This is a genomic window from Parafannyhessea sp. LCP19S3_B1, assembly GCF_052121955.1.
Taxonomy (GTDB): Bacteria; Actinomycetota; Coriobacteriia; order Coriobacteriales; family Atopobiaceae; genus Parafannyhessea.
The window spans coordinates 1-113,185 of record NZ_JBQKDH010000007.1; the positions used below are offsets into that span (position 1 = coordinate 1).

Annotated in this window: 105 protein-coding genes, 6 tRNA genes and 2 pseudogenes (1 of these 113 cut by a window edge); 84 read left to right on the top strand and 29 right to left on the bottom strand. The window is 65.8% G+C overall.

The window, feature by feature from the left end; translation table 11 throughout:
* Positions 1-32: 32 nt before the first annotated feature.
* The 59 genes and pseudogenes from rlmB to ACTQWE_RS04855 all read left to right on the top strand — a co-directional run.
* Positions 33-920: pseudogene (rlmB, locus tag ACTQWE_RS04565) on the top strand (23S rRNA (guanosine(2251)-2'-O)-methyltransferase RlmB); the annotation flags it as partial.
* Between the two features lies 1 nt (position 921).
* Positions 922-1,467, top strand: a complete 546-nt coding sequence (locus ACTQWE_RS04570) for an NYN domain-containing protein (protein ID WP_441856619.1) — start codon at positions 922-924, stop codon at positions 1,465-1,467.
* A gap of 77 nt (positions 1,468-1,544) precedes the next feature.
* Positions 1,545-1,619: transfer RNA gene (locus tag ACTQWE_RS04575), tRNA-Thr, on the top strand.
* 228 nt (positions 1,620-1,847) lie between these two features.
* Positions 1,848-1,931 (top strand) — tRNA-Tyr (locus tag ACTQWE_RS04580).
* 6 nt (positions 1,932-1,937) lie between these two features.
* Positions 1,938-2,013 (top strand) — tRNA-Thr (locus ACTQWE_RS04585).
* A 22-nt stretch (positions 2,014-2,035) separates the two neighbouring features.
* A tRNA-Met gene (locus ACTQWE_RS04590) sits at positions 2,036-2,112 on the top strand.
* Positions 2,113-2,212: 100 nt separating this feature from the next.
* Positions 2,213-3,418: an elongation factor Tu gene (gene tuf / locus ACTQWE_RS04595; RefSeq protein WP_090845484.1), complete on the top strand. Its 1,206-nt coding sequence runs from the start codon at positions 2,213-2,215 to the stop codon at positions 3,416-3,418.
* A 209-nt stretch (positions 3,419-3,627) separates the two neighbouring features.
* A complete protein-coding gene (gene rpmG, locus ACTQWE_RS04600) occupies positions 3,628-3,777 on the top strand; it encodes a 50S ribosomal protein L33 (RefSeq protein WP_090845486.1) in 150 nt (49 codons plus the stop codon).
* A gap of 14 nt (positions 3,778-3,791) precedes the next feature.
* A tRNA-Trp gene (locus ACTQWE_RS04605) sits at positions 3,792-3,867 on the top strand.
* Between the two features lie 63 nt (positions 3,868-3,930).
* Positions 3,931-4,296, top strand: coding sequence for a preprotein translocase subunit SecE (gene secE / locus ACTQWE_RS04610; protein ID WP_170103913.1), 366 nt, complete (start codon positions 3,931-3,933; stop codon positions 4,294-4,296).
* 3 nt (positions 4,297-4,299) lie between these two features.
* Positions 4,300-4,857: a transcription termination/antitermination protein NusG gene (gene nusG / locus ACTQWE_RS04615; RefSeq protein WP_441856618.1), complete on the top strand. Its 558-nt coding sequence runs from the start codon at positions 4,300-4,302 to the stop codon at positions 4,855-4,857.
* Positions 4,858-4,943: 86 nt separating this feature from the next.
* The gene (gene rplK, locus ACTQWE_RS04620) at positions 4,944-5,369 is read left to right on the top strand and encodes a 50S ribosomal protein L11 (protein ID WP_090845492.1); all 426 of its coding nucleotides are present in this window, start codon (positions 4,944-4,946) and stop codon (positions 5,367-5,369) included.
* Positions 5,370-5,473: 104 nt separating this feature from the next.
* Positions 5,474-6,181: a 50S ribosomal protein L1 gene (gene rplA / locus ACTQWE_RS04625; RefSeq protein ID WP_170103915.1), complete on the top strand. Its 708-nt coding sequence runs from the start codon at positions 5,474-5,476 to the stop codon at positions 6,179-6,181.
* Between the two features lie 443 nt (positions 6,182-6,624).
* Positions 6,625-7,140: a 50S ribosomal protein L10 gene (gene rplJ / locus ACTQWE_RS04630; protein ID WP_170103916.1), complete on the top strand. Its 516-nt coding sequence runs from the start codon at positions 6,625-6,627 to the stop codon at positions 7,138-7,140.
* Positions 7,141-7,228: 88 nt separating this feature from the next.
* Positions 7,229-7,606, top strand: a complete 378-nt coding sequence (gene rplL / locus ACTQWE_RS04635) for a 50S ribosomal protein L7/L12 (RefSeq protein ID WP_090845498.1) — start codon at positions 7,229-7,231, stop codon at positions 7,604-7,606.
* 422 nt (positions 7,607-8,028) lie between these two features.
* Positions 8,029-11,541, top strand: coding sequence for a DNA-directed RNA polymerase subunit beta (gene rpoB / locus ACTQWE_RS04640; protein ID WP_441856617.1), 3,513 nt, complete (start codon positions 8,029-8,031; stop codon positions 11,539-11,541).
* A 5-nt stretch (positions 11,542-11,546) separates the two neighbouring features.
* A complete protein-coding gene (locus tag ACTQWE_RS04645) occupies positions 11,547-15,989 on the top strand; it encodes a DNA-directed RNA polymerase subunit beta' (RefSeq protein ID WP_170103918.1) in 4,443 nt (1,480 codons plus the stop codon).
* Positions 15,990-16,161: 172 nt separating this feature from the next.
* Positions 16,162-16,698 (top strand): HdeD family acid-resistance protein, encoded by a 537-nt coding sequence (locus tag ACTQWE_RS04650; RefSeq protein ID WP_441856615.1) that lies wholly within the window; start codon positions 16,162-16,164, stop codon positions 16,696-16,698.
* A gap of 267 nt (positions 16,699-16,965) precedes the next feature.
* On the top strand, positions 16,966-18,063 hold the full coding sequence (locus tag ACTQWE_RS04655; protein ID WP_441856614.1) for a glycerol dehydrogenase: 1,098 nt from the start codon (positions 16,966-16,968) through the stop codon (positions 18,061-18,063).
* A 256-nt stretch (positions 18,064-18,319) separates the two neighbouring features.
* A complete protein-coding gene (locus ACTQWE_RS04660; protein ID WP_441921286.1) occupies positions 18,320-19,696 on the top strand; it encodes an FAD-dependent oxidoreductase in 1,377 nt (458 codons plus the stop codon).
* A 253-nt stretch (positions 19,697-19,949) separates the two neighbouring features.
* Positions 19,950-20,318 carry an ArsR/SmtB family transcription factor gene (locus ACTQWE_RS04665; protein WP_170103922.1) on the top strand — a complete coding sequence of 123 codons (369 nt, stop codon included), beginning with the start codon at positions 19,950-19,952 and terminating at the stop codon, positions 20,316-20,318.
* 365 nt (positions 20,319-20,683) lie between these two features.
* Positions 20,684-21,058 carry a 30S ribosomal protein S12 gene (gene rpsL / locus ACTQWE_RS04670; RefSeq protein WP_090845511.1) on the top strand — a complete coding sequence of 125 codons (375 nt, stop codon included), beginning with the start codon at positions 20,684-20,686 and terminating at the stop codon, positions 21,056-21,058.
* 47 nt (positions 21,059-21,105) lie between these two features.
* The gene (gene rpsG, locus ACTQWE_RS04675; RefSeq protein ID WP_373577332.1) at positions 21,106-21,576 is read left to right on the top strand and encodes a 30S ribosomal protein S7; all 471 of its coding nucleotides are present in this window, start codon (positions 21,106-21,108) and stop codon (positions 21,574-21,576) included.
* A 19-nt stretch (positions 21,577-21,595) separates the two neighbouring features.
* A complete protein-coding gene (fusA, locus tag ACTQWE_RS04680; protein WP_170103924.1) occupies positions 21,596-23,689 on the top strand; it encodes an elongation factor G in 2,094 nt (697 codons plus the stop codon).
* A gap of 50 nt (positions 23,690-23,739) precedes the next feature.
* Positions 23,740-24,048, top strand: a complete 309-nt coding sequence (gene rpsJ / locus ACTQWE_RS04685; RefSeq protein WP_009278409.1) for a 30S ribosomal protein S10 — start codon at positions 23,740-23,742, stop codon at positions 24,046-24,048.
* A 1,518-nt stretch (positions 24,049-25,566) separates the two neighbouring features.
* Entirely contained in the window at positions 25,567-26,187 is a 621-nt protein-coding gene (rplC, locus tag ACTQWE_RS04690; RefSeq protein ID WP_373577334.1) for a 50S ribosomal protein L3, read from the top strand.
* A gap of 43 nt (positions 26,188-26,230) precedes the next feature.
* Positions 26,231-26,857: a 50S ribosomal protein L4 gene (gene rplD / locus ACTQWE_RS04695; RefSeq protein ID WP_090863623.1), complete on the top strand. Its 627-nt coding sequence runs from the start codon at positions 26,231-26,233 to the stop codon at positions 26,855-26,857.
* A complete protein-coding gene (gene rplW / locus ACTQWE_RS04700; protein WP_441921289.1) occupies positions 26,857-27,162 on the top strand; it encodes a 50S ribosomal protein L23 in 306 nt (101 codons plus the stop codon). Before rplD ends, rplW begins: the two co-directional genes overlap by 1 nt.
* A gap of 136 nt (positions 27,163-27,298) precedes the next feature.
* Positions 27,299-28,135, top strand: a complete 837-nt coding sequence (rplB, locus tag ACTQWE_RS04705; RefSeq protein WP_170103928.1) for a 50S ribosomal protein L2 — start codon at positions 27,299-27,301, stop codon at positions 28,133-28,135.
* A gap of 30 nt (positions 28,136-28,165) precedes the next feature.
* Positions 28,166-28,426 (top strand): 30S ribosomal protein S19, encoded by a 261-nt coding sequence (gene rpsS, locus ACTQWE_RS04710; protein ID WP_090845525.1) that lies wholly within the window; start codon positions 28,166-28,168, stop codon positions 28,424-28,426.
* A 17-nt stretch (positions 28,427-28,443) separates the two neighbouring features.
* Entirely contained in the window at positions 28,444-28,797 is a 354-nt protein-coding gene (gene rplV / locus ACTQWE_RS04715) for a 50S ribosomal protein L22 (RefSeq protein WP_170103929.1), read from the top strand.
* Positions 28,798-28,804: 7 nt separating this feature from the next.
* The gene (gene rpsC, locus ACTQWE_RS04720) at positions 28,805-29,515 is read left to right on the top strand and encodes a 30S ribosomal protein S3 (protein ID WP_090845529.1); all 711 of its coding nucleotides are present in this window, start codon (positions 28,805-28,807) and stop codon (positions 29,513-29,515) included.
* Entirely contained in the window at positions 29,515-29,940 is a 426-nt protein-coding gene (rplP, locus tag ACTQWE_RS04725; RefSeq protein ID WP_170103930.1) for a 50S ribosomal protein L16, read from the top strand. The genes rpsC and rplP overlap by 1 nt, the downstream gene beginning before the upstream one ends.
* Before the next feature lie 5 nt (positions 29,941-29,945).
* Positions 29,946-30,161, top strand: a complete 216-nt coding sequence (rpmC, locus tag ACTQWE_RS04730; RefSeq protein ID WP_090845533.1) for a 50S ribosomal protein L29 — start codon at positions 29,946-29,948, stop codon at positions 30,159-30,161.
* 16 nt (positions 30,162-30,177) lie between these two features.
* Entirely contained in the window at positions 30,178-30,444 is a 267-nt protein-coding gene (gene rpsQ, locus ACTQWE_RS04735) for a 30S ribosomal protein S17 (RefSeq protein WP_090845535.1), read from the top strand.
* A gap of 75 nt (positions 30,445-30,519) precedes the next feature.
* Positions 30,520-30,888 (top strand): 50S ribosomal protein L14, encoded by a 369-nt coding sequence (rplN, locus tag ACTQWE_RS04740; protein ID WP_090845537.1) that lies wholly within the window; start codon positions 30,520-30,522, stop codon positions 30,886-30,888.
* A gap of 14 nt (positions 30,889-30,902) precedes the next feature.
* Positions 30,903-31,217, top strand: coding sequence for a 50S ribosomal protein L24 (gene rplX / locus ACTQWE_RS04745; RefSeq protein WP_090863621.1), 315 nt, complete (start codon positions 30,903-30,905; stop codon positions 31,215-31,217).
* Positions 31,218-31,548: 331 nt separating this feature from the next.
* On the top strand, positions 31,549-32,106 hold the full coding sequence (gene rplE / locus ACTQWE_RS04750; RefSeq protein ID WP_206109813.1) for a 50S ribosomal protein L5: 558 nt from the start codon (positions 31,549-31,551) through the stop codon (positions 32,104-32,106).
* 60 nt (positions 32,107-32,166) lie between these two features.
* Positions 32,167-32,352, top strand: coding sequence for a type Z 30S ribosomal protein S14 (locus ACTQWE_RS04755; RefSeq protein ID WP_090847706.1), 186 nt, complete (start codon positions 32,167-32,169; stop codon positions 32,350-32,352).
* An 87-nt stretch (positions 32,353-32,439) separates the two neighbouring features.
* The gene (gene rpsH / locus ACTQWE_RS04760; RefSeq protein ID WP_170103932.1) at positions 32,440-32,838 is read left to right on the top strand and encodes a 30S ribosomal protein S8; all 399 of its coding nucleotides are present in this window, start codon (positions 32,440-32,442) and stop codon (positions 32,836-32,838) included.
* 30 nt (positions 32,839-32,868) lie between these two features.
* Positions 32,869-33,405 (top strand): 50S ribosomal protein L6, encoded by a 537-nt coding sequence (gene rplF, locus ACTQWE_RS04765; RefSeq protein ID WP_170103933.1) that lies wholly within the window; start codon positions 32,869-32,871, stop codon positions 33,403-33,405.
* Between the two features lie 62 nt (positions 33,406-33,467).
* Complete coding sequence (rplR, locus tag ACTQWE_RS04770; protein WP_154541525.1) at positions 33,468-33,836, top strand: 50S ribosomal protein L18; 369 nt, start codon at positions 33,468-33,470, stop codon at positions 33,834-33,836.
* Positions 33,837-33,847: 11 nt separating this feature from the next.
* Entirely contained in the window at positions 33,848-34,369 is a 522-nt protein-coding gene (rpsE, locus tag ACTQWE_RS04775) for a 30S ribosomal protein S5 (protein WP_170103934.1), read from the top strand.
* Positions 34,370-34,371: 2 nt separating this feature from the next.
* On the top strand, positions 34,372-34,563 hold the full coding sequence (gene rpmD, locus ACTQWE_RS04780) for a 50S ribosomal protein L30 (protein WP_170103935.1): 192 nt from the start codon (positions 34,372-34,374) through the stop codon (positions 34,561-34,563).
* A 12-nt stretch (positions 34,564-34,575) separates the two neighbouring features.
* Positions 34,576-35,025, top strand: a complete 450-nt coding sequence (gene rplO, locus ACTQWE_RS04785; RefSeq protein WP_090847718.1) for a 50S ribosomal protein L15 — start codon at positions 34,576-34,578, stop codon at positions 35,023-35,025.
* The gene (secY, locus tag ACTQWE_RS04790; protein ID WP_170103936.1) at positions 35,019-36,299 is read left to right on the top strand and encodes a preprotein translocase subunit SecY; all 1,281 of its coding nucleotides are present in this window, start codon (positions 35,019-35,021) and stop codon (positions 36,297-36,299) included. Before rplO ends, secY begins: the two co-directional genes overlap by 7 nt.
* Before the next feature lie 213 nt (positions 36,300-36,512).
* Positions 36,513-37,139 carry an adenylate kinase gene (locus tag ACTQWE_RS04795; RefSeq protein ID WP_170103937.1) on the top strand — a complete coding sequence of 209 codons (627 nt, stop codon included), beginning with the start codon at positions 36,513-36,515 and terminating at the stop codon, positions 37,137-37,139.
* The gene (map, locus tag ACTQWE_RS04800; RefSeq protein ID WP_170103938.1) at positions 37,136-37,939 is read left to right on the top strand and encodes a type I methionyl aminopeptidase; all 804 of its coding nucleotides are present in this window, start codon (positions 37,136-37,138) and stop codon (positions 37,937-37,939) included. Before ACTQWE_RS04795 ends, map begins: the two co-directional genes overlap by 4 nt.
* A gap of 135 nt (positions 37,940-38,074) precedes the next feature.
* Positions 38,075-38,293, top strand: coding sequence for a translation initiation factor IF-1 (gene infA / locus ACTQWE_RS04805; protein WP_170103939.1), 219 nt, complete (start codon positions 38,075-38,077; stop codon positions 38,291-38,293).
* Positions 38,294-38,437: 144 nt separating this feature from the next.
* On the top strand, positions 38,438-38,551 hold the full coding sequence (gene rpmJ, locus ACTQWE_RS04810) for a 50S ribosomal protein L36 (RefSeq protein WP_013252436.1): 114 nt from the start codon (positions 38,438-38,440) through the stop codon (positions 38,549-38,551).
* Positions 38,552-38,566: 15 nt separating this feature from the next.
* Positions 38,567-38,938 carry a 30S ribosomal protein S13 gene (gene rpsM / locus ACTQWE_RS04815; protein WP_090847728.1) on the top strand — a complete coding sequence of 124 codons (372 nt, stop codon included), beginning with the start codon at positions 38,567-38,569 and terminating at the stop codon, positions 38,936-38,938.
* Positions 38,939-38,949: 11 nt separating this feature from the next.
* Positions 38,950-39,354 carry a 30S ribosomal protein S11 gene (gene rpsK, locus ACTQWE_RS04820; RefSeq protein WP_090847730.1) on the top strand — a complete coding sequence of 135 codons (405 nt, stop codon included), beginning with the start codon at positions 38,950-38,952 and terminating at the stop codon, positions 39,352-39,354.
* Between the two features lie 18 nt (positions 39,355-39,372).
* Positions 39,373-39,969: a 30S ribosomal protein S4 gene (rpsD, locus tag ACTQWE_RS04825; protein ID WP_090863611.1), complete on the top strand. Its 597-nt coding sequence runs from the start codon at positions 39,373-39,375 to the stop codon at positions 39,967-39,969.
* A 23-nt stretch (positions 39,970-39,992) separates the two neighbouring features.
* Complete coding sequence (locus ACTQWE_RS04830; protein WP_090863610.1) at positions 39,993-40,934, top strand: DNA-directed RNA polymerase subunit alpha; 942 nt, start codon at positions 39,993-39,995, stop codon at positions 40,932-40,934.
* Positions 40,935-40,970: 36 nt separating this feature from the next.
* Positions 40,971-41,417, top strand: a complete 447-nt coding sequence (rplQ, locus tag ACTQWE_RS04835) for a 50S ribosomal protein L17 (RefSeq protein WP_441921295.1) — start codon at positions 40,971-40,973, stop codon at positions 41,415-41,417.
* Positions 41,418-41,720: 303 nt separating this feature from the next.
* Positions 41,721-42,614, top strand: a complete 894-nt coding sequence (gene truA / locus ACTQWE_RS04840) for a tRNA pseudouridine(38-40) synthase TruA (RefSeq protein ID WP_441921297.1) — start codon at positions 41,721-41,723, stop codon at positions 42,612-42,614.
* A 278-nt stretch (positions 42,615-42,892) separates the two neighbouring features.
* Positions 42,893-43,915, top strand: coding sequence for a putative manganese transporter (locus ACTQWE_RS04845; protein WP_441921299.1), 1,023 nt, complete (start codon positions 42,893-42,895; stop codon positions 43,913-43,915).
* A 39-nt stretch (positions 43,916-43,954) separates the two neighbouring features.
* On the top strand, positions 43,955-44,722 hold the full coding sequence (locus ACTQWE_RS04850) for a hypothetical protein (protein ID WP_441921301.1): 768 nt from the start codon (positions 43,955-43,957) through the stop codon (positions 44,720-44,722).
* Positions 44,723-44,879: 157 nt separating this feature from the next.
* Positions 44,880-45,950, top strand: coding sequence for a glycosyltransferase family 2 protein (locus ACTQWE_RS04855; protein WP_170103943.1), 1,071 nt, complete (start codon positions 44,880-44,882; stop codon positions 45,948-45,950).
* Between the two features lie 82 nt (positions 45,951-46,032).
* Here ACTQWE_RS04855 and pepT read toward each other — a convergent pair whose 3' ends face one another.
* Complete coding sequence (gene pepT / locus ACTQWE_RS04860) at positions 46,033-47,298, bottom strand: peptidase T (protein ID WP_170103944.1); 1,266 nt, start codon at positions 47,296-47,298, stop codon at positions 46,033-46,035.
* A gap of 88 nt (positions 47,299-47,386) precedes the next feature.
* Positions 47,387-48,070 (bottom strand): orotate phosphoribosyltransferase, encoded by a 684-nt coding sequence (pyrE, locus tag ACTQWE_RS04865; protein WP_304138518.1) that lies wholly within the window; start codon positions 48,068-48,070, stop codon positions 47,387-47,389.
* 297 nt (positions 48,071-48,367) lie between these two features.
* On the opposite strand from pyrE, the gene ACTQWE_RS04870 reads away from it, so the two are divergent.
* Positions 48,368-49,222 carry a pirin family protein gene (locus ACTQWE_RS04870; protein WP_441921304.1) on the top strand — a complete coding sequence of 285 codons (855 nt, stop codon included), beginning with the start codon at positions 48,368-48,370 and terminating at the stop codon, positions 49,220-49,222.
* Positions 49,223-49,995: 773 nt separating this feature from the next.
* Here the strand turns inward: ACTQWE_RS04870 and ACTQWE_RS04875 are convergent.
* The 9 genes and pseudogenes from ACTQWE_RS04875 to ACTQWE_RS04915 form a co-directional block, all read right to left on the bottom strand.
* Positions 49,996-50,373, bottom strand: a pseudogene (locus ACTQWE_RS04875) (HI0074 family nucleotidyltransferase substrate-binding subunit); the annotation flags it as partial.
* 31 nt (positions 50,374-50,404) lie between these two features.
* Positions 50,405-50,686 carry a nucleotidyltransferase family protein gene (locus tag ACTQWE_RS04880; RefSeq protein ID WP_170102944.1) on the bottom strand — a complete coding sequence of 94 codons (282 nt, stop codon included), beginning with the start codon at positions 50,684-50,686 and terminating at the stop codon, positions 50,405-50,407.
* Between the two features lie 233 nt (positions 50,687-50,919).
* Positions 50,920-52,338 carry an NADPH-dependent glutamate synthase gene (gene gltA, locus ACTQWE_RS04885; RefSeq protein WP_170102945.1) on the bottom strand — a complete coding sequence of 473 codons (1,419 nt, stop codon included), beginning with the start codon at positions 52,336-52,338 and terminating at the stop codon, positions 50,920-50,922.
* The gene (locus ACTQWE_RS04890) at positions 52,326-53,171 is read right to left on the bottom strand and encodes a sulfide/dihydroorotate dehydrogenase-like FAD/NAD-binding protein (protein WP_441921307.1); all 846 of its coding nucleotides are present in this window, start codon (positions 53,169-53,171) and stop codon (positions 52,326-52,328) included. The genes gltA and ACTQWE_RS04890 overlap by 13 nt, the downstream gene beginning before the upstream one ends.
* A 211-nt stretch (positions 53,172-53,382) precedes the next feature.
* Positions 53,383-53,973, bottom strand: a complete 591-nt coding sequence (gene pth, locus ACTQWE_RS04895; RefSeq protein WP_441921309.1) for an aminoacyl-tRNA hydrolase — start codon at positions 53,971-53,973, stop codon at positions 53,383-53,385.
* Between the two features lie 169 nt (positions 53,974-54,142).
* Positions 54,143-54,589 (bottom strand): DUF5684 domain-containing protein, encoded by a 447-nt coding sequence (locus ACTQWE_RS04900; protein WP_441921311.1) that lies wholly within the window; start codon positions 54,587-54,589, stop codon positions 54,143-54,145.
* 210 nt (positions 54,590-54,799) lie between these two features.
* Positions 54,800-55,795 (bottom strand): ribose-phosphate diphosphokinase, encoded by a 996-nt coding sequence (locus tag ACTQWE_RS04905; RefSeq protein ID WP_170102949.1) that lies wholly within the window; start codon positions 55,793-55,795, stop codon positions 54,800-54,802.
* A 6-nt stretch (positions 55,796-55,801) separates the two neighbouring features.
* A complete protein-coding gene (gene glmU / locus ACTQWE_RS04910; protein ID WP_441921313.1) occupies positions 55,802-57,193 on the bottom strand; it encodes a bifunctional UDP-N-acetylglucosamine diphosphorylase/glucosamine-1-phosphate N-acetyltransferase GlmU in 1,392 nt (463 codons plus the stop codon).
* A 1,005-nt stretch (positions 57,194-58,198) separates the two neighbouring features.
* Positions 58,199-58,792, bottom strand: coding sequence for a hypothetical protein (locus ACTQWE_RS04915; protein WP_441921315.1), 594 nt, complete (start codon positions 58,790-58,792; stop codon positions 58,199-58,201).
* Between the two features lie 79 nt (positions 58,793-58,871).
* Between ACTQWE_RS04915 and ACTQWE_RS04920 the strand changes: the two genes are divergently transcribed.
* The 5 genes from ACTQWE_RS04920 to ACTQWE_RS04940 are packed head-to-tail and all read left to right on the top strand — an operon-like array spanning position 58,872 to position 62,770.
* Positions 58,872-59,021 carry a hypothetical protein gene (locus tag ACTQWE_RS04920; RefSeq protein ID WP_441921317.1) on the top strand — a complete coding sequence of 50 codons (150 nt, stop codon included), beginning with the start codon at positions 58,872-58,874 and terminating at the stop codon, positions 59,019-59,021.
* A complete protein-coding gene (locus tag ACTQWE_RS04925; protein WP_441921319.1) occupies positions 59,011-59,793 on the top strand; it encodes a sirohydrochlorin cobaltochelatase in 783 nt (260 codons plus the stop codon). The genes ACTQWE_RS04920 and ACTQWE_RS04925 overlap by 11 nt, the downstream gene beginning before the upstream one ends.
* A 58-nt stretch (positions 59,794-59,851) precedes the next feature.
* Positions 59,852-60,898 (top strand): ABC transporter substrate-binding protein, encoded by a 1,047-nt coding sequence (locus ACTQWE_RS04930; protein ID WP_441921321.1) that lies wholly within the window; start codon positions 59,852-59,854, stop codon positions 60,896-60,898.
* A 26-nt stretch (positions 60,899-60,924) separates the two neighbouring features.
* Entirely contained in the window at positions 60,925-61,968 is a 1,044-nt protein-coding gene (locus tag ACTQWE_RS04935) for a FecCD family ABC transporter permease (protein ID WP_441921323.1), read from the top strand.
* Positions 61,961-62,770 carry an ABC transporter ATP-binding protein gene (locus ACTQWE_RS04940; RefSeq protein WP_441921325.1) on the top strand — a complete coding sequence of 270 codons (810 nt, stop codon included), beginning with the start codon at positions 61,961-61,963 and terminating at the stop codon, positions 62,768-62,770. Before ACTQWE_RS04935 ends, ACTQWE_RS04940 begins: the two co-directional genes overlap by 8 nt.
* Before the next feature lie 64 nt (positions 62,771-62,834).
* On the opposite strand, the gene ACTQWE_RS04945 is transcribed toward ACTQWE_RS04940, so the two are convergent.
* From ACTQWE_RS04945 to galE, 4 genes are all read right to left on the bottom strand, one after another.
* Positions 62,835-62,909 (bottom strand) — tRNA-Gln (locus ACTQWE_RS04945).
* 85 nt (positions 62,910-62,994) lie between these two features.
* Positions 62,995-63,912: a peptidoglycan-binding domain-containing protein gene (locus ACTQWE_RS04950; RefSeq protein ID WP_441921327.1), complete on the bottom strand. Its 918-nt coding sequence runs from the start codon at positions 63,910-63,912 to the stop codon at positions 62,995-62,997.
* A 33-nt stretch (positions 63,913-63,945) separates the two neighbouring features.
* Positions 63,946-65,010, bottom strand: coding sequence for a polyprenyl synthetase family protein (locus ACTQWE_RS04955; RefSeq protein WP_170102958.1), 1,065 nt, complete (start codon positions 65,008-65,010; stop codon positions 63,946-63,948).
* Positions 65,011-65,018: 8 nt separating this feature from the next.
* Complete coding sequence (gene galE / locus ACTQWE_RS04960; RefSeq protein ID WP_373577133.1) at positions 65,019-66,074, bottom strand: UDP-glucose 4-epimerase GalE; 1,056 nt, start codon at positions 66,072-66,074, stop codon at positions 65,019-65,021.
* Positions 66,075-66,935: 861 nt separating this feature from the next.
* Here galE and ACTQWE_RS04965 point away from each other — a divergent pair.
* The 6 genes from ACTQWE_RS04965 (at position 66,936) to ACTQWE_RS04990 (ending at position 75,355) form a co-directional block, all read left to right on the top strand.
* Positions 66,936-68,765 (top strand): sensor histidine kinase, encoded by a 1,830-nt coding sequence (locus ACTQWE_RS04965; RefSeq protein ID WP_441856595.1) that lies wholly within the window; start codon positions 66,936-66,938, stop codon positions 68,763-68,765.
* On the top strand, positions 68,758-69,660 hold the full coding sequence (locus ACTQWE_RS04970) for a response regulator (protein ID WP_441856594.1): 903 nt from the start codon (positions 68,758-68,760) through the stop codon (positions 69,658-69,660). Before ACTQWE_RS04965 ends, ACTQWE_RS04970 begins: the two co-directional genes overlap by 8 nt.
* Positions 69,661-70,108: 448 nt before the next feature.
* Positions 70,109-72,976: a cation-translocating P-type ATPase gene (locus tag ACTQWE_RS04975; protein WP_441856593.1), complete on the top strand. Its 2,868-nt coding sequence runs from the start codon at positions 70,109-70,111 to the stop codon at positions 72,974-72,976.
* A gap of 6 nt (positions 72,977-72,982) precedes the next feature.
* The gene (locus ACTQWE_RS04980) at positions 72,983-73,636 is read left to right on the top strand and encodes a potassium channel family protein (protein WP_441921330.1); all 654 of its coding nucleotides are present in this window, start codon (positions 72,983-72,985) and stop codon (positions 73,634-73,636) included.
* 9 nt (positions 73,637-73,645) lie between these two features.
* A complete protein-coding gene (locus ACTQWE_RS04985; RefSeq protein ID WP_441921332.1) occupies positions 73,646-74,305 on the top strand; it encodes a potassium channel family protein in 660 nt (219 codons plus the stop codon).
* A gap of 189 nt (positions 74,306-74,494) precedes the next feature.
* Complete coding sequence (locus ACTQWE_RS04990; protein ID WP_441921334.1) at positions 74,495-75,355, top strand: HAD family hydrolase; 861 nt, start codon at positions 74,495-74,497, stop codon at positions 75,353-75,355.
* Positions 75,356-75,908: 553 nt separating this feature from the next.
* On the opposite strand, the gene ACTQWE_RS04995 is transcribed toward ACTQWE_RS04990, so the two are convergent.
* From ACTQWE_RS04995 to treP, 5 genes are all read right to left on the bottom strand, one after another.
* Positions 75,909-76,703 (bottom strand): ABC transporter ATP-binding protein, encoded by a 795-nt coding sequence (locus tag ACTQWE_RS04995; protein WP_441856588.1) that lies wholly within the window; start codon positions 76,701-76,703, stop codon positions 75,909-75,911.
* Positions 76,703-77,620 (bottom strand): ABC transporter permease, encoded by a 918-nt coding sequence (locus tag ACTQWE_RS05000; RefSeq protein WP_304119813.1) that lies wholly within the window; start codon positions 77,618-77,620, stop codon positions 76,703-76,705. Before ACTQWE_RS05000 ends, ACTQWE_RS04995 begins: the two co-directional genes overlap by 1 nt.
* Before the next feature lie 118 nt (positions 77,621-77,738).
* Positions 77,739-78,701 (bottom strand): ABC transporter substrate binding protein, encoded by a 963-nt coding sequence (locus tag ACTQWE_RS05005; protein ID WP_441856585.1) that lies wholly within the window; start codon positions 78,699-78,701, stop codon positions 77,739-77,741.
* Between the two features lie 280 nt (positions 78,702-78,981).
* A complete protein-coding gene (locus ACTQWE_RS05010; protein ID WP_441856583.1) occupies positions 78,982-80,676 on the bottom strand; it encodes an alpha,alpha-phosphotrehalase in 1,695 nt (564 codons plus the stop codon).
* A 163-nt stretch (positions 80,677-80,839) separates the two neighbouring features.
* The gene (gene treP, locus ACTQWE_RS05015) at positions 80,840-82,852 is read right to left on the bottom strand and encodes a PTS system trehalose-specific EIIBC component (RefSeq protein ID WP_441856581.1); all 2,013 of its coding nucleotides are present in this window, start codon (positions 82,850-82,852) and stop codon (positions 80,840-80,842) included.
* Positions 82,853-83,126: 274 nt separating this feature from the next.
* On the opposite strand from treP, the gene treR reads away from it, so the two are divergent.
* Entirely contained in the window at positions 83,127-83,849 is a 723-nt protein-coding gene (gene treR / locus ACTQWE_RS05020; RefSeq protein WP_441856579.1) for a trehalose operon repressor, read from the top strand.
* Positions 83,850-84,009: 160 nt separating this feature from the next.
* Here treR and ACTQWE_RS05025 read toward each other — a convergent pair whose 3' ends face one another.
* Positions 84,010-84,693, bottom strand: coding sequence for an MBL fold metallo-hydrolase (locus tag ACTQWE_RS05025; protein ID WP_441856577.1), 684 nt, complete (start codon positions 84,691-84,693; stop codon positions 84,010-84,012).
* A gap of 227 nt (positions 84,694-84,920) precedes the next feature.
* On the opposite strand from ACTQWE_RS05025, the gene ACTQWE_RS05030 reads away from it, so the two are divergent.
* From ACTQWE_RS05030 to ACTQWE_RS05040, 3 genes are read left to right on the top strand one after another with little or no spacing between them, the layout of a single operon-like run.
* Positions 84,921-85,499: a MarR family winged helix-turn-helix transcriptional regulator gene (locus ACTQWE_RS05030; RefSeq protein WP_441856575.1), complete on the top strand. Its 579-nt coding sequence runs from the start codon at positions 84,921-84,923 to the stop codon at positions 85,497-85,499.
* Positions 85,486-87,282: an ABC transporter ATP-binding protein gene (locus tag ACTQWE_RS05035; protein WP_441856573.1), complete on the top strand. Its 1,797-nt coding sequence runs from the start codon at positions 85,486-85,488 to the stop codon at positions 87,280-87,282. Before ACTQWE_RS05030 ends, ACTQWE_RS05035 begins: the two co-directional genes overlap by 14 nt.
* Before the next feature lie 2 nt (positions 87,283-87,284).
* Positions 87,285-89,183, top strand: coding sequence for an ABC transporter ATP-binding protein (locus tag ACTQWE_RS05040; RefSeq protein ID WP_441856571.1), 1,899 nt, complete (start codon positions 87,285-87,287; stop codon positions 89,181-89,183).
* 313 nt (positions 89,184-89,496) lie between these two features.
* Here the strand turns inward: ACTQWE_RS05040 and ACTQWE_RS05045 are convergent, their stop codons facing one another.
* Entirely contained in the window at positions 89,497-90,750 is a 1,254-nt protein-coding gene (locus ACTQWE_RS05045; RefSeq protein ID WP_441856569.1) for a M20 family metallopeptidase, read from the bottom strand.
* Positions 90,751-90,902: 152 nt separating this feature from the next.
* On the opposite strand from ACTQWE_RS05045, the gene ACTQWE_RS05050 reads away from it, so the two are divergent.
* Positions 90,903-92,402 carry a uracil-xanthine permease family protein gene (locus ACTQWE_RS05050; protein WP_441856567.1) on the top strand — a complete coding sequence of 500 codons (1,500 nt, stop codon included), beginning with the start codon at positions 90,903-90,905 and terminating at the stop codon, positions 92,400-92,402.
* Positions 92,403-92,612: 210 nt separating this feature from the next.
* Here ACTQWE_RS05050 and ACTQWE_RS05055 read toward each other — a convergent pair whose 3' ends face one another.
* Positions 92,613-93,278, bottom strand: a complete 666-nt coding sequence (locus ACTQWE_RS05055; protein ID WP_235927218.1) for a helix-turn-helix transcriptional regulator — start codon at positions 93,276-93,278, stop codon at positions 92,613-92,615.
* Between the two features lie 385 nt (positions 93,279-93,663).
* Between ACTQWE_RS05055 and ssnA the strand changes: the two genes are divergently transcribed.
* The 4 genes from ssnA to xdh all read left to right on the top strand — a co-directional run bounded on the left by ssnA (position 93,664) and on the right by xdh (position 101,558).
* Entirely contained in the window at positions 93,664-95,019 is a 1,356-nt protein-coding gene (gene ssnA, locus ACTQWE_RS05060) for a putative aminohydrolase SsnA (protein WP_441856565.1), read from the top strand.
* 136 nt (positions 95,020-95,155) lie between these two features.
* Positions 95,156-98,155 carry a putative selenate reductase subunit YgfK gene (gene ygfK, locus ACTQWE_RS05065; RefSeq protein ID WP_441856563.1) on the top strand — a complete coding sequence of 1,000 codons (3,000 nt, stop codon included), beginning with the start codon at positions 95,156-95,158 and terminating at the stop codon, positions 98,153-98,155.
* A gap of 12 nt (positions 98,156-98,167) precedes the next feature.
* Positions 98,168-98,710, top strand: a complete 543-nt coding sequence (locus ACTQWE_RS05070) for a 4Fe-4S binding protein (RefSeq protein ID WP_441856561.1) — start codon at positions 98,168-98,170, stop codon at positions 98,708-98,710.
* Positions 98,711-98,717: 7 nt separating this feature from the next.
* Entirely contained in the window at positions 98,718-101,558 is a 2,841-nt protein-coding gene (gene xdh, locus ACTQWE_RS05075; RefSeq protein WP_441856559.1) for a selenium-dependent xanthine dehydrogenase, read from the top strand.
* Between the two features lie 957 nt (positions 101,559-102,515).
* Here xdh and ACTQWE_RS05080 read toward each other — a convergent pair.
* Together ACTQWE_RS05080 and ACTQWE_RS05085 are read right to left on the bottom strand one after the other, a co-directional pair.
* Positions 102,516-103,094 carry a putative ABC transporter permease gene (locus ACTQWE_RS05080; protein WP_441856557.1) on the bottom strand — a complete coding sequence of 193 codons (579 nt, stop codon included), beginning with the start codon at positions 103,092-103,094 and terminating at the stop codon, positions 102,516-102,518.
* A 19-nt stretch (positions 103,095-103,113) separates the two neighbouring features.
* Entirely contained in the window at positions 103,114-103,578 is a 465-nt protein-coding gene (locus ACTQWE_RS05085) for an HD domain-containing protein (RefSeq protein ID WP_441921336.1), read from the bottom strand.
* A 254-nt stretch (positions 103,579-103,832) separates the two neighbouring features.
* On the opposite strand from ACTQWE_RS05085, the gene ACTQWE_RS05090 reads away from it, so the two are divergent.
* From ACTQWE_RS05090 to dpaL, 3 genes are all read left to right on the top strand, one after another.
* Entirely contained in the window at positions 103,833-104,375 is a 543-nt protein-coding gene (locus ACTQWE_RS05090; RefSeq protein WP_441856553.1) for a TetR/AcrR family transcriptional regulator, read from the top strand.
* A gap of 161 nt (positions 104,376-104,536) precedes the next feature.
* Complete coding sequence (locus ACTQWE_RS05095) at positions 104,537-105,820, top strand: double-cubane-cluster-containing anaerobic reductase (RefSeq protein WP_441856552.1); 1,284 nt, start codon at positions 104,537-104,539, stop codon at positions 105,818-105,820.
* Positions 105,821-106,031: 211 nt separating this feature from the next.
* A complete protein-coding gene (gene dpaL, locus ACTQWE_RS05100; RefSeq protein WP_441856550.1) occupies positions 106,032-107,264 on the top strand; it encodes a diaminopropionate ammonia-lyase in 1,233 nt (410 codons plus the stop codon).
* Positions 107,265-107,442: 178 nt separating this feature from the next.
* Here dpaL and ACTQWE_RS05105 read toward each other — a convergent pair whose 3' ends face one another.
* The 4 genes from ACTQWE_RS05105 to ACTQWE_RS05120 form a co-directional block, all read right to left on the bottom strand.
* Complete coding sequence (locus tag ACTQWE_RS05105) at positions 107,443-107,721, bottom strand: hypothetical protein (protein WP_170102983.1); 279 nt, start codon at positions 107,719-107,721, stop codon at positions 107,443-107,445.
* Positions 107,722-107,938: 217 nt separating this feature from the next.
* Positions 107,939-108,781: a LysR family transcriptional regulator gene (locus ACTQWE_RS05110; RefSeq protein ID WP_441856548.1), complete on the bottom strand. Its 843-nt coding sequence runs from the start codon at positions 108,779-108,781 to the stop codon at positions 107,939-107,941.
* A 318-nt stretch (positions 108,782-109,099) separates the two neighbouring features.
* Entirely contained in the window at positions 109,100-110,347 is a 1,248-nt protein-coding gene (locus tag ACTQWE_RS05115) for an amidohydrolase family protein (RefSeq protein ID WP_441856546.1), read from the bottom strand.
* An 86-nt stretch (positions 110,348-110,433) separates the two neighbouring features.
* Positions 110,434-111,909, bottom strand: coding sequence for an APC family permease (locus tag ACTQWE_RS05120; protein ID WP_441856544.1), 1,476 nt, complete (start codon positions 111,907-111,909; stop codon positions 110,434-110,436).
* 472 nt (positions 111,910-112,381) lie between these two features.
* On the opposite strand from ACTQWE_RS05120, the gene ACTQWE_RS05125 reads away from it, so the two are divergent.
* A protein-coding gene (locus tag ACTQWE_RS05125) for a YgeY family selenium metabolism-linked hydrolase (RefSeq protein WP_441856542.1) crosses the window boundary here: on the top strand, positions 112,382-113,185 show its 5' portion. The gene runs 579 nt beyond the window's last position; the window shows 804 of its 1,383 coding nt (coding positions 1-804); the start codon lies at positions 112,382-112,384; its stop codon lies off the right edge, out of view.

The window sequence follows — 113,185 nt, forward strand, 5'->3', positions numbered from 1 at the left end:
TCGTCGGCAGCGTCAGATGTGTATAAGAGACAGACCGGGCATCGCGCGGCCAGGGCCAGCGCGGGCCCGCCTCCCGCGACGACGCCCGCAGGGGCGGCCAGCACCGCCAGGGCCAGCGCCCCGCCCAGGGCCAGCGCCCCACGACGGACCTCATCGAGGGTCGCCGCGCGTGCGCGGAGGCCCTGGAGGGCGGACTCCCGCTGAAGCGCGCGCTCGTGGCCATGGGCGGCGAGCAGGACCAGACGCTCGCCGGCCTCGTCCGCAGGCTGGAGGCGGCCGGCGTCCCGGTGGAGCGCGTGCCGAAGGGCCGGCTCGATGCCATCAGCTCGCACGGCGCCCACCAGGGCATCGTGGTGCAGACCCGTCCGTTCGCCTACGCGGAACTCTCGGACGTCATCGCAAACGCGGGCGACGGCCACGCGCTCGTGGTTCTTCTCGACCACGTGACCGACGAGGGCAACTTCGGCGCGATCGTCCGCTCTGCGGAGGTCGTGGGCGCGGCCGGCGTCGTCATCGCGAAGGCGCGCGCGGCCGGCGTGGGCGTTGGCGCGTACAAGACGTCCGCCGGCGCGGTGCTGCACGTGCCCATAGCGCAGGTGCCAAACCTCGCGACCGCGATAGACGAGCTCAAGCGCGCCGGCTTCTGGGTGGCCGGCTCCACGGAGCACGCGACGCAGGACGTGTGGTCCGCGCCGCTCGAGGGAAGGCTGTGCCTGGTCATGGGCTCGGAGGGCTCCGGGATCTCGCAGCTGGTGCGCAAGAAGTGCGACTTCGAGTGCCGCCTGCCGCAGCGGGGCAGGGTGGAGTCGCTCAACGTGGCCCAGGCCGCCACGGTCATGTGCTACGAGTGGCTTCGTCGCGAGAGTGCTGCCGCGGCGGACGCGCCCGCAGGCGCCGCGACGCCGGTGGGGGAGCGCTAGCATGGCGCGGCCCGCGGAGCTTCTGGTGGTGGACGGCTACAACGTCATCCACAAGTCCCAGCGCTACATGTGCCTCGTGGATAAGCCGTCCGGCCGCCTTGGCGATACCGACCCGTTCGACCGCGCGCGCCAGCTGCTCATAGCAGACGTGGCTGCGTACGCGCAGGGCCGCTACGAGGCCGTCGTCGTGTTCGACGCCGCCGGCAACGTCTCGCCCGAGCGCCCGAACCTCACCGTCGCCGGCGTGCGCACGGTCTTCTCGCCCACGGGCGAGGACGCGGACAGCGTCATAGAGCGCCTGGTTACGGAGGCCCGCCACCACGTGCGCGCCGTCACGGTCATCACGTCCGACAACACCATTCGCGCCACGGTGGGCGGCGTGCCCGTCACGCGCGTGTCGAGCGACGTGCTCATCGCGGACGTGGGCGCCATCGTGGAGGACGTGCGCGCGGCGAACGAGGAGCGCAACCACCAGCACCTCACGCTGGAGGACAGGCTCGACCCCAAGACGCGCCAGAAGCTGGATAGGCTGCTCGGCCGCATCTAGGCGCCCGCGCCATCGAGACGCCGCCCTGCCAGCCGCCCTCGACAACGTCCGGCCAAGGCGCTATGATGCTAGGACCCGCTGGCGTAGCTCAATGGTAGAGCCCTGGTTTTGTAAACCAGTTGTTGTAGGTTCGAGCCCTATCGCCAGCTCCAGAAAAATCAGCGCCAAAACCTTTTGCGGGTTTTGGCGCCTTTTTTATCCCAACGCAATGTTTCGAAGAGAAGAACGACATGCCCTACCTGCAATTATGTAGGAAATATGAGGGGGATACGCCCGGTTGGGTGGAATGAGTTGACAAGCTGGTCCGCGGGCCGTAGTATACTTTCCGCTTGCAAGGGAAGTCCTCGCGAACGAACGAGCAAGCAGCTTGAAAACGGAATGGGGATGTGGCACAGCGGCAACTGCGGCGGACTGTAAATCCGCTCCCTCTGGGTTCCTTGGTTCGAGTCCAAGCATCCCCACCATTCCAGGCCCGTGTAGCTCAGTCGGTAGAGCACTTCGTTGGTAACGAAGAGGTCACCGGTTCGAATCCGGTCGCGGGCTCCATGTTTCAAGTGCCACACACCATGCCGGTGTAGCTCAGCTGGTTAGAGCACGCGGCTCATACCCGCGATGTCACTGGTTCGAATCCAGTCACCGGTACCATGGCTTTAATGAGGCGCTTCGGCGCCTCTGAGCATAATTAGGCGTCGTTTTTAGTACCATGGAATAGCCCGCGAAGGTTGTTTCAAAAGGAGGATTGGCAATGGCCAAGGAGAAGTTCGACCGTTCTAAGCCACACGTAAACATCGGTACGATTGGTCACGTCGACCACGGTAAGACCACCCTTACCGCAGCCATCACCAAGGTTCTCTCCGAGACCGAGGGCTGCAAGGCCGACTACACCGCCTTCGAGAACATCGACAAGGCTCCCGAGGAGCGTCAGCGTGGTATTACCATTTCTGTCGCCCACGTCGAGTACGAGACCTGGGAGCGCCACTACGCGCACGTCGACTGCCCGGGCCACGCTGACTACGTCAAGAACATGATCTCCGGCGCTGCTCAGATGGATGGTGCCATCCTCGTCATCGCAGCGACCGACGGCCCCATGGCTCAGACTCGTGAGCACATCCTCCTCGCCCGTCAGGTTGGCGTTAAGTACATCGTCGTCTTCCTGAACAAGTGCGACATGGTCGACGACGAGGAGCTCATCGACCTCGTCGAGATGGAGACCCGCGACCTCCTGTCCGAGTACGGCTTCCCCGGAGACGACATCCCCATCATCCGTGGCTCCGCTCTTGGCGCCCTCAACGGCGAGCAGAAGTGGGTCGACTCCATCGTCGAGCTCATGCACACCGTTGACTCCTACATCCCGACCCCCGCTCGTGACAACGAGAAGCCTTTCCTGATGGCCATCGAGGACGTCATGACCATCTCCGGCCGTGGTACCGTCGTCACCGGCCGTGTCGAGCGTGGTGAGCTCAAGCTCAACGAGCCCGTCGAGATCGTCGGCATCAAGGACACCCAGACCTCCACTGCCACCGGCATCGAGATGTTCCGCAAGACCATGGACTTCTGCGAGGCTGGCGACAACGTCGGCATCCTGCTCCGTGGCATCAAGCGTGAGGACGTTGTCCGTGGCCAGGTTCTCTGCAAGCCCGGCTCCGTTACCCCTCACCACGAGTTCACCGGCGAGATCTACGTCCTCACCAAGGAGGAGGGTGGCCGTCACACCCCGTTCTTCTCCGGCTATCGTCCCCAGTTCTACTTCCGTACCACTGACGTGACTGGCGACATCACTGAGCTCACCGACTCCGATGGCAACAAGGTTGAGATGGCTATGCCTGGCGACCACATCACCATCCACTGCGACCTCATTCACCCGATCGCCATGGAGGAGGGCCTCCGCTTCGCTATCCGCGAGGGTGGCCACACCGTCGGCGACGGCCGTGTCTCCACGATCATTGCGTAGTATCTAGCTACACATAGCTCGTAGTTTTGGCCCGACGCCTCGTTTGGGGCGTCGGGCTGTTTTCTTCTGGCGTATACGCTGATATTTGATGGTTTTGTCGAGTCGACGAATGACAAACCCATCCAGTTGACAGACTGAACCATTGAATGGTAGCGTATACCATCGCCGACGCAGGGGTAGTCCCGTGGCGGTTATCTATAGGAGGATCAATGCGTACACTCGTTACCCTTGCATGCACTGAGTGCAAGCGTCGCAATTACACCACGAAGAAGAACAAGGCAAACACTCCGGATCGCATGGAGTTGAAGAAATATTGCCCGTGGTGCCACAAGCACACCCTTCACAGGGAGACCCGCTAAAATAAGGGTCATACAGGCCAGTAGCTCCAATGGTAGAGCGGCGGTCTCCAAAACCGTTTGTTGTGGGTTCGAGTCCTACCTGGCCTGCCAGATTACACCACCGGCTATCCCTTCTTGGGGTTAGCCGGTTTCTATGAATAGGGGTTTCGTTTCATGGCAAAGAAGGAGCGTCAGAGAAGAAGCGCACGCAAGGCCCGCTCCGCTGAGCGTGCCGCGCTCGAGGCCACCCGCGCCGCTTCCCAGTCCGGTTCGAAGGAACCGGCGAAGAAGGCTGACGCTTCGGTTGCCCAGGCCTCTACGAAGAAGTCCGAGAAGCCGGCGAAGAAGCCGGGTCGCATTCGTGGCTACTTCCGCGACGTGAAGGCAGAGATGCACCGCGTCGTCTGGCCTGACCGTAACGAGCTCAAGAGCTATTCGGTCGCGGTCATCGTCATGCTGGTCGTGTTTGGCGTGTGCGTGTGGCTTGTTGACACCGGATTCGTTGCCGTACTCGTAGGATTCACTGGACTGAGGGGATAGGACATGGCAAAGCGCTGGTATGTGGTCCACACCTACTCGGGCTACGAGAACAAGGTGAAGGGCGAGATCGAGCACCGGGCCGAGATCAACGGCATGCAGGACAAGATCGTCGACATTCAGATTCCGACCGAGGACGTCACCGAGATCAAGGACGGTGGCAAGCGCGAGACCAAGGAAGAGAAGGTCTTCCCGGGCTATGTGCTCGTTCGCATGGAGATGAACGACGACACGTGGACCCTCGTTCGCAACACTGAGGGTGTCACCGGCTTCCTCGGCCTAGACGGTAGCAAGCCCGCTCCGCTTCGTAGGTCTGAGTTCAACAAGATCATGCACCGCGGTGGAGGCAACTCGAACGGCTCCAAGCAGCAGAAGCACGTTACGACCACCACCAACATCGAGCCCGGCATGTCGGTCAAGGTCGTCTCTGGGCCGCTTGCGGACTTCGACGGCCAGGTGTCCGAGGTCAATGCCGAGGCGGGCAAGGTCAAGGTTATGCTCACGATCTTCGGCCGCGTGACGCCCGTCGAACTCACCCTCGACCAGATCACCATCATCGCTTAGCAACCAGTCGGTCCCGGTATCGGTGAGGATGGCTTCTCCGGGGTCGGTTGATATAGGAAACGCAAAACTCTGTGTAGGAGACCACAATGGCCAAGAAGGTTACCCACTTCATCAAGCTCCAGATTCCTGCTGGCGCAGCTAACCCCGCGCCTCCCGTCGGCCCTGCCCTCGGTGCCGCCCAGGTCAACATCATGCAGTTCTGCCAGGCGTTCAATGCGGCGACCTCCGACAAGAAGGGTGACATCATCCCTGTCGAGATCACCGTCTACGAGGACCGCACTTTCGACTTCGTGTGCAAGACCCCTCCCGCGGCCCAGCTGATCAAGAAGGAGCTCGGCCTCAAGAGCGGCTCTGGCGTTCCCCAGCGCGATAAGGTCGGCCAGCTCTCCCAGGAGCAGCTCACCAAGATCGCCGAGATCAAGATGCCGGACCTCAACGCGAACGACATCGAGGCCGCCAAGAAGATCGTCGCGGGCACCGCTCGCTCCATGGGTGTCACGATCGCCGAGTAGAAGGCTCTAAGCGCCCGGCGTCGCCGGGCGTGTCCGATAACGGTGGTGATCCACCAACTACGTGGGAGGGCCACGCCGCCCGCTAACCACACAGGAGGTAAGAAATGGCGAAGCACGGAAAGAACTACACCAACGCCACGGCCAAGTTCGACAAGGCAGAGGTCTACAGCCCGAAGAAGGCCATGGAGCTCGTGAAGGAGCTCTCCACCGCCAAGTTCGACGAGACCGTCGAGGCTTCCATTCGCCTGGGCGTCGACACCCGCAAGGCCGACCAGAACGTCCGTGGCTCCATCTCCCTGCCCAACGGAACCGGCAAGACCGTCCGCGTCGCCGTCTTCGCAGAGGGCGCCAAGGCCGACGAGGCCAAGGCTGCTGGCGCCGACATCGTCGGCTCCGACGACCTCGTTGAGGATGTCCAGAAGGGCAACATCAACTTCGACGCCGTCATCGCGACCCCCAACCTCATGGGCAAGGTCGGCCGTCTCGGCCGCATCCTCGGCCCCCGTGGCCTGATGCCGAACCCCAAGCTCGGCACCGTCACCATGGACGTCGAGAAGATGGTCAAGGAGCTCAAGGCCGGTCGTGTCGAGTACCGCGCCGACCGCTACGGCATCTGCCACGTTCCGATGGGCAAGGTCTCCTTCACCGTCGAGCAGCTGGTCGAGAACTACGCGGCTCTCTACACCGAGATTCTCCGCGTTAAGCCGTCCACGGCTAAGGGCCGTTACGTCAAGTCCGTTTCCTTCTCTTCGACGATGGGCCCTGGCGTCAAGGTCGACTCCGCAGTCACCCGCGACTTCCTCGCCGAGTAGCAAGCTAGTCGCCTAGCGGTCGCTAGACAGAAGCAACGTACGAATGCCGGTTCGGGACTGCCCGGGCCGGCATTCTGCTCTTCTCGCCTACGGTCCTTTCGGCGTACGGGCGCGAAGCTATGGCTGACGGTGGGGGCTGCCGCGATCGAATGTCCATGCGCACACAATGTGAAGACGAGAAGAACGCGTCGCCTTTGCTTGACGTCCGGCATGGATGATGTAAGAATACTCCACGCATGACGTTGGTCATGCAATTTTACATAGCACGTACCGCTGCCAAAGACAGCAGGTGCCCGCAAGGGCTCAAAGGGGTTATCCCGCCAGCCGAGGTGGTCTTGGAATAGCTTCTTAGACCCTGCTTTGGCTGCACCAAGCGGGGTCTTTTTCGTGAAGGCCCGCCGCGTCGGCGGCATGTGCCCGATCGGATCAAGGAGGTGTATTTCATGCCCAACAGCAAGAACGTCGAGATGCTCGCCAAGGTCAAGGAGTCCATTGACAACTCCAAGGGTGTCTTCTTCATTGACTACCGCGGTCTTACCGTCAAGGAGACCCAGGAGCTTCGTCGCAAGCTCACCCAGGCCGGCGCTCACATGAAGGTCTACAAGAACAACATCGTGAAGATCGCTCTTGAGCAGGCCGAGATGCCCGTGGCTGACGTTGCAGGCACCGTCGCCTACGTCTTCTACGAGGACGACCCCGTCGCCGCTGCCAAGGTCATCAAGGAGGAGTCCAACTCCCTCAAGAAGATCGAGTGGCTCGGAGCCATCGCTGACGGCCAGTCCCTCTCTGCGGACGAGGCCAAGGCGTACGCGGAGCTGCCCTCTCGCGAGGAGCTCATGGCCAAGCTGGTTTACGTCATCGCAAGCCCGCTTTCCGGCATCGCTCAGGTTTGCGCTGGTCCCGCCAGGGGTCTTGCGACCGTCCTGGACGCCATCGCAGACCAGAAGAACGCCGCCTAGACAGGCGCTCTTCGAAAGCACCATTGCACGTTGCACTACCAAGAATTCTATGGGCGCAGGAAGCGCCCACTAACAAAGGAGAATTGACATGGCTGTCACCAAGGATGAGATCATCGAGGCCCTCAAGGAGATGCCCGCCCTCGAGCTTTCCGAGCTCGTTCACGAGCTGGAGGACGTCTTCGGCGTCTCCGCTGCCGCTCCTGTCGCCGTCGCTGCCGCCGCTCCCGCGGCCGATGCTGCTCCCGCTGAGGAGAAGACCAACTTCGACGTCGAGCTGACCTCCTTCGGCTCCAACAAGATCGCCGTCATCAAGGTCGTCCGCGCCCTCACCTCCCTTGGCCTGAAGGAGGCCAAGGAGGCCGTCGAGTCCGCTCCTAAGGTCATCCTCGAGGGTGCCAAGAAGGAGGACGCCGAGGACGCCAAGAAGCAGCTCGAGGAGGCCGGCGCTACCGTTACCCTGAAGTAACGAACGCTCCTTCAGCACTTCGCACGTATAGGGTCCGGACCGCAAGGTCCGGGCCCTTTTGCGTAGGACCGCCAATGCGAGAAGGGCTTGCGCAGCGCTCTTCAGACATCGTCTCTCTGGCCGGTCGCGGATTCGGTTGCCTTTCGGTACGAGCGCGCGGCCGGGTCGATGGCGGACGAGAATCTATGGGCACTGGAAGATTTCTGTGCTGAATTTCGTCGTCCCGTCGGTTTGGAATGTAACAGCCCACAATCTGACCACAAATTCGAAATGCGTTTTCGCAGGTAGAAGCCTTGCTTTTCTCCCCTAATAAAAAGGGTCTCGAATGTCAAGACTTTTCATTGACCTGGAATTCCAACTTCGTTAAGTTATTAGATTGCGACAACTGCCGCTTTTTATCTCGTCGAAGGAGGAAGTGCCTGGTGCCTACCGCAAAGTCTTCCCAGCCCGCACAGGAGCAGCGCAAGCGCGTGAGCTTCAGCAAGATCCCTAGTGCGATGGAGTTGCCCAACCTCATTTCCGTACAGAAGGAGTCTTTCAACCGCTTCATGACCGAAGGCCTGGCCGAGTGCTTTGCCGAGTTTTCGCCCATCGAGAACTCCGCGAAGAACATGCAGGTCACCTTTGGTGAACACCAGTTTGGCGATGCGCCCGCGGACATTGCCGAGTGCCGCGCCAAGGACATGTCGTACCAGGCGCCGCTCTTCGTGGACGTGCGCTTTGTGAACACCGACACGGGCGAGATCAAGGAGCAGCTCGTCTTCATGGGCGACTTCCCCCTGATGACCGACCGCGGCACCTTCATCATCAACGGCACCGAGCGCGTCGTCGTCTCGCAGCTGGTCCGTTCGCCTGGCGTGTACTTCTCCGAGGAGCTGGACAACGGCGTGACCGTGCAGCACGTGCAGTTCATTCCTGCGCGTGGCGCATGGCTCGAGTTCGAGGTCGACAAGCACGGCCACCTGGTGGTCTCCATCGACCGCAAGCGTCGCCAGAGCGCGACCCTGCTGCTTCGTGCGCTCGGCATCGCCGAGAGCGACGACGAGATCATGAACCTGCTTGGCGACTCCGACGTGGTTCGTGCGACGCTTGAGCGCGACGTTGCCACGACTCGCGAGGACGCCCTTCTCGAGATCTACCGTCGTCAGCGCCCGGGCGAGCCCCCCACCGTCGACTCCGCGATGAAGCTGCTGGACGGCCTGTACTTCAACCACCAGCGCTACGACCTCGCTCGCGTCGGTCGCTACAAGATCAACAAGAAGCTTGGGCTGGATATCGACGCGCAGGAGAAGATCCTGACGCAGGAGGACATCGTGTGTGCGCTGAGGTACCTGCTCGCGCTGCACGAGGGCGACAACACCAAGAAGTTCGACGACATCGACCACTTTGGCAACCGTCGCGTCCGCACCGTTGGCGAGCTGGTGCAGAACCAGTTCCGCATCGGCATGAGCCGCATGGAGCGCGTCATCCGCGAGCGCATGGCCTCCCAGGACGCCGATGACATCACGCCGCAGTCCCTGATCAACATTCGTCCCATCGTGGCGGCCATCAAGGAGTTCTTCGGCTCTTCTCAGCTGTCCCAGTTCATGGACCAGTCCAACCCGCTTGCCGGCCTGACCCACAAGCGCCGTCTGTCCGCGCTTGGCCCTGGTGGCCTTGCCGGCCACAAGTCTGGCTCCAGCCGCCGTACGAACGTCCCGACTGCGGTCCGCGACGTCCACAACTCCCACTACGCGCGCATGTGCCCGATCGAGACGCCCGAAGGCCCGAACATCGGCCTCATCGGCTCGCTCGCGCTGTATGCGCACGTCAACGAGTATGGCTTCATCGAGGCGCCGTACCGTCGCGTCGTGGACGGCCGCGTCACGGACGACATCGACTGGATGACCGCCGACGAGGAGGAGAACCACGTCATCGCGCCGGCGAACACCCCCGTCGACCCGAGCACCGGCCACTTCGTCGCCGTCGACCCCGAGGGCAAGACCTACAAGCCCGAGACCGTCATCGCGCGTACGCGCAACTTCGACGGCTCGTTCGGCGCTCCCGCGTCCGTGCCCGTCGAGACCGTCGACTACATGGACGTCTCCCCGCGCCAGCTTCTCTCCGTCGCGGCGAACCTCATTCCGTTCCTGGAGCACGACGACGCAAAGCGTACCCTCATGGGCGCTAACATGCAGCGCCAGGCCGTGCCCCTGATCAAGCCGCACGCGCCGTACGTCGGCACCGGCCTCGAGCGCCGCGCCGCGCTCGACTCCGGCGAGCTCATCGTCGCGAAGCATTCCGGCACCGTCGTCGAGGTCGACGCGGCTCACGTGACCGTCGACACCGCGAACGGCCCCGAGCGCTTCGACCTGCCCAAGTACCAGCGCTCGAACCAGAGCACCTGCATCAACCACCGTCCCGTGGTCCACGTGGGCCAGAAGGTCGAGGCCGGCGAGCCCCTGACCGACGGCACGTCCATCGACCACGGCGAGCTTGCGCTTGGCACGAACCTGACCGTGGCGTACATGCCGTGGGAGGGCTACAACTACGAGGACGGCATCGTCGTCTCGGAGCGCGTTGTCCAGGACGACCTGCTCACCTCCATCAACATCTCCCGTCACGAGATCGACGCCCGCGACACGAAGCTCGGTCCCGAGGAGATCACGCGCGAGATCCCGAACCAGAGCGAGGACATGCTCGCGAACCTCGACGACGACGGCATCATCCGCATCGGCGCCGAGGTCGGCCCCGGCGACATCCTCGTCGGCAAGGTGACCCCGAAGGGCGAGCAGGCCCTTACCGCAGAGGAGCGCCTGCTCCGCGCGATCTTCGGTGCCAAGGCGCACGACGTTCGCGACACGTCCCTGAAGATGCCTCACGGCGCCTATGGCCGAGTCGTCGACGTGGTCCGCTTCAGCCGCGAGGCCGGTGACGACCTCCCGCCCGGAGTGAACGACCTTGTCCGCGTCTTCGTCGCGCAGCGCCGCAAGATCCAGCAGGGCGATAAGATTTCCGGCCGTCACGGCAACAAGGGCGTCGTCTGCAACGTACTGCCGGTCGAGGACATGCCCTACATGGCCGACGGCACGCCCGTCGACGTGCTTCTTGACCCGCTGGGCGTCCCCTCCCGTATGAACGTGGGACAGCTCATGGAGTGCCACCTCGGTTGGGCCGCGAGCCACGGCTGGGACGTCGACTCCGCGGACTCCAAGGAGGTCGTGGACGGCCCGATGTACGTCTCGACGCCCGTCCTCGACGGCGCGACCGACGACGAGGTCCAGGAGGCCCTGCGCCGCACGAACATCAACATCATGAACAAGGCCCTGCGCACCTACGGCGAGCACCTCCGCAAGGAGTTCGTGCCCCAGCTGAACGAGATGGGCAAGACCACGCTGTATGACGGCCGCACCGGCGAGCCCTTCGAGAGCCCGATCACCGTCGGCACCTCGTACATCCTGAAGCTCGGCCACATGGTCGACGACAAGATCCACGCCCGTTCGACCGGCCCCTACAGCCTCGTCACGCAGCAGCCCCTGGGCGGCAAGGCCCAGTTCGGCGGCCAGCGCTTCGGCGAGATGGAGGTCTGGGCGCTGTACGCGTACGGCGCGGCCAACGTCCTCCACGAGCTCATGACCGTCAAGTCCGACGACACGAACGGCCGCGTCAAGACGTACGAGGCCATCGTCAAGGGCGAGAACGTCCCCAGGCCCGGCATCCCCGAGTCCTTCAAGGTCCTCGTCAAGGAGATTCGCTCCCTCGCGCTCAACATCGAGCCGATCTCCTACAAGAGGCCCGAGAAGGGCCCCAAGTCGCAGGAGGACGTCCAGGACGAGAACAGCGTGGACGTCTTCGCTGGCGCCGACAGCGCCGACGACCTGATCGGTGGCGTTGCCTCCGATTCCGAGAAGGGCTCCGAGGCCCTGATCGGCGACAATTCCGACGATAAGGAGTAGCGAACGTGGCAGATTTCGATACCACTGATTTCGACGCGATAAAGATCTCGCTCGCCTCCGCAGATGAGATTCGCAGCTGGTCGCACGGCGAGGTCAAGAAGCCCGAGACCATCAACTACCGCACCCTCAAGCCCGAGAAGGACGGCCTGTTCTGCGAGAAGATCTTCGGTCCCGTCAAGGACTGGGAGTGCGCCTGCGGCAAGTACAAGGGCATCCGCTTCAAGGGCATCGTCTGCGAGCGCTGCGGCGTCGAGGTCACGAGCGCCAAGGTGCGCCGCGAGCGCATGGGCCACATCGAGCTGGCCGCGCCCGTCTCGCACATCTGGTACTTCAAGAGCCCCGCGACCTTCCCCCTGGCGCGTCTGCTCGACATGAAGAGCAAGGACCTCGAGAAGGTCCTGTACTTCGCGAGCTACGTCATCACCTCCGTCGACGCCGAGGCCCGCGAGGCCGACGCGGACGACCTGAAGGAGGAGCTGGCCGCAGACCTCGAGGAGCTCGACGCAGAGCGCGACGACGAGATCGAGCGCCTCAAGGCGCAGGGCGACCCCGATGCCGCCGGCGAGTTCGGCGACGACGAGGTCCTTTCGGCCGACGAGGTCCGCATGGGCATCGCCGACCTCGAGGAGGAGTACGCGGAGGAGAAGAAGCTCCGCCAGGACGCCTTCGACAAGTTCATGCAGCTCGAGGAGCGCGAGCTCATCTCCGACGAGTCGCTCTTCACCGAGATGAAGCGCTACTACTCCATCTACTTCAAGGGCGGCATGGGCGCCGAGGCCATCCGCGACCTCCTTCGCGGCATCGACCTGGGCGAGGAGGCCGAGCGCCTTCGTTCCATCGTCGCGTCCGACGATGCCCAGAAGCAGAAGAAGGAGCGCGCGGTCAAGCGCCTCGAGATCGTCGACGCCTTCCTGAAGGGCGGCAACGACCCCGCCAACATGATCCTGGACGTCATTCCGGTCATCCCGCCCGACCTGCGCCCCATGGTGCAGCTCGACGGCGGCCGTTTTGCGGCGTCCGACCTCAACGACCTCTACCGCCGCGTCATCAACCGCAACAACCGCCTCAAGCGCCTGCTTGATCTGGACGCTCCCGCGATCATCGTCAACAACGAGAAGCGCATGCTCCAGGAGTCGGTGGACGCCCTCTTCGACAACGGTCGCCGTGGTCGCCCGGTCACGGGCCGTGGCGGCAGGCCGCTCAAGTCCCTCGCCGAGTCCCTCAAGGGCAAGCAGGGCCGCTTCCGTCAGAACCTGCTGGGCAAGCGCGTCGACTACTCCGGCCGTTCGGTCATCGTCGTCGACCCGCGCCTGCAGCTCCACCAGTGCGGCCTCCCCTCCGCGATGGCGCTCGAGCTCTTCAAGCCGTTCGTCATGCGTCGCCTCGTCGAGCTCGGCAAGGTGGAGAACATCAAGGGTGCCAAGCGCGCCATCGACCGCGGCATGCCCGTGGTCTGGGACGTCCTGGACGAGGTCATCAAGGGCCGCCTGGTCCTGCTCAACCGCGCACCTACGCTGCACCGCCTGTCCATCCAGGCGTTCGAGCCGGTGCTCGTCGAGGGCAAGGCCATCCACCTGCACCCGCTCGTCTGCGCGCCGTTCAACGCAGACTTCGACGGCGACCAGATGTCCGTGCACGTGCCCCTGTCCACGCAGGCCCAGACCGAGGCCCGCGTCCTGATGCTCTCGAGCAACAACCTCCGCTCGCCGGCGTCGGGCAAGGTCCTCACCGTGCCGTCCCAGGACATGGTCTTCGGCGTGTACTTCCTCACCACCGAGAAGAACGACGACCAGCCCTCCATCCACACCTTCGCGAGCTTCGAGGACGCCCTCGCGGCGTTCGACAGCATGGGCGACCTCGACATCCAGGGCAAGATCACCGTCCGCGTCAAGCCGGAGCAGGCCAACGTCGTCGACGGCGACAAGCGCTACTTCCGCATCGTCGACGGCTGGGGCAAGTTCGAGGACCTCGACCTCACGAACGGCTCCGCGCGCTTCGAGACCACCATTGGCCGCGTCATCTTCAACAAGTGCCTGCCTGACGACTATCCGTTCATGAACTACAAGATGGTCAAGGGCGACATCTCCAAGCTCGTCAACGACTGCTGCGACCGCTACAGCACCGCGAAGGTCGAGCCGATCCTGGACGCCATCAAGGCGACCGGCTTCCACTACGCCACCCGCGCCGGCCTGACCATCTCCGTCTGGGACGCAACCATCCCGCAGGACAAGCCGCAGATCCTTGCGGAAGCGCAGGAGCGAGTCGACACCATCAACGAGTACTACGAGGACGGCTTCCTGTCCGAGCAGGAGCGCCACGTCGAGGTCGTCAACGCCTGGACGGAGTGCACCGACAAGCTCTCCGCCGAGATGCTCGCCGGCTTCAACGAGGACAACCCCATCTTCATGATGGCCGACTCCGGCGCCCGTGGCTCCAAGACCCAGCTGCGTCAGGTCGCAGGCATGCGTGGCCTCATGGCAGACATGTCCGGCGACACGATCGACCTCCCCATCAAGTCCAACTTCCGCGAGGGCCTCGAGCCGCTGGAGTACTTCATCTCCACGTACGGCGCCCGCAAGGGCCTCGTCGACACGGCGTCCCACACGTCCGACTCCGGCTACCTCACCCGTCGTCTCGTCGACGTCGCACAGGACGTCATCGTGCGCGAGGAGGACTGCGGAACGGACGAGGCCGTCACGTACGACATCATCAAGCCGGGCGAGACCGACGTCGACCTCGACCTCATCGGCCGCTGCACGCTGCATGACGTCGTGAACCCCACGACGGGCGAGGTCATCATCGCCGCGGGCGACTACGTCGAGTCCAAGGCGCAGCTCCAGCAGATGGTGGAGGCCGGCCTCAAGAAGGTCGAGCTCCGCGCCCTGCTCACCTGCAAGTCCAAGTACGGCGTCTGCCAGCGCTGCTATGGCTGGGACCTCTCTACGCGTCGTCCCGTCAACATCGGCACCTCCGTCGGCGTCATCGCCGCGCAGTCCATCGGCGAGCCGGGCACCCAGCTCACCATGCGTACGATTCACTCCGGCGGCGTCGCGGGCGCCGACGACATCACGCAGGGCCTCCCGACGGTCGCCCGCATGTTCGACGTCGTCGGCAACGTTAACGAGAAGATCCTCGGCCGTGAGGCAGACCTCGCTCCCTACTCCGGCATCCTCTCGATCACGCCCGAGCAGACCGAGTACCTCATCCGCATCCTCGATGCGGACGACCGCTCCAGGATTCTCGTCGAGTGGCGCGTCCCCGCGTCCGTGCGCTTCATGCCGGGCTTTGAGGACGGCGTCGAGGTTCGCGCCGGCGACCAGATCACCCGCGGCTTCGTCAACTTCCGTAAGCTCCGCAGCCTGACGGACATCGAGTCCACCATGCACACCTTCGTGAAGTCGGTCAAGGACGTCTACACGTCCCAGGGCGTCGACCTCAACGACAAGCACATCGAGGTCATCGCCCGACAGATGCTCCGTCGCGTCCAGGTCACCAACCCCGGCGACTCCACGTACCTCCTCGGCCAGTACGTCGACCGCTACGTGTTCGCGGACACCGTCCGCAACATCGCGCTCGCCGGCGGCACCCCGCCCGAGGCAGAGCCCGTCATCCTCGGCACCCTCAAGGTCGCGAGCTCCATCGACTCCTGGCTGTCCTCCGCGTCGTTCATCCGCACGGCTGGCGTCCTCACGGAGTCTGCCATCAAGGGCGAGGTCGACCACCTGCTCGACCTCAAGTCCAACGTCATCGTCGGCAAGAAGATCCCGGCGGGCACCGGTCTTCGCGCATACGACGACGTCAAGCTCACCTACCACGGCAAGCGCATCGACGGACCCACCTCGCCCATGGCGAAGTCGCTTCCCGAGTGGGCTCCCGAGGAGCTCAAGGGCATCGAGGAGCAGCTTCCCAAGCAGCTCGACTGGATCGGCGACGACTACGGCTACGGTGGCGTCTACTCCAAGAACGGCCGCACCCTGTCTTCCGAGGACGCGAAGCTCTACCTCTTCGACGACCTCGGCGTGTCGCAGCGCTGGACCAACAAGTTCAGCGAGGTCGGCATCGAGACCGTGGGCGACCTCATCGGCAAGACCGAGGATGACCTGCTCCGCATCGACGGCATCGGCGCCAAGGCGATCGAGGAGCTCCGCGACGGCCTCGAGGCCCGCAACCTCCTCTACATCCTCGAGCCCGACGAGGACGAGGCGGACAGCGAGGACCTCTCCCAGCTGCTCAACATGGTCTTCTCGCCCGACGCCGACAGCGACATCATGCTCGGCACGGCCGCGCCGTCCAAGCACCAGTCCTTCGACGACGAGCTCATCGGCGGTTCCTCCAAAGACGAGCAGGAGGATAGCTCCGAGTCCCAGGTCATCAACGAGGACCTCGGTTCCCTCCACGACCTGCTTTCCCAGGTCGAGAAGAACGAGTCCTCCGACTCCGAGGAGTAACGCCTAGGCTCGCGCGGCACCCGCCCGCGACATAGTTGCCAGTCAGGCCCCCGGCTCAGCAAAGAGTCGGGGGCCTTTGTCATACCTGCGCGCAATTGGGTATCACTTGCCATAGGCAACGTTCGGCGGCGCGCCCGTGGCGCGCCGCGGGTCGCGAAGGGGTGGTGTCGTTATGGAAGTCAAGTTCACGCGCTCTAAGTGGGGGACCATCCTCTGGGGCGTCGCCAGCGCCGTCCTGGGCATTTTCATGTTCGTCAACCCGGGCGCCACGGCAAAGGGCGTCACGGTCTTCTTCGGCTGGGTGCTCACCGTCGCGGGCGTAATCGCGCTCATCGGGGCGTTCACGCACTGGAGCATCGTCCTCTCCACGTTGGATCTCTATGCCGGAGCCCTTTCGCTCCTGTTCGGCATGCTCATCCTGGCGTGGCCGGAGTTCTTCGTCGCGTTCATCTTCGTGATGCTCGGCCTCTATGTCATCGCGGCCGGCTTCTCGACGCTCGCGGGGTCGAACGCCCTGCGGATACTGGGGGTAAAGGGCTCGGGCGCCGGCATAGCGCTCTCGGTCCTCTCCGTGATCCTTGGCATCCTCGTCATCATGTCGCCGTTCGCCATGGCGAGCTTCGCCATGTCCGTTGGCGGCATCGCGCTCATCTACACGGGCCTGGTGCACATAGCGCAGGGCATCAAGATGCCGGGTAAGGGCAACTAGAGCCGCGCACCGAACGCCTTGGCTCTGAGGCCGCGGCGTCCGCGAGGGTCGCCGCACGGAAGACTCTGCCATGGGGGTACCGGCCGTCGCCGGCACCCCCTTTTTTCAGGACGACCATCATGCGCCGTGGCATCCCACAATTTCGCGAGTGGTTCCCACGCGACGGTCCTTCGTATCGATAATGGGTAAGAAACATAATGTCATAGGTCCACTGAGCTTTATGCGAAGGGCGGACCGCGTATACACACTCTGTCGGAAGGATGAGTCATGGCACGCGTGTTCATCAGTCCCAGCAAGTACGTCCAGGGTCCCGGGGAGTTGTCCAAGCTTGGCAGCTACGTGGCAAGCTACGGCAAGAAGGCCTTGGTCGTCATTTCCGCGGGTGGCATCCGTCGCTCCGGTGACGTGGTGAGTAAGAGCTTTGCCGATGCCAATGTCGCGTTTGACTTCGACGAGTTCAACGGCGAGTGCTCGCAGGACGAGATCGACCGTCTTGTGGGCGACGCGCGCGAGAAGGGCGCGGACGTCGTCGTAGGCATTGGCGGCGGCAAGATCTTCGACACCGCGAAGGCCGTCGCAAACGCCGTGGACGCTCCCGTGATCGTGGTCCCGACGATCGCCGCGACCGATGCGCCGTGCTCCGCGCTCTCCGTCGTCTATACGGATGACGGCCAGTTCAAGGAGTACCAGTTCTTCAAGGCGAACCCGAACCTGGTGCTCATGGACACCGACGTCATCAGCAAGAGCCCCGTGCGTCTGACCGTGAGCGGCATGGGCGACGCGCTGGCAACGTACTTCGAGGCGCGTGCATGCAAGCGCTCCGACGCCACCACCTGCGCCGGCGACAAGGTGACCTCTGCGGCCATGGCCCTCGCGCGCCTGTGCTACGACACGCTGATGTCCGACGGCGTCAAGGCGAAGATCGCGCTGGAGGCCGGCGCGTGCACCGAGTCCGTCGAGAAGATCATCGAGGCCAACACGCTGCTATCCGGCCTTGGCTTCGAGTCGGCCGGCCTTGCTGCGGCGCACGCCATCCACAACGGCCTTACCGCGATGCCCGAGACGCACGCGTTCTACCACGGCGAGAAGGTCGCGTTTGGCACGCTGTCCCAGCTGGTGCTGGAGGATGCCGACGAGCTTCCCGAGGTGCTGGACTTCTGCGTGCAGCTGGGCCTGCCAGTCACGTTTGAGCAGCTCGGCGTTAAGGACGCGAGCTACGACCGCGTGCTTGAGGTGGCGAAGCTCGCGTGTGCGCCGAACGACACCCTGCACAACATGCCGTTCGAGGTGACGCCGGAGAAGGTCGCGAACGCGATGCTCGCGGCCGACGCGCTGGGCAGAAACGAGCTCGAGGCGTACGAGTAGCTTCAGGACCACGGTGGACCGCGGGATGCCACGGACGTGCGGCTGACGCAGGCCCCAGGTCGCCCGCTACAAAAGAACCCTCCCTGCCGTTTTGGCAGGGAGGGTTCTGTCGTACCATCCCAAATTCCTGGCAGGTCGGGAGCGTGGCGGAGTATACTTGTGTAGACATTATGAAATGTGACTAAATTAGTGTCTATACAGATGTTTTGGCATGACCTTGCGCATCGCGCCGGTCCGGGTCGGAAAGGGGAATCCGTTGGACAGGAACAGCAGAATCTGCATCGTTGGTGGAGGCCCCGCCGGGCTCTCGCTTGCCATGTACCTCGAGAAGAACGGGTTTGACGACTACACCATCTTCGAGCGCAGCGGGCGCGTGGGCGGCAAGGCGTTCAGCCCGCTCATGAAGGTGAAGAACCGCAAGGGCCAGTGGGAGGACCGCACCATCGAGATGGGCGCGGTCATGGGCTGCGACACGTACTTCGCCGTGCACGAGTGCGAGGAGTTTGGCCACACGTCCCACGCCGACGGCCCGCAGATGGGCCGTCGCTTCATGAACACTGACGGCACCCCCATCAAGGAGAGCAAGCTCGGGCTGCTCAAGAAGGTCATGAAGATGCGCAAGCTCAACCACCTGCTTGCGACCAAGTACAAGGGCTACGACGTCAACGGACACCGCGGCGTGGCACAGGGCCGCTACGAGGGACCATGTCCTTCTCCCAAGATGAAGCTGGCGCACATCGAGGGCGCGAACCCGAACCTGAAGGACCTGAGCATGCCGTTCAGCGAGTTCCTGAAGCTGAACGACTGCGAGGACGCCGAGCTCGTGTGGAAGGGGCCGTTCACGAGCTTTGGCTACGGCTACTTCGACGAGATTCCCGCCGCGTACGTCCTGAAGTACCTGGACGCATTCACCGTGAAGCAGTTCCTTTCCACCGGCAGGCTCTGGACGTGGAAGAACGGCACCAACTCGATCTGGACCGGCGTCAACAGCGCGCTGCGCCACCCGGCAAACCTCAACAGCGAGGTCACGGCCGTGCGTCGCACGGATGACCATGTGTACGTGCGCGTGAACGGCGGCGCGGAGCAGGAGTTTGACAAGCTGGTCATCTGCACGCCGCTCGAGATGTTCACGGCCTACGGTGACGCGACGGAGCAGGAGCGCGAGCTCTTTGGCAAGATCCAGCACAAGGAGTACTTCACCATGGCCGTGCGCACGGAGGAGGAGAAGAGCCCCGACATCAGCTACTACTACTTTGCCAACATGACGCCCGAGACCCGCGGCCACCTTATGGTGTTCTACCACCGCTGGCCGGACGCGGGCGCGCAGCCGCTGGTGACGTTCACGCTGCGCAACCACGAGGGTGCGGAGGACGTGCCGTTTGAGGAGGCGCGCGACACCACGCTTTCCGACATGGCGAAGTCGGGCCTGCCCGTCATGAAGACGGAGCGCATCGACGATTGGTACTACTTCCCGCATGTGAGCTCGGCGGACTACGCCGACGGCTGGTACGACAAGGTCGAGGCCCTGCAGGGCGAGCGCAACACGTACTTTGCGGGCGAGGTCATGTCGTTTGGCGACATGGAGGAGACTGCGGAGTACTCGCGCGATCTGGTGCGCCGCTTCTTCCACTAGCCTTGCGGCCATCTTGCGAATGGCCGTCGGGTGGCGCGCGAATCTCTGCCTGCGCCTGCGCCTGCACCTGAGCCTGAGCCGCCTGCCGCGTGTGCGGCGGGCGGCTTTTGCGTGGCGCCGCGTGCCGCGAGGGGGCCGCGAGCCTCGCGGGTGCCCGCGCCGCTATACTAGGGTGATGCCCGCCCGACAGGCGTGGCCCGCCCAGAGGGGGCGGCCGCGCGGCGACGCCCGCGGGCAAGCCGAAAGGAGCCGCATGGCAGAGTCTCACGTGACGACAGACTGCGGGTGCAAGATCGCGGACGACGACACCCTGCGTGCGCACCTCGCCAACGACGACGTGGTCTACAGCGCGACGCAGATCTTCGACGCGCTTTCCGATTCCACGCGCTTCCAGATACTGGGCGTGCTCGTCCTGGGCGAGAAGAGCGTATCCGACCTGCAGGAAGTCTGCCATGTGTCCCAATCCGCCATTTCGCACCAGCTTAGGCTCCTGCGCGACCGCGGCCTTGTGAACGCGCGCCGCGACGGGCAGCGCATGATCTACTCGCTTGCGGACGAGCACGTGGAGCAGCTGCTGCGCGTGGGCCTGTCGCATGCAGCGGAGGACGCGCGGCCTGAGTAGGGCGGCGGCGCTTGTCGCCGTGTGGCCGCGCTGCCGGCGCGGTCGTGTACGGAAGGGACTGCCACGGGCGAGAGGCGCGGTTCTTCTCGTCCGCCCTGCGCTGTCGCCACGAGCGAATGTGCACGGAGCGTGAAAAAGGGATACGCCCGGCACCGTGGCGTTTTGACATCTGCTGTTCAAGAGATTAAAGTTCACCATTGCGTCAAATTGCGCTAGGAGTCTGTCTGTATCCGCTGCAGGGTGGCCTTCCAGGGCAAAGTCGCAGGTATCTGTCCCCAACAATCCGAGGTAACGGTGCTGCGTTGCCTCTGATACATAGGTGCTCGCGCACCAAATTCCGTTTGATCCTATTAAGGAGAGAAGCTTTGCCTACTATCAACCAGCTCGTCCGTCAGGGTCGCGTCTCGCACAAGGCCAAGTCCAAGAACGCCGCCCTCCAGCACAACCCCCAGAAGCGTGGCGTCTGCACCCGCGTGTTCACCACGACCCCCAAGAAGCCTAACTCCGCGCTTCGTAAGGTCGCGCGTGTCCGCCTGGTCAACGGCATCGAGGTCACCGCTTACATCCCGGGCGAGGGTCACAACCTGCAGGAGCACTCCATCGTCCTGATCCGTGGCGGCCGTGTTCGCGACCTGCCTGGTGTCCGTTACAAGATTATCCGCGGCGCCTATGACTGCGCGGCAGTTCAGGACCGCAAGAAGGCTCGTTCCCGCTACGGCGCGAAGCGCCCCAAGAACTAGCCGCAAGGTCCCATCTGAATTAGCTACGAGTTTTTAGGAGATACAACATGCCGCGTCGTGCAGCAGCAGTCCGTCGTGAGGTCCAGCCGGACGCCGTTTACAACAACCGTCTCGTGACCCAGCTCATCAACAAGGTCCTCCTGGATGGCAAGAAGGCCACCGCCGAGCGCATCGTCTACGGTGCCTTCGACATGGTCAAGGAGAAGACCGACAGCGATCCTCTGGCCACCTTCAAGAAGGCCATGGACAACGTCCGCCCGACCCTCGAGGTCAAGCCCAAGCGCGTTGGTGGCGCCACCTACCAGGTTCCTATGGAGGTCAACTCCCGTCGCGCGACGACCCTCGCCATCCGCTGGATCGTCAACTTCAGCCGCGCCCGCAAGGAGAAGACCATGGCGGAGCGCCTCGCCAACGAGATCATGGATGCGGCCAACGGCGTTGGCGCTTCCGTGAAGCGTCGTGAGGACCTCTTCAAGATGGCCGAGGCCAACCGCGCGTTCTCGCACTATCGCTTCTAGTCCAGGGGAGTAGCGACACATGGCAAAAGTTAAGTACAAGCTCGAAGACCTTCGTAACATCGGCATCATGGCCCACATCGATGCCGGTAAGACGACTACCACCGAGCGAATCCTGTACTACACCGGCAAGACCCACAAGATCGGCGAGGTCCACGACGGTGCAGCCACCATGGACTGGATGGTTCAGGAGCAGGAGCGTGGCGTGACCATCACCTCCGCCGCGACCACTTGCTTCTGGAAGGACCACGTCATCCAGATCATCGACACCCCGGGTCACGTTGACTTCACTGCAGAGGTCGAGCGCTGCCTGCGCGTCCTCGACGGTGCCGTCGCGGTCTTCGACGCCGTCGCCGGCGTCCAGCCGCAGTCCGAGACCGTCTGGCGTCAGGCTGCCAACTACAACGTCCCGCGCATCGCCTTCATCAACAAGTACGACCGCGTCGGCGCCGACTTCTTCCACGCCATCGACACCATGAAGGACCGCCTTGGCGCCAACGCCGTGGCTGCGCAGGTCCCCATGGGCTCCGAGTCCAACTTCTGGGGTCTCATCGACCTCGTCACCAACACCGCTTGGGACTTCAAGGAAGACGCAAAGGGCATGATCTACCCCGAGCCCATGGACGAGATTCCTGACGAGTTCAAGGACGTCGCAGCCGAGAAGCGCGAGGAGCTCCTGGACGCAGCCTCCAACTACGACGACGACCTGATGGAGAAGATCCTCATGGAGGAGGAGATTCCCGTCGATCAGCTGAAGGCCGCCATCCGCAAGGGTGTCATCGCCAACGAGCTCAACCCCGTCTTCGTGGGCTCCGCCTACAAGAACAAGGGCATCCAGGAGCTGCTGGACGCCGTCGTCGACTACCTGCCGAGCCCGCTCGACGTCAAGGAGATCGACGGCAAGAACCTCGAGGGCGAGGACGAGGTCCGTCACGCGGACTTCAAGGAGCCCTTCTCGGCCCTTGCCTTCAAGATCATGACCGACCCCTTCGTCGGCAAGCTCACCTACATCCGCGTGTACTCCGGTCAGGCGGAGGCGGGCAGCTACGTCTACAACTCCGTCAAGGACAACCGCGAGCGCCTTGGCCGCATCCTCGAGATGAACGCGAACGACCGTGTCGACCGTGAGGAGTGCTCCGCCGGTGACATCGTCGCCTGCGTCGGCCTGAAGAACACCTCCACCGGCGACACCCTCTGCGACGAGAAGCACCCCATCGTGCTCGAGTCCATCGACTTCGCCGACCCCGTCATCGACGTCGCCGTCGAGCCGAAGTCCAAGGCCGAGCAGGACAAGATGTCCGTTGGCCTTGCTAAGCTCGCCGAGGAGGACCCGACCTTCCGCGTCCACACCGACCACGAGACCGGCCAGACCATCATCGCCGGCATGGGCGAGCTGCACCTCGAGATCATCGTCGACCGCCTGCGTCGCGAGTTCCACGTCGACTGCAACGTCGGTAAGCCGCAGGTTGCCTACCGCGAGACCGCCGGTCACGCCGTCCAGCACGTCCAGGGCAAGTTCGTCCGTCAGTCCGGCGGCCGCGGCCAGTACGGCGACGCCATCATCGACCTCGAGCCGATGGAGCCGGGCTTTGGCTACGAGTTCGTCGACGGTACCGTCGGTGGCTCCGTCCCCAAGGAGTACATCCCCTCTGTCGACAAGGGCATCCAGGAGGCGCTGGAGTCCGGCGTCATCGCGGGCTACCCCGTCCAGGACATCAAGGTCACCCTGGTCGACGGCTCCTACCACGAGGTCGACTCCTCCGAGGCGGCCTTCAAGATCGCCGGCTCCATGGCGATCAAGAACGCCCTTCAGCAGTCCGACCCCGTTCTTCTCGAGCCCGTCGAGGAGGTTACCGTCGAGACGCCCGAGCAGTACATGGGCGACGTCATGGGCAACCTCTCCGGCCGTCGCGGCAAGATCGAGGGCATGGAGGACCGTGCCAACACCAAGCTCATCCGCGCCAAGGTGCCCCTGGGCGAGATGTTTGGTTATGCAACCGACCTGCGCTCCCAGACGCAGGGCCGCGCGTCCTACACCATGCAGTTCTCCAGCTACGAGCCCGTCCCGAAGAACATCAAGGACGAGATCGTCGCAAAGAGTGGCGTCAACGCCTAAGTTAAGTAGCCAACGGTAGCTCAGGCTGCCATTTGATGGAGGTATAAGAAGTGTCAAGCCAGAAGATCAGGATCCGCCTCAAGGGCTACGATCACGAGGTCGTTGACCAGTCCGCGAAGCTCATCGTCGACACCGCCCAGAAGACCGGTGCCCGCGTCTCTGGTCCTATCCCCCTGCCGACCGAGCGCAACCTCTACACGGTCATTCGCTCGCCGCACAAGGACAAGGACTCCCGCGAGGAGTTCGAGATGCGCACCCACAAGCGCCTCATCGACATCCTCGATCCCAGCTCCTCGACCGTCGATTCGCTCATGCGCCTCGACCTTCCCGCTGGCGTCGACATCGAGATCAAGCTCTAAGCGCTAGCGACTCGATACGCTGACAGGCCCCGTCACTCCTGTGAGTGGCGGGGCTTTCGCGTTCGTTGAGGCCGCTGCGAAGACGAAGGTTCCGGGCGTGAAGGCGCAAATGCTCAAGCGACGTCGTTTGAGCCCGGGCGGCGTCGTTTGGGGGGAAGTCGCCCCACCGCCCGAGGCTCGTGTCCACATCGGTAGCTATCCCAGCAGCTGCGCCCGTAGGTCGTCTGAACGTTGAGCGAACAATCCGGTGCGAAGCGGTGGCGTGACGCCGAGCGGGGGAGCGACCCGCTGCCTTACGATGTTGTCATACTCCATTGCAACCATCTCGGTAGGCCATGCCAGGTCAGCAAGCAGATATGGCGTTCGCAGGTAGCGCCCCCACGATTCCGCAAGGTCTATGCGATGGTTCGCGACGCACGTGGGAAGCCCATGGCCGCCAAGTCTTGCCGGGAGCGTGAGGAGAAGCGCAAGGGAGGTCTCCGCGGGCGACCTAAACCCCTCAACCGCGTACGACAGGGTCTTTCGTGCCCGGCAAGCCCCGCGGGCCCCGGCGCTCTTCGATAAGTACTGCGCCAGAAGACCCAGGCTGGTCAATGGCGGGCGCGCGGGGACGAATGCCCGCATTGGTTCAGAGAGTACCCTCCCGCGATTTCGCATGCATACGAGGCAAGCCTCGGCAAGGATAGAACTGTGGCCATCTGCAGATAGGTGAACTCTGGCGTGGAAAGCCTGACCGACGGCTCGATCGTGACGAACGATCGCTCGGGAATCTGGCGCATCCAGACGTGATTGCGAATCTGCTTGCCATAGAGCCGGTCGGAGTCTTTCTCCACAATGATGTCGACGGGCCTCGGAAGTGCGCGGAGCGCCGTCGTCGACAGTATTCCCTGCGAGAAGAGCGCGCGGTACGAATGGGGGAGGTTCACGGGACGAGAGTCCGCTATGCGAGGACGGCGCACATAGTCTCGTGCACGCGTGCTCCTCCAGAGCGACTGCGCCGAGCTGTGACAAATGTAGACGGGCATGCGCACCTCCGTTCGTCGCGGTTTTGACGGGATCGTTCGTAGTGGCGCCACATCATGCCACACGGCACTTGCAGAGACTTCGCATCCGTATTGCGCAAAACTTTCCGCATCGCGACAAGCGAGACATCTGGTGCCGCTGGCGATAAGCAAGACGGCTGGTGCCATGGCAACCGCTGCTTTCGTGCCAGCTATCGCGAATTCTCGGTGTTGCACCCGAGCGGCAGCCGACGCCATTCTCGCCTTCTGGCCTGCGATTTTTGCAGGGATTGTGGCGCAAAAAATGTGGATGCTTACCACGGTCCCGAGCGTGTACACTAGTCAGGCTGTGTTTTTATGGCTCATGCCGTCCAAATCGCTCGTCCCCGACCTGTGAGGGGGCGCCTGCCCGCGAGGCGGCGACATGTCCGCACGGCACTCGTTGGATGTGGTCCGCTGGGGAGAGTCGCAGGATGCGTCTCTAAGGTCCCATGACCACCGAAGGAAAGGACCAGGAATGGTCAACACTATCCTCGGCCGCAAGCTCGGGATGACGCAGGTGTGGGATGAGGACGACAACGTCGTGCCCGTCACCGTCGTCCTCGCTGGCCCCTGCACCGTCTCGCAGGTCAAGACGAAGGCAACTGACGGCTATGACGCCGTCCAGATTGGCTTCGGAGACATCTCCGCAAAGCACGTGAACAAGCCCATGGCCGGCCACTTTGCCGCCGCAGGCGTCGAGCCCATGCGCTACCTGCGCGAGGTTCGTGTCGCCGAGGGCGAGGAGCACGCCACTGGCGAGAAGGTCACCGTCGCCGACTTCGCAGACGTCCAGACCGTCGACGTCACCGGCACCTCCAAGGGCAAGGGCTTCCAGGGCACCATCAAGCGCTGGAACTTCTCCCGCGGCCCCATGGCCCACGGTTCCCGCAACCAGCGCGAGCCGGGCTCCATCGGCCAGTGCGCCTACCCCGCGCGCGTCCGCAAGGGCCTGCACATGGCTGGCCACATGGGCAACGAGCGTGTCACCGTCAAGAACCTGAAGCTCGTTCGTGTCGACGCCGAGCAGAACCTCATGCTCATCAAGGGCGCTGTCCCCGGCGGCAAGAACGCTCTCGTTTCGATCCGCATGGCCTAAGGGCCCGTTCGTAATCACACCCTAAGGCTAACAAGGAGGACTAATGTCCAAGATCGAAGTTAAGAACGTGGAGGGGAAGGCGGCCGGCGAGGTCGAGCTTTCCTCCGACGTCTTCGGCATTGAGCCGAACATCCCCGTGGTGCACCAGGTCGTCGTGGCCTACGAGGCCTCCCTGCGTCAGGGCACCCACTCCGTCAAGAACCGCCACGAGGTCTCCGGCGGCGGCGTCAAGCCTTGGCGCCAGAAGGGCACCGGTCGTGCCCGCCAGGGCTCCATCCGCGCTGGCCAGTGGGTCGGCGGCGGCGTCATCTTCGGGCCCCAGGTCCGCAGCCACGCCAAGCGCGCCAACAACAAGGAGAAGAAGCTCGCCATGCGCTCCGTGCTCTCCGGCAAGCTCGCTGACGGCGAGCTCGTGCTCGTGGACGAGCTGAAGTTCGAGGCCCCCAAGACCAAGCAGGCCGTCGCTCTTCTGAGCGCCCTTGCCCTCGACGGCAAGCGCGTGACCGTCGTCGTCGACGACGAGGACATCAACACCTACCTCGCCTTCAGGAACCTTCCGAAGGTCAACGTGATCGGTGTCTCCGAGTCCAACACCCGCAACCTGCTCGACAATGGCGCCCTCGTCATGTCCACCGCGGTTGCCAAGCAGCTCGAGGAGGTGCTCGCGTAATGAACTCCATCTATAACGTCATCATCCGCCCGGTCGTCTCCGAGCGTTCGTTCGACCTGATGTCCCAGGGCAAGTACACCTTCGAGGTTGCCGCCAAGGCTCCGAAGGAGGAGATTGCCGACGCAGTCGAGAAGCTCTTCAACGTTCACGTCCTCAAGGTCAACACCATGTGGGTGAAGCCGAAGAACAAGCGCGTCCGCTACGTCACCGGCAAGACCCGCACCTGGAAGAAGGCCGTCGTCACCGTCGCCGAGGGTGAGCAGATCGAGGTCTTCGCCAACCAGCAGGCATCTGCTGAGGAGTAAGTGGTTTTTCGCCCGCGCCTCCCAGGAGGCCGGGCTTTCATGCCGCGCATGATGGATACGCGCGGTACCGTGGTAATCCGGTGTCGGCGTGCCATTCCCGGGCACACCGGCCAACGGACAAGAAAGGGAAGCAGTAATGGCAGTTAGACATCTGAAGGCAACGAGCGCCGGCAGGCGTTGGCAGACCATCTCCGACTTCGCGGAGATCACTACCGACAAGCCCGAGAAGTCCCTCCTCGAGCCCCTGCCCAAGAAGGCCGGCCGCAACAACAACGGCCGCATCACCACCCGTCACCAGGGTGGCGGCGTGAAGCGCCAGTACCGCAAGATCGACTTCAAGCGTCAGAAGGACGACGTGCCGGCCAAGGTCGCGACCATCGAGTACGACCCGAACCGCACCGCGAACATCGCCCTGCTCCACTACGTCGACGGCGCCAAGGCCTACATCCTGGCCCCCGAGGGCCTGCACGTGGGCGACGTGGTCGTCTCTGGCACCAAGGACGTCGACATCAAGCCGGGTAACTGCACGGTTCTCTCCGAGATCCCCGTCGGTACCCTGCTGCACAACGTCGAGTTCCAGCCTGGCAAGGGCGCCGCGATGGCTCGTTCCGCCGGCACCTCCGTCCAGCTCATGGGTAAGGACAACGGCTATGCGGCGCTCCGCATGCCCTCCGGCGAGCTTCGCCGCGTCCTTCTCACCTGCCGTGCCACCATCGGCGTAGTGGGCAACGCCGAGCACGGCAACATCGTGATCGGCAAGGCCGGTCGTCACCGTCACATGAACGTGCGCCCGACCGTCCGTGGTACCGTCATGAACCCCGTCGACCACCCGCACGGCGGCGGCGAGGGCAAGAACCACACCTCCGGTCGTCCCTCCGTTACGCCTTGGGGCAAGCCGACCAAGGGCTTCAAGACCCGCGACCCGAAGAAGGCCTCGAACCGCCTCATCATCCGTCGTCGCAACAAGAAGTAACCGGAACACGAACATTAGGAGATTCCAAGAATGAGCAGAAGTCTCAAGAAGGGCCCGTTTGTGGAGACTCGCCTCCTTGCGCGTGTCGCCGCGATGAACGAGGCTGGCAAGAAGGAGGTCGTGAAGACCTGGTCGCGTTCCTCCACCATCTTCCCCGAGATGGTCGGTCACACGATCGCCGTCCACGACGGCCGCAAGCATGTCCCCGTATACGTTACCGAGTCCATGGTCGGTCACAAGCTGGGCGAGTTCGCCCCCACCCGCACCTTCCGTGGTCACAAGCAGGCTTAACAGGGGGTATGGAGTAAATGGCTAACAACAACGAGGTCAAGGCCACCGCTAAGTACGTGCGCATGGCGCCGCGCAAGGTGCGCATGGTCGTCGACCAGATTCGCAACAAGTCCGTGGAGCAGGCGCTCGAGCTTCTCCAGTTCTCGACCCGCGCGGCCGCTGAGCCCGTCGCGAAGGTTCTCCGCTCCGCGGTGGCCAACGCCGAGAACAACAACAACCTTCGTTCCGACAACCTCGTGATCAAGGCTGCCTACGTGGACGAGGGCCCGACCCTGAAGCGCATCCGCCCGCGTGCCAAGGGCTCCGCTTCGCGCATCAACAAGCGCACCAGCCACATCACCGTCGTCGTTGCACCTCGAAAGGAGGCGTAGGGGAAGTATGGGTCAGAAAGTACAGCCTACCGGCTTCCGTCTCGGCATCACCGAGGAGTGGCGTTCCCGTTGGTACGCCGATAAGAAGGACTACGCCAAGAACCTTGGCAACGATATGCAGATCCGCAAGTTCCTCGAGAAGAAGCTTGCGAGCGCAGCGCTGTCCCGCGTCGACATCGAGCGCGCCGGCGACAAGGTCAAGGTCATCATCTACACCGCCCGTCCGGGCATCGTGATCGGCAAGAAGGGCTCCGAGATCGACGCCCTGCGTGCCGAGCTCGAGAAGATGGCCGGCGTCTCCAAGGGCAACATCTCCGTCGACGTCATCGAGATCAAGCGTCCGGAGCTCGACGCCCAGCTGGTGGCCCAGTCCATCGCCGAGCAGCTCGAGGGCCGCATCGCCTTCCGTCGTGCCGTCCGCAAGGCCATCCAGTCCGCCCGCAAGGCCGGTGCCAAGGGCATCCGCATCCAGTGCTCCGGCCGCCTGAACGGCGCCGAGATGGGCCGCCGCGAGTGGTCCCGCGAGGGTCGCGTGCCTCTGCACACCCTGCGTGCCAAGATCGGCTTCGGCGAGGCTACTGCCCGCACCACCATGGGTGCCTGCGGCGTTAAGGTTTGGATCTATCTCGGCGAGAAGATGCCTGGTCAGCCTGCGCCCAACCCGGCGCTTGAGGGCTCCAGCCGTCCCCGTCGCCGTAACGAGAGGAGGGGTCGCTAATGCTGGCTCCTAAGCGAGTCCTTCACCGTAAGGTACAGCGCGGCTCCATGAAGGGTCAGGCCAAGGGCAACACCGAGCTGCACTTTGGCAAGTGGGGTCTTGTTGCGCTCGAGCGTCACTGGATCACCAACCGTCAGATCGAGGCCGGCCGTGTCGCCATCGTCCGTCGCATGAAGCGTGGCGGCAAGATGTGGATCACCATCTTCCCCGACAAGCCGATCTCCAAGAAGCCGGCCGAGACCCGCATGGGTAAGGGTAAGGGCAACCCCGAGGAGTGGGTGGCCGTTGTCAAGCCGGGTCGCGTCATGTACGAGATCGACGGCGTCGACGAGGCAACCGCAAAGGCTGCGCTCCGTCTTGCTCAGTACAAGATGCCGATCAAGACCAAGATCATCACCCGCGCCGAGCAGGACGTGGAGGAGTAGTCAACATGAAGTACAAGGATATTCGAGAGCTCTCCGACGAGGAGCTTGCTCAGAAGCTCGAGGATGGCCGCGCAGAGCTGTTCAACCTTCGCTTCCAGATGGCTACCAGCCAGCTGGACAACACGGCCCGCGTCAGCGTCGTCAAGCGTGACATTGCCCGCATCCAGACCGAGATGCGCGCTCGTCAGATCGCAGCGGACAACGCCGCTGCGCAGAACTAGTCGCAGGAGATAAGAAATGGCAGATACCGAAAGCAGGAACGCACGTAAGGTCCGCACCGGTGAGGTCATCTCCCTCTCTGGCGACAAGACCGTCACCGTTCAGATCACCTACCGTAAGCACCACCCCAAGTACGGCAAGATGATGACCATCAGCAAGAAGCTCCACTGCCATGACGAGAAGAACGAGTGTGGCCTTGGCGACACCGTCCGCGTCATGGAGACCCGTCCCATGTCCAAGACCAAGCGCTGGCGTGTCGTGGAGATCGTGGAGAAGGCAAAGTAACGATCGTATTCACCCCGTCCGACAATGTGCGCGCACAAGCGCGCACCTCTTGCGGGCAGGTATGGAGGAACAGCAATGATCCAAATGGAGACCATGCTCAACGTCGCTGACAACAGTGGCGCTAAGCGCGTGAAGTGCATCAAGGTCATGGGTGGCTCCAAGCGCCGTTATGCTGGCCTCGCCGACGTCATCATGTGCGCCGTGCAGGAGGCTACGCCGGGCGGTTCTGTGAAGAAGGGCGATATCGTTCGTTGCGTTGTCGTCCGCACCACCAAGGAGACCCGCCGCAAGGACGGCAGCTACATCAAGTTCGACCAGAACGCCTGCGTCCTGGTCAACAAGGATGGCGAGCCCAAGGGCACCCGTATCTTCGGGCCTGTGGCACGCGAGCTGCGCGATCACAAGTACATGAAGATCGTCTCGCTCGCACCCGAGACGCTGTAGGGGAGTGAGAACGAATGGCAAAGATGAACGTTAAGAAGGGCGACCAGGTCGAGGTCCTGTCCGGCAAGGACAAGGGCAAGCGCGGCGAGGTCATCGTGGCCCTTCCCTCTGAGGGCAAGGTTGTCGTTCGTGGCGTTGCAGTCGTGAAGAAGGCTCAGCGCCCGACCCAGGCCAACCAGCAGGGCGGCATCGTCGAGAAGGAGGCCGCGATCGACGTGTCCAACGTCGCCCTCGTGTGCCCCACCTGCGGCAAGGCCACTCGCGTCGGCCACGCCGAGGAGGACGGCAAGAAGGTTCGCGTCTGCAAGAAGTGCGGCGCCAAGTTCTAGTCCTTCTCGCCAAGCGCGATTTCAAGGGACCCGTCTTCGGACGGGTCCCTTTTCTTTGTGACAAACGACTCTACGGGCGCCCTTGCGAAATAGGGGAGAAGGGCGGCCGGTGTCAGTGGATGCCGCCTCTGAAATAGTGTCTGATATGCGGAGATTTGCCGCAGACCAGTTCGTGCTGGAAATTTACCTCTCGAACACGTAATATTTGACCTTGCGTCTCTATGAACGGGATAGGTATGTCTCGGGAACGGGCGCACGGCTCCTGGTCACAGGGACCAGGAGGTGCGAGGACCAACCCCGCACTTAAAACCCCATGAGTGAGGAGTGCCACATGGCAGACAAGTACGTTCCTCGTCTTAAGGAGATGTACGTCTCCGAGATTCGCGACGAGCTGCAGAAGAAGTTCCAGTACCAGAACGTCAACCAGATTCCGAAGATCGAGAAGATCGTCGTGAACATGGGCGTTGGTGAGGCCGCGACCGATTCCAAGGCCATCGAGGGTGCCGTTTCCGACCTTCGCGCCATCACCGGCCAGCAGCCCATGGTCACCCACGCCCGCAAGTCCATCGCAACCTTCCACCTGCGTGAGGGCCAGGCCATCGGCGCCAAGGTTACCCTGCGTGGCGACCGCATGTACGAGTTCCTGGACCGCCTGATCTGCATCGCGATCCCTCGCATCCGCGACTTCCGCGGCATCAGCAGCAAGTCCTTCGACGGCCACGGCAACTTCTCCATGGGCGTCACCGAGCAGCTGATCTTCCCCGAGATCGACTTCGACAAGATCGATCACACCCGCGGCATGGACATCACCATCGTGACCACCGCCCCGACTGACGAGGAGGGCAGGGCGCTCATCGCGGCCTTCCACTTCCCGTTCAAGAAGGACTAGTCAATATAGTTTGTCAAACACCCCGGCGGGGTGCCGGGGTCTCTTCCTGAAGGAGGATTTGTGGCTAAGACATCGATGATCGTCAAGGCGAACCGCGAGCCGAAGTTTTCGACGCGCAAGCAGAACCGTTGCCAGCGCTGTGGCCGACCCCACTCCGTCTATCGCAAGTTCGGTCTCTGCCGTGTCTGCTTCCGCGAGATGGCGAGCAAGGGCGAGCTCCCTGGCGTCACCAAGGCTTCTTGGTAGCAAAGGGCTCTGGCGTTTAGGCATCCTTGCTACGGGCTTGGATGAACCAGACGCGCAGTTTCATCACTAACGAAGGAGAAGGAATCAATGAAGGTTACTGATCCCATCGCAGACATGCTGACGCGCATCCGCAACGCTAACTCTGCCGGCAAGTCCGAGGTCTCCATGCCCTCGAGCAAGGTCCTGGTTGAGATCGCTCGCGTCATCTGCGAGGAGGGCTACATCAAGAGCTACGAGGTCGAGGACACCAAGCCTCAGAAGACCCTCCACATCACGCTCAAGTATGGCGCCCGTCACGCCAAGGTCATCCGCGGCATCCGTCGCATCTCCAAGCTTGGCCTTCGCATCTACACCACCGCAGCTGAGATGCCGCGTGTCCAGGGTGGTCTCGGCACTGCCGTCATCTCCACCTCCAAGGGCATGATGTGCGACCGCGATGCTCGCAAGCTCGGCATCGGCGGCGAGGTCATCTGCTACATCTGGTAACCAACGGACGAATCTAGATAGGAGGAGACAATGTCTCGTATTGGTAAGAAGCCTGTCACGGTTCCCGCTGGTGTTACTGTGACCATCGATGGCACCACCGTTTCGGTCAAGGGCGGCAAGGGCGAGCTCACTCGCACCTTCTCCGACCTGGTGACCATCGCTCAGGAGGGTTCCGAGGTTCTCGTTACCCGCAACGACGAGTCCACTGAGTCGAACGCTCAGCAGGGTCTCACCCGTACCCTCATCCACAACATGGTGATCGGCGTCTCCGAGGGCTTCTCTAAGAAGCTCGAGCTGACCGGCGTCGGCTACCGTGCCGCTCTCAAGGGCACTGGTCTCGACCTCTCCCTCGGCTACTCTCACCCCGTCCTCGTCGATGCCCCCGAGGGCATCTCCTTCGAGGTCCCCGACAACACCCACATCGTTGTCAAGGGCATCTCCAAGGAGCAGGTCGGACAGGTTGCCGCCGAGGTCCGCGCCAAGCGCCCGCCCGAGCCTTACAAGGGCAAGGGCATCCACTACGAAGGCGAGCACATTCGTAGGAAGCTCGGCAAGGCTGGTAAGTAGTCTTCGCTAGGCCATAGATAAGACCATCACCCCGTCAGGTGATGGCGATTGAAGGAGAAGGTATGAACAAGAACCAGGCTAAGCGTGCGAGCCTTCAGCGCCGTAAGCGCCGCGTTCGCGCCAAGGTTTTCGGCACCGCTGAGCGTCCTCGTCTGAGCGTCCACCGTACCAACGCTCACATCTACGCCCAGGTCATCGACGACCAGGATGGCAAGACCATCTGCTCCGCCTCTACCCTGAGCCCCGAGTTCAAGGAGACCGGCAAGATCGGCTCCAACAAGGAGGCTGCGGAGTTCGTCGGCAAGCTCATCGGGGAGCGCGCCGTCGCGAAGGGTGTTACCGAGGTCACGTTTGACCGCGGTGGCTTCATCTATCACGGCCGCGTCCAGGCTCTGGCAGACGGTGCCCGTGCCGCGGGCCTGAAGTTCTAGGAGGAATTTGAATGCCACGTGATCGTAAGCGCCAGAATGACTCCGATCTTCAGGAGCGCGTAGTCTACATCCACCGTGTTTCCAAGACCGTTAAGGGCGGCCACCGCATGTCGCTCGTCGCTCTCGTCGTCGTCGGTGACGGCAAGGGCAACATTGGCCTTGGCCAGGGTAAGTCCGCCGAGGTCCCTCTGGCAATCCAGAAGGGCGTCGAGGACGCAAAGAAGAACATGTTCAAGGTTCCCGTCACCGCCGGTGGCTCGATTCCTCACCCCGTCGACGGCCACTTCGGCGCCGGCCATGTTCTGATCAAGCCGGCTATCGAGGGTACCGGCGTCATCGCCGGCGGCCCCGTCCGTCCGCTCTTCGAGCTCGCTGGTATCACCAACGTGCTCTCCAAGTCGCTCGGTACCGACAACGCTCTCAACATCATCAAGGCTGCTGCAGAGGGCCTCAAGTCCCTCTCCAGCCCTGAGCAGGCTGCCGAGCGTCGTGGCCTTACCGTCAGCGAGATGTTCAACGGTAAGGAGGACTAACTATGGCAGACGAGAAGAAGCTCACTGTCAAGCTCGTCCACAGCGCCGTCGCGTCGGTCAAGAAGGACCAGACGAGGACTTGCTTCGCCATGGGTCTCCGCAAGATCGGCGACGTCGCCGTGCTGCCCGACAACCCGAGCGTTCGTGGAATGATCTTCAAGGTCAAGCACCTTGTTGAGGTTGAAGAGAACTAAGGAGTCAACCAAATGCAGCTCAATGATCTTCGCCCCGCGGAGGGCTCCAAGAAGTCCCGCAAGCGCATCGGCCGCGGCAACTCTTCTGGCCACGGCACCACCGCTGGTCGCGGCACCAATGGTCAGCTCTCCCGCTCCGGCGGCGGCAAGGGCGCTGGCTTCGAGGGTGGCCAGACCCAGCTCGCGATGCGCCTTCCGAAGCTTCCCGGCTTCGTGAACCACAACCGCGTCGAGTACGCTCCCGTGAACGTTGCTCGACTCGAGGCCCTCTTCGCCGACGGCGAGACCGTCGACGGCGAGTCCCTGATGGCCAAGGGCGTCATCAAGCACGACTACATCCCCGTCAAGGTCCTCGGCGACGGCGAGATTACCAAGAAGCTCACCGTCAAGGTCGACAAGGTCTCCGCTTCCGCCAAGGCCAAGATTGAGGCGGCTGGAGGAAAGGTCGAGCAGGCGTGCTAAAGGGAATCGCAAATGCGTTCCGCATTCCGGAGCTCAGGAAGAAGATTCTGATTACCATCGGGATCCTCGCCCTGTATCGCTTTGGTGCCTATCTGCCCGCCCCGGGCGTGCCCTTCGCGAGCATGCTCGAGGCGTTCCAGACGGCTGCCGCCGGTAGCGGTGCCATCGCGGTGCTCAACCTGTTCTCTGGTGGCGCCCTTTCCCGCGTCTCCGTCTTCAGCCTCGGAATCATGCCTTACATCACCGCGCAGATCATTCTGCAGATGTTCCAGGCTGTCATTCCCTCCCTTGGAGAGCTTGCGAAGGAGGGAGAGTCCGGTCAGCGCAAGATCACGCAGTATACGCGTTACCTTACGATTGGTCTCGCGCTCATCAACGCGATCGGTTACCTCTTCCTCTTTAAGAGCTACGGCATCGACTTCTCCCAGCTCGGGTTCCCCGAGTTCATCGAGGACATCGTGATCGTTGGCGTGCTTCTTACCGGCGCCATAATCATCATGTGGCTTGGCGAGGTCATCACGCAGCGTGGCATCGGCAACGGTATGTCGCTCATCATCTTCGCGAACATCATGGCCGGCCTCCCCTCTGCGTTGATCTCTTCGGTTAAGACCTCGAGCACGGGAGCTGTCATAACGCTGATTACCGTTCTCGTGATGATTGCGATCATCCCCGTGATCGTCTACATCGAGCGTGGTCAGCGTCGCATCCCGGTTCAGTATGCGAAGAGGGTCGTTGGCAGGAGGATTATGGGTGGACAGTCCACCTACCTGCCGATCAAGGTGAACACGGCAGGTGTCGTGCCCATCATCTTCGCGTCCGCGCTTCTTTACCTGCCGGCGCAGCTTGCGGTCTTCTTCCCCAACGTAGGGTGGATTCAGTTCGTTGCGAATGCGCTTGCCTCCGGCTGGGTGAACTGGGTGCTCTCCGTTCTTCTCATCGTGTTCTTTGCGTACTTCTACACCTCTATGGTGTTCAACCCCGACGAGACCGCCGACCAGCTTCGCAAGGCAGGCGGCTTCATCCCGGGAGTGCGCCCCGGCAACGCCACCGCCGAGTACATCAAGAGCGTGCTTGATCACATCACGCTCCCAGGTGCACTCTTCATGGCAGTGCTGGCCGTCGTTCCGTCCATCCTGTTCTCCATCACGGGCAACACCCTGATGCAGTCCTTTGGCGGAACTTCGGTTCTGATCATGGTCGGCGTGGCCATGGACACGATCTCTCAGCTCGAAAGCCAGCTGAAGATGCACAACTACGAGGGCTTCTTCAAATAGCCTTCGGACTGCGTAGAACGCGCAACCACACGAGGAGGGGGCCTTCGGGTCCCCTCCTCTTTTGCGTGTGGAGGCCGTGCAGGCTCTCCGTCTGCCAGAACGCGCGATCAATTCTCAAGTTGCAAGCTACGTGAGCCCTGCTTAGGGGCTAGACTAGGGTTGTTGGTGCGTCGAGAAAGGTACGGCGCAACGCTATGCGAAAGGTGGAAACCCATGAAGATCGTCCTTCTCGGCGCCCCTGGCGCTGGCAAGGGAACTCAGGCACAGAAGCTCGTCGCTGACTACGGCGTGGCCCACATCTCGACGGGCGACCTGCTTCGTGCGGCCGTCAAGGCCCAGTCCAAGCTCGGCGTAGAGGCCAAGGGGTACATGGACGCAGGCAAGCTCGTTCCCGATCAGCTGGTGATCGACCTGGTGAAGGAGCGTCTTGCGCAGGATGATGCACAGAAGGGCTTCATTCTCGACGGCTTCCCGCGCAACACGGCGCAGGCCGAGGTTCTGGACAAGGAGCTTGCCGGCATGGGCATCGCGCTTGACGCGGCGCTTCTTGTGGACGTGAAGGCCGACGTAATCATCAAGCGTCTGAGCTCTAGGCGCACGTGCCGTTCCTGCGGCTATACCGCCGGCGCCGGCGTGGACGTCTGCCCCCGCTGCGGTGGCGAGATGTACCAGCGCGACGATGACAAGCCAGAGACCATCAAGAAGCGCCTGGACACCTACGAGAGCCAGACCGCCCCGCTCGTTGGCTACTACCGCGAGCATGGCATCCTTAAGGAGGTTGACGGAGACCGTCCCGTCGACGAGGTATACGCCGACGTCAAGGTGCTCCTTGGCCTATGATCCACATCAAGTCCCAGCTGGACATGGACACGTACCGCGCGAGCGCAGGCGACCTCTCCAAGAGGGCGCTGCGCCTTGCGGGGTCCTTGGCCAAGCCGGGGACGAGCACGAAGCAGATTGACCAGGCGGTCGAGGGGTTCATAAGGCAGAACGGCGCCAAGCCCGGCTTCAAGGGCTATGGCGGCTTCCCGGGAAGCATCTGCGCCTCCATCAACGACGAGGTCGTGCATGGCATTCCGTCTCCTGAGGTGTTCCTTCGCGACGGCGACATCATTTCCGTGGACGTGGGCGCGAACAAGGCCGGCTGGGCCGGAGACAACGCGTGGACGTTCTACGTCGGCACGGTCTCGGACCAGGTGAAGGGGCTGTGCGAGTGCGCGCGGGACTGCCTCAAGGACGCAATAGAGCAGGCAGTGCCCGGCAATCGCCTTGGCGACGTTGGGTACGCAGTCCAGTCAAAGGCCGAGAAGAACGGCTACGGCGTGGTGCGCGACTACGTGGGTCACGGCGTGGGCCACTCGATGCATGAGGACCCGAACGTCCCGAACTACGGAAAGAAGGGCAGGGGGGTCCTGCTGCAGGTAGGCATGATGATCGCCATCGAGCCCATGCTCACGCTGGGGCTTGCGCAGACCCACGTACGACGGAACGGCTGGACCGTCGTGACCGACGACGGCCTGCCGGCCGCGCACTACGAGAACACGATCGGCATCACCAAGGATGGCCCCGTCATCCTGACCCAGGATTCGTTTGGCCCGTGGTGCCGCATGCAAGGCGGCAAAGTGGGTTCAGAGGAATAGGGGAGCACGGCGCCGGGCTCTTCTCGCCTGGCGATATGTGCACCAAAGATGAATCGATCAGTGCGTCGTGGACGTGCTGTGTTGATTTATGTATGATATTCAGTCGCTGTGATTCACAGGGAGAAAGTAGGCAAGGTGGCAAAGCAAGGCGGAATCGAGCTGGAAGGTAAGGTCATCGAACCCCTTCCCAACGCAATGTTCAACGTTGAGCTTGAGAACGGAAAGACGATCCTCTGCACCATCTCGGGCAAGATCAGGATGAACTACATCCGCATCCTGCCGGGAGACAAGGTCGTGGTGGAGATTTCCCCGTACGACCTCACGAGGGGTCGCATCACCTATCGCTACAAGTAGTCCTTGTGGACGTGCGTCCGCATGGGCGCATCCGGCCTTGGATATTCACGCCTGCGGCTGGGCGAGTACATAGAGGCGTCTTAGCACCACCTGAGGCGTCGAGCAACACCAGTTCGTGTTAGAACTACCGAAAGGAAACGCAAAATGAAGGTACGTCCTTCGGTCAAGAAGATGTGCGACAAGTGCAAGATCATTCGTCGCCATGGCAAGGTTTACGTGATCTGCGAGAACCCTCGCCACAAGCAGCGTCAGGGCTAAGAGAGGAGCTCGAAGTTGGCACGTATCAACGGCGTTGACCTTCCCCGCGAGAAGCGCGTTGAGGTTGGTCTTACGTATCTCTATGGCATCGGTCAGACCAGCGCTACCAAGATCTGCGCTGAGACTGGCGTGAATCCCGACACCCGCGTCAAGGACCTCACTGAGGACGACGTGACGAAGATTCGCGACTACATCGACGCGAACTTCACCACCGAGGGCGACCTCCGTCGCGAGGTTCGTCAGAACGTTGCCCGCCTGATGGAGATCGGCTGCTACCGCGGCCTCCGTCACCGCAAGGGCCTTCCTGTCCACGGCCAGCGCACCCACACCAACGCTCGCACCCGCAAGGGCAAGAAGCGTCAGATCGGTGCAAAGAAGCGCGGGTAGGGAGTAGATAAATGGCACAGAAGAAGAACCAGCGCGGCACCCAGCGCGTCCGTCGCGCCGACCGCAAGAACATCGCTGTGGGCCAGGCTCACATCAAGAGCACGTTCAACAACACGATCATCTCCATCACCGACCCCCAGGGCAACGTCATCGCCTGGCAGTCCGGTGGCACCGTCGGCTTCAAGGGCTCCCGCAAGTCCACCCCGTTTGCCGCCCAGGTCGCGGCTGAGGCCTGCGCCAAGGCAGCCATGGAGCACGGCCTTCACAGGGTCGCTGTGTTCGTGAAGGGTCCCGGCTCCGGCCGCGAGACCGCAATCCGTTCCCTCCAGGCCGCCGGCCTCGAGGTTTCGGGCATCCAGGACAAGACCCCCATTCCGCACAACGGTTGCCGTCCGTGCAAGCGTCGTCGCGTGTAGTAAGGAAGGACAGTAGCAATGGCAGTTGATAGGACCCCTGTCCTCAAGAGGTGCCGCCAGCTCGGCATCGAGCCCGTGACCATGGGCTACAACAAGAAGAGCAATCGTGGTGAGCACCAGCGTCGTCGTCGCCAGGAGAGCGAGTACGGCCAGCAGCTCCGCGAGAAGCAGAAGGCCAAGTTCATCTATGGCGTTCTGGAGAAGCAGTTCCGCGGCTACTACGACAAGGCCAAGAAGGTCGAGGGCATCACGGGCGACAACCTGATGACCATCCTCGAGTCCCGTCTTGACAACGTCATCTTCCGCCTTGGATTCGCTCGCACCCGCAAGGAGGCCCGTCAGACCGTCCGTCACGGCCACATCACCGTGAACGGCCACCGCGTCGACATCCCCTCCTACCAGGTGAAGGCCGGCGATGTCGTTGCCGTCGCCCCCAAGTACAAGGACCTTCTCCCCATCAAGGAGGCCCTGATCTCCTCCGAGCACGTCGCGGTTCCCGCGTGGCTCGAGGTGGACATCGAGAAGCTCCAGGGCACCGTCCTGCAGCTCCCCGTCCGCGACCAGATCGACCTTGACATTGACGCTCAGCTCATCGTCGAGCTCTACTCCAAGTAAGTCTGGACCGGTAGGAGGTTTTCATGTCCGAATTCATCCGACCGCAGGTGTCGGTCGAGGAGATTTCCGAGAATCTCGCCCGCGTTACCGCGGAGCCGCTGGAGCGTGGCTACGGAGATACCCTCGGAAACTCTCTTCGCCGCGTTCTCCTGTCGTCCCTTGAGGGAGCGGCAGTCGAGGCCATCCAGATTGATGGCGTGCAGCACGAGTTCACGACCGTCGAGGGCGCCTACGAGGACGTCACCGACATCGTCCTGAACGTCAAGGGCCTGGTGTTCAAGAGCATGGGCACCGGCGACGAGGCCACGGCGACCGTCAGCATCGACGGCCCGTGCACCGTCACCGGCGGGGACTTCCACGTTCCGGCCGAGTTCGAGCTCGTGAACAAGGACCACGTCATCTGCACGCTGGGCGAGGGTGCTCACCTTACGATGCAGATGCGCATCGGCGTCGGCCGTGGCTACGTGTCCGGCGACGACAACGAGCGCGAGGGCGACCCCATCGGCATCATCCACGTGGACTCGCTCTTCTCGCCCGTGCGCCGCTGCGCCAAGACGGTCGAGCCCTGCCGCGTTGGCCAGCACACCAACTATGACCGTCTGATCCTCGAGGTCGAGACGGACGGCTCCGTTTCGCCGCGCGACGCGGTGGTCGAGGCCGCAAACATCGTCGACCAGCACATGAACGCATTCATGAGCCTGGCTGACGAGGAGGAGCCCGCCGAGGACACCTCCATCTTCGCCACCGGCGAGGTCGAGGACAACACGGAGCTTGACAAGCAGATCGAGGACCTGGACCTTTCCGTCCGCTCCTACAACTGCCTCAAGCGCGCCGGCATCCACTCCGTCCGACAGCTGGTGGAGTTCTCCGAGAACGACCTGCTCAACATCCGCAACTTTGGCGTCAAGTCCATCGAGGAAGTCAAGGACAAGCTCGAATCCATGGGTCTTAGCCTCAAGGCCTAGGACAAGTCGCAAGTTTCACTTAGGAGTATCTAGACCATGAGACACAGCAAGAAGCGTGGCATGAAGCTTGGCACCGATGCCAGCCACACCAAGGCCATGAAGAGGAGCCTCGTCGCTTCCCTCCTCGCCAACGACCGCATCAAGACCCTCGACGTTCGCGCCAAGGCCATCCGTCCCGACGTGGACAAGGTCATCACGTGGGCCAAGAAGGGCGACCTGCACTCCCGCCGTCTTGCCATCGCCAAGGTCGGCGACAAGGAGGTCGTGCGCGAGGTCTTCGAGAAGGCCGCTCAGGGCATGTGGGCTGACCGCAACGGCGGCTACACCCGCATCATGAAGCTTGGTCCCCGCAAGGGCGACGCAGCCGAGGTCGTCATCATCGAGCTCGTGACCGAGCCGGTGAAGGGCACCAAGGCCGAGACCACCGTCACCAAGGTGGAGCCGGTCGAGGAGGCTGCTGCTGAGGAGACCACCGAGGAGTAGGCTGTCGCCACATCGCACATAGCTTTGCCGGGGGCTCGCACGCGCGGGCCCCTTTTTGCTACGAAGCCTTGTCGAAGGTGCATGGCGCATTGGCGAGAAGTGCTTGGCATGCCGGCTGATGGCTGCGCGTTGACCGAAGCGTGCCTGCCTTGTGGCTCTCTGACGGAACCTGGTGCCGAATGACGGTTGTTTCGCACGAAAGACGTGTATCTTTACGCTAACTTTGGAACGGGCCGAATATGGCCTTACAATCGCTTCTATTGTGCAGAGGCGGATTGCGCTTGGGAGGAAACGGAGCCAGACGTGGAACGCGAAGACATGGCACGGGGTGGCATCTGCGCGGGCGACATCGAGCCGACGAGGGAGCTGGCGCTGCCAAGCGATCAGGTTGCCGGGACCCTTGCGATCACGCTGGGCTACCGCGGCGAGGGGTTTGCCGGATACGCGGAGCAGCCGGGCCAGCGCACCGTTGCCGGGGAGCTTCGCCAGGCGCTGCAGACGCTGCTGAGGCGTGACGTTGACATGGAGTGCGCGGGCCGCACGGATGCGGGCGTAAGCGCTCTTGGGCAGGTGGTGAGCGTGCCGGTGACCGCGGAGGAGCTGCTGCGCCCGGCGCGGCGTCTGACGGCGTCTCTTGTTGCGCTTACGCCAGACGACCTTTCCATACGCGGGATCCGACGGGGAGGGCAGAACTTCTCCGCCAGGTTTGATGCGACGCAGCGCTCGTACCGCTATCGCATTTGCTGCGGTCCGGCGCGTCCCGTGCTGGCATGGGGCCACGCGTGGTGGCTGCGCAGCGTGCCCGCGCTGGATGCGGACGCGATGCACGCGGCCGCTCAGGTGCTTGTGGGGGAGCATGACTTCCGCAGCTTCTGCAAGGCGACGTCTGCGCACCTGCTCGAGGCGGACGGGCGATCAACGTGCCGCTGCCTTTCCTCCGTGCGCGTGAGCCGCGTGCGCGAGGCGGGAGAGGAGCTTGTTGCCGTGGACGTGACGGGCAACGCGTTCCTTCACAACATGGTAAGGATCATCGTGGGCTCGCTCGTGGAGGTGGGGCGCGGGCATCGCGACACCGCGTGGCTCGAGGGCGCGCTTGCGGCGCGGGACCGATCGGCCGCCGGACCGACGGCGCCGGCGAGGGGGCTCGTGTTCGAACGGGTCGACTATCCCGCGGATGCGCTCGAGGCGTGGAGGTAGCCAAGCCGTAGCCGGCGTCCGGGCGGCGCGGCCTGCGCGCCAACGCGGCGCCCATGCGCCCCGCGCTGGCGTCCGATGCATGCCGACTCAAAATAGCGTGTGTGAAGTTTTCTTGCCCAAGGCGCACGTTGCGCGCCTTGGTTATAATGCACTCCGCGTTTTACGACAAAAGCGCAGGTAAATACATATGTTCATCTGCTCATATGTTGGTACGGGACGATGTGGACGTTCCGGCGGCGCTGCATTGGACATAAAGATGTAAACAGTTTGGAGCACACGTGACGCCAGGCATCATAATGGACGTACTTCTGGACAGCGTGCACGACACGCTAGAGCTGATTCCGTTCCTCTTTCTCACCTACCTTGCGATGGAGGCGCTCGAGCACACGGCCGGCAGCCGCACGGAGCGCATCATCGCGCGTGCGGACAAGTCCGGCCCCATCGTGGGCGCCCTGCTGGGCGCGCTGCCGCAGTGCGGCTTCTCCGCGATGGCCGGCACGCTGTACGCGGCGCGCGTGGTGTCGGCGGGCACGCTCGTCTCCGTCATCCTCGCGACGTCCGACGAGATGATTCCCGTGTTCGTGGCGCATGCGGAGCCGGCGGGCCGCATGTTCGCGATCATCGGCTTCAAGGTGGTCGCGGGCATGCTCGTGGGGCTTGCGGTCGACGTCGTGCTGCGCGCGCTGCACCGTGCGGGCGACGGGCACGCGCACATCGCCGAGCTGTGCGAGGCCGCCCACTGCGACTGTGGGGAGATAGATTCGGACGCGGATGGCGCGCTCTTCTCGCCCGAAGCGGGCGCCGCGGGCGAGAAGGACGCCGCCACGGCTGCGGCGCATGGCGACGCTCACGGCCATGGCCATGCGCACGACCACGGCCATGGCACGTCGCGCGGGCGTCGCGTGTGGCACATCGTGCGCAGCGCGCTGGTGCACACGGCGGAGGTCACGTTCTTCATCTTCCTGGTGACGCTGGTGTTTGGCTTCGTGATCGAGGCAGCCGGCACTGACGCCATCGCCCAGGTGCTGGGAAGCCACCCCGTGCGCGCCACCATGCTCGCCGCGCTCATCGGGCTCATCCCCAACTGCGGCGCCTCCGTGGCGATCACCCAGCTGTACCTGCAGGGGTCGCTCGCGGCGGGCCCCATGATGGCCGGCCTTCTGGTCTCTGGGGGCATGGGCCTGCTCGTGCTGTTCCGCACCAACCGCGACATGCGGCAGAACCTCGTCATCACGGCGTTCGTGTACGTGGTGGGCGTAGTTCTGGGTCTTGTGGTCGCGGGATTAGGTATCATCTTCTGATAGGGCGCCCTCGGGCGCATTCGGCCCTGGGGAGGAAGCATGCCATTTAGACAGCGCGAGAGGTTCGAGCGCACGGACGTCCCTCGCTACAGTCCGTATCGCAACGCCATCGCCATAGCGGTGCTGGTGGCGGTGGGCGTGCTTCTGGTGGTGCTGCTGGGCACGCTGTGGGCGAAGGCACAAAAGCCCATCAGCGTGGGCAACGAGTCCCTGAGCAAGTCGCTCCAGGCACAGGGCCAGGTGACGAGCCCGGACGGCTATACCGTGTCGCAGGACTCCTTCACGAACGTGCTGGTGCTCACGGTGGACGACGTTAACGCGAAGTCGCCCAAGCTCACGAAGGCCCAGATCCTGAGCCTGGACGCCACGGCGCGCAAGGGCACGCTCGTGACCATCCCACTGGACACCAAGGTGAACGACGGCAAGGCTGACGTGCGCCTGCAGGACCTGTACTCCGGCTCCGGCGCGTCCGCGTGCATCGTGCCGCTGGCGACGGCCGCGAACCTGCGCATGACCCACGCCATGCTGGCCTCGAATGACGTGTGGGACAAGATCGAGAGCTACAAGGGCGCCGGCGTGAGCGCGCTTCTGAGCCACGGTGCCGACCTGCTGTACAGCATCAACACGGACATGAGCACCGGCGACCTGATGGACGTGGCCGAGCTGGTGCAGTCCATCGGCGTGAACAACCTGAAGCGCATGGACGCGCCGGCGAGCCAGGAGGCGGATGGCGCGGGCGGCAACTGGTCGGTCCTGAACTCCGCGCAGCTTGGGGTGGACATCGGAATCATGGTGCCCGCGGCGTAGCGTCGTCGCGCCGGCCTGCCCCGCGGTTTGTGCAGTTATTGAACTCCACCGCTCCACCACACGACGCCAGGCACGGTAGGGGATAATTCGACCTGCAGCACTTTTCCGCCGCGTCGTGCGGCGCGGTCGCCCAATCGTCGTTTGGAGAGCTTGCGGAATGGATCCTCACACGCCTGGAATTTCGGTCATCATGCCGGCGTACAACGTGGACGGGTATGTGCGGCGCGCCGTCGAGAGCCTGCAGCACCAGACGTTTCGCGACTTCGAGCTCCTGGTGGTGGACGACGGCTCCACCGACCGCACCGGGCAGATCCTGGACTCCATCGCAGGGCGTGACATCCGCGTGACGGTGTACCACCGCCAGAACGGCGGCGCCCCGGCGGCCCGCAACTACGCGCTCGACCGTGCGCGCGGGAAGTACGTCATGTTCATGGACGCCGACGACTGGGTCGAGCCGGGCATGTTGGAGGACATGTACGCGTTTGCCCAGGAGAACCGCCTGGAGCTTGCGATCTCGGGCTTCTACATCGACACGTACTACGGCAGCGCGGGCGAGCACACCACGGAGCTCAAGGCGTGCGCCGACGCCGTGTACCAAACGCAGGAGGAGTTCCGCGCGGCGGCGTTTCGCCTGTTCGACCAGAACCAGCTGTATCCGCCCTGGAACAAGCTGTTCCTGCGCGAGCGCATCGAGCGCCTGGGCATTCGCTTCCGTCCCACGTTCTGGGACGACTTCCCCTTCGTGCTCGACTTCATCCGCGACGTGCAGCGCGTGGGCGTCATGTCCCGCCCGTACTACCACTTCATCCGCCAGCGCAGCGAGTCCGAGACCGCCCGTTGGCGCCCGGACATGTACGCGAAGCGCGAGGAGGAGCACACCTGGATGCTCGACCTCTACCGCCACTGGGGCCTGTCCGGCGACGCCGCCAGCAACGAGATGATCCAGCGCCGCTACATAGAGCGCCTCGTAGGCTGCATCGAGAACGTATGCAACCCCAAGTGCGAGCTGAGCGAGAAGGACAAGCTCTCCCAGATCGACGCCATGATCAACAGCGAGCGCGCGCAGATCGCGGTGGTCGCGGCGCGCCCGCGCTCCCGCATGATGGCCGCGATGCTCGTTCCCATCAAGCAGCGCAACGCCGCCCTGGCCTACCAGGAGGGCAAGTTCATCTCGTTCGTGAAGCGCCACAACACCAAGGTGTTCGCGACGCTGAAGGCCAACCGCTAGGCCCAAAGCAGGCCGCCGCCAGTGCCCGTGCTGCGCCGGGCGCCCGTCCCATGCATCCCAAGGACGGGCGCCCGGCGCCTTGCTACCGTGCGCCTGCCTGCGGCCGGGCGTACAGCGCCGCCAGCTCCTGCAGCACGTCCACCATGGCCTCGAGCTCCGGCACGGGCACGAACTCGCGCACGCCATGCGCGTTGTAGTAGCACGCGGAGAGGTTCGCGCACGCAAAGCCCCTAAAGCTCAGCTGACTGCCGTCCGTCCCGCCGCGCATGGGCACGCAGCGCATCTCCTGCCCCACCTTCGCGTACGCGGTGCGGGCGTTCTCTATCAGGTGCCTGTGCTCCGGGCGCGTCACCACGTCCGCCAGGTTGTGGTACTGGTCCTCGATCTGGATGGTCAGCACTTCTCGCCCGCCGCCGTACGTCTGGTTCACAAGGTCCACGGCGCGCCGCATCACGTCCTTGCGAGACTCCACCTTCGCCTGGTCGTGATCGCGAATGATGTAGTCGGCACGCGCCTCCTCGCAGTTGCCTTCCATCCGCTCGAGGTAATAGAAGCCCTCGTGGCCCTCGGTGTACTCCGGCCGCTCCTGCGCGGGGATCATCGCGTGGAACCTCATGATGGCCTCGGACGCGTTCACCATGATGCCCTTCGCCGTGCCCGTGTGCACGGAGGTCCCGCTTGCGCGCACCTTTGCCTCCGCGGCGTTGAACGTCTCGTAGCAGAACTCGCCCAGGGGTCCGCCGTCGATGGTGTAGCCAAAGCCCGCGCCAAACTCCCGCAGGTCGAGAAGGGCCGCCCCATGGCCGATCTCCTCGTCCGGGACAAAGGCGACTGCCAGCCGCGGGTGGGGGAGCGCGGGGTCCTTGCGCAGCCGCGCAAGCAGCGACACCACCATGGCGATGCCGGCCTTGTCGTCGCCGCCCAAAAGCGACGTACCGTCGCTCGTCACCAGGTCCCAGCCCACCATGTGCTCGAGCTGCGGGTTCGTGTCTGGGCTTATGGACACCTCGCGCCCGTCGCGACCGCGCCCGATGGCCAGGGTTCCGCCTTCGTAGCGCCTCACCTGCGGGCGCACGGGGTCCCCGTACGTCTGCCACGCGGTGTCCAGGTGGCAGCACAGGCCAAGCGCCGGCAGCTCCTCTGCGCCCGCGCTCGCGGGCCAGTGCGCCGTCACGTAGGCGCTTGGCGTCACGGTCACGTCCTGGGCGCCAAGCTCGCGCAGGTCCCGGGCCACGACGTTTGCCATGTCAAGCTGGCTTGCCGTGGAGGGCACATCGTCGGCCGTCAGGGGGTTCGATTGCGACGGCACCGCGCAGTAGCGCAGGAAGCGGTCGAGAACGTCGCTCATGCGGGGTCCTTCCTTTCACATGGCTGCGGGGCGCGTGTCGGTGCGTCGTACGCCGGCTGCGCCCCGCCCAAAGCCTGCGGACGTCTTGCTACTCCTTGACGCCGTACTTCTCGTAGTATGCGTCGATGGACGCCTTCAGGGCGTCGTCGATCACCACGCGCCCCTCGACCTCGTGGTCGTACAGCGCGTCCACGACCTCCGCCATGGTCACGATTGACGCGACGGGGAAGCCGTAGCGCTCCTGGATCTCCTGCTGGGCGGTGACCTTGCCGCCCTTGCCGACCTCCATGCGATTGAGCGACACCATCAGGCCCACGACCTGCACGTCCGCGGCGGCCTTCAGCTTGGGGTACGTCTCGTCGATGGACTTGCCTGACGTGGTCACGTCCTCCACGATCACCACGCGGTCGCCGTCATGCAGCTCGTAGCCCAGGAGCTGGCCCTTGTCCGCGCCGTGGTCCTTTACCTCCTTGCGGTCGCTGCAGTAGCGCACCTCCTTGCCGTACAGCTCGTGGTACGCGATGGCCGTCACCACGGCCAGGGGAATGCCCTTGTACGCCGGGCCAAACACCACGTCGAAGTCGTCGCCAAAGTTTGCGTGGATCGCCTGCGCGTAGTACTTGCCCAGTCGGCTGAGCTGCTCGCCCGTCACGTACGCGCCGGCGTTCATGAAGAACGGGGACTTGCGGCCGCTCTTGAGCGTGAAGTCGCCAAACTTCAGCACGTCGCTCTGGACCATGAAATCGATGAACTCCTGCTTGTAGGCCTCCATTGGCCTCTCCTCTCGTCGAATGCGTCGCATTCATGGTAGCGCAGGGGCGCCCGCAAAAATCCCGCGACCGGCGCCGCCGTCCTTCTCGGCCACGCGCTCGGTGGTGGCGCGTTTGGGTCGCGGCTTCCGCCCCACGGCCGCAACGTCCGATCCGCCGCCTCGCTGCCGCCTATGTAAATGTTATGCACTAAGTATCAATTGCATACCGCGCGGTGGAGACTGAGCCTAACGCAGACCAACCGGCGCGCCCGCGCAGCGCGCACGACCCGCCCCGCAAGGGGCTGACGGGAGAAGAACATGCAGCTCAGGAAGGTAACTCACACGCTCAAGGGAGTTCGTGCCACGGACGGTGCCGGCGTCAGCCTCGTGCGCGTGCTTGGCGCGAACACCACCGACACCTACGACCCGTTCCTCATGCTCGACTCGTTTGACTCGACCGACCCCGAAGACTACCGCGCCGGCTTTCCCATGCACCCGCACCGCGGGATCGAGACCGTCACGTTCATCGCCCGCGGCGCCATGGTGCACGAGGACCATCTGGGCACGAAGGCCACGGTGACCGACGGCGAGGCGCAGTGGCTCACCGCGGGCTCCGGCGCGTTTCACTCCGAGATGCCGCAGGCGACGGAGCGCCTGCTGGGCGTCCAGCTATGGCTGAACCTTCCCGCGAAGGACAAGCTCACCGCCCCGCCCAGCTACCACGGCATCACGCGCGACGAGATTCGCGAGTTCCCGTTTGAGGGCGGCACGCTGCGCCTTGTGGCTGGCACCTACGGTGACGCCCATGGCTACCAGGGCAAATACCTGCCGCTGGACTACTACGACATCCACCTTGACCCGCATGCCTCGATCACGCTGGACGTTCCGGGCGCACGCTCCGTCATGGCGTTCACGCTGCTGGGCGGCGCGACGATATCTGGCCACAAAGTGGCCGAGAAGAACGCAGTCAAGCTGGGTGACGGCGACACCGTGACCATAGAGGCCCTGGACGAGCCGGCGGAGGTGCTGTTTATGTCGTCCGTGCGGCTGGACGAGCCGGTCGCGTGGTACGGCCCCATCGTCATGAACACGAAGGAGGAGCTCCTCGACGCGTTTGGCGAGCTTGAGGATGGCACGTTTGTGAAGCAGGCCGCGGAGTACGTGGGCGAGTGAGCCGCGGGCAAACGGCGCTGGCGCGGTCGGGCGGCGGGCCGTTGGCGCGTGTTCGCGGGTGCCGGCCGTCGGTACACGTGAGCCCCGAGTTGACGCGCCGGTACACGTCGCGGCCGAGTTTCGCGGGTCCGCGCAAGCTCGCGGCAGACGTGTACCGGGCCGGTACACATGGGCGCGCTCTTGGCAGGAATCCGCAAACTCGGGTCAGACGAGTGCCATCACTAGTTGAACCATGTCAGGAACTCTTAGATGTGTACCGGGTCGCTCGTTAAGACTTTGATCGCGCAGGTCATCTACCTCATGCTATGTGGAATTGGACTAATTCCTCATGGTACACGTCTGGCCCGAGTTTGCATTTTCCGGTACACATCGGCGAGTTCCTGCCATGGTTTGAACTCTTATGGCACACGTCGGCCGCGAGTTTGCGGGATCCCGTACGTTATGGCCTCATGTGTACCGGCGGGACGTGCCTCCCGTACACATGAGGGGCGAGTTTGCGGCCTGCCCGCGAACTGGGGGCAGGCGTGTACCGCCAGGGCGCTCCCCGGTACTCGTCTGCCCCGAGTTTCGTGCAACCGTGCAAACTCGGCCCAGGTGTGTACCGGCGCTGGGCGCCGCCCGCACTCGTGAGGCCCGAGTTTACGTACCTCCTGCAAACTCGGCGCAGGAGTGTACCGGCACGCATCGCCAGCGTACACGTGTGGCCCGAGTTTACGCCGGCCATGCAAACTCGCGGCAGGAGTGTACCCGAGGCGTGGTGCCTCCTCTGCGGCCTATTCCTCGAGCGACCAGTTCTCCCTCAGCTCGCGTTCCAGCTCCTGGAAGATGGAGATGTACTTCTCGCGCGTCTTGCTGATGATGGAAAGTGCGACCGAGTCGTCATATGCGTGACTCATTAGATTTCGCGACTCCAGCGCGTCGAGCCAGCCTTCCTCGTCGTTGATCATCCCGGCGGCATAGGCGCACTTGACAACCTTTCGGGTCGACCCGGTCTGCGCCTCCGAAAAGCCATGCTGGCTGAGCGTGTACTGGCTGAGCGTGTACTTCATGGCCTTCCAAGATTGCTCCATACAGATTTGGAAAAGCGATACCAGTCCCGCTTCGGTAACGACATCGAATGGGGGTTGGTAGGAGATAGAGTTTTCGAGGTTCCTTAACGATTTTTAGAAATTCTCAAGTTTCCTATTGCTCAAAGAGGATCACCCCATCGTGACGAATGTCTTCGATTAGTCCTTGCCTTACGGGTCGATCAAGGTCGACGACGTCGTACGAAAGCAGGGTGGGCGTCTCCTCGTCGACGTCTAGGGCGAACTTCGCGACATCTCCGCCGGATGCTGCAAGGTCGATGTCGCTTCTCGCAGAATTATCGCCACGCGCGCGAGATCCAAAGAGTATGACCTTGCACACCCCGTTTCGCCTGGCGAGGGTTCGGATGCTCTCGATGACGTTCTGCCTCAGGTCCATCGTTTCCGCCTTGTCGCTATGGGGCGGCGCAGTGCGCCGCGCACTATCTTAAGTATAGGCCATACGTTTCCAAGGTCATCTCTTTCGCCTTCCTGTTCCCGTGCGTTGAGTTGCGACCACTTGCGGCGTTCGCAGTTTGTGCCCGCGCTGCAGACGAGAAGAGCCCCGGCCGCGTGTTGCGGTCGGGGCTCGGCTTCAGGCGGATGCCCGTCGTGGGCGTGCCGGGCGTGCGGCTACTCGCCGTCCTCGCCCAAAAGCACCTTGGTCATGTCCGCAGCGGCCTTCTTGCCGGCGCCCATGGCCAGGATGACGGTCGCGGCACCGGTCACGATGTCGCCGCCAGCCCAGATCTTGGGGTTGGAGGTGCGGCCGGTCTCCTCGTCCGCAACGATGTAGCCCCACTTGTTAAGCTCCATGCCGCCGATCTTTGCGGCAAACGGGTTCGCGTTGGTTCCGATGGCGGAAATCGCGACGTCGCAGGGAATCTCCTCGATGGCGCCCTCGATGGGCACGGGGCGACGGCGTCCGGAGGCGTCCGGCTCGCCCAGCTCCATGTCCTGCACCTTGACGGCGCGCACGGCGCCGTCCTCGCCCGCGATGAACTCAAGCGGCGAGACCAGCTCGTGGATCTTCACGCCCTCTGCCTTGGCGTGCAGGACCTCGGCGCGACGCGCGGGCATCTCGGCCTCGGTGCGGCGGTAGCACAGGGTGACCTCCTCGGCGCCCAGGCGCAGCGCGGTGCGGACGGAGTCCATGGCCACGTTGCCGCCGCCAAAGACCACGACGTGCTTGCCGTGCTTGGTGGGGGTGTCGTACTCGGGGAACTTGTTCGCCTTCATCAGGTTCACGCGGGTAAGGTACTCGTTCGCGAAGAACACGTTCGGCAGGTTCTCGCCGGGGATGTTCAGGAGCTTGGGGAGTCCGGCGCCGGTTGCCACGTAGATGGCATCGAAGCCCTTCTCGCCCAGAAGCTCCGCGGAATCGGCGAGGTTGCCCATGACGGAGTTGTACTCGAACTTGACGCCCAGCTCCTTGAGGCCGTCGATCTCGCGCTTGACGACGGTCTTCGGCAGACGGAACTCGGGGATGCCGTACACCAGCACGCCGCCGCCGGTGAAGAACGCCTCGAACACGGTGACGTCGAAGCCGTTGCGGGCCAGCTCGCCGGCGCAGGTGATGCCGGAGGGGCCGGAGCCGATGACGGCGACCTTCTTGCCGTTGGCGGGCTTCATCTTGGGCTTGCTGGCAAGCTCCGGCTGGTCGCCCAGGAAGCGCTCCAGCTGGCCGATGGCCACGGGCTCGCTCTTGACGCCGCGGATGCACTTGCCCTCGCACTGGGTCTCCTGCGGACAGACGCGGCCGCAGATGGCGGGCAGCATGGACTGCTCGTGGATGATGTCGAGGCCCTCGCCGAACTTGTGCTCGTAGATCTTCTCGATGAACGCGGGGATGTTGATGTTGACGGGGCAGCCCTGCACGCAGAGGGGCTTCTTGCACCTCATGCAGCGCGCGGCCTCGGCCACGGCCATCTCCTCGGTGAATCCCTTGTCGACGGGACGGAAGTCATGGGCGCGCTCGGCGGCGGGCTCCTCGTTATCGGGTGTGCGCGGAGCCTTCATGTCCGCGACCCAGCGACCGTTTACCTCTGGCATGCGCAGTTCGCCTCCTCATAGGCCTTGAGGGCCTGGCCCTCCTCGGTACGGTATGCAGCCTGACGCGCGCGCAGGTCGTTCCAGTCGACCTTCGTGGCGTCGAAGTCCGGGCCGTCGACGCAGGCGAACTTCGTCTCGCCGCCAACCTCGACGCGGCAGCAGCCGCACATGCCCGTGCCGTCGACCATGATGGGGTTGAGCGACGCGGTGATGGGCGTGCCGAACTTCTGGGCGGTCAGGGTGGAGAACTTCATCATCGGGACGGGGCCGACGCAGAACACCTGGTCGACGGTCTTTGCCTCGAGCAGGCGCTCCAGCGGGGCCGTGACCACGCCCTTCTCGCCGTAGGAGCCGTCGTCCGTGGTGATGTGGATGTGGTCCTCGGGCAGCAGCTCGCGGAACTGCTCCTCAAGCAGCAGCAGGTCCTTGGTGCGGGCGCCCATGATCGCGTGGACCTCGTGGCCGGTCGCCACGAGCTGGCGCGCGACGGGGTAGGCGATGGCCAGGCCGACGCCGCCGCCGATGACGCACCACGTGCCATCGCCGCTCATGTCGGTCGGGCGGCCCAGCGGGCCCGTGACGTCCTCAAGCGAGTCGCCGGCCTCGTAGGTGGAGAGCATCTCGGTCGTCTTGCCGATGACCATGAAGATGAACTCGATCCAGCCCTCCTCGGGGTTCCAGTCCGCGAAGGTGAACGGCACGCGCTCGCCGCACTCGTTGGCGCGGACCATGAGGAACTGGCCAGCGTGCGCGTGCTTGGCCAGCTCGGGCGCCTCGATGCGGAACTTGAACACCTTCTCGGAGAACTGCGTCTTTTCGAGGATCTTGTACATTAACGAACTCCTCTCCTGAAGCTCCTGTCCTCGACCGCGGCGGACGGTGCCCGCCGCGTCGGTACAACGTGCTCAGTATAGCGCGCCACCATGGACGAGAAGGGCAATGTGCCTATGTCGGGGCCAATTAAGTTGTCATGAGTCGGCTGGGGTCGTCGGCCTTGGGGCCGGCGCCATCCGGCGCCATCCGGCGGCGCCTGCGGGGTCGCGGCTACCTGTCGATTGCGGCCTGCACGCCACGCTCGACAGCAAGCTCCGCAAGCGAGGCCGCGTCCTGTGCCTCGAGCTCGAACTCTTGCAGGTAGCTGCCCTTGAGCGTGCGCAGCACGTAGTCTGCCACCTGCATCTTTCCGGGCGGGCGCCCCACGCCAAAGCGCAGGCGCGCAAAGTCGCGCGTGCCGAGCTTGTTTGCGATGGAGCGCAGGCCGTTGTGCGCGTTGAGGCCGCCGCCAAACTTCACGTTGACGGTGCCGGCGGCGAGGTCCACCTCGTCGTGCACCACGAGGACCTCCTGCGCGGACGCCTTCTCCTGGCGCAGCAGCTTGGAGAGCGGGCCGCCGCTCGTGTTCATGTAGTCCTGCGGCTTGGCAAGCAGAACCTCGCGCGTGCCCTCCGGCGCCCGCACGCTGCAGCGGGCCACCATGCAGCCCGCCTCGCTCTTCCAATAGCGGGCGCCCAGGCGCTCCGCGAGCGCATCGACCGTGGCGAAGCCCGCGTTGTGGCGCGTGCGTGCGTACTCGGGTCCGGGGTTTCCCAGCCCGCAGATGATGCGGATGTCCTTTGGTCGTGCCTGCTGGGCCATGGTTCCTCCGTCTAGCCTTGGGTCTTCCTCAGGTGGTCAGCCAGATACGGTACCGCAAAGCGCACGCGGGGTGGCCCTTTCCTTTTTTTCCTAATTTTTCCTTTTTTCCTAAACGGCTCGGGTGCGGGTGGCGCGGGCCTGTCTCCGCGGATCCTGCCCGCGGTCGCCCCTACGCCTGCGGGCCCACGTACCTGGACGAGCCAAAGCCCAGCACGAGCGTGGCCACGTTGGGAAAGAACAGCAGCGCGAGCGCCATGCCGATGCCGTGCCCAAACGCGAGCGACGTCTTGTACAGCATCACGAGCCCCACCACCGCGATGGCGCAGTACAGAAGCGCCACCAGCACGCCGAGCATGGGGTAGTCGACCGGGGCGATGGTGCCGGTGAACGCCCCCGCGAACGCCGCCATCGCAACGAGCGCCCAGAACGGCGCCGTGCCCCAGCAGATCTTGAACGAGACGTAGGTGGAGTACACGGGGATGATCGACTTCCACCCGGCCTCCCCGGCCTTCTGGAACATCTTCCACCGCGCGATTACCAGCAGCGCCCATACGACGAGGCCAAGGAGGCCGATCGTGGTTGCGTAGAGCGTGAACAGTGCGACGAGGCCGGCCAAGGCGACCCCTCCCTTCGGGGCGTGGCGAGAAGAACGTGCGCCCGCGGGCAGGCGCACGCTCCCTAGCATAAGGCCCGCGCGGTGCCGAGGGGGCTGCCGTGCGGGCCGGGGGTTCTTCTCGCCCCGCGGACGGGGCTTCGAGACAAGCCCGCGCGCCCGGGGAGGTTATGCGGGCGCGCGGGGGGCGAGGGGTGCTGCGGGCGAGGGACGCTACATCTCGGAGTTGCCGCCGGCGAGGCCGCTGACCGAGAAGTTCGCGTACACCGCGAAGATGGCGTCTGCCAGCTCCTTGGCGACGGAGATCTGCTTGATCTTCGAGCCCTCGGTGTTGGCGACGGCGCAGGGGATGGAGTCCGTCACGACGCACTCCTCGATGGGCGCGTCCTCGAGCAGCTGGATGGCCTGCTTGCTGAAGATGCCGTGCGTGGCGCTGATGTAGATGTCGCCGGCGCCCATCTCCTTCAGCTTGCGGATGGAGCCCACCAGGGTGCCGCCCGTGTCGATCATGTCGTCGTTCACGATGCAGGTCTTGCCCTTGATGTTGCCGATGATGCCCATGACCTCGGCCGCGTTGTGCTTCGGGCGGCTCTTGTGGGCGATGGCGACCTCGCAGCCAAGGTAGTCGGACAGCTTCTTCGCGACCTTGGCGCGGCCCATGTCCGGGCTCACGACCACGGTGTTGTTGAGGTCGAAGTTCTTGGCCTTGAAGTAGTCGCCAAACTGGTACAGCGCGGTGAGGTGCGTGACCGGGATGTCGAAGAAGCCCTGGATCTGGTTGGAGTGCAGGTCGAGCGTGATGACGCGGTCCACGCCGGCGGCCTCGAGCAGGTTCGCCACCAGGCGCGCGGTGATGGGCTCGCGCGACGCCGCCTTGCGGTCCTGGCGGGCGTAGCCGTAGTGGGGAATGACCGCCGTGAAGCTGGCCGCGGAGGCGCGCGTGGCGGCGTCGGCCACGATGAGGGTCTCCATCAGCAGGTCGTTCACGTTCTTGCCGGCGATGGACTGCACGAAGAACACCTCGCAGCCGCGCACGGTCTCCTCGAAGCGGGCGTAGATCTCGCCGTTGGCGAACTTCGTGATCATGAGGCCGGAAAGCTCGAGGTGAAGCACGTTCGCGATGCGCTGCGCCAGCTCCGGATTGCCGGTCCCCGTGTAGAGGCGGATGTTCTTCTCGACGTTAAGGGGCTTGCAAAGGTCCTCGTACATTGTGTGCTAGTCCTCTCTTTCCAGACGGTCCCAATAGCGGTCTGCCCAACCCTCGATCACGGTCTGCTTCGAGCGCTCCAGTGCGAGGGCACCAGCCGGAACGTCCTTCGTTATGCACGAGCTCGCGCCCACGAGCGCGTTGTCGCCAATGGTGACGGGTGCGACCATCATGGTGTCGGACCCCACGAACACGTGGTCGCCGATCTCCGTGTGGCTCTTGTGCTTGCCGTCGTAGTTGCAGGTGATAGATCCGCCGCCGATGTTGACGCCCTTGCCCAGGCGCGCGTCGCCAATGTAGCTGAGGTGCGGGACCTTCGAGCCCTCGCCGACCTCGGACCCCTTGATCTCGACGTGCGTGCCCGCCTTCGCACCCTTGTGGAAGTGAGCGCCGCCGCGCAGGTACGCGCGCGGGCCGCAGTTGACGTCGTCGTCGATGGCGGAGTCCACGATCACGGTCTCGTCCACGGTGCAGTTGTCGCCCACGGTCGCGTTGACCAGGCGGCTGTTAGGGCCGATGGTGCAGGCCTCGCCCACGACGGTCTTGCCCCAGACGATGGTCTGGGGGAGAAGGACGGTGTCCATGCCGATGGTGGCCTCCGGCCCGACCCAGACCTGCTCCGGGTCGAGCATCGAGACGCCGGAGCGCATGAGGCCCTCGTTGATGCGGCGCTGCATGATCTTGGTGACCTGCGCGAGCTGCACGCGGTCGTTCACGCCCAGAAGCTCCTGGTAGTCGTCGCAGTGGACGGCCGTGACGGGCTCGCCCATGCCCACGTAGATGCCCACCATGTCCGTGAGGTAGTACTCGCCCTGCACGTTGTCGTTCGTGAGCTTGTCGATGTTGGTGGCAAGGCGCTTGCCGCAGAAGCAGTACGCGCCGGCGTTGCACTCCAGGAGCGTGGCGCGCTGCTCCGGCGTGCAGTCCTTGTGCTCGATGATGGCCTGGACCTGACCGGTATCGTCCATAAGGACGCGGCCGTAGCCCGTGACGTCCGGCGGGGTCATGGTGAGGACCGTGCAGGCGTCGTGGTCTTCGCGCGTGCGGTCCACGAGCGCGCGGACGGTCTGCGGGCGCACGAGCGGCAGGTCGCCGTTGAGCACGACGACGGGCCCGTCAAAGCTGCCGAGCGTGTCCCTTACGACGCGGACCGCGTGCCCGGTGCCAAGGCGCTCCGTCTGCTCGACGAACTCCACGTCCTTCTCGTCCGCGAAATAGGAGCGGACCTCCTGCGCGCCGTTGCCGATGACGAGCACGATGCGCTCGATCCCGGCCTGGCGCGCCGCGTTGACCACCCACCAGGCGAGCGGCCGGTCCAGCACCTTGTGCATCACCTTGGGGTGGTGCGACTTCATGCGCGTTCCCTCGCCGGCAGCGAGGACGATCGCGGTTACTGGCATGTGATGCCTCCAGCGTTTGGGTCCAGCGCGCCGGCGGGCGTTTGCGTGACGCGGCCGCGTGGCGGCCGGGCTGGCGTCCGGGCAGGCGTCGTAGCTGGACTGTTGCACGACGCTCCCATGATAGCGCGGGCATGCGCGCGTGTGCCACCCGCCCGTGCGCGCGGACGAGAAATACAAGACATGGAACGAGCGGCATCGGGCGGGCCGGTCCAGGAGGCGGGGCGTGGGGCGCGGGGTGCGGGGCCGCGGAGCGGGCTCGACGTCGGGCGGGCTGGACGTCGGGCGGGCTGTCGGTACACTCCTGCCGCGAGTTTGCAGGGAGTCCGTAAACTCGAGCCTCACGAGTACGGGCGGCGCCCGGAGCCGGTACACGTCGGCCGCGAGCTTGCACGGCTGCACGAAACTCGGGACAGGCGGGTACCGGGGAGCGCCCCCGCGGTACACGTCTGGCCCCAGTTTACGGGCGGGCCGCAAACTCGCCCCTCATGTGTACGGGAGACGCGCCCCGCCGGTACACATGGGGCCGTAACGCACGGGATCCCGCAAACTCGCGGACGACGTGTACCATAAATGTTCTAACCATGGCAGGAACTCGCTGACGTGTACCGGAAAATGCAAACTCGGGCCAGACGTGTACCATGAGGAATTAGTCTAATTCCTCATAACACGAGGTAGATGAGCTGCACGATCAAATCCTTAACGAACGACTCGGTACACGTCTCGAAGTTTCCGACATGGTTAAACTAGTGATGGTACTCGTCTGGCCCGAGTTTGCGGATTCCTGTCAAAAGCGCGCCCATGTGTACCGGGCCGGTACACGTCTGCCGCGAGCTTGCACGCTCCTGGGAAGCTCGGCCGCGACGTGTACGGGCGTGTCAACTCGGGGCTCACGTGTACCGACGCCGGCAGGCTTTTTGCGCGCCGCCGGGCCGGCCGTGCTCGTGGCTCCCGACTCCGGCCAGCAGGCCCGGCCGTCGTCCCGCGCCCGGCCGTCGCCCCGCGGCGTTACCCCACGTCGAAGTGCGCGTTCTTCTTGCGCAGCGCCTCGAGCTCGTCGAGGTTCACCCTGAGCATGCAGAAGTCCGCGTGCCCGGAGTGGCCGTCCCCGGCGCCGGTGATGCCCGCCTCCTGGGACGCGACGCCCTCGACCGAGGTCACCTTGATCTTCTCGTCCGAGGCGCCCGGCACGCGCCACGTGGTGACGTCCACGGGCTCGATGCCGATCTCGGGCCTTCGCCCCGCCCGCGGCACCCAGTCGTAGGGGATGCGGTAGGCGCGGTAGACCATGTTCGTGGGGAAGCCTGGCGCCATGTCGCGGAAGTACGGGTTGATGTACTCCCACACCACCTGGTGCGACGGCGTCACCTCGAACACGCGGCCGTCGGAGCCCTCGGTGATGAGGGTGTTGCCGTTGGGCAGCCGCTGCGCGCTCGAGATGTACGGCGAGTAGAACTTGGAGCCGTCCGCAAAGGGCATGAAGCCGGCCTCGACCGGGGTGTACTCCCAGGTGATCTCGAACGTCACGGGGTCAAACTGCAGCACCCTGGAGTAGTCGCGGTGCACGGCGTTCACGCCGGTGGGCGCAATCGCCGGCGTCATCGGGTGCCTCGAGGCGCTCGAGGCGATAAAGTATGTCTGCGGGATAGGGAAGCGCGCTCTAGCACGGAAAGGATGTGCGATGCTGCACCTTACGACAGGCGCCTTCGACCAGATGGCCGACTGGGCCAGGGAGCACCTTCCGGAGGAGGCGTGCGGGCTTCTCGCCGGAAGGCAAGAGGGGGACGAGAAGCGCAAGGTGAGCCGGCTCATGATCGGCCATGACGCGTAGCGGCCTGGTGCTCGCGAGCTACGGGACCGCCCGCCTGGAGGCCCGCCAGCGCGACATCGAGCCGCTCGTCCGCGAGCTGCGCGAGGCGGTGCCCGGAGTGCCGTTCCGCGAGGCGTACCTCAGCGATCCCGTGCGGCGCATGCTGCGGCGCACGGGGGAGGCCGTGCCGGGCACGCTCGGCGATGCGCTCGCCGCCCTCGCGGACGCCGGCGCGGAGCGCGTCTGCGTGCAGCCGACGCTCATCGTCTTCGGGTCGACGTACCGTGCCCTTCTCGCCGAGGCCTCGGCGTGGGAGGGGCGCCTTCCGGGTGGCGTCGCCGTCGGCGAGCCGCTGCTGTCCTCGCCGCGTGTCGAGCGCGGCCTCGCGCACGCGGTCGCCGCGGCGCACCCCATGCGGCCGGGGCGGGCCTTGGTGCTCGTTGGCCACGGCGCGACCGACGGCGCGAACGGGCCGTACCTCGCCCTGCGCAACGAGCTGCGCGCGCAGGGCAGGCCAGACGCCTTCCTGGGGCTGCTTGACGGCGCGCCCGGCATCGACGAGGTCGTCGCGGGTGTCAGGGCGGCCGGCCTCGGCGCGGCCACGCTCGCGCCCCTCATGCTCGCGGCGGGAGGCCACGTGGCGCGCCAGCTCGCGGCAAACGCGCCCGGCGGCTGGCAGGCACGCCTCCGCGCGGCGGGAATCGACGCGGACCTCGACATGCGCGGCCTCGGCTCCCTTCCCGCCATCCGAAAGGTATTCTTAGACCACGCGCGCACGGCCCTCCGGTCGTGACGCAACGGGACGGCCCCCGGCTCGCCCCGCCCACCAACAGAAACGAGGATTCTCGATCATGAAGCAGCCCTCTTCCCGGCGCCGCCTTGCGGCCCTGCCCCTCGCCGTCCTTCTCGCGGCGTCGCTTCTTGCCCTGCCCGCCTGCGGCTCTGCCTCCGGCGGCGCGGGCGGCGACGCGTCGGCCTCCGTCGCCACGTCCGGCAAGGCGACCTCAGGCAAGGCGGCCTCCGGCAAGGCCGAGAAGGGCAAGGCGTACACCTTCACGGACGACCTTGGACGCAAGGTGACCGTGAAGAGCCACAAGCGCGTCGTGGCGTGCATGGGCAGCTTCGCCGACGCGTGGCAGCTGGCCGGCGGCACCCTCGTCGGCGCCTCGGACGACGCCTTCGGCCACTACGCCGTCGACTCCTCCAAGGTGTCGGGCGTCGGCGGGTCCACCTCGCTCAACCTCGAGAGCATCATCGCCCTCAAGCCAGACTTCGTCATCATGACCGGCATCGCGGACGGCAAGCACTCGACCGGCGTCTCCCAGGCGGACATGGAGTCCGCGCTGAAGGAGGCGGGCGTGCCCGTCGCGTTCTTCAAGGTGACGACGTTTGACGACTACAAGCGGATGATGGGCGTGTTCTGCGCCATCACCGGCCGCGGCGACCTATACAAGAAGAACGTGACCAAGGTGGGCGAGAAGATCAAGTCCGCCGTTCGCAAGTACTCCGTGGCGAGCGAGTCCCCCTCCGTCCTCGTGGTGAGCGCGTTCTCGAAGGGCCTCGTGGTCCAGGACTCCTCCGGCATGGCCGGCGCCATCGTGAAGGACCTCGGCGCGGTCAACGTCGCCGACGAGCACCCGAGCCTCCTTTCGGACTTCAGCCTCGAGGCGGCCGTCGAGGCCAACCCCGACTACGTCCTCGTCCTCGCGGCATCGGACGACACGGCGACCGCCCAGAAGTACTACGACCAGGTCGTGGGCTCCAACTCCGCCTGGCAGGGGATGGACGCCGTGCGCGAGGGGCGCGTCACGATGCTCGACGCGGCCCACTTCCTGTACAAGCCAAACGCGAACTGGGCCGAGTCCTACGTGCTCGCGGGCAAGGCGCTCAACAAGTAGCGGGCGGCGCGATGGGAAGCGAGGCAATGGGTAGGTCCGGGTCCAACACGACGCAGGCGGCGCGCCCCCGGGGCGGGCGCTTGCCCGCGTTCGCGCTCCTCTCGCTTGCGGCGCTCGCCGCCGCGGCCCTTGCCGGCCTCGTGCTCGGGGCGTCCGGTGTCGGCGTCGCGGACGTGCTCGCCCTGCTCACGGGCGACCGCCTGACGGGCACCGCCCGGAGCATCCTCGTCTCGATCCGCATCCCGCGCGTGCTGGGCGGCCTGCTCGCGGGCGCCGCGTTCGCGTCGTCGGGCGCGCTCATCCAGGCCGTGCTCGACAACCCGCTCGCAAGCCCCAACGTCATCGGCGTCAACTCCGGGGCCGGGATGGCGGTCCTTCTCGTCGCGGCGCTCGCGACGGCGGGCGTGGCCGTGCCCGTCCCGCTGCCGGTGGCGGCGTTCTTGGGGGCGCTCCTCGCATCCGGCCTGATTCTCGCGGTGTCCTCGCGCGCCGGCGTGTCGCGCCTCACAGTCGTGCTCGCGGGCGTCGCGGTGAACGCCGTGTTCGGCGCGGGGATGAACCTCGTGCTCACGGTCGCGCCCAACGCGTACGTCGGCTCCTCGTCCTACCTGGTGGGCGGCCTCTCGGGCGTCGTGCTGGGAAGCCTCGCGGCCCCTGCGGCGCTCATCGCGGCGGGCATGGCGGTCGCCCTTGCCCTCGCGGCTCGCATCAACGTGCTCGCCCTGGGACACGAGACCGCCCACGCGCTCGGCGTGCACGTGCGGGCGCTCCGGGCCGCCGGCCTGGCGTGCGCGTCGCTGCTCGCGGGCGCCGCCGTCAGCTTCTGCGGCCTCATCGGCTTCGTCGGCCTCATGGTCCCGCACGTGGCGAAGCGCTTCGTCGGATACGACCTGCGCCGCGTCATCCCGGTCTCCGCGCTGTGGGGCGCCACGTTCACCGTCCTGGCTGACGTGGTGGCACGCACGGCGTTCGCGCCGTACGAGCTGCCGGTCGGCATCCTCATGGCGCTCATGGGGGGCCCGTTCTTCGTCTGGCTACTCATGCGGGGAAGGGGGTACCGCGATGAGTGACGCGACCCCGGCGCTCGAGTTCCGCGACATCGCGTGCCGCTGCGGCGCGCGCCCGCTCTTCGACGGCCTCGACCTCGCCGTTCCCAAGGGAGAGGTGCTTGGCGTCCTTGGCCCCAACGGCTGCGGCAAGTCGACGCTCCTGGGCTTCGCGGACGGCCTTGGTATGCCGGCGCGCGGAACGGTGCTCGTGGGCGGCGAGCCGGTGGCGGCGCTTCCCGCCCGGGAGCGCGCCGGTCGCATCGCGCTTCTGCCGCAGGTGCACAGGACCCCGTCCATGCAGGTGAGGGATCTCGTCGCCTGCGGGCGCTACGCGCACATGGGCCCGTTTGGGCAGCTGGGCGAGAAGGACGAGCGCGCCGTGGACGAGGCCATCTCGCTCATGGGGCTCCGGGCGCTCGCGCACCGCAACGCGCGCAGGCTCTCTGGCGGCGAGCGGCAGCGGGCCTTCATCGCGATGGCGCTTGCGCAGGAGGCGGGCGTCCTTCTTCTGGACGAGCCCACCACCTACCTCGACGTGAGGGCCGCGCACGAGCTGATGTCGCTGGTGCGGCACCTTGCGGCCCAGCGGGGGATGACGGTGGTGGCCGTGCTTCACGACATCGACCTGGCCCTGCGCTTTTGCGACGAGGTGGCGGTGCTGGGGAGGGAGCGGCCCACGCGGCTTCTGGCCCAGGGCACTCCCGCGGAGGTCGCGGGCGGCCCCGCGCTGCCCGCCGCGTTTGGCGTGGCGGCCGTGCCGTGCGAGAGGGACGGCGTGCGCGCGTACGGCCTGTTTGAGGCCGAGCCTCCGGCGGGGGCGTAAGCGGGACGTGCCGGCGGCACGAAAAAGCCGGAGGGCCCGCGTGGACCCTCCGGCGTGTGTGCGTTGGCTGGGGTAGTAGGATTCGAACCCACATTCCAGGCACCAAAAACCCGTGTCCTAACCCTTGGACGATACCCCAATGTAGTCGCTACGTTGGGCCGCCGCCAACCGGGCGCGCGTGCGCGCCGTTGGATAAGTGTATCAGATGTGCGCCCGCCGCCGCGCTACAGGTTGAACGCGGAGCAGATGGCGTCAAGCAGCATGACGGCGAACGTCTGCGCGTCGCTCACGGTGAACGTGCCGTCGTAGGACAGGCCGTGCGGCAGCTCGAGGCGGACCACCGGGCGCGCGTCGTTGGCGTGGGCGCTCTCGACGGTGGTGCGCAGGCGCTGCGGCAGGGTGTCTATGTCGTCGGTGGTGAGGTTCGCGACCTTGCTGCCCTCAGGCAGGTCCGTCGTGCCCAGGACTATCACCACGTCGTCGTCCGGGCGGGACGCGGCGACGCTCTCCACGATGTCCAGCCCGCTCTTCTCGCTCGTGGCCGAGGCGAGGTTCCAGATGCGGCCCGCGACGTTGCGGCTGATGGGGTCCTCCGCGGTGAGCGAGATCTGCACGCTCTCCAGCACGCCGGCCGCGCGCGCGAAGCCCATGCCGCCCATGGGGTGGGGGCCCGCCGCGGGCTTGCCGGCCCACACGTGGTGCAGGCGCTCGATGGCGTCGAACGTGTCCGGGAACGCCATGCCGTCGGCCAGCATGCCCTGGCTCTCTTGGAACTGCTTCACGGCGGCCTCGGTGTACACGCCGTAGCAGCCGTCGGGCTTGCCGCACGAGAACCCCAGGATGTTCAGGCACTTCTGCAGCTCGAGCACGTCGTTGCCGTGCAGGTTGGGCAGGCGCAGGTACAACGTGCGGTCGCCCATCTTGTAGCACGCGTCCACGAGCGCGGACCACGTGGCGCTGTCCACCTCGCCGCCCAGCGGGATGTCCTGGTCTATCCTGAAGCGCCCCACCGCGGTTGCGGTCGAGGGGCCAAAGCTCTTCTCGCCCAGCTCGCTGGCGTCGATCTTGTAGCCCAGCGACGTGAGGCGCTCTTGTATGTCTTCGACAGCGGCGCCGACGGCGCCCTCTCGGATTGGTTCCATGTGGTCTCCTGTTTACGCGGGTATGCGCGGCGCCTATCCCAGGCGCTCAACAAAGAAGTCTGCCATAGCGAGGAGCACTTTGTGGGCCTCAGGCAAAAAGTCCGCAGACGAGAGGTGCGACTTCGCCTCGTCCACGAGGTCGCGCGCGAAGGCGCGGGTGTGGTCTATCGCCCCGGACCGTGCCATGAGCTCGACGGCGCGTGCCAGCCGTGCCTCGTCCGTCGCGTGGGACGAGAGGATCTGGGACAGCTCGGCCGCGGGCCCCTGCGGCAGGTGCGACAGCGCCCAGACTGCGACGAGCGTGCGCTTGCCCTCCGTCACGTCGCTGCGGAAGTCCTTGCCCTGGGCGGCGGCGTCGCCCACCAGGTTCAGCAGGTCGTCCTGCAGCTGGAAGGCGAGCCCCGCCTTCATGCCAAACGCGCGCAGGGCGTCTACCTGCGCGTCCGTGGCGCCGGCGCAGATGGCGCCCGTGGCAAGCGGCACGGCGGCGCTGTAGTAGGCCGTCTTGTGGCTCGCCATGCACAGGTAGTCGTCCACCGATATGTCCCAGCGGCCGTCGCGCGCCCAGCCAAGGTCGAGTGCCTGGCCCTCCAGCGTGCGCTCCTCCATGGCGACGACCTCGTCTAGCACGCGCAGGCGCACGTCCGGCGCAAGGCCGCGGTCGTCCAGGACGAGCCGCGCCACGGTGGTGAGCGCGAGGTCGCCCACGTTGATGGCGACGCCCGTGCCCTCCGTCACGTACACGCACGGCTCGCCGCGGCGCAGCTCGCTCTTGTCCGCGATGTCGTCGTGGATGAGCGCCGCGGACTGGAAGTACTCGATGGCGCACGCGACGGAAAGCGCGTCCTGCGCGCGGCCGCCCACGGCCTCGGCCCCCAGCAGGCAGAGCGCCGGCCTCGTGCGCTTGCCGCCCGACTCCGTGAAGCGGGCGAGAGGGGCGTAGAGGTAGCGGTCGAGGTCGGCCTGCTCCGCGCGGGCGTGATCCTGCAGCGGGCGCGGGCACTTCTCGGCCAGGGCGCCCTCGATGAGGGGGCGCTGCCTGGCGAGGTAGGCCGCGAACGGGTTGGCCGCGGCCGGAGCGGTCTGGTCCTGGGACATGCTGACCCCTAGTCCTCGTAGCCGTTGGGGTTCTTGGACTGCCAGTTCCAGGAGTCGCGGCACATGTCGTCGATGGTGTACTTGGCCTCCCAGCCCATCTCGCGCTTCGCCTTGGAGCAGTCGGCGTAGTTTGCGTCGACGTCGCCCGGGCGGCGCGGGTCGATCTGGTAGGGGAGGTCCTTGCCGCAGGCCTTGCTGAAGGCCTTCACGATTTCGAGCACGCTGGTGCCGCGGCCGGTGCCCAGGTTGAAGATCTCGACGCCGGTGCGGCCGTTCATCCACCTGAGCGCCGCGGCGTGGCCGGTCGCGAGGTCGCACACGTGGATGTAGTCGCGCACGCCGGTGCCGTCGGGCGTGTTGTAGTCGTTGCCGAAGACGTGCACGCACTCGCGCTTGCCGATGGCGACCTGCGCCACGTAGGGCAGCAGGTTGTTGGGGATGCCCTTGGGGTCCTCGCCCATGAGTCCGGAGGGGTGCGCGCCGATGGGGTTGAAGTAGCGAAGCAGCACGACGTTCCACTCTGGGTCCGCGGTGTGGAGGTCGGTCAGGATCTGCTCGATCATCCACTTGGTCCAGCCATACGGGTTGGTCGCGGGCTTCTTGGGCGACTCCTCCGTGAGGGGCAGGCTGTCGGGCGCGCCGTACACGGTGGCGGAGCTGCTGAAGATGATGTCCTTGCAGCCGTGGTTGCGCATCACGTCCACGAGCACCAGGGTGTTGCCCAGATTGTTGGTGTAGTACTCGATGGGCTTGCTTACGGACTCGCCCACGGCCTTGAAGCCGGCGAAGTGGATGACGCGGTCGATGTCGTTCTGGTCGAACACCGCCTCCATGGCCTCGCGGTCGTTCACGTCCGCCTTGTAGAACGTGAGGTTCTGGGCGGCCTGCTCGCCGACGATGGTGTCGATCCGGTCGATGACCTTCTCGCTCGCGTTGGAGAGGTCGTCCACCACGACGACCTGGTAGCCGTCCTGCAGAAGCTCGACCACGGTGTGGCTGCCGATGAAGCCCGCGCCGCCGGTGACGAGCACGCAGGTGTCCTTGGGATCCTTCTTCTGGCTCATGTGAGTCTCCTTGTCCGAGGTTGTGGGCGTCGCCGGGTGGCCCGCGGGCCTGGCGGTGGCGCACATCCTTGGAATTATAGCGCCGGGGTGTGTATGTCTGGTGCCTGGGGCGGGCGCGCGGCGCGTCTGCGTGGGGAAGGCGTTGGCGGGCGCGTCACGCACCCGGCCCGAGCTTGCGGGAACGCGCTAGGTCGCCCCGGGTGTGTACCCGCTGTGTCACACACCCGGCCCCAGTTTGCGGGAACGTGCAAAGTCATCCCGGGTGTGTACCCGCTGCGTCACACACCCGGCTCCAGTTTGCGGGAACGTGCAAAGTCACCCCGGGTGTGCGACCGAAAACGGTGCCTCGTGGCGGGAAACGCGGGGTGTGTTGCACAAAATGAGAGAAACCCCTGGGTGTGTACCCTCAGAAACTGATTCGAATCAGTATGAATGCAGGTAGACGTCCTATTGCGCGGGAAGCCGAACCGTGGCGGGTGCACACACCCGCAACTTTCTGCCGCGGGGCACCTCTGGGCGCAACACACCCGACCCGAGTTTGAGGAATCGTGCAAAGTCGCCCCGGGTGTGTGACCCGGCCGACGGTGTGGCGCTACACACCCGGTCCCAGTTTGCGGGAACGTGCAAACTCACCGCAGGTGTGTGCGGCGGCGCAAGGCTCGCGGATACGCGCCCGGCCCGAGTTGACGAAACCGTGCAAACTCACCGCGGGTGTGTGCCAGCGACGTAGTGCCTGTGACGTCGTGCCTGTGGCGTCGCGTCTGCGCCGCTGGCCCGCCGCGCCGCCTGCGATATCATATGCGCTGTTGCGACAAGGCCCGGCGCCCCAACCCGGCGCCACGATCACGCGGGAGGCGGCCGATGCAGACGCCAGCGGTCGATGCGGACGGAACGTCGGTTACCAAGAGGTGGCTCGCGCTGACGTCCGCCTGGACGGAAGGACCCAAGCCGCGCCGAATCCTCGCGGAGCTCGCCATCGTCGCCGTCGACCTCGCGCTCGCGACGCTCGCCGGCGTGGCGCTCGACCGCCTTGGCCTCGGCGCAGACGCCATCGTGATCGTCTACGTGCTCGCGGTGCAGATGGTGTCGCTCGCGACGGCAAGCCATGTGGTCTGCGGCGTGGCCACCGCGCTTTCGGTTGCGCTCTTCTGCTTCTTCTTCACGGAGCCGCGCTATCACCTTGTGGCATGGGGCAGCCAGTATCCCGGCACGTTCGCGGTCATGTGCATCGTCGCATTGGTTTCAAGTCTTATATCAATGCGCCTGCGCCGCAACGCGCGGGAAAGCCAGGCGGCAAGCCACATGATGCGCGTGCTGCTGCAGACCAACCACGCGCTGCAGCGCTGCGACTCCGTCCAGTCCGTCATGGGCGAGGCCGGCCGCCAGCTCGCGCGGCTGGTCAGCGGCACCGTCGTGCTCTACCTGCCCAACGAATCCGGCCTGCTCGAGCCCGGCGCGCTGTTCCTGCCGGACGGCACGGACGCGCCGCTGCCGGACGCGGGCGCCCTCGACGGCACCGGCGTCATCGCCGGCCCCCGCGCGCCGCGCCAGCCCAACGTGCCCATCGAGGTCTCGGTTGCCATGCGCGCCTTCGAAAACGGAGAGCCCGCCGGCAACGGCACCTCACTCTTCTCGTCCGCATCTGGCTTTTATCTGCCCGTAGGCGAGAAGGACGGCCCCCTTGGCGTGTTCGCGGTGCTGGGGCCGGGCGTGCCGCTCTCGCAGGGCGAGCGCGACATGGCGCGCGCCGTCGCGGGCGAGACGAGCCTGGCCCTGGGCCGCGAGCTTGCGGCGCAGAAGCGCGAGCAGGCCATGGTCCTGGCCAAGAACGAGCAGCTCAGGGCCAACCTCCTGCGCTCGATATCGCACGACCTGCGCACGCCGCTCACCTCCATCGGCGGCGCGGCCGACGTGCTGCTCGAGGCGGACGACCCCGCGCCCACGGCCCCGACGGACGTGGCCCCGGCCGCGGCTCCCGCCCCGCCGCTTGTGGCCTCGCCCGCGGCTCCCGCCCCCTCGCCCGCGCTCGCGCCGGAGCGCCGCGTGCAGCTGGAGCGCTCCATCCGCGACGACGCGCGCTGGCTTGCCGCGACGGTCGAGAACCTGCTTGCGATGACCCGTCTCACGGGGGAGGGCGTGCGCCTGACGCGCACGCTCGAGCTCATGGACGACGTCGTGGAGGAGGCCCTGCGCCACGTGGACCCAAAGGTCGCGGACCACGTGCTCTCCGCCGAGCCCTCGCGTGGCCTCTGCCTAGTGAGCGTAGACGCGCGCCTTATGGTGCAGGTGCTGGTCAACCTGGTCAACAACGCCGTCAAGTACACGCCGGCCGGCAGCCGGATCACCGTCCGCGTGGAGCGCCACGCGCCCGCCGCCGAGCCAGGGCATGCGCCCGCGGCGGGCGAGAGGGACGTGGTCACCACAAGCGTGACCGATGACGGTCCCGGCATCGCCCCCGCGGACCGCGACCGCGTGTTCGACACGTTCTATACTGTGGGTCGCGGGCTCGCGGACGGTCGCCGCAGCTTTGGGCTGGGGTTGGCGCTCTGCAAGTCCATAATCGAGGCTCACGGCGGCGCCATCCGCCTCGAGCCAAACCGGACGGACGGCCATGGCTGCGTGTTCAGCTTCGACCTTCCGGCCTGCGACCTTGGGAGCGACCTTGAGGGAGGCGGCGTTTCAGATGAGTAGTGACGCCACGTCGATCGGCCCGGCTGCGCCCGCGCCCGAGCCTGCGGTGCCCGCCGCGTCTGGCGCGCCCGCGCCCACCATCCTCGTGGTCGAGGACGACCCGGAGGTCCGCACCTTCGTCGCGGCCACGCTCGACGCGCACGGCTACGCGCACCAGAGCGCGTCCACGGGCCGCGAGGCCATCGCGCTCGCCGCGACGTCCGCGCCGGACATCATCCTGCTTGACCTGGGGCTTCCCGACATCGACGGCATCGAGGTCGTCCGGGCCATCCGCGCGTGGTCCGTCGTGCCCATCATCGTGGTCAGCGCGCGCAGCGAGGATGCGGACAAGATTGGCGCGCTGGACGCCGGCGCCGACGACTACGTGTGCAAGCCCTTCTCGGTCGGCGAGCTCCTCGCGCGCATCCGCGCCGCGGAGCGCCACCTGGCGATGGCGACGGCCGCGCGCGCCGGTGCGACCGGCGTCGCTGGCGCGGTCACGTCCGGCGCGTCCGTGCCGGGTGCCGCCCCCGTCCCCGCCGCGGCGCCCGCGTCGGCTCCGGCACCGGCCGTGTTCCGCGACGGTGGCCTTGCCATCGACTACGCCGCGGGCGTCGTCACGCTCGACGGCACCGAGGTCCACCTCACGCCCATCGAGTACCGCCTGCTGTGCCTGCTGTCTCGCAACGTGGGCAAGGTCCTCACGCACCGCTACATCCTGGACCAGGTCTGGGGCCCGCACGACGACCCCGCCGCGGGCCGGGGCGCCTCGGGGCGGCCGGCCGGACAGGCTGGCGACCTTGCGACGCTTCGCGTGTACATGGGGTCGCTTCGCAAGAAGATCGAGCGCGACACGGCGCACCCGCGCTACATCCAGACCCACGTGGGCGTGGGGTACCGCATGATGAGCGTGTAGGGGCGGCCTTTCGCGCGCTTTGCACCCGTCTGCGATCCTCACTTTCTGACAGATCGCGCTTGTGTCAGAAAGTGAGCGGGAAATCCTGGGAAAACGCGGTCCTGCGCCCTTTTGCCGCCTCACTTTCTGACAAATCCCGCATCTGTCAGAAAGTGAGGCGGCTGTGTGTGCCGCGGGGCGCGCCGCGTCCGCCCCGCGCCCGCCGCGCGTACGTGCCCCGACCTGCGATTTTTATGCCGCATTTATACCAGTCTTAACGTTGCCTTATGCCGCTGACGTGGCGATTTGTGCTCGCGCGCAAACGTGCGCATGCATGGTTGCCGCAACGGATATTCTTCCCTCCGGGCCGGGCGAACCCGGCTCTGGCCGGCGCGTGCCGGCCGTGGTTGGCCCCGGCGGGTGCCGAGGCCGCTCCGTTAGGAAAGTCCGTTAGGAAAGGAGGGCCTTCGTGGAGGATTCCAAGGAGGGCGCCGCCGTTCAGGTGGCGCAGATTCCCCGGCTCACGAGCGACAAGGTCTTCTCGGCCTTGGGCACGTCCGCCGCGGGCCTCAGCGCGCAGGAGGCGGAGGCCAGGCAACAGCGCTATGGCAAGAACGTCATCCAGTCTGGCAAGAAGAAGTCCAAGGTGCTGGTGTTCCTGTCGAACTTCACGCACATGATGGCCATTCTGCTGTGGGTGGCCGGCGTGATCGCCTTCGTGGCGGGCATGCCGGAGCTCGGCGTCGCCGTGTGGCTGGTCAACGTGATCAACGGCTGCTTCAGCTATTGGCAGGAGAGCAAGGCCGACAAGGCGACCGAGGCGCTCAAGAAGATGCTGCCGTCCTACGTGAGCGTCATCCGCGACGGGCAGGAGCAGAAGGTCCTGGCAGAGGACCTCGTGCCCGGCGACGTGCTCATGCTGGAGGAGGGCGACAAGGTCCCGGCCGATGGGCGCGTGGTGCGCTCCAGCGACCTGCAGGTCGACCAGTCCACGCTCACGGGCGAGTCGAACCCCGTGCGCAAGACGTCCGACGCGGTGCTGGAGGAGAACCTCACGAACGCCGAGATGCCGAACCTGGTGTTCGAGGGCACGTCGGTGTCCGAGGGCAACGGCCGCGTCGTCGTGACCCAGACGGGCATGGCGACGGAGTTTGGCAAGATCGCGAGCCTCACCCAGAACATGGAGCAGAAGGAGAGCCCGCTGCAGAGGCAGCTCGACCACCTGACGAAGCAGATCACGGTGTTCGCGCTGTGCATGGGCGTGGCGTTCTTCCTGCTTGACGTGCTGTTTGTGCACAACGGCCTCGCGGCGTCGTTCATCTTCGCGCTCGGCATGGTCGTCGCGTTCATCCCGGAGGGGCTGCTGCCCACCGTCACGCTGTCCCTGGCCATGGCTGTGCAGCGCATGAGCAAGCGCAACGCCCTCGTGAAGTCGCTCTCGTCCGTGGAGGCGCTCGGCTCCACTAGCGTCATCTGCACGGACAAGACCGGCACGCTCACGCAGAACGAGATGACGGTCAACCACCTGTGGACCCCGGCGCGCGAGTACGAGGTCACCGGCGTCGGCTACGCCCCCAAGGGCGAGGTCAAGTCCGACGGCAAGGCGTACGCCGCCGCAGACGACGAGGAGCTGCGGCTGCTGCTCGAGGGCGGCGCGCTGTGCTCCAACGCGCGCCTGCTCCCGCCGGAGGAGGACGGTGGCCGCTACACGGTGCTCGGCGACCCGACCGAGGCGTGCCTGCTCGTCTCCGCGCAGAAGGCCGGCCTCGACCCCAAGGAGGTTGAGCGCCGCATGCCGCGCGTGCGCGAGCTGCCGTTCGAGAGCCGCCGCAAGCGCATGTCCACCATCCACCAGCTCGAGGAGCCCATCGACGGCGCCACGCGCGTCGCGTTCACGAAGGGCGCGCCAAACGAGGTCGTGCGCCTCTCTACCAAGGTCCGCGTGAACGGCGAGGTCGTCCCCATGACGGACTCCCTGCGCTCCAAGATCATGAACGCGAACGACTCCTACGCGGCCGATGGCCTGCGCGTGCTTGCCGTCGCATACCGTCCCATCCATCGCGACGAGCCGGGCGTGCCTGCGTCCATGAGCCAGTACACCCCCGATGACATCGAGAAGGACCTGACGTTCGTGGGCCTCGAGGTCATGCAGGACCCGCCCCGTCCCGAGGTCGCGGCCGCGGTGGCCGAGTGCCGCAGGGCCGGCATCCGCGTCATCATGATCACCGGCGACTACGGCCTGACCGCGGTCTCTATCGCGCGCAAGATCGGCATCGTGAAGGGCGCGCATCCGAAGGTGTTCTCGGGCCTGGAGCTCGAGAAGACCTCCGACGAGGAGCTGCGCCGCGCCCTGAAGGGCGAGGTCGTGTTCGCGCGCATGGCGCCGGAGCAGAAGCTCCGCGTCGTCGAGAACCTGCAGGCCATGGGCGAGGTCGTCGCCGTGACGGGCGACGGCGTGAACGACTCGCCGGCGCTGAAGAAGGCCGACATCGGCGTGGCCATGGGCATCACGGGCACGGACGTCGCCAAGGAGGCGGCGGACATGATCCTGACGGACGACAACTTCGCCTCCATCGTGCACGCCGTCGAGGAGGGCCGCGCGGTCTACGCGAACATCCGCAAGTTCATGCTGTACATCCTGAACTCCAACGTCCCCGAGGCCGTCCCCTCCGCCGTGTACCTGCTTTCCGGCGGCGCCGTGCCGCTGCCGCTGACCACGATGCAGATTCTTACCATCGACCTGGGCACGGACATGCTGCCCGCCCTGGGCCTGGGATCCGAGCCACCCGAGAAGGACGTGATGAGCCGCCCGCCGCGCGACCCCCACGAGCACCTTCTGAACAAGGAGGTCATGCGCAAGGCGTTTATGTGGTACGGCATCCTGGGCGCGGCCGCCTCGCTCGCGGCGTTCGTGTTTGCGCAGGTGCAGGCCGGCTGGCACATGGGCGCCGTCATGTTTGGCGTCGGCAAGGACCTGGACCCCACGTACGTCCGCGCCACGACCATGGCGCTTGCGGCCATCGTGTTCACGCAGATAGGCGAGGTCATGAACTGCCGCACGGAGCTTGCCTCGGTCTTCTCGGTCGGTCTGTTCTCTAACAAGCAGGTGAACAAGGGCATACTGTTCGAGGTGGCGCTCATCGTGTTCCTGACGGTGTTCCCGCCGTTCCAGGGCGTGTTCCACACCTGCCCGCTTGGCCTTGCGGACTACGGATTCCTCGTTCTTCTCCCCCCGATCGTCCTTGCGCTGGAAGAGGGCAGGAAGGCCATCGTGCGCAGGCACCTGGGGATCGACCGCGACGGCGTACGCATCGAGCAGGAAAATGTCGAAAGGTAGGGCATCATGAACGTGATTGTCGTTGGACTTGGGCGCATGGGCACCGGGCTCGCGCGCAAGCTGGACCGCCAGGGCCACAACGTGTGCGCCGTCGACCAGGACCCGGAGCGCCTGGAGCTTCTGGGCGACGGGTTCGCCGGGCGCAAGGTGTGCGGCGTGGGCATCGACCGCGACGTGCTGGAGAAGGCCGGCATAGACCGCGCGTTCGCCGTGGTGTCGTGCACCACCTCGGACGAGACGAACATCGTGGTGGCGCGGATCGCGCGCGACTCGTATCGCGTGCCGCGCGTCATCGCGCGCATGTACGACGTGAGCAAGGCCGAGACGTACCGCCGCCTGGGCATCCAGACGATATCCACGACGGACTGGGGCGTGCGCCGCGCGTGCGAGCTCCTGACGTACCACCAGCAGGACAGCGTGCTCTCCGTGGGCACCGGCGAGGTGCAGATAGTGCGCGCCGACGTCCCCACGCTGCTTGAGGGGCACACCGTGCGCGAGATAAGCGCGATCGGCGAGGTGAAGATCGTCGCCGTTTCGCACAACAGCCAGACGTCCATACCGACGGACGGCACGGTGCTTGGGCACGGCGACGTGGTGTACGCGGCCGTGGCGTCGAGCGCACAGGAGAAGTTCGCCCACATGCTTGGCAAGAGCGAGTAGGAGGTTGCCATGAACATCATCATCGTAGGTGGCGGCAAGACCGGTCGCTACCTGGCGCCCATACTCACGGACGGCGGATCGTCCGTCGTGGTGGTGGAGAGCAGGCGCGACGTGGTGCGCAAGCTGCAGGAGGAGCTGCCGGGGCAGAAGGTCGTGCTGGGAAGCGGCACGAGCCCCGAGGTGCTTGAGAAGTGCGGCGTGATGGGCGCGGACGTGCTCATCGCGGCGACGGGCTCCGACGAGGTGAACCTGGTGGCGTCGACGCTGGCGAAGATGGAGTACCAGGTGCCGCGCGTGGTCGCCCGCGTGAACAACCCGAAGAACTCGTGGATGTTCAACGAGTCGATGGGCGTGGACGTGGGCATCAACCAGGCGGACCTGCTGGCGCGCTCCGTGCAGGAGGGCCTGGACATGGAGGAAGTGTTCACCATCATGCGCCTGGGCAAGGACGAGCACGCCCTCGTGCAGCTTGAGGTGCGCCCGGGCTCCTCGGCCGTGGGACGGAAGATCTCTGACCTGGCGCTGCCGGACGAGGCCGTCGTGATCGCAATCGACCGTGAGGGGGACATCATCATCCCGCGCGGCGACACGGGCCTCATCGCCGGCGACAACGTGCTGGCGTTCACGAGCGCTGCGGCGAAGCGCGAGCTGAAGCGGGCGTTTGCGTAGCGGGCAGGGGGGCCGGCCCTTCTCGCCCGGCGCACCGTGGGCGCACGGCCGCGTTGCGGCCCGTGTCGCCTGCGGGAGCCGATGGATAACGTGTTGACGTGCCGCGTCGCGCCCGGGAAGGCGTGGCGCGGCGCTATCGTATTGGCCGGAGCGCCCGCGGAGGCGGGCGGACGCGGCAGGGGAGGCGCCTTGATCAAGCTCATTCTTTCTGACATGGACAACACGCTGGTGCCGTTTGGCGCGCCGGTTGCGTCGCAGCGGACGGTGGACGCGATTCACGCGTGCCAGGAGCAGGGCATCGACTTTGGGCCGGCGAGCGGTCGCGACCGCGGGGAGCTGTCGAGTTTCTTCAACCAGGACGCGAGCTGCTACAACACGGGCGTGTTGGTGAACGGCCAGAAGGTGTACTACCTGGGCGAGGTGGTGTACGAGAAGACCCTACCCGCGGACGAGCTGCGGCGCGCGGAGTCGATTGCGGCGAAGGTCGAGGGCTGCGCGTTCATCACGTACCGTGACAACAACTTTGGCGACTGGGTGGGCGCGACCCGCGAGGAGCTTGGGCCCATGTACGGGCGCGTCTTCCTGTGCGGCGGCGAGCGCCACGAGCCGGGGGAGATGCCGGACTATCCCGTAGTGAAGGCCGGTATCGTGGTGATGGGCGACAACGAACGCGCGCTGGAGCTCTCTGGCGTGCTGGCTAAGGCCTGCCCGAGCCTGGCGTTTCCCAACACGGTGGTGAACTGGCTGGACGTGAGCCCGAGGGGCTGGGGTAAGGCGGACGGCATCGCGATCCTGCAGCGCATCTTGGGCCTTGCCGACGAGGAGGTCTGCGTGTTTGGCGACGCGGACAACGACCTGGGCATGCTGGGGCGCTACCCCAACTCGTGCGCCGTCGCGAACGCGAACGAGGCCGCGACGCGCGCGGCCCGCTGGCACGTGGGCGCGAGCGCGGACGACGGCGTGGCGCGCGCGATGGAGCAGATCGCGGCCGCGGCGCGGGAGTCTCGCGAGCTTGGGCGCGAGGTGGCTCCGGCGTTCATGCGCGCGTAGCGCGCGGCGCGCGGCGCCTGGTGTGCGGCGCGGGTGGCGCGCGAACGTAGAACTATAATTTGCGCGCGATTCGCCAACTGGGAAAACGCGCCCCTAACGTAGAACTAAAAAATATAGTTCTACGTTAGGGGCATTGTCGTGTGTGTCGAGCGCGTGGCAAGGGTCGCCAAGAAGTGACATGGTCACCCCAAAAATCCTAATTGCGCCGCCAAATCCGCGCCATAGAGTGAGGCTGGTCCGAGGAGTCCTGCCTGGTGGTGTCACAGGTGGCCGACTTCAGGAACGGCTAGGTCTACGCGTTCATGACCTGGCCGGACGAGGGTGCCCGCGGCAAGCGCGCGCAGCTTCTGCACAAGGGCACGCTTACGGTGCTGGAGTAGGCTGCGATTTTTGGTGCCTGCCGGCGGGTGGGCGTACGCGAACGTAGAACATTTTTCCTGCACATTTTCGCCAACTGGGAAAACGCGCCCCGAACGTCAACATTTCCGTGAATGTTGTACGTTCGGGGCGCTGGCTTGCGCTGCGGGCGCGCTGCGGGTGCGGGCGGGTGGCGCTACGAGAGCAGCATGCGGTCGTTGTCGAGCTCGCCGCCGGAGACCTCCTCGAACTTCCGCAGCAGGTCCGCGACCGTGAGCCTGCTCTTCTCGTCCCCGCGGACGTCGTAGATCACGTGGCCCTCGTGCATCATGATGAGGCGGTTGCCCAGGCGGATGGCGTCGTGCATGTTGTGCGTGACCATGAGCGTGGTGAGCGAGTCCTGCTGCACCAGGCGCTGCGTGAGCGAGAGCACCTTCGCGGCGGTCTTGGGGTCGAGCGCGGCGGTGTGCTCGTCCAGGAGCAGCAGCTTCGGGCGCTTGAGCACGGCCATCAGCAGCGTGAGCGCCTGGCGCTGGCCGCCGGACAGCAGGCCGACCTTCGAGGTCATGCGGTCCTCTAGGCCCAGGTCGAGCATCTTCAGGCGCTCGTGGTAGTCCTCGCGCTCCTCGCGCGTGATGCCCCACGCCAGGCCGCGACGACTGCCGCGGCGCGCCGCGAGGGCGAGGTTCTCGTCTATCTGCATGTCGGCCGCCGTGCCGCGCATGGGATCCTGGAACACGCGGCCCAGGTCAGCGGCGCGCCTGTGCTCCGGCAGGCGCGTGACGTCGCGGCCGTCGAGCTCGATGGTGCCGCCGTCGGGCGGGAAGACGCCCGCGATGCAGTTCAGGAGCGTGGACTTTCCGGCGCCGTTGCCGCCGATCACGGTTACGAAGTCGCCGGGCTCGAGGTGGAGGTCAACGCCGGTGAGCGCGGGCTTCTCGTTCACGGTGCCCTTGTTGAACGTCTTGGTGACGTGGGTGAGCGTCAGCATCAGCGCTCGCCTCCCTTCCGCCACGCGCGGCGCGCCTGGCTGCGCTCCAGCACCACGGGCACCACGAGCGCGAGCGCGACGATGACGGCGGAGAAGAGCTTCATGTCGTTTGCGTCCATGCCCATCTGCAGCACGATGGCGCGGATGATGAAGTAGATGACGGAGCCGACGACGGCCGAGGTCAGGCGGCTGCCGAACGCCTGCAGCTTGCCGGGCGTCAGGCGGCCGAGCACCTCGCCGATCACGATGGCGGCCAGGCCGATCACGATGGCGCCCGTGCCCATGTTGATGTCGGCGTACTTCTGGCTTTGGCACACGAGGGCGCCGGACAGCCCGACGAGGCCGTTGGACAGGCTGAGCGCGAGCAGCTTCGTCACGCGCACGTCGATGCCCAGCGCGCGGCACATGTCCTCGTTCTGGCCGGTCGCGCGCATGGCGGAGCCGATCTCCGTGCCAAAGAACCAGTAGAGAAGGGCCACGCACAGGGCCGCGACGAAGACGCCGATGATGAGGGTGGCGACGTTGTTGGAGACGCCGAGGAGGCTCGCCACGCGCGAGAACACGGTGTCGACGCCCAGAAGGGGCGTGTTTGACTTGCCCATGACGCGCAGGTTGACGGACCACAGCGATATCTGCGTGAGGATTCCCGCCAGGATCGCGGGGATGTCGAACAGCGTGTGCAGAAGCCCGGTGACCGCCCCGGCCACGAGGCCGGCGAGCATGCCGAGAAGGACCGAGACGAGCGGGTCGAGGCCCATGTTGACCGAGGCGACCGCCGCGACGCAGCCGCCGAGGGCGAAGCTGCCGTCCACGGTGAGGTCCGCGATGTCGAGCATGCGGAACGTGATGAAGACGCCCAGCACCATGATGCCCCACAGGATGCCCTGCGAGACGGCGCCGGTTAGTGATAGAAGCATGTGCTCCCCCCAAACTCGATGGCGCGCCCGCGACCGAGGTCGGCGGGTGCGCCCGTTTTCCGCCCAGCGGCGGCGTTGCATGTTGCGCGGGCTCCGGCCGGCGGGGCTGGGGCGGCGGCTAGGACTTGAGAACGGAGAGGTCCACGCCCACGGCGGCCGCGGTCTTCTCGTTCGTGGCGAGCGTGCACTCCTTGACGCTGAGGTGCTCGATCGGCATGTCGGCGGGCTTGGACATGCCCTTCAGGATCTTGACGGCCATCTTGCCGGCCTTGTAGCCCAGGGCCTCGTAATCGATGCCGTACGTGGCGAGGCCGCCGTTGTCGACCATGCCCTTCTCGCCACAGATGACGGGGAGCTTGTTCTCGTTCGCGACCATCGAGACGGTGGACATGCCCGCGGCGATGGTGTTGTCCGTCGGGGCATAGCAGGCGTCGACCTTGCCGACCATGGACTCCACCACCTGCTGGATCTCGTTCGAGCTCGACACGGAGTAGCGCACGGCCTTCAGCCCGCGCTTCTTGGCGGCCTTCTGGGCCATCTTGACCTGCACGTCGGAGTTGGACTCGGCGGTGCAGTACAGCACGCCGACCGTCTTCGCGTTGGGCAGCAGCTTCACCAGGAGGTCGAATTGCTCGTCCACCGGCGTGAGGTCGGAGGTGCCCGTGACGTTGTTGCCGGGCTTCTTGTTGCTCTTCACCAGGCCGGACGCGGCAAAGTCCGTGATGGCCGTGCCGACGATGGGGATGTCGGACGTCGCGCCCGCGACGGCCTGCGCGGCCGGCGTCGCGATGGCCAGGATCAGGTCGTCGCCGTCGTTCACGAGCTTCGTCGCGATGGTCTGGCAGGCGGACTGGTCGTTCTGGGCGTTCTGCTGGTCGATCTTGTACTTGAGGCCGGACTTCTTGAGGGCCTTCACGAAGCCCCTGTTCGCGGCGTCGAGGGCGTCGTGCTCCGTAAGCTGCAGGACGCCGATCTTGTAGACCTTGTCCCCTCCGCTAGCGCTGTTGCATCCGGCAAGGGTAAAGGCGGTCAGGCCCCCAAACAGCGCGATGGCATCGCGGCGGGTTACGCACCTGGTCATATCTGACAGCCTCCTTCTTTGGTTGGGCCGCGCGTACGCGGCGGGACGTGTGACAAAGTATCGTATTGGTATGCGCGCGCCATGAGGGCGTTGCCTGAAAAACGCTTACAAGTTTGTAACTGCGCCGACCCGTGGGCCAACCGCGTGGCGCGCCGGTCCCATGCGGGGCGCACACATGACTCGCCCGCGGAGGGAGGGGGCTCCGCGGGCGAGAAGAACAATCCTTGTGCTTGCGGCCGTCTGCGGGCACGGGCGGCCGGGTGCGGTCGGCCGCCAGCCGCTACCAGGCGAACGCCACGGCGCACCACGGCCCCAGCTCGAGCGTCCCGTCCTGGATGCGGTGCTCATCGCAGTTCTCTATCAGCACCGAGCCGCCCTCGACCTCGCCGGCCGGAAGCGCCGCCGCGTCCGTGCCGCCAAAGTTGCACGCCACGACCAGCCGCCGCGGCCCGCGTGCGGCGTCCCCAAGCGTCCGCTCGTACGCGATGACCTTCTCGGACGCCGCGTCCAGGAAGCGCACGTCGCCCGCCTGGATGACGGGGCACTCCTTTCGCAGCGCGATGATGCGCCGGTAGAAGCTCCACACGGAGTCCGGGTCTGCCATCTCGTCCGCCGCGTTCACGTACGCGTGGTTCGCGGGGATGCCAATCCACGGCGTGCCGCTGGTGAAGCCGGCGTTCGCGCCGCCGTCCCACTGCACGGGCGTGCGCGAGTCGTCGCGCGAGCGCTCGCGCACGATGCGGAACGCCTCCTCAGGCGTGGCGCCCTCGTCCTGCAGGATCTTGTAGTAGTTGAGCGACTCCACATCGCGGTACTGGTCGATGCTCGTGAAGTCCGGGTTCGTCATCCCCAGCTCCTCGCCCTGGTACACGTACGGCGTGCCGCGCAGCAGGTGGGTGCACACGGGAAGCAGCTCGCTGGAGCGCCGCCACAGCTCCCGGGTGGAGCAGTCGCCAAAGCGCGAGTTCGGGCGCGGCTGGTCGTGGTTGGACCAAAACAGCGCGTTCCAGCCCCCGCCTGCCGTCATTCTCTCCTGCCAGTCGCGCAGCAGCCCCCTCAGCCGGGGGATGTCCGGCTCCGCCAGGGCCCACTTGTCGCCGCCGGCGTAGTCCACCTTCAGGTGATGGAACGAAAACGCCTGCGTCAGCTCGTGGTAGCGAGGCGCCGTGTAGCGTATGCAGTTCTCGATCGAGGTGGAGCTCATCTCGCCCACGGTCACCATGTCCTCGATCCCGCCCTCGCGCACCAGCTCCTGCAGGTACTCGTGCACGTGCGGCCCGTCGGTATAGAAGCGCCGGCCGTCGCCCTCGAGGTCGTCCTCCAGACGCTCCGGCTTGGATATCAGGTTCACCACGTCAAAGCGGAACCCGCTCACGCCCTTCGCCTTCCAAAAGCGCACCACGTCGGCCAGCTCCGCGCGCACCTCGGGGTTGTCCCAGTTCAGGTCCGCCTGGCTCACGTCAAACAGGTGCAGGTACCACTTGTGGAGCGAGGGCACGTACTCCCACGCGCTCCCGCCAAACTTCGACGCCCAGTTCGTGGGCGGCTCGCCGGGGTTGGCGGCCGTCGCGTTGGGCGCCGCGTCCACAAACTTGTAGTACGCCAGGTACCTGGGGTCGCCGGACAGCGCGCGCCTGAACCACTCGTGGCTCGTGGACGTGTGGTTGAACACCATGTCCAGCATGAGCCCGATCCCGCGCGCCTTCGCCTCGCGCGAAAGCTCGTCGAAGTCCTCCATCGTGCCGAACATGGGCTCCACGGAGCGGTAGTCCGCCACGTCGTACCCGTTGTCGTTTTGCGGGGACGAGAAGAACGGGGTGATCCAGAGGTAGTCCACTCCTAGACGCTTCAGGTAGTCCAGTCGCTGCGTTATGCCCCTGAGGTCGCCGATGCCGTCCCCGTTGGAGTCGTTGAAGCTGCGGACGTAGATCTGGTAGACGACCTTGTCCCCAAGCTGCGCTGCGCGGTCCTGCATGTTGGCATCTCTCTTTCTGTACGGGGAGGGGCCGGGGTTTCCCTCGGCCCCTCCTGCGCCTTCGCTTGCGCTCGTCTGCCATCGTACGGCAGCGGGCGCCGCGCTCGTCTTGCGGGCGCCCCGGTCGCCGGCGCCTTCGGCCGGCGACCGGGGGCTGCTGCCGCTAGTAGCGGATGACGGGGGTGACGCCCGCCACGGCCGTGCCAGAGGTGGTGAGGTCGACCTTCTCGGCGGAGCCCTTGTCCGTCACGACCATGAGCACGGTGTCCTTGTGGCCGGCGGCCGCGACCTTCTTGCGGTCGAATGTCACGAGCGGGTCGCCGCGGTGCACGATGGAGCCCTTGCGCACGTGCGTCTGGAAGCCGTCGCCGTTCATCTCGACGGTGTCGAGCCCGATGTGGATGAGCAGCTCGAGACCGGAGGCGAGCGTCAGCCCGACCGCGTGGCCCGTCTCCTCCATCATGACGGTGACGGAAGCGTCGCACGGGGCCACGACCTCGCCGGCGGACGGCTCGATGGCGACGCCCTCGCCCATGGTGCCGGACGCGAAGACGGCGTCGTCCACCTGGGACAGCGGGATGACGGTGCCGGAGACCGCTGCGCAGAGCGTACCGTCCTCCGTGAGCTCGCCCATGGCTTCGGCGCTGGTGACGGCGGCCACGGCGGCGCCGACGGAAGACCCGGGCGTGCCGGCGGTCGCGGCGACGACGTTTGAGCCGTCGAGCGTGACGTCCTCGACGCCGACGCCGCGGTCGATGCCCTTGGACTTGCCGACGATGAAGGTGAGCACGAACGGGATGACGACGGCCACGAGCATGCACAGCGCGAACGACAGGAAGTACTTGGAGTTGATGGAGAGGATGCCGGGCAGGCCGCCGACGCCGATGGCGTTGGCCGCGGTGGAGGTGGCGGTGCAGATGACGCCGGCGACGGAGGAGCCGATCATGGCGCACACGAACGGGAAGACGTACTTCAGGTTGACGCCGAACATGGCGGGCTCGGTGACGCCCAGGTAGCACGAGAGGCAGGAGGGGATGTTGACCTGCTGCGCCTTGTCGTCATTGCGCTGCAGCACGATCATGGCGAGGACGGCGGAGCCCTGTGCGATGTTGGACAGCGTGATCATGGGCCAGAGCATGGTGGTGCCGGTGTCCGCGATGAGCTGCAGGTCGATGGCGTTGGTCATGTGGTGCAGGCCGGTGATGACGAGTGGCGCGTACAGGCCGCCGAAGATGGCGCCAAACAGCACGCGGAACGGCCCGGAGATGCCGGCCATCACGACGTTGCCGACCGCGGTGCCGAGCGTCCAGCCGATGGGGCCGACGATGAAGTGTGCGGTCATGACGCCCAGGAGCAGCGAGCAGAACGGGACGACGATCATCTGCACGATGGACGGGGTGATCTTCTTGAAGAAGCGCTCATAGTAGTTGAAGCAGATGGCTGCGAGGATGGCCGGGATGACCTGCGCCTGGTAGCCGATCATGTGGACCTGGGCAAAGCCGAAGTTCCACGTGTGGGTGGCCCAGTCCTTCGCGGTGGCGCTGGGGACGGCGTACGCGTTCATGAGCTGGCCCGAGACGAGCGTGAGGCCGAGCACGATGCCGAGCATGGGGGTGCCGCCCATCTTCTTGGTGATGGAGTAGCAGATGCCCACGGGGATGCCCAGGTGGAAGACGGCCTCGCCGATGAGCCACAGGAAGTTGTACACGCCGGTCCAGAACACGGAGAGCGACGCGAGCGTCTGCGTGCCGTCGGGCCCGAAGTAGGGCATGTCGCCCAGGACGTTGCGGAAGCCCAGGATGAGGCCGCCGGTGATGATGGCGGGGATGAGAGGGGCGAAGACCTCGGCGATGGCGCCCATGGCCTTCTGCAGCGGGTTCTGGTTGCCGACGGCGGCCTTCTTCACGTCCGCCTTGGACGCCTCGCTCACGCCGGAGACGGCGACGAAGTCGTCGTAGAAGTCCGCGACGTCGTTACCGATGATGACCTGGAACTGGCCTGCCTGCGTGAAGCTGCCCTTCACGGACGCGAGCGCCTCGATGGCGGGTACGTCCGCCTTGCCGGGGTCGGCCAGCGCGAAGCGCATCCTCGTGATGCAGTGCGTCACCGCGACGATGTTGTCCTTGCCGCCTACGAGCCTGAGTAGCTCTTGCGCGTCCTCCCGATACTTTCCCATGTTCCCTCCGTCTGACGGGGCTTTCGCCCTTCTCCCCAACCTATTTGAATAGGTGCTTGGAACGAGGATACGACGAGCCTATTTAAATAGGTGTGAAAACGGCGCCTGCGCAGCGAGCGGCGGGTAAGCGTCGGCGAGTGGCGAGGCGCGCGCAGCACTGGCGCGGTGGGTGCGACGGCTCCGGCGAGCTTTGGTTTTTTTGGGGCACGACGGACCGGCATCGCGGCATGGGTACCATCGAAACGATGGCTAACGCGGATGGGGGCACCTGCGCATGAGGGCGGTATACGGGCAGATATACGAGGATCTTCTCGCTCAGATCGAGAGCGGGGAGTATTCGTACCAGGACTTCATCCCCTCCGAGGCGGAGCTGTGCGAACGCTACAAGTGCTCGCACAACACGGCGCGGCGCGCGGTGAGGCTGCTGGCGCAGGAGGGGTACGTCCAGCCCATCAACGGCAAGGGCGTGCGCGTCATCTATCTGCCGACCGAGCGCGAGGACTTCTCGATGGGCGGAATCGAGACGTTCAAGGAGGCGGCGCGGCGAAACGGTATCGACGTGGTCACGAAGGTGGTCGGCATCGAGCAGGAGGTCGTGACGCCGTCGTTCGCGCGCGAGAGCGGGTTTCCGGAGGGCTCGACCGTCACGCACGTGGACCGCGTGCGCATGATCGACGGACACGCCCAGATTCTGGACCGCAACTGGTACCTGACCGAGCTGGTGCCTGACATCACGCCCAAGATCGCGGCGGACTCGATCTACGCGTACATCGAGGGCACGCTTGGCATGCGCGTGACCACGAGCAAGCGCACGTATTTGGCAGAGAAGGCCAACGCTATGGACCGCAGGCTGCTTGACCTGCGCGGATACGACTTTGTGGCCGTGGTGGTGAACCACACGTTCAACGACGACGGCATCATGTTCGAGTACACGTGCTCGCGCCACCACCCAAAGCGATTCTCGTTCACGACCGTGGCGCTGCGCGACCAGCGCTAGGCGCGGCGGGCGGGGTGGGTCCGTGGGGCGCCCCTGCCGTGCGGACGTGGTCACGAGGCGGATGAACTCGAGACAATATCCAATGACGCCGGGCGTGCCTTGGCTCCGTTCGCCTTGCTCGCCTTTGGCAAAGCGTGCGTGGTCCTCCCCGTCTATCAGGCTATATGTCGGTATGGGGGTGCTCCTCGTCTGGCCAGTGGGCGAAGCGGACGCGCCGCGCGCCGTGCTCCAGCAGGGTCTCCCAGCTGAGCCTGTATGTAGAGTCGGGGAAGAGTGCCGCCTGCTCGCTGGGGCAGAGGTCGCGCACGAACGCGTCGCCGGAGTCCAGCACGACGGAGACCGAGTCTGGGCTGTGACCCGGAGTTGCAAGTACTCTTCCGGCTATGCCGCAGCCAGCCAGGAAGTCCCGGCTCCGCGCCAAGGGCAAGACCTGCGCGGCGCCGTCGTCCACGGGATGGAAGTAGCGGCGTCCCCACTTACGATACACGCCGTCCGCATCGTGCGCGTGCGACGCCTGCGGGCCCCAGACCACAAGCCGCACGCCTGCGTTCTGCAGCGCGCGGGCAAGGCCCATGTGGTCGGGGTGGAAGTGCGTCACCATCAGATGGCTCACGTCGGCGACGGAGAGGCCGTGCTCGTGAAGCGCCGCCATGAGCGCGGGCATTGTGCCGGCGAGGTCTGTGTCGACCATCACGTTGCCGGAGCCGCCTCGAAGCAGGTAGCAGCGGGTCCGGCCGTACTTGAGCGTAACGAACTCGCGCCTGGCCTCGTCGTCGTGTGCCGCGCGTGATGCGTGCCTCCTGTCGTCGTGCGACGCCAAGCCGCCGTCGCGAACGTAGAACATATTTCCTACACATTTTAGCCAACTGGGCAAACACGGCCCAAACGTCAACTCTAGCTTGAATGTTCTACGTTCGCGGCGTTGCGGGCGGCCGTGGCGGGTGGCCCGCGCGGCCGCTCGATGTGTGCGCGGCGTGAATCCGGCAAAAAGCTAATCCTATTAGATAAATGCAACGGCGATGAGGGTATGCTCTTCTTCGTTAGCTAAGGGCATTAGCAAAGGAGGGGTCCTTGGAGGAACGGGAGAACGCGCGCGCCGCGGAGCCGGCCGCGAAGTGCGACGCCGTCTCGCGCGAGGCGCAGGGCGGGGAGTGGTCCGCGCTCGCGCGTGACCTGATGACGCAGACCCGCAGGTTGCGGATGTACGGCAAGGGCGCGATGCGCCGCTGGGACGGACGCGGCCGCGTGGGCGTGCTGCACGTGCTACACCATTCGGACGGCGCGCTGACGGCGGGCGAGCTTGCGCGCGCGTGCCACGTGACGTCGGCGCGCATGGCGCAGACGCTGAACCAGCTGGAGGCGGACGGCCTGATTACGCGCACGCCGAGCAAGGCGGACCGCCGGCGCACGAACGTGACGATAACGGCCTCGGGCGAGGCGGAGCTTCGCTCGTACTTCGACGGCGTGACGCGCTTTGCCGCCGGGCTGCTACGCCAGTTGGGCGAGAAGGACTCGCGCGAGCTCGTGCGCATCCTCGGGAGGCTCGCAGACGTCTTGCGCGAGGCTTCCGACGACCGCGGCACTGGCTACGGCGACGGCGCTGGCTGCGGCGACGGCGCGGGGGAAGGTGGCGCCCATGAGGCTCGCTAGGCTGCTTCGCGACCACGTGGGCGAGGTCGTGGCCGTGTTCGCGCTGCTGCTGGTGCAGGCGCTGTGCGAGCTCTCGCTGCCGCGCTACATGTCCGACATCGTGAACGTGGGCGTCGTGGGCTCGCAGGCCGGCAACGTCGCCTACCTGGGGCACATGGCGCTCGCGATGTTTGGCTTCTGCGTGGGGTCGCTCGCGGCGGCAACGCTCTCGGGCCTCATCGCGTCGCGCGTCGCGGCGGCGGTGGCGCGCGACCTTCGCCGCGAGGTGTTTGCAAAGGTGATGTCCTTCTCGCCCGCGGAGGTCAACCGGTTCTCGCAGTCGTCGCTTATCACGCGCTGCACCAACGACGTGCAGCAGATCCAGAACATGATCGTGATCATGCTGCGCATGGTCATGTTTGCGCCGGTCATGGGCGTGGTCGCCGTGGTGCAGGTCATGACGATGGGCGGCGGGCTCGCCTGGATCGTGGGCGCCGCGCTGTTGGCGGTGCTTGGCGTGGTGAGCGTGCTCTTCTCGCTCACGATGCCGCGCTTCAAGGCGATGCAGTCGCTGGTGGACCGCGTGAACCTGGTGACGCGCGAGATGCTGGACGGCCTCATGACCATTCGCGCGTTCGGGCGCCAGGACCATGAGCTCGGGCGCTTCGACGACGCGTCCGGCGAGCTTCGCGACGCGCAGCTGTTCGTGAACCGCGCGATGACGCTCATGATGCCGATCATGATGCTGGTCATGAATATGGCAACCGTCGCCATCGTGTGGTTTGGCTCGCACGGGGTGGCCGCCGGCGCGATGCGCGCGGGCGACATGATGGCGTTCATCAGCTACGCCATGATGATCGTGATGAGCTTCCTCGTCGTGTCGATGGTCGCCGTGATCCTGCCGCGCGCGGAGGTCTCCGTCGGTCGCGTGCAGGAGGTGCTCGCCGTCGAGCCCGCCGTGCGTGACCCCGAGCATCCCGTGGCGCCGGCCGCGGACGCGCCGCGCGGGCGCCTGGTCTTCGACCACGTGGGCTTTCGCTACCCGGACGCGGAGGGCGACGTCGTGAGCGACGTGAGCTTCTCGACCGCGCCCGGCAAGATAACTGCGATCGTGGGCTCCACGGGCTCCGGCAAGTCCACGCTGGTGCAGCTTGCGCCGCGCCTGTACGACCCCACGTCCGGCACCGTCACGCTTGACGGCGTCGACACGCGCCGGATGTCTCTGGCCGACCTGCGCTCCCGCGTGGGCTACGTGCCGCAGCAGGGCTTCCTGTTCTCGGGCAGCATCCGCAGCAACGTCGCGTTCGGCACGGACGCCGTGGGCACGGACGCGCCCGGGGCCGCGGGCCAGAAGGGCGCCGCGGGCGAGAAGGACCTGCTCCGCGCGGTGGAGGTTGCCCAGGCGTCCGAGCTCGTCTCGCAGAAGGACGGCGGGCTGGACGCGTCGATCGCGCAGGGCGGCACGAACGTGTCCGGCGGGCAGCGCCAGCGCCTGGCCATCGCCCGCGCGCTCGCGATGCACCCGGAGGTGCTTGTGCTTGACGACTCGTTCTCTGCGCTGGACTACGCAACGGACGCGCGGCTGCGCCAGGCACTGGCGCGCGAGTGCGCGGACACCGCCGTGCTGGTGGTGGCGCAGCGCGTCGCGACCGTCATGGGCGCGGATCAGATCGTCGTGCTGGACGAGGGCCGCGTCGTGGGGCAGGGCACGCACGAGGAGCTGCTGCGCAGCTGCCCCGAGTACCTTGAGATCGCGAAGAGCCAGCTCAGCGCAAGCGAGCTTGGCCTGAAGGAGGGTGAGTAGCCATGGCGGAAGGGACGCTGCGCGAGCAGGGTGCGAGGCAGGTGGGCCGTCCCGCGGGCCCGCGCGGGCACGGTCCGGGAGGCCGCATGGCGCCGGGCGAGAAGCCCAAGGACTTTGGCGGCACCATGAGAAAGCTCCTGCACTACATGGGCGCCTATCGCGTGGGGCTCATCGCTGCGGTGGCGCTTGCGATGGCGAGCGTGCTCTTCTCGGTCGTGGGACCGAAGGTCCTTGGCGGCGCAACGACGGAGGTCATCCGCGGGGCGCAGGCGGCCGCGGCCGGGACGGGCGGCATCGACTTTGGCAAGATCGGCCGCATACTTATTGGCCTGCTATGCATATATCTGGCGAGCGCCGCGGCGTCGGGTGTGCAGAGCTGGATTATGACGGGTGTGACGCAGAAGGTCGTGTACCGCATGCGCGGGCAGATCGCGCAAAAGATCTCGCGCGTGCCGCTCTCGTACTTCGACGGCGGAGCCATGTCGAAGGGCGACGTGCTCTCGCGCATGACCAACGACGTGGACACGCTGAGCCAGTCGCTTAACCAGGGCCTCATCCAGCTGGTGACCTCCGTCACGCAGATCGTGGGCGTCGCTGTCATGATGGTGTCGATCTCGCTTCCGCTCGCGGGCGTGACGTTCGTGACGCTGCCGGTGTCCGCGCTCGTCCTGGGCGTGCTGATCAAGAGGTCGCAGCGCTACTTCCGCCTGCAGCAACAGCAGCTTGGCGCCGTGAACGGCCGCGTCGAGGAGGACTTTAGCGGCCAGGTGGTCATCCAGGCGTTCAACCGCGGCGACCGCGCCGTCGAGCGCTTCGAGCGCGAGAACGACCAGCTGTACGAGAGCGCGTGGAAGAGCCAGTTCCTTTCCGGCCTCATGCAGCCGCTCATGAACCTCGTGGGCAACATGGGCTACGTCGGCGTCGTGGTGGTGGGTGCGGGCCTTGCCGTGACCGGCGCGATCATGCCGGGCGACATCCAGGCGTTCATCCAATATGTCAAGAGCTTTACCCAGCCCATCACGCAGCTTGCGACCGTGTCCAACGTGCTGCAGCAGATGGCGGCGTGCGCGGAGCGCGTGTTCGAGTTCCTGGACGCGCCGGAGGAGGAGGCGACCGCGCGCGTCGACCCCGCGACGGGCGAGCCCGCCGAGGCCATCGGCCGCGCGCGGGGCGCCGTCGACTTCGACCATGTCTCGTTTGGCTACCTCCCGGGCAAGACGATCATCCACGACTTCACGGCGGACGTGCGCCCCGGCCGCACTGTGGCGATCGTCGGCCCCACGGGCGCGGGGAAGACCACGCTCATGAAGCTCCTGCTGCGCTTCTACGACGTGGACGCCGGCACGCTGCGCGTGGACGTCCACGACGTGCGCGACGTTGCGCGCGAGGACCTGCGCCAGAACTTCGCCATGGTCCTGCAGGACGCGTGGCTGTTCAAGGGCACGATCCGCGAGAACATCCGCTTTGGCCGGCTCGATGCAACGGACGACGAGGTGGAGGCCGCCGCGCGCTACGCGCACTGCGAGCACTTCATCAAGACGCTGCCCGGCGGATACGACTTCCAGCTGGACGAAGGCGCCACGAACGTGAGCCAGGGCCAGCGCCAGCTGCTGACCATCGCGCGCGCCGTGCTCGCCGACCGCCCGATCCTCATCCTGGACGAGGCCACGTCCAACGTCGACACGCGCACGGAGTGGCGCATCCAGCGCGCCATGGACAAGCTCATGGCCGGCCGCACCAGCTTCGTGATCGCCCACCGGCTGTCGACCATCAAGCACGCGGACGCCATCTTGGTGCTGCGCGACGGCGACGTGGTCGAGAAGGGCACGCACGAAGAGCTGCTGGCCAAGGGCGGGTTCTACGCCCAGCTGTACCAGTCGCAGTTCGAGGGGGTCGCGTAAGGCGCCCGGCCGCGACAGGCCCGTTTGCGGGCCCGCGAACGTAGAACATATTTTCGACACATTCCCGCGACCTGCGGAAACGCGGCCCGAACGCCAACAAAAGATTGAGTGTTTGACGTTCGGGCAGTTTCATGTGCCCCAGGCGCCCGTGTAAGGCCGGCCCTGGCCCCACGCGCGGGCGCTAACGTATAACTAAAATCTCGCGCACATGTGCCAACTGGGCAAACGTGCCGCTAACGTAGAACTAAAAAATATAGTTCTACGTTAGCGCCCGCCCAGCACCCCCAGCCCGCCCCGGCGCGCCCGGCCCGTGCTACCCAACCACGCCGCGAGCCAGGCGTGAAAGCACGGCGCGCACCCGCTCGAGGTCGGCCACGGGCACGTGCTCGTTCGGCTTGTGCGCAACCTCCAGGCTGCCCGGCCCGTACGAAAGGCACTCGCGGTTGTGGCAGATCCCCGCCACGACCGCGGTGTCCGTGTATCCCGTGAACGTGCCGGTCCCCACGTCGTACCCCTCGCCGTGCGCGGCGTCGCGCAGGGCGGCCAGCAGCGCGGAGTCCGGGTTCGGCTCGATGGCGGGCCGGTCGCCCGTCACGCGATAGCTGCCGCGCACGCCGGGCACGGCCTCCTCCGCGCGCGCGATCGCCTGCTCCACAAGGCCTCGCGCCCAGGCCGTGTCGTAGGGCGGCACAAGCCGCATGTCGATCCACACGCGCGCAAAGTCCGGGACCACGTACGGGCTGTAGCCGCCCTCTACCTGCCCAAACGTGACCGTCGGCCTGCCAAGCGACGCGTGCGGCGCAAGCGTCTGGAACGCGCGGCGAACATGGCAGATGGCCTCGCTCAGCGCAGCCACCGCGTCCGCGCCCCTCCAAGGGGTGCTCGCGTGCGCCGTCACGCCGGCCATGTCCAGCTCAAACCACGTTCGCCCCTTGTGCGCGCCGCGCGCGAGCGAGTCCGTGGGCTCCGTGTCCAGCACCCACCCGCGACCGTCCAGCCAGCCCGCGCGGATGGCGGCCTCGCAGCCGCGCATCACGTCCTCCTCGTCGACGGTGCATAGCAGAGAAACGCTGCGCTCGGGCGCGCATCCGCGCCTCCGCACCAGGTCGATCGCGTCGCCGAAGGCGAGCATCGCGCAGGCGAGCCCGCCTTTCATGTCGCAGGAGCCGCGTCCCCAGAGCTCCCCGTCGCGCACGACGCCGCCAAGCGGCGGCGTCTCGTCAGACCATCCGTCGCCCAGCTGCACGGTGTCCATGTGGCAGCACAGCGTCAGGTCGGCCGGGCCGGGCCCGGCGGGGGAGTCGTCCCCCGCCGCCATCCCCGCGCCGCCGCCCGCCGCCGGAATCGTCGCGCGCAGGCACGTGCGGCCGGGAAGCGCCTCCAGCTCCTCAAGCGTCGCGAGCGGCGTGCCGTCGGCGGCGCGCGCCGCGTCCACCCGGGGTGCAAGCCACGCCCGCACAAAGCGCTCCAGCTCGCCCTCGTACGCGCCCGGGTCAGAGCTGTCTATCCGCACCAGCTCCGCGGCCAGCTGCGTTACCTCATCCTCTTCGCTCGCGTCGCATTCCATTGCCGCTCGCCCCCAAAATCTGCCGATGACCGAATTTCTCAGCCTGTTGCATATTCGCCGTCCCTACTCTACTCTCATAAGCAAACAAAAAAGGTGGAAGCCAAACAAAAAAGAAGTTTGGCAAAGCCCGACCCAGAACAGAGGAGAAGAACATGGCAGAGGCCCAAGGTTCATCCGCACTGTTTAGCCAAGACGGCAAGCTCTCGGCGCAGGAACTCATCCCCATGGCGTTGCAGCACGTGGTTGCGGCGGTCGTGGGCATCATCACGCCCGCGATCATCGTGGCAAACCTATGCCACCTGCCGGCAGACCAGAAGACCCTGCTCATCCAGGTGTCGCTCGTGATGAGCGGCCTGGTCACGCTCGTGCAGGCGCATCCGCTGTTCGGCGGCCGCTTCGGCTCGGGCCTGCCCGTGATCATGGGCACGTCGTTCGCGTACGTACCCACGCTCTCCGCCGTCGGGGTCCAGTTCGGCATCGGCGCCATCCTCGGGGCAGAGATCATCGGCGGCGCCGTCGCGGTCGTGTTCGCGCTGTTCTTCCGCAAGATCAAGTCGCTGTTCCCCAGCGTCGTCACCGGCACCGTCGTCCTGTGCATCGGCATCTCGCTCTACACCGTCGCCGTGGGCTACATGGCCGGCGGCTCCGGCTCGTCCACGTTCGGCAGCGCGCAGAACTGGCTCGTCGCGCTCGTGACGCTCGTGGCGTGCGTGTACTTCTCCAACTTCGGCAAGGGCGTGTTCAAGCTCGGCTCGCTGCTGTTCGGCATGCTCGTGGGCTACGTGCTCGCCCTCGCGCTCGGCATGGTCAGCTACGACGCCGTCGTCGCGTCCAACTGGTTCGAGCTCCCGCACTTCATGCCGTTCGCCATCAAGTTCGTCCCCGCGTCCATCGCCAGCATCACCATCGTGTTCATCGTCGCCTCGCTCGAGACCATCGGCAACTTCACCGGCGCCACCGTCGGCGGCATGGACCGCGAGCCCAACGTGCAGGAGCTCACGGGCGGCCTGGTGTCCCAGGGCATCATGACCATGGTCGGCGCGTTCTTCGGCGCCATGCCCACGTCGTCCTTCGGCCAGAACGTCGGCATCGTCACCCAGACCCGCGTCATCAACCGCCGCGTGTTCTCCACCGCCGCCATCATCCTCGTCGCCGCCGGCCTCATGCCCAAGCTCGCCGCGGTGCTCTCCGGCATCCCGCAGGCCGTCATCGGCGGTGCCACCATCAACGTGTTCGGCACCATCAGCATGACCGGCATCCGCATGCTCACGAAGGACGGCCTCACGCCGCGCCGCGCGTCCATCGCCGGCCTCTCCGTCGCGCTCGGCATGGGCGTGTCCCTCACGAGCGGCGCCCTCACCGGCCCCGGCATGCCCGGCTGGGTCAACCAGGTCTTCGGCGGGTCCGCCATCGTGATCGCGGCCATCACGGCCATCATTCTCAACCTCGTGCTGCCCAAGGGCGGTCCCGACCAGGACGTCGTCGAGGCCGTCGAGGGCGCGTCCGAGATAGCAAATGAGGGCGTGAGCGCGCTGTACCAGAGCGCCGCGACCGGCGTCCCCGCGGTCGAGCACGTCGCCGACGCGGACATCCACGTCGCCACCGGCTCCGCGCCCGCCGCTCAGGATGGCGAGAAGAACGGCAACGCCTAGTCGCCGTCGCAAGCCAAACGCAAGCCAGGCGCAGTCCAGGCGCAGTCCAAACGCAGGCGGTGCGGTCGCGCGAGAGCGTGGCCGCACCGCCTTTACACCTCGCGGCCGCACCTGCGCCCGCAGCCCCGCGCCCGCACGTCCGCCCGCACCCATGCAAGAGGGCCCCGCGCACCACGCGCGAGGCCCTCTCCGCAAGGCTCGATCCGTGCGCTACTCCTGGCCCGCGGCGCGCTTCGCCTCGTCCATGTAGCTGTACAGCGTGTACTTCGATATCCCAAAGTAGTTGCAGACCTTCTGCCCGCTCTTCGTAACCAGGAACGCGCCGGAGTCGTTCAGGAACCCTATGGCCTTCACCTTGTCCTCCTTGCTCATCAGCGCCACGGGCTTGCCCACGATGCGCACGCTCTGCTCGATGAGCTCGTCCAGGAGGTCCGTCACGTTGTGCGGAATGGTCTCGGGGTTCGGGTCGGGCGCGTCCGTCAGCGCCGTGAACCCCTTCAGAACCTCCTGCATCGCCATGAAAAGCGTCGTGTCGTAGTTGATCGCGAAGATCGCGGACGGCTCGCCGTCCTCGTCGCGAAAGAAGATCGTGCTCGACTTCAGGACCTTGCCGTCCTCGGTCTTCGTCAGGTACGCAAGCTTGTCGTGAAGCTTGCTCGGGTCCGTGCGCAGCGCCTTCAGCACCACGTTCGAGGGGCCGTCGCCCACCTTGCGGCCGGTTATGTGGCCGTTCTCTATCGCCACGATGGTGCTGTCCGGGTCGCTCGACCTCAGGTCGTGCACAACTACCTCGCAGTTGTCGCCAAACTGCGCGGCCACGCCGCGCGCCAGGCGCTTCAGAAAGTCAATCTGCTGCTGATGCATGGTCTGTTGCATATAAATGTCTCACGCTCTTCTCGCCGTCCGCAACGCGCCTCGCTGGGCGAGAAGGGCGGCGGCCTTCGTTGCTAACAAAAATTAATGCTATCATAGCATTTTGTTTGGAAGAACGGCTGCCGGCACGGCGTGCGCATGCCGCTCGCGCGGCAAATCGACCGTACGCCGACTGCCGACCGCGCCGCACGTGCGCTGTGACACTATGGAGACTAACGATTTGTTTGGTAACCAACTAACGATTTGTTAGAATCGTTACGGAGCCGCGGAACACGCGGCGGGGCGGCCGGGGCCCGCGTTGGCAACGCCCGGCCGGCGCGGTAATAGAGGCCGCGTCCGTACTCATACGACGTCGTAGCTGATCTTCGACACGTTCCAGGGAGCAGCCATGCTACTTGTCGAGAACGGGCGCGTCGTCACGCGCAGCAACGAGAACCCCTACATCGCCGACGGCGCGGTCGCGATCGACGGCACCAAGATCGTCGCGGTCGGCGGGCGAGAAGAGCTTCGCCGCGCATACCCCAACGCCACCAGCCTCGACGCCCACGGCGGGCTCGTCATGCCGGGCCTCATCAACTGCCACACGCACATCTACTCCGGCCTGGCGCGCGGCCTTGCCATCAAGGGCTGCAACCCCACCAACTTCCTGGAGAACCTCGAGCAGCAGTGGTGGAACATCGACCGTCACCTCACGCTCGACGGCACGCGCGCCTGCGCGTACGTCACCATGATGGAGTCGTTCCGCAACGGCGTCACCACCATCTTCGACCACCACGCGAGCTTCCGCCAGATCCCGGGCTCGCTCTTCGCCATCAAGGACGTCGCGCAGGAGATGGGCATGCGCGCGTGCCTGTGCTACGAGGTCTCGGACCGCGACGGCAAGCAGAAGCTGCAGGAGTCCATCCAGGAGAACGCCGACTTCGCCCGCTGGGCCGCCGCGCAGGACTCCGACATGATCGCCGCCATGTTCGGCGGGCACGCGCTCTTCACGCTGCCCGACGAGGCGCTCGACGCCATGGCGCAGGCGAACGACGGCCTGACCGGCTTCCACGTGCACGTGTGCGAGGGCATGGACGACGTGTACGACTCCGCCCAGAGGCACGGCACGAGCTCGGTGCACCGCCTGCTCGACCACGGCATCCTCGGCCCGAAGACCATGCTCGGCCACTGCATCCACGTGTCCCCGGCCGACATGGACATCATCGCCGGCACGCACACCAAGGTCGTGAACAATCCGCAGTCCAACGCCAACAACGCCGTCGGCACCGCGCCCGTGCTCGAGTTCTTCAAGCACGGCATCACCGTCGCCATGGGAACGGACGCCTACACGCACGACATGCTCCAGTCCCTCAAGGCGTTCGTGCCGCTGCAGCGCCTGAACTCCGCGCTGCCCAACGTCGCCTGGGGCGAGGCCATGACCATGCTGTTCAAGAACAACGCAGAGGTCGCGAACATGTACTTCTCGGCCAAGCCGCAGGGCAAGCCGCTCGGCGTGCTCGAGCCCGGCGCCGCCGCGGACGTGGCGATCTTCGACTACCCGGCGCCCACGCCGCTTGGGGCGGACAACGTCGACGGCCACATCCTGTTTGGCGTCGAGGGCCACGACTGCCGCACCACCATCGTGAACGGCCGCGTCGTCTACCGCGACCGCGAGTTCGTGGACTGCGACAAGGAGAAGATCGACGCGTTCGTGATGCAGCAGGCCAAGGAGCTCTGGGGGGAGCTCAACGGCCGCGCGTACTAGGCGCCACCACCACAAAATCCCGGGCGGCGGGGGCATGCGTCCCGCCGTCCGGCGCTCTTCGTCGTCCCGCGGACGCTAAGTGCGGGGACCATACGCGCGTGCCCGACGCGGGCACCTTCGGAGAGGAAACAGCACTATGAGCGACATCATGCGCCCCATGTCCTTCGACCACCTCATGACGTGGATCCTGGACGAGTACGAGTCCCAGCAGACCATCTTCGGCCAGCGCCGCCTTGCCCGCACGGAGCCGGCGGCGGCCCGTCCCATCTTTGGCGAGAAGATCGAGACCCCGTTTGGCCCGGCGGCCGGTCCCAACACCCAGCTCGCCCAGAACATCGTCGCGAGCTACGTGACGGGCGCGCGCTTCTTCGAGCTGAAGACCGTCCAGAAGATGGACGGCGCCGAGCTTTCCGCCTGCGTGAACAAGCCGTGTATCCTCGCGTCCGACGAGGGCTACAACTGCGAGTGGTCCACGGAGCTCACCGTGCCGCAGGCGTTTGGCGAGTACGTGAAGGCATGGGTCGCGTGCAAGCTGCTCGCGCGCGAGTTTGTCTTTGGCGACCCCGACGGCTTCGTGTTCAACATGTCCGTCGGCTACGACCTCGAGGGCATCAAGACCCCCAAGGTCGACTCGTTCATCGACGGCATGAAGGACGCGTCCGCAACGCCGGAGTTCAGGGAGGCCATCGCCTGGGCGCACGCGAACGTCGACCGCTTCCGCCACGTGGACGCCGCGTTCGTGGACTCCATCACGCCGCACATCAGCGACTCCATCACCGAGTCCACGCTCCACGGCTGCCCGCCCGCAGAGATCGAGCGCATCGCGACCCACCTCATCTGCGAGAAGGGCCTGAACACCTACATCAAGTGCAACCCGACGCTCCTGGGCTACGAGTACGCGCGCAAGACGCTCGACTCCCTCGGCTTCGGCTACATCGCGTTCGACTCGCACCACTTCGACGAGGACCTGCAGTGGGAGGACGCCGTCCCCATGATGGAGCGCCTGCAGGTGCTTGCCGCCGAGCGCGGCGTCGAGTTCGGCGTCAAGCTCACGAACACCTTCCCGGTGGACGTCACCCGCGGCGAGCTCCCCAGCGAGGAGATGTACATGTCCGGCCGCGCACTGTACCCGCTGTCGCTCACGCTCGCGAGCCGCATCGCCAGGCAGTTCGACGGCAACATCCGCATCTCGTACTCCGGCGGCGCCACCGCAAACAACGTCTTCGGCCTCGTGGACGCGGGCATCTGGCCCGTCACCATGGCCACCAACGAGCTGAAGCCCGGCGGATACGCGCGCTTCGTGCAGGTCGCGGAGGTGCTCTCGCACCAGGCAGACGCCGGCAAGCCGTTCGCGGGCGTCGACGCGGCAAAGGTGTCCGCCCTCGTGGATGCGGCGCTCGCCGGGGGCGACTGCCGCAAGCCCATCAAGCCGGAGCCCGACCGCCACGTCCTGGGCGAGCTGCCGCTCACGGACTGCTTCGTCGCGCCGTGCCGCGAGGACTGCCCCATCCGCCAGGACATCCCCGGCTACGTGCAGGCCGTGGGCGAGGGCCGCTACGCCGACGCGCTGAACATCATCCTCGAGCGCAACGCCCTTCCGTTCACCACGGGCACCATCTGCCCGCACACCTGCGGAAACTCCTGCATGCGCAACTACTACGAGGAGCACGTGCACATCCGCGACCTCAAGCTCGAGGCTGCCGAGAAGGCCTTTGACGATGTGCTCCCCACCCTCTCGGCGCGCGGCAGCGTCGCGGGTCGCAAGGTCGCGATCATCGGCGGCGGCCCGGCCGGCCTCTCCGCCGCGTCCTTCCTGAGCCGCGCCGGCGTGGACGTCACCGTCTTCGAGCGCACGAAGAGCCTCGGCGGCATCGTGCGCCACGTGATCCCCGGCTTCCGCATCTCGGACGACGCCATCGACCACGACGTCGCGCTCTGCAAGGCGTACGGCGCCACGTTCGAGCTCGGCCGCGAGGTCGCGAGCGCGGGCGAGCTGCTGGCGCAGGGCTACACGGACGTCGTCGTCGCCGTCGGCGCGTGGGCGCCGGGACGCCCCGCCCTCAAGAGCGGCAAGGCGCTGGACGCGCTCGAGTTCCTCGAGGCGTTCAAGCGCGACCCCGCGTCCCTTGACCTGGGCACGGACGTCGTCGTGGTGGGCGGCGGCAACACCGCCATGGACGTCGCGCGCGCCGCGAAGCGCGTGCCGGGCGTGAGGAACGTGCGCCTTGCGTACCGCCGCACCGTCCGCTACATGCCTGCCGACGAGGAGGAGCTCGCGATGGCGCTCGAGGACGGCGTGGAGCTCCTGGAGCTCCTTGCGCCGGACACGCTGGAAGACGGCGTCCTGACCTGCGACGTCATGGAGCTGGGCGAGCCTGACGCATCCGGCCGCCGTCGCCCCGTCGCAACGGGCCAGACCCGCGAGGTCCCCGCGACCGCCGTCATCGCGGCGGTGGGCGAGCGCGTGGATGGCGGCGTGTACGCGGCCTCCGGCTGCGAGCTGGACGAGAGGGGCCTGCCCGTGGTCGACGCCACGCTGCAGACGAGCGTCCCCCACGTGTTCGCGGTGGGCGACTGCCGCCGTGGCCCCGCGACCGTGGTGAAGGCCATCGCCGATGCGCAGGTCGTCGCCCGCGCCATCGCGAACGCCAGCTTCGACGCGCAGGAGGCCACGAACATCGCGGCCGAGGTGGCCAAGGTCTTCTCGCAGCGCGGAAACCTGTGCGCGGACTGCGCCAGCACGGACAAGACGCGCTGCCTGAGCTGCGCCGCCGTGTGCGAGACCTGCGTCGAGGTCTGCCCGAACCGCGCGAACGTGGCCGTGCGCGTGCCCGGCATGCGCCAGGCGCAGATCGTCCACGTGGACGGCATGTGCAACGAGTGCGGCAACTGCGCCGTGTTCTGCCCGTACTCCCAGGGCCGCCCGTACAAGGACAAGCTCACGCTGTTCTGGAGTCGCGAGGACTTCGACGACTCCACAAACGAGGGCTGGCTGCCCACGGAGGACGGCGCGCTGGTGCGCCTTGGCGGCACCGTCGCCACCTACGACGTGGAGGACGTGGCGTGCGGGCTTCCGGAAGACGTTCGCAAGATCATCGTGACGGTGCGCGACAAGTACGCGTACCTGCAGGGATAGGAGGGCCTCTCTATGGCCAAGCGTATGCCAAGGGTCGCGGTCGTCCACTGCGTGGGCGGCACGGCACTGCTTGACGGCATCGTGCGGGAGGAGCTGCCGCACGACTGCGCCCAGATCAAGGCGGAGCATCCTAACGGGATCGGCGTGTGCTCGTGGGGGTGCCTGGGCGGCGGCAGCTGCGAGGCCGCCTGCCCGTTTGGCGCCATCCACGTGGACGCCGACCGCCACGTGGCCGTGGTGGAACGCGACGCGTGCCGTGGCTGCGGAAAGTGCGCGAAGGCGTGCCCGCAGCACCTCATCACCGTGGCGCCCGCCGCGAACGTGATCCAGGTGCGGTGCTCGAACAAGGACCGCGGGCCCGCGGCGCGCAAGGCCTGCCCCAACAGCTGCATCGGCTGCGGCGTGTGCGAGCGCGTGTGCCCCATGGGCGCGGTGCGCGTGGTCGACGGCCGCGCGGTTATAGACGACGAGAAGTGCGTGGCATGCGGCATGTGCGCGACGAAGTGCCCGCGCGGCGCCATACACGATGCGAACGGCATCATGGCCGTGAGGTAGGGAAGACATGGCAGAGCAGTTCACGTTCACCGTCAACGGAAAGACGGTCACCACCGACCAGGACAAGCCGCTGCTGCGCTTCTTGCGCGACGACCTGGGCCTCACGTCCGTGAAGGACGGCTGTAGCGAGGGCGCGTGTGGCACGTGCACCGTGGGCGTCGATGGCATCGCCACCAAGGGGTGCGTCATCACCACGCGCCTGGCCCAGGGCCGCACCATCGAGACCGTGGAGGGCCTCACGCACGAGGAGCAGGAGGCGTTTGTGTACGCGTTCGGCGCCGTGGGCGCCGTGCAGTGCGGCTTCTGCATCCCTGGCATGGTCATGAGCGGCGCCATGCTGGTGCGCCGCAACCCCGACCCCTCCGAGGAGGAGGTCAAGTGGGCCATCCGCGGCAACATCTGCCGCTGCACCGGCTACAAGAAGATCATCGAGGGCATCCTGAAGGCCGCGGCCATCCTGCGTGGAGACGAGCGCATGGACGATGCGCTGGAGAAGGGCGAGGACTACGGGGTGGGCGAGCGCGCCTTTCGCGTGGACGTGCGCCGCAAGGTGCTGGGCTACGGCAAGTACCCGGACGACCTCACGCGCGAGGACTACCCGGACATGTGCTACGCGAGCGCGGTGCGCTCGAAGTACCCGCGCGCACGCGTGGTGAGCATCGACACGTCGAAGGCCGAGGCGCTGCCGGGTGTGGTGGGCGTCCTTCTCGCCCGCGACGTGCCCGTGAACCAGGTGGGCCACCTGATCCAGGACTGGGACGTGATGATCGCGGAGGGCGACGTCACGCGCTGCGTGGGCGACGCCATCTGCCTGGTGGTCGCCGAGGACGAGGCGACGCTCGCGAAGGCGAAGCGCCTGGTGAAGGTGGAGTACGAGGTGCTGGAGCCCGTGCGCAACATCGCGGAGGCGAAGGCCGCCGGCGCGCCTTTGGTGCACGAGAGCTTCAACGCGTTTGGCAACCACGTGGTGCTTCACGACAATGTGTGCCAGAGCCGCCACATCACGCGCGGCGACGCGAAGGCCGCGCTGGCCGCGTCCGCGCACGTGGTGACGCACGACTTCGAGACGCCGTTCACGGAGCACGCGTTTCTGGAGCCGGAGTGCGCCGTCGCGTTTCCGTACAAGAACGGCGTGAAGGTGTGCAGCACGGACCAGGGCGCGTACGACACCCGCAAGGAAGTCGCGCACATGTTTGGCTGGGACGCGGAGCCCGAGCGCGTGGTGGTGCAGACCATGCTGGTGGGCGGCGGCTTTGGCGGCAAGGAGGACGTGTCCGTGCAGCACCTGGCCGCGCTGGCGGCCGTGCGCTTTGGGCGCACCGTCAAGTGCAAGCTCACGCGCCAGGAGTCTTTGGCGTTCCACCCGAAGCGCCACTACATGTACGCGACGTTCACGCTGGGCTGCGACGAGGACGGGCACCTCACGGGCCTGGACTGCGAGGTCAACTTCGACACCGGCGCGTACGCGAGCCTGTGCGGCCCCGTGCTGGAGCGCGCGTGCACGCACGCCGTCGGCCCGTACACGTACCAGAACACGGACATCCGCGGCTTTGGCTACTACACCAACAACCCGCCGGCGGGGGCGTTCCGCGGCTTTGGCGTGTGCCAGACGGAGTTCGCGCTCGAGGCGTGCATGGACCTTCTTGCGAAGGAGGTGGGCATCAGCCCGTGGGAGATGCGCTGGCGCAACGCCGTGGAGCCGGGCGAGGTCCTGCCTAACGGCCAGATCGCGGACTGCTCCACCGCGCTGAAGGAGACGCTGCTTGCGGTGAGGGACGTGTACGAGAAGAACGCGTCCCACGCCGGCATCGCGTGCGCCATGAAGAACTCCGGCGTGGGCGTGGGGCTTCCCGACGCCGGCCGCGCGAACATCCGCGTCGAGGGCGGGCGCGCGGTGGTGTACTCCGCCACGTCCGACATCGGCCAGGGCTGCAACACCGTCTTTTTGCAGGACGTGGCCGAGGCCACGGGGCTGCCGCTCGAGGCGCTCGCGAACGGCGAGTGCTCCACCGAGGCGGCGCCGGACTCCGGCACCACGTCCGGCTCGCGCCAGACCGTCGTGACCGGCGAGGCCGTGCGCGGCGCCGCGTTCCTGCTGCGCGACGCCATGCTCGACGTGGAGGCCGGCCGCCCCGTGCCGCAGGGCCCGGTGCGCGCCAAGGGCGACGGCAAGACCATCACCTACGAGGACGGCACGCCGTACCAGGGCGTTGGCTACGCCGACGGCAGCGCGCTCGTCGCGGGCCACGGCATCCACCCCGCAGACCCGAGGGCGGCGCTTCTCGCCCTGGAGGGCCACGAGTTTGGCTACGTGTACTTCGAGCCCACGGACAAGCTGGGCGCCGACAAGCCCAACCCGAAGAGCCACATCTGCTACGGATTCAGCTCCACGGTCGTCGTCCTGGAGGAGAAGGGCCCCAACCGCGGCAAGATAAAGGAGATCTATGCGGCGCACGACTCCGGCAAGGTCGTGAACCCCATCGCGATCCAGGGCCAGATCGAGGGCGGCGTGCTCATGGGCATGGGCTACGCGCTGACGGAGGACTTCCCGATGAAGGACGCCGTGCCGCAGGCGAAGTACGGCACGCTCGGACTGCTGCACTCCACGCAGATCCCGAACATCCACGCGATCTACGTGGAGAAGGAGCACCTGCTGCCGGTGAGCTACGGCGGCAAGGGCATTGGCGAGATCGCCACCATCGGCACCGCGCCCGCCGTGCAGAACGCGTACCACCAGCTGGACGGCGAGCTGCGCTGGAGGCTGCCGCTGGACGACACGCCGTACTCGCGCAAGCGCGCGTGGGGAGACGAGCGGCTCTCCGTCCTGAAGGAGGATGCGGGGGAGTAGCTCGCGGCGCGTGCGCCGGGCGGCGCGAAGCCGCGGCAGGCATTGGCGGCGTGGGACGTTGCCAGCTGCGACGCCGTGGCAAGGCGATGAATTGGGTGCTCGTGGGTCCGTGCGACTCGCGGGCGCCCTGTCTTTTTTGGCTTTGCTCCGAACCTGACGACATCTGATGAAATGAGCCCGGAGCGGGGTGGATGGCTCTCTGTTGAGCGGCTCTCTGGGGATGTTTGGTCGTGCGGCGTCGGTACACGCGAGCCCCGAGTTGACATGCCGGCACACATTGCGGCCGAGTTTCACGGGTCGGTGCAAGCTCGCGGCCGACGTGTACCGGGCCGGTACACTTCGAAGCCCAGTTTGCAGGGGGCCCTGCAAACTCGCGGCAGACGTGTACGGGGCGGGTACACATGGGCGCGCTTTTGACAAGAAGTTGCAAACTCGGGTCAGACGAGTGCCATCATTAGTTGAACCATGTCAGGAACTCTTAGATGTGTACCGAGTAGTTCGTTAAGACTTTGATCGCGCAGCTCATCTACCTCATGTTATGTGGAATTAGACTAATTCCTCATGGTACACGTCAGGCCCGAGTTTGCATTTTCCGGTACACATGGGCGAGTTCCTGCCATGGTTAGAACATTTATGGCACACGTCGGCCGCGAGTTTGCGGGATCCCGTACGTTTCTGCCACACGTGTACCGGCGGGGCGTGCCTCCCGTACACATGAGGGGCGAGCTTGCAGGCCTCCCGCGAACTGGAGGCCGACGTGTACCGCGGGGGCGCCTTCCGGTACCCGTCTGCCCCGAGTTTCGTGCGGGCGTGCAAACTCGGCGCAGGTGTGTACCGGCGCTGGGTCTCGCCCGTACTCGTGAGGGCCGAGTTTACGCCCGCCGTGCAAACTCGCGGCAGAAGTGTACCGACGTGTGCCGGCGCGCCCCACGTCCGTCGGACCCGCCGCTTCCGACTCTACGCCAGGGGCAGCCGCAGCGCCCTCCAAAGGCGCGACAGCCTGGGCGCCCGCGCTGCCTGCGGCCTCCGCGGACGCCATCCGTCCAGCATCAGCACCGTAACCGCAAGGTCCAGCGCATACGCGGCGCACACCAGCCCGGCCGCAGCCAGAACGGCGCCGTGGTCCAGCGTCGCGAGCCCGCCCAGGATCGTCGGCTGCAAGAGCTTGACGTTTATCACTGCGAACACGCCAAACACGCAGCTGGCCTGCGGGCACACCAGACCGCGATAGTTCAGGGGGAACATGGAGTAGTCCCACCACCTGCGTCCAAAGCGCCGCTCAAGCAGGGCGCCGGCGCAGTACTCCAGCGCCGTCGACAGCACAAAGCCCAGAGCAAACAGCGCCGCTGCGTTTCGTACGCCGCCCATCGTAAACCACACCACGATGGCGCACGTGCCGTAGATCGGGCAGGTCGGCCCAAACAGCATGCCGCGCCTCGCAAGGCGACGCTCCACCACGCTGCAGTAGCACGTCTCCCAGACCCATCCGCCCACGCTGATGATGGTGCAGCTCAGCGCAAGGTACGCAAGGCTCATCGCCGCTCCGTGCAGCACGCTACATCACCGTCCCCTCAAGCGGTGCGTACGGCCTGCGCATCAGCACCTCGCGCAGCGTGCAGTACTTGTCCGCCAGCGTGACCACCCATCCCTCGCGATGGCGAGGCGGCGCGGGCACAAACGGAAACATGTGATGCGCAATCACGTCGCGTTCGACGCCGTTCAGTGCAAAGTCGCGGCTTGCGTTCTCCAGCGCGCGCCGAGGGTGCGTGAAGCCGTGCCAGCGGTCCGGCGCGTGGTCGTGCCAGTCGTACAGAAAGTAGTCATGCAAGAGCGCGCCGCGCACCAGCGACCGCTCGTCCAACCTCAGGCGCATCGCCCGCGCAAACGCGAGCGAGAAGTACGCCACCGCCTCGCAGTGCTCCATCGTGGACGTGTCGCCGTGCTGCGTGAACGCCGCCATCTGCCTGAACTCCGCCGTCCGCACGACGGGTCCCGCAATCCGCGTGTACGTCTCGGCCACGCCGCTCGCCGCCCCTTCGCTCGCCATCCCGCGCGTATGCCCGCCCCCTCGGCGCCGCATCCCGCGGCGACAGTCGTCGTCGGCGCCCTCGGGCGCCCGTTCGCACCCATTATTTCCAAAATTGGAAATAAGTGCAAATCGGGAAATAGCGTGCCGTGGTAACCTGTCACCAAAGGGCGGGGGAGAGGAACAGGATGAGCCGGTCGCAAGATGGCCCCACAACGGGAGCGGATACTAGGGCGCAGGACAAGCGCGTGGCGCGCACCCGCCGTGCCATCCGCGAGGCGCTCCTCAACCTCATGGCCCAGCGCGGCGGCGCGGACATCACGCCCAAGGACGTCGCGGACGCGGCCCTCATCAACAAGAAGACGTTCATGGCGCACTACGCCAGCGTCGGCGCCGTCATCCAAGAGATGGAGGACGAGGCCGTAAGCTCCGTGAGCGAGGTCCTCGACGAGGCTGCGGCCGCCACGGACGAGGAGGGCCTCGCCCGCGCGATCGAGCGCCTGGGCTCCATGGTCACGGACGGCGCCTCCAGCCTCGGCCGCCTGCTGCGCACCGGCGCGCGCGAGGACGTCGTCGCCCGCATCCAGCTCGCCGTGCGCGACCGCCTTCGCCGCGTCGTCGGCGCCGCGGAGGACGACCTCGCCTGCGACTTCCTGGCCGGCGGCATCACCAGCGCGTTCCGCCGCTGGGTGGGCGAGAAGGACCGCCCCAGCGCGCAGGAGCTCAGCCGCAGGGTGCGCCGGCTCGTGCGCAGCGTCGCCCCCGTGCGCCGCGACGCGCCCCAATCCTGACGCGTCCCGTCGCCGCGCCGCGCCCCGGTCCGGCGCCCCAGCCGCCTACCGACCAAACATTCCGTTAGCCTAACAATAAATAAGTCTGCATAACAACAAGACTAACATCGCTCCCAATCACAGGGGCCGCGGCACCGTCCGGCCAGACGAGAGGAGAGCGCATGGCAGAAGAGTACGACTACCACAAGATGTGGGCCGACCTCGGCATGGACGTCGAGGCGCACGACGGGCTGCTCGCCGCGGTGGGCCAGATGTACGGGGATGCGTTTCTCACCCAGAAGAACCGTCCAAAGTCAACGTCCTATCTGGACGGCGTCGCGGGCGCGCTGCACTCCGGCCGCATCCGCGAGCTTGTGGAGGGGCGTGCGGCCGGCAACCCCAAGAAGGTCGTCGGCACGTTCTGCCTCTACGTCCCAGAGGAGGTCGTGACCGCGGCCGGCGCCGTCGAGGTCGGCCTGTGCGCCGGCGCGGAGTGGGCGCCGGAGGAGGCCGAGAAGTACGTTCCGCGCAACACCTGCCCCCTCATCAAGGGCTTCATGGGGTTCAAGCTCGCACGCGTCTGCCCGTACATCGAGAGCGCGGACCTCGTGGTGGGCGAGAACACCTGCGACGGCAAGAAGAAGGCGTACGAGCAGTTCGGCCGGCTCAAGGACACGTACGTGATGGACGTGCCCCACGTCCGCAACGACGACACGCGCGCGCAGTGGCGCAACGAGGTCAAGCGCCTCGCGGCAAGGCTCGAGGAGCTCACCGGCCAGAAGATCACGGCCGACGGCCTGCGCGCCGCCATCAGGCTCGCGAACGACAAACGCCGCGCCCTCCAGCGCCTCGACGCGACACGCACGGCAGACCCCGTCCCCATCAGCGGCCTCGACTGCCTGCTCACGGCCCAGGCGGCGTTCATGGACGACTCCGCCCGCCTGACGGGCGCCATCAACGACATGGCCGCGGAGTGCGAGAAGCGCGTGGAGGACGGCGTCGGCGTCGCCCCCAGGGGCGCGAAGCGCATCCTGTACACCGGGACCCCCATGGCGGTGCCCAACTGGAAGCTCTTCAACATCATCGAGAAGGCCGGGGGCGTCGTCGTCGGGGAGGAGTGCTGCACCGGCAGCCGCTACTACAAGGACCTCGTCCCGGAGGACGGCGAGACCGTCGACCAGATGCTGAACGACATCGCGGACCGCTACCTCAACATCCAGTGTGCAATCTTCACCCCCAACGAGGGCCGCAAGCGCGACGTGATCGACATGGCACGCAGGTTCAAGGCGGACGGCATCATCGACTGCTCCCTGCAGTTCTGCACCATCTACGACATGGAGGCCACGGGCATGGAGCTTGCCGCCCGCGAGGCCAACATCCCGTACATGCACCTGACCACCGGCTACTCCAACGAGGACGACGGCCAGCTCAGGACGCGCATCGAGGCCTTCCTCGAGATGATCTAGCCACCTCGGGCGGCGCCTCGCAGGCGTCGCCCGATTTTATTGCGCCCGCCGCGCCGTGCCTACCGCCCGCGGAGCAAAACAAAAAGTTTGGATACCATACTTGTTATTTGCAACTTGCGCGCTACAGTAGGTACTAACAAAAAGTAATGTAAGCAGACAACAAGTTTGCAAAGCGTCACGCGCGGGACCGCCCGCGGGGAAAGGACAGGCCATGAGCTCCATGCAGCCTAAGATCAAGTGGGTCGCCAACCACATGCCCAAGAGTGAGGACAAGAACCTCCAGGTCATGAGCCTTGAGAACGTCGCCAAGGCCCGCGCGTTCCACAAGAGCTTCCCGCAGTACTCCGTGACCCCGCTTGCCAACCTCTCCGGTATGGCCAACCGCCTTGGCCTGGGCGGCCTCTACGTGAAGGACGAGAGCTACCGCTTCGGCCTCAACGCGTTCAAGGTCCTGGGCGGCTCGTTCGCGATGGCGCGCTACATCGCGCAGGAGACCGGCCGCGACGTCGCGGAGTGCGACTTCGACTACCTCACGTCCGAGCAGCTCGAGAAGGACTTCGGCCATGCCACGTTCTTCACCGCGACTGACGGCAACCACGGCCGCGGCGTCGCGTGGGCGGCCCACCGCCTGCACCAGAACGCGGTCGTCCACATGCCGAAGGGCTCCACCAAGACCCGCTTCGACAACATCGCCAAGGAGGGCGCCAAGGTCACGATCGAGGAGCTCAACTACGACGACTGCGTGCGCCTCGCGGCCAAGGAGGCCGAGGAGACCGAGCACGGCGTGATCGTGCAGGACACCGCGTGGGACGGCTACACCAAGATCCCGTCCTGGATCATGCAGGGCTACGGCACCATGGCCAACGAGGCCGCCGACCAGCTGCGCCAGCTCGAGGTCAACCGCCCCACCCACGTGTTCGTCCAGGCCGGCGTCGGCTCGCTTGCCAGCGCCATGGTCGGCTTCTTCACCAACCTCTTCCCCAGCAACCCGCCCAAGTTCGTGATCATGGAGGCCGGCGCCGCGGACTGCCTGTACCAGGGCGCGCTCGCGGCTGACGGTGACCCGCGCATCGTGGGCGGAGACCTTAAGACCATCATGGCCGGCCTCGCGTGCGGCGAGCCCAACACCATCGGCTGGGACATCCTGCGCAACCACGCGGACGCGTTCGTGAGCTGCCCCGACTGGGTCAGCGCCAAGGGCATGCGCATGCTGGCCGCCCCCGTGAAGGGCGACCCCGCGGTCACGTCCGGCGAGTCCGGCGCCGTGGGCATGGGCGTCATCTCCACCCTCATGAGCGACCCCGCCTACGCGGAGCTGCGCAAGGAGCTGGAGCTGGGTCCGGACTCCCAGGTGCTGCTCTTCTCGACCGAGGGCGACACCGACCCCGTGCGCTACCGCCAGATCGTCTGGGACGGCGCCTGGCAGAGCGAGAAGGACGAGTAGCCTTCCCCGAAAGACTCCCACTGGCCCCCGCGACACCCCTGAGCCGCCTCGTGGCCAGCCCCCTGAGCGGCGCGCACGTCGCGCCATAGACAACGTGCCCGGCATCGCATAACGCGGTGCCGGGCACTGTCACGTTTGATGACGTGGAGCCACGTAAAGTGTGACTCTCTCAATTGCCTCATTCGGCAAGCATTGCCTTGGCGAGTAGGGCGCGGGCGTAGTTGCTGGTTGAGGTGCCGTGCCTCTTCGCCTCTTTTGCGATGGCCTGCTTCATGGCAACCGGTACCTTTATAGAGAGCGTGGCTGTCCCGCCGGCACTGAGGGGCGGCCTCCCATAGACAACCTTGCTACGGTTCTTCCATCCTTCGGGCCATTTGTCATTATCGAGTGCGTCGCACCATTCGTCGATCATCTTGTCTGTCACAGAAGAGCCATTTGCAGCTTTGAATTCTGTCACCCAGCTCATCTCCTCGTCATTCCAAGTTCCCTTTTAAACTTCTTGGTGGGTGGCACCATGGCGTGGAATACGTGCCATCGACCAAGGTCGTCTTCAAGTGCAACGAGCTCGGCCATACGTCCGTCGGGCAGCACTCCAATCGCAATCCATGTAACAATGTGTCACATTCATCGTTGGCAACCAGGCTCGCAAATGACGTCTTGCGACCGCCTGCTCGCTACAGGACCTCCAGAAACGCGCGCGCCGCGGCGCTCAGGTCCGGCGTGCGGCGGTGCACCAGGTACATGCTGCGCCACGCGGGCGTCTTAAGGTGGCGCACGTCCAGGCGGTCCTCGCATCCCTCGAGGGCGAGGCTCGGCAAGAGCGATATCCCCAGCCCCGCCTCCACCATGGCCAGGATTGCCGTCGTGTTAGAGGTGACGCAGCGCACGTTGGAGTGGCGAAGCTCGCGCTGCAAGAGTGGGGCCGTCTCCGTGTCCGCCACGAACATCTCGTCCAGCAGGGACTCCACGGGTATGGCGCCCGGCTGCGCAAAGTGCCCCCGCGGCGCCACGATCACAAGCTCGTCGCGCTCGAACGGGGTGCACTCGAGGCCCTCCGCCCGCATGGGGTGGGGAACGAACGCAACGTCCACCTCGTCCTTCTCCATGAGGCTCTGCGCTTCGCCGTACGTGCTCTCGATGATGTTGACCTGGACGCCGCGGTGGCTGCGCACGAACGCGCCCAGGGGGCCCGCCAGCCGCAGCGCGACGATGCTCGACGGGGCGGCGATGGCGACGGTGCCGGAGTCCAGTCCGCGCAGGGATTCCACGTGGCGGTGCAGCTCGTCGTAGCTGCGGCACAGCCGGTCCGCGTCTTCCAGCACGGCCTGGCCGTCACTCGTGAGCACCAGCGCGGTGCCGCGGCGGTGGAACAGCTTCAGCTGCCAGTCCGCCTCGAGGCTCGCGACCATGCGGCTCACGGTGGACTGCGTGCAACCCAGCTCCTCGGCGGCGCGCGTGAAGCTGCCAAGGCGGGCGCTCGTCACGAACGCCCGGAACTTGCGGATGTTTGCCTCCACGCCTGCCCCCAATCCCGCGCCCGCAACGCGCGACCGCGCCCTCTTCCCAAAGCCGGCCGCGCCCGACCCTGTGCGCCGCGCGACGCCTGACCGATTCTAGGTTTTATGTCCAACCCACCATGGGGCAATTAGGCCAGCGGCGCGTCGGGCCCGCCCGGGCGAGAAGGGCGCGGGCACAGGGGCGGGCGCGGGCACAGGGGCGGGCGCGGCACAAAAGGGGAGTCGGCCGCGAATGCGAGGCCGGCTCCCGAAAGCGTTGGCTTTGTTATGCGCGGGGGTCGCGGGCGATGGTGGCCGCGACCCCTCATGCGGGTGCGCCTACAGGGCGCCCTTGATCATCTGGTCGCCCTCCTTCATGATGACCTCCATCTTGTCGGGCGTGAGGTCGCGGATGTTGGCCAGCGGGTCGCCGTTAACAACCAGCAGGTCCGCGTACTTGCCCTTCTCGAGGGAGCCAAACTCGTCCTCGTGGTGGACCATCTTGGCGCCGTTGAGCGTCGCGGCCACGATCGCGTCCATCGCGGGGATGTCGCAGTGCTCGACCCACGCGTACACCTCGTCCAGCGTGGTGTAGCCGTACGGCGTGGAGAAGCTGAAGGAGTCCGAGCCCACGGTGAGCGTGACGCCGAGCTTGTACGCGCGGTTGAGGTTGGCGTACGAGCGCGCGATGCCCTTCTCGGCGTTGTCCTTGCCGGGCCACTTGTCAAGCTCCGGCGTCCACTCGGGGGGATACGTCGCGTACCAGCTGGGCAGGAAGCCGACGGTCGGCGTGAAGAACGTGCCCTTCTCGGCCATGAGGTCCATGGTCTTGTCGTCCAGCTCGAAGCCGTGGATCAGCTGCTCGCAGCCAAAGCGCACCGAGTCGTACGCGCCCGAGATGGAGTTGTAGGAGTGCGACCACACGGGGATGCCCACCATCGCGCACTCGTCGCAGACGGCCTTGATCTCCTCGGTGCTCATGAGCTGGGCGCGGCCGGAGTCCCAGCGCCAGATGCCGCCGCCGGTCACCCAGATCTTGATGGCGTCCGGGTTCTCGCGCAGGCGCATGCGGATGGCGTGGCGAAGCTCCCACGGGCCGTCCACCTGGTCGCCCCAGGGGTGGCCGGTCTTGGACATCTCGAACGGCAGCTTGTGGCAGTCGCCGTGGCCGGCGGTGCGGCAGAAGCCCAGGCCGGTCGCGAAGATGCGCGGCCCCTTCATGACGCCCATGTTCACCAGGTCGCGGATGGCGATGCCGTTGCGGCCGATCTCGCACACGGTGGTGAGGCCGTGGGTCACGGCGTCGTATGCCTGCTTCACGGCGCAGGCCTGCTTCTGGGCGACGGTCTCGATGACCCAGTCGTTGTCGTTGTCGGTGAGGTTGCCCGAGAAGTGGATGTGCGTGTCGACGATGCCCGGCATGATGGTGCGGCCAGAGATGTCGCGCACCTCATAGCCCTCGGGAATCTCGGTGGCGGGGCCGGCGTAGGCGATCTTCTTGTCGTCCACCAGCACCAGGCTGTCCTCGACCGGAGACGCGCCCGTACCGTCTACGAGCTTGCCACCCTTGAACGCGATCTTGCCCATAACAATACCTCCAATTCGCACAAGCCTTTGTCTGTTGCGTATCGCTAGTCGCGCCTTGCGCGCGGTATAGCCGTTCTTCTCGGCCGTCAGGCCTTTGCCGTGCTTGGGGACGCATGCGTGTCCGCGGCGGCGTGCCTGTTTCCGTACAGCACCATGATCAGGATGCCAATGAGGACCCACCCGGCGGTGATGGCCCACTCCACGCCGTTAAGGGCGGCGGGGCTAAACGGAAGCACCATCAGGCCGATCACGATGGCACCGGCGGCGATGGCGCAGGCGATTCCGGCCTTGCCGCCGTTGACCTTGTACGGGCGCGGCAGGTCGGGCTCGGTCTTGCGCAGGCGCATGCAGGCGCAGGCCGCCATGGTGCACGCGAAGATGAAGCCGAGCGACGCCACGTTGGTGAGCGGCACGAGCATGTTGCGGCCGAGGAAGGGGCCGACGAGCGTCAGGACGGCCATCACGATGTTTCCGTTCTTTGGGGCGCCGGACTTGGGGTCGATCTTGGCGAAGGACGCCGGGAGCATCTCCTTGCGGCCCATGGCGAGCATCAGGCGGGTCGAGGCGCCAAAGAACGAGTTCATGGGGCCCATGGGCCCGAGCGTTGCGATGATGAGCATCGCGACGTAGAAGAAGACGTTGATGCGCTCCAGCACCGCGAGGGCCGGGACGGAGGACTGGACGAACTCGTGCCAGTCGATGATGGTGCCGAACGAGTAGATGCAGATGAGGTAGAACACGCCGGAGGCGAGAAGCGCTATGGCCGGGACGAGGCCGAACTTCTTCCAGTCGAGGTTGTCGGACGCCTCCTCGGCCTGCTGCGGGATGGTGTCGAAGCCCGCGTAGAAGAACGGGGTCATGACGAGCACCGCCACGATGCCGCCAAGAAGCGACGTCGCCTCCGTTGCCGAGCCGCCTGCGGCGTGCGTGGCCCGCGAGAACACGGGAAGCGCGTTGGAGGGCGAGCCCGTGGCGATGGAGATGACCATCGCGAGGACCATGCCGGCGAGAAGCGCCTTCGCAAGGAAGCTCGACAGCTTCGCCGCCGCGCCGGCGCCGCGGAAGTTGAGGAAGATCACCAGCACGGCGAATCCGAGCGCGATGACGGTGGGCCACAGGTACACGTCGGCGCCCATGATGGTGTACAGCCTCACGGAGCGCAGCCACGCGAGCGCCGGGAACTCCGCGAAGCGGTCCGTGAGCAGCGTGGATATGGCGATGGCCTCCCAGGGGCACAGAGGGGCGTTGCCCAGAAGCAGCATCCAGCCCGTGAGGAAGCCCATCTTGCGGCCGAAGGTGCGGTCCACGTACTCGATGATGCCGCCCGAGATGGGGATCGCCGCGGTGAGCTCGCCAAAGCACATGCCGATGGGCACGAGGAATATCGCGCCTATGGCGAAGGCGATCATGGCCGGGATGGGACCTCCGCCCAGCACCATCCAGTCGCCAACCAGCAGTACCCACCCGGTGCCGATGATGGCGCCGAATCCGATGGTGAAGAAGTTGAAGAGCGTGAGCTCCTTCTTCATCCCGCCGGAGGTGGGGGTGTCGTTGTCTGCCATTCCATCTCCTTCCCGTGGCCGCCTTGCGACCTATGTTCGTGTCCAGATGCGCACGGTTCGTGCGCGCAGGGAAAATGTTCGTTCTGATGCGCCCGAGGGGAGGGGGACTTCGCGCGCGGGTCGCCGCGAGCGGGCGCCCACCGGCCGCAAGCGGGGTCGCGTCCGGCCCCGTGCGGGTGCATGGCACGCGACAACTGAATCGATTCCATGCATATTTCGAATTGGTTTCCTGCAGATAACATTCGACGCGGTCCCGAGGCGCCCCCGGCAGGTCCCGCTGACGCATACCGCTGGCCTCTTCAAACCAACCGTTTGTAGCAAAAACAAAAAGTTAGGCGTTCTGGCTTGAATCGGCCGCGTGCCGTGGTTTAATGGTCTTGCCAAACAAAAAGTATGGCATACAGACAAAGCGTCATATCGCCACCGGGAGACGCTCGCCTGCGTGCCCAAAGGCCCGTGCAAGGAGGATCACATGAAGGACCTGGACTTCGACAAGATCAAGGCCGCGGCTAACGCCTACGGCAAGGACATGACGGCGTTCCTGCGCGCCATGATCTCTCACCCCAGCGAGTCCTGCGAGGAGGGCGAGGTTGTCGCCTGCATCAAGGCCGAGATGGAGAAGCTGGGCTTCGACGAGGTCAAGGTGGACGGCCTCGGCAACGTCATGGGCTTCATGGGCGAGGGCGAGAAGATCATCGCCATCGACTCGCACATCGACACCGTGGGCATCGGCAACCGCGACAACTGGGACTTCGACCCGTACGAGGGCTTCGAGGACGACCAGCTCATCGGTGGCCGCGGCGGTTCTGACCAGGAGGGCGGCATGGCGAGCGCCACGTACGCCGCGAAGATGATGAAGGACATGGACCTCATCCCCGAGGGCTACAAGGTCATGGTCGTCGGCACCGTGCAGGAAGAGGACTGCGACGGCATGTGCTGGCAGTACATCTACAACGTCGATGGCATCAAGCCGGAGTTCGTCATCTCCACCGAGCCCACGGACGGCGGCATCTACCGCGGGCACCGCGGCCGCATGGAGATCCGCGTGGACGTGAAGGGCGTCAGCTGCCACGGCTCTGCCCCGGAGCGCGGCGACAACGCGATCTACAAGATGGCCGACATCATAAGCGACGTGCGCGCGCTCAACAACAACGGCGCCGACGAGTCCACCTCCATCAAGGGCCTCGTCAAGATGCTCGACCCCAAGTACAACCCCGAGCACTACGAGGACGCCCGCTTCCTGGGTCGCGGCACCTGCACCGTCAGCCAGATCTTC

What these genes read in the sequence shown, in the direction of transcription:
- pth (WP_441921309.1), bottom strand. Translation starts at nt 53,973, where the DNA reads ATGGCCCAGCAGGCACGACCAAAGGACATCCGCATCATCTGCGGGCTG.
- rpsQ (WP_090845535.1), top strand. Translation starts at nt 30,178, where the DNA reads ATGGCAGATACCGAAAGCAGGAACGCACGTAAGGTCCGCACCGGTGAG.
- rpsD (WP_090863611.1), top strand. Translation starts at nt 39,373, where the DNA reads ATGGCAGTTGATAGGACCCCTGTCCTCAAGAGGTGCCGCCAGCTCGGC.
- ACTQWE_RS04995 (WP_441856588.1), bottom strand. Translation starts at nt 76,703, where the DNA reads ATGCTGACGCTCACCCACGTCACCAAGACGTTCAACAAGGGCACCGTG.
- ACTQWE_RS04970 (WP_441856594.1), top strand. Translation starts at nt 68,758, where the DNA reads ATGAGTAGTGACGCCACGTCGATCGGCCCGGCTGCGCCCGCGCCCGAG.
- secE (WP_170103913.1), top strand. Translation starts at nt 3,931, where the DNA reads ATGGCAAAGAAGGAGCGTCAGAGAAGAAGCGCACGCAAGGCCCGCTCC.
- rpmC (WP_090845533.1), top strand. Translation starts at nt 29,946, where the DNA reads ATGAAGTACAAGGATATTCGAGAGCTCTCCGACGAGGAGCTTGCTCAG.
- ACTQWE_RS05115 (WP_441856546.1), bottom strand. Translation starts at nt 110,347, where the DNA reads ATGGGCAAGATCGCGTTCAAGGGTGGCAAGCTCGTAGACGGTACGGGC.
- ACTQWE_RS04915 (WP_441921315.1), bottom strand. Translation starts at nt 58,792, where the DNA reads ATGACGCCGGCGATTGCGCCCACCGGCGTGAACGCCGTGCACCGCGAC.
- rplP (WP_170103930.1), top strand. Translation starts at nt 29,515, where the DNA reads ATGCTGGCTCCTAAGCGAGTCCTTCACCGTAAGGTACAGCGCGGCTCC.
- ACTQWE_RS04985 (WP_441921332.1), top strand. Translation starts at nt 73,646, where the DNA reads ATGAACATCATCATCGTAGGTGGCGGCAAGACCGGTCGCTACCTGGCG.
- rplC (WP_373577334.1), top strand. Translation starts at nt 25,567, where the DNA reads ATGGTCAACACTATCCTCGGCCGCAAGCTCGGGATGACGCAGGTGTGG.
- ACTQWE_RS04855 (WP_170103943.1), top strand. Translation starts at nt 44,880, where the DNA reads ATGGATCCTCACACGCCTGGAATTTCGGTCATCATGCCGGCGTACAAC.
- ACTQWE_RS04965 (WP_441856595.1), top strand. Translation starts at nt 66,936, where the DNA reads ATGCAGACGCCAGCGGTCGATGCGGACGGAACGTCGGTTACCAAGAGG.
- ACTQWE_RS04920 (WP_441921317.1), top strand. Translation starts at nt 58,872, where the DNA reads ATGCTGCACCTTACGACAGGCGCCTTCGACCAGATGGCCGACTGGGCC.
- ACTQWE_RS04850 (WP_441921301.1), top strand. Translation starts at nt 43,955, where the DNA reads ATGCCATTTAGACAGCGCGAGAGGTTCGAGCGCACGGACGTCCCTCGC.
- ACTQWE_RS04870 (WP_441921304.1), top strand. Translation starts at nt 48,368, where the DNA reads ATGCAGCTCAGGAAGGTAACTCACACGCTCAAGGGAGTTCGTGCCACG.
- rplO (WP_090847718.1), top strand. Translation starts at nt 34,576, where the DNA reads ATGCAGCTCAATGATCTTCGCCCCGCGGAGGGCTCCAAGAAGTCCCGC.
- rplW (WP_441921289.1), top strand. Translation starts at nt 26,857, where the DNA reads ATGAACTCCATCTATAACGTCATCATCCGCCCGGTCGTCTCCGAGCGT.
- ACTQWE_RS04655 (WP_441856614.1), top strand. Translation starts at nt 16,966, where the DNA reads ATGGCACGCGTGTTCATCAGTCCCAGCAAGTACGTCCAGGGTCCCGGG.
- ssnA (WP_441856565.1), top strand. Translation starts at nt 93,664, where the DNA reads ATGCTACTTGTCGAGAACGGGCGCGTCGTCACGCGCAGCAACGAGAAC.
- ACTQWE_RS04570 (WP_441856619.1), top strand. Translation starts at nt 922, where the DNA reads ATGGCGCGGCCCGCGGAGCTTCTGGTGGTGGACGGCTACAACGTCATC.
- ACTQWE_RS04940 (WP_441921325.1), top strand. Translation starts at nt 61,961, where the DNA reads ATGAGTGACGCGACCCCGGCGCTCGAGTTCCGCGACATCGCGTGCCGC.
- rplN (WP_090845537.1), top strand. Translation starts at nt 30,520, where the DNA reads ATGATCCAAATGGAGACCATGCTCAACGTCGCTGACAACAGTGGCGCT.
- rplR (WP_154541525.1), top strand. Translation starts at nt 33,468, where the DNA reads ATGAACAAGAACCAGGCTAAGCGTGCGAGCCTTCAGCGCCGTAAGCGC.
- rpsG (WP_373577332.1), top strand. Translation starts at nt 21,106, where the DNA reads ATGCCGCGTCGTGCAGCAGCAGTCCGTCGTGAGGTCCAGCCGGACGCC.
- ACTQWE_RS05080 (WP_441856557.1), bottom strand. Translation starts at nt 103,094, where the DNA reads ATGAGCCTTGCGTACCTTGCGCTGAGCTGCACCATCATCAGCGTGGGC.
- rplL (WP_090845498.1), top strand. Translation starts at nt 7,229, where the DNA reads ATGGCTGTCACCAAGGATGAGATCATCGAGGCCCTCAAGGAGATGCCC.
- galE (WP_373577133.1), bottom strand. Translation starts at nt 66,074, where the DNA reads ATGAGCCAGAAGAAGGATCCCAAGGACACCTGCGTGCTCGTCACCGGC.
- rplF (WP_170103933.1), top strand. Translation starts at nt 32,869, where the DNA reads ATGTCTCGTATTGGTAAGAAGCCTGTCACGGTTCCCGCTGGTGTTACT.
- ACTQWE_RS04665 (WP_170103922.1), top strand. Translation starts at nt 19,950, where the DNA reads ATGGCAGAGTCTCACGTGACGACAGACTGCGGGTGCAAGATCGCGGAC.
- ACTQWE_RS05005 (WP_441856585.1), bottom strand. Translation starts at nt 78,701, where the DNA reads ATGACCAGGTGCGTAACCCGCCGCGATGCCATCGCGCTGTTTGGGGGC.
- rplK (WP_090845492.1), top strand. Translation starts at nt 4,944, where the DNA reads ATGGCCAAGAAGGTTACCCACTTCATCAAGCTCCAGATTCCTGCTGGC.
- rplE (WP_206109813.1), top strand. Translation starts at nt 31,549, where the DNA reads ATGGCAGACAAGTACGTTCCTCGTCTTAAGGAGATGTACGTCTCCGAG.
- ACTQWE_RS04935 (WP_441921323.1), top strand. Translation starts at nt 60,925, where the DNA reads ATGGGTAGGTCCGGGTCCAACACGACGCAGGCGGCGCGCCCCCGGGGC.
- rpsE (WP_170103934.1), top strand. Translation starts at nt 33,848, where the DNA reads ATGCCACGTGATCGTAAGCGCCAGAATGACTCCGATCTTCAGGAGCGC.
- tuf (WP_090845484.1), top strand. Translation starts at nt 2,213, where the DNA reads ATGGCCAAGGAGAAGTTCGACCGTTCTAAGCCACACGTAAACATCGGT.
- ACTQWE_RS04795 (WP_170103937.1), top strand. Translation starts at nt 36,513, where the DNA reads ATGAAGATCGTCCTTCTCGGCGCCCCTGGCGCTGGCAAGGGAACTCAG.
- rplQ (WP_441921295.1), top strand. Translation starts at nt 40,971, where the DNA reads ATGAGACACAGCAAGAAGCGTGGCATGAAGCTTGGCACCGATGCCAGC.
- ACTQWE_RS05050 (WP_441856567.1), top strand. Translation starts at nt 90,903, where the DNA reads ATGGCAGAGGCCCAAGGTTCATCCGCACTGTTTAGCCAAGACGGCAAG.
- ACTQWE_RS04650 (WP_441856615.1), top strand. Translation starts at nt 16,162, where the DNA reads ATGGAAGTCAAGTTCACGCGCTCTAAGTGGGGGACCATCCTCTGGGGC.
- rpsH (WP_170103932.1), top strand. Translation starts at nt 32,440, where the DNA reads ATGAAGGTTACTGATCCCATCGCAGACATGCTGACGCGCATCCGCAAC.
- pepT (WP_170103944.1), bottom strand. Translation starts at nt 47,298, where the DNA reads ATGAGCGACGTTCTCGACCGCTTCCTGCGCTACTGCGCGGTGCCGTCG.
- gltA (WP_170102945.1), bottom strand. Translation starts at nt 52,338, where the DNA reads ATGCCAGAGGTAAACGGTCGCTGGGTCGCGGACATGAAGGCTCCGCGC.
- rplV (WP_170103929.1), top strand. Translation starts at nt 28,444, where the DNA reads ATGGCTAACAACAACGAGGTCAAGGCCACCGCTAAGTACGTGCGCATG.
- glmU (WP_441921313.1), bottom strand. Translation starts at nt 57,193, where the DNA reads ATGCCAGTAACCGCGATCGTCCTCGCTGCCGGCGAGGGAACGCGCATG.
- ygfK (WP_441856563.1), top strand. Translation starts at nt 95,156, where the DNA reads ATGAGCGACATCATGCGCCCCATGTCCTTCGACCACCTCATGACGTGG.
- ACTQWE_RS05070 (WP_441856561.1), top strand. Translation starts at nt 98,168, where the DNA reads ATGGCCAAGCGTATGCCAAGGGTCGCGGTCGTCCACTGCGTGGGCGGC.
- ACTQWE_RS05095 (WP_441856552.1), top strand. Translation starts at nt 104,537, where the DNA reads ATGGCAGAAGAGTACGACTACCACAAGATGTGGGCCGACCTCGGCATG.
- ACTQWE_RS05025 (WP_441856577.1), bottom strand. Translation starts at nt 84,693, where the DNA reads ATGTTCTACGTTCGCGACGGCGGCTTGGCGTCGCACGACGACAGGAGG.
- ACTQWE_RS04930 (WP_441921321.1), top strand. Translation starts at nt 59,852, where the DNA reads ATGAAGCAGCCCTCTTCCCGGCGCCGCCTTGCGGCCCTGCCCCTCGCC.
- ACTQWE_RS05055 (WP_235927218.1), bottom strand. Translation starts at nt 93,278, where the DNA reads ATGCAACAGACCATGCATCAGCAGCAGATTGACTTTCTGAAGCGCCTG.
- rpsK (WP_090847730.1), top strand. Translation starts at nt 38,950, where the DNA reads ATGGCACAGAAGAAGAACCAGCGCGGCACCCAGCGCGTCCGTCGCGCC.
- ACTQWE_RS05045 (WP_441856569.1), bottom strand. Translation starts at nt 90,750, where the DNA reads ATGGAATGCGACGCGAGCGAAGAGGATGAGGTAACGCAGCTGGCCGCG.
- rplA (WP_170103915.1), top strand. Translation starts at nt 5,474, where the DNA reads ATGGCGAAGCACGGAAAGAACTACACCAACGCCACGGCCAAGTTCGAC.
- rpsC (WP_090845529.1), top strand. Translation starts at nt 28,805, where the DNA reads ATGGGTCAGAAAGTACAGCCTACCGGCTTCCGTCTCGGCATCACCGAG.
- xdh (WP_441856559.1), top strand. Translation starts at nt 98,718, where the DNA reads ATGGCAGAGCAGTTCACGTTCACCGTCAACGGAAAGACGGTCACCACC.
- ACTQWE_RS04905 (WP_170102949.1), bottom strand. Translation starts at nt 55,795, where the DNA reads ATGTACGAGGACCTTTGCAAGCCCCTTAACGTCGAGAAGAACATCCGC.
- ACTQWE_RS04925 (WP_441921319.1), top strand. Translation starts at nt 59,011, where the DNA reads ATGACGCGTAGCGGCCTGGTGCTCGCGAGCTACGGGACCGCCCGCCTG.
- fusA (WP_170103924.1), top strand. Translation starts at nt 21,596, where the DNA reads ATGGCAAAAGTTAAGTACAAGCTCGAAGACCTTCGTAACATCGGCATC.
- ACTQWE_RS04830 (WP_090863610.1), top strand. Translation starts at nt 39,993, where the DNA reads ATGTCCGAATTCATCCGACCGCAGGTGTCGGTCGAGGAGATTTCCGAG.
- rplD (WP_090863623.1), top strand. Translation starts at nt 26,231, where the DNA reads ATGTCCAAGATCGAAGTTAAGAACGTGGAGGGGAAGGCGGCCGGCGAG.
- ACTQWE_RS05035 (WP_441856573.1), top strand. Translation starts at nt 85,486, where the DNA reads ATGAGGCTCGCTAGGCTGCTTCGCGACCACGTGGGCGAGGTCGTGGCC.
- rpmJ (WP_013252436.1), top strand. Translation starts at nt 38,438, where the DNA reads ATGAAGGTACGTCCTTCGGTCAAGAAGATGTGCGACAAGTGCAAGATC.
- nusG (WP_441856618.1), top strand. Translation starts at nt 4,300, where the DNA reads ATGGCAAAGCGCTGGTATGTGGTCCACACCTACTCGGGCTACGAGAAC.
- ACTQWE_RS04980 (WP_441921330.1), top strand. Translation starts at nt 72,983, where the DNA reads ATGAACGTGATTGTCGTTGGACTTGGGCGCATGGGCACCGGGCTCGCG.
- rplB (WP_170103928.1), top strand. Translation starts at nt 27,299, where the DNA reads ATGGCAGTTAGACATCTGAAGGCAACGAGCGCCGGCAGGCGTTGGCAG.
- pyrE (WP_304138518.1), bottom strand. Translation starts at nt 48,070, where the DNA reads ATGGAGGCCTACAAGCAGGAGTTCATCGATTTCATGGTCCAGAGCGAC.
- rpsS (WP_090845525.1), top strand. Translation starts at nt 28,166, where the DNA reads ATGAGCAGAAGTCTCAAGAAGGGCCCGTTTGTGGAGACTCGCCTCCTT.
- ACTQWE_RS04955 (WP_170102958.1), bottom strand. Translation starts at nt 65,010, where the DNA reads ATGTCCCAGGACCAGACCGCTCCGGCCGCGGCCAACCCGTTCGCGGCC.
- rpmD (WP_170103935.1), top strand. Translation starts at nt 34,372, where the DNA reads ATGGCAGACGAGAAGAAGCTCACTGTCAAGCTCGTCCACAGCGCCGTC.
- ACTQWE_RS05010 (WP_441856583.1), bottom strand. Translation starts at nt 80,676, where the DNA reads ATGCAGGACCGCGCAGCGCAGCTTGGGGACAAGGTCGTCTACCAGATC.
- treP (WP_441856581.1), bottom strand. Translation starts at nt 82,852, where the DNA reads ATGGGAAAGTATCGGGAGGACGCGCAAGAGCTACTCAGGCTCGTAGGC.
- ACTQWE_RS05000 (WP_304119813.1), bottom strand. Translation starts at nt 77,620, where the DNA reads ATGCTTCTATCACTAACCGGCGCCGTCTCGCAGGGCATCCTGTGGGGC.
- map (WP_170103938.1), top strand. Translation starts at nt 37,136, where the DNA reads ATGATCCACATCAAGTCCCAGCTGGACATGGACACGTACCGCGCGAGC.
- dpaL (WP_441856550.1), top strand. Translation starts at nt 106,032, where the DNA reads ATGAGCTCCATGCAGCCTAAGATCAAGTGGGTCGCCAACCACATGCCC.
- rplJ (WP_170103916.1), top strand. Translation starts at nt 6,625, where the DNA reads ATGCCCAACAGCAAGAACGTCGAGATGCTCGCCAAGGTCAAGGAGTCC.
- rplX (WP_090863621.1), top strand. Translation starts at nt 30,903, where the DNA reads ATGGCAAAGATGAACGTTAAGAAGGGCGACCAGGTCGAGGTCCTGTCC.
- ACTQWE_RS04880 (WP_170102944.1), bottom strand. Translation starts at nt 50,686, where the DNA reads ATGGACCTGAGGCAGAACGTCATCGAGAGCATCCGAACCCTCGCCAGG.
- ACTQWE_RS04950 (WP_441921327.1), bottom strand. Translation starts at nt 63,912, where the DNA reads ATGGAACCAATCCGAGAGGGCGCCGTCGGCGCCGCTGTCGAAGACATA.
- ACTQWE_RS05040 (WP_441856571.1), top strand. Translation starts at nt 87,285, where the DNA reads ATGGCGGAAGGGACGCTGCGCGAGCAGGGTGCGAGGCAGGTGGGCCGT.
- ACTQWE_RS04890 (WP_441921307.1), bottom strand. Translation starts at nt 53,171, where the DNA reads ATGTACAAGATCCTCGAAAAGACGCAGTTCTCCGAGAAGGTGTTCAAG.
- ACTQWE_RS05120 (WP_441856544.1), bottom strand. Translation starts at nt 111,909, where the DNA reads ATGGCAGACAACGACACCCCCACCTCCGGCGGGATGAAGAAGGAGCTC.
- rpmG (WP_090845486.1), top strand. Translation starts at nt 3,628, where the DNA reads ATGCGTACACTCGTTACCCTTGCATGCACTGAGTGCAAGCGTCGCAAT.
- treR (WP_441856579.1), top strand. Translation starts at nt 83,127, where the DNA reads ATGAGGGCGGTATACGGGCAGATATACGAGGATCTTCTCGCTCAGATC.